This is a genomic window from Micromonospora sp. WMMC273 (assembly GCF_027460285.1).
Classification (GTDB): Bacteria; Actinomycetota; Actinomycetes; order Mycobacteriales; family Micromonosporaceae; genus Micromonospora; species Micromonospora aurantiaca.
Window position 1 is genome coordinate 5,643,879 of sequence record NZ_JAPZBE010000001.1, and the last position, 111,926, is coordinate 5,755,804.

The following is a 111,926-nucleotide window of genomic DNA, read 5'->3' on the forward strand; positions in this document are numbered from 1 at the left end:
GCCGCCGCACACCCGCGTGGTGGTGACCGGCGAGCTGACCGACGGCGGAGCCCGGCTGGTCGTGGTCGACCACGGCATCGGCCTGACCGGGGACCGGATGGCCGAGGAGAACGCCCGGTTCACCCGGCGGGAACGCCTCGACCTCGCCCCGACCGAGGTGCTCGGCCTGTTCGTGGTCGGCCGGCTGGCCCGCCGGCACGGCTGGAGCGTCCAGCTGAGCCACACCCCCGGTGGCGGCGTCACCGCGGCCCTGGAGATCCCGGGCGCCTCGCTCGTGATCCGCCGTCCCGAACCGGTCGGCGTCAGCGCCGGCCGGGCCGCCGTACCCGGCGCCCGCGAGGCGGAGCCGGCGGCCGTCGAGGCGCCGGCCGGCTTCGACGCCGAACTGCTGAGCCGGGCCACCCGCAGCATGTCCAGCGGCGACCCGTGGAACGCGTTCGGCCACCAGGCCGAGGGCGCGGAGCCGGCCGAGGACCAGGGCCCGCCCACCGGCGGTCCGCCGCCGGTCTGGCCGCCGTCGGCCGTACCACCGGCGCGTCCCGGGCATCTCTCCCCACCGACACCGGTCGCCGGCCCGGCCCCGGCCGCTCCCCCGGCCGCCGGGCCGGCGACCGGCCCGACAGTGACGCCGCCGGTCACCCACCCGGTTCTGGCGCCGTCCGCCGGGCCGGCGCTCGCGCCGCCGCCCGCCGGGCCGGCCGTCGCGCCGCAGCACGGTCCGGGCCTCGCGCCGCAGCACCGTCCGGCGCTCGCGCCACCGCACGGTCCCGGGATCGCGCCACCGCACCGCCCGGGGCTCGCGCCGCCACCGGGTGGCGCGCGCCCGCCGGCGCCGGCCGGGTCACCCCCGGCCGTGCCGGCGCCGACCGGGCCCAACCCGGTCGGCCCGCCCGCCGGCCGCCCCGGTACCCGGTCGCCGATCCGGCAGCGGGTGCCCGGCGCGAACCTGCCGGCCGCCCCGCCCGCCGGACCGGCCGCACCGGCCACCGGCGGTCCGCTGATCGGCGTCCCGGCGGATCCGTCGAGCGTCCGGGCCCTGGTCGAGGCGTTCCAGGACGGGGTACGGCGGGCCGAGGGCGCGGTCGATCCCACGCCCCCGGCGACGGAACGGCCCCGGCTCAGCCGCCGGGTGCCCGGCGCGAACCTGTCCGTCTCCCCGGCACAGTCCGCGCCTCCCACCAGTTCCGACCCCGGCGATCCCGTCGAGGTCCGCAACCGGATCAGCGAATTCGAGGCGGGCGTCGCCCGTGCTCTGCGCGAAGTCAGTACCGACCGCCGCTACGAAGAGGACCCATCACGGTGACCAGCCCCTTCCTCCACGAGAACGTCGAACAGAGCACCACCGGCGACCTCAGTCCCGAGGCACGCACCTTCAACTGGCTGCTCGACTCGTTCACCTCCAGCACCGCCGGGGTGATGGAGGCGATCGCGGTCTCCTCGGACGGGCTGCTGATGGCCATGTCCGCGATCAAGGACAGGTCCAACGCGGAACGGCTCGCCGCCGTGGTGTCCGGCATGACCAGCCTCGCCGGGGGCGCCGCGAGCTGGTACGCGCTCGGCGCGCTCAACCGGGTGATCGTCGACATGGCCGAGGGATACCTGCTGATCAGCGCGATCAGCAGCGGCTCGGTCCTCGGCGTCGTCGCCGACCGCACTGCCAACCTGGGCACCGTGGCGTACGAGATGACGCTGTTCGCCGGACGCGCCGGCGGCGCTCTGAGTCCGCGTCTGATCGCCGAGCTGAAGAACGCCGTACAGCAATGATCCCAGGGGCCGCCGGCGCGGACCCGGAGCCGGAGCCCGGCGTCCGGATCCGCCCCTTCCTGAACGCGTCCGCTCCGGTGCCGGAGCCGGACGCGGGCGACGGGGAGCCGACCGGCCCACGCCCCTTCGTGCTGACCTCCGGACGGGTGGACGGTGACCCGGCGATCGGCCTGGAGACCCAGGTCACCGCTCGTCCGGGCAGCACCTCGTGGGCGGTGACCGCCCGGTTGGCCCCGGAGCTGGCGGCGATCGTCGCGATCTGCGCCGAGCCCGTCTCAGTGGCCGAGATCTCCGCCCGGACCCGGATGCACTTCGGGGTGACCCGGGTGCTGGTCGGCGACCTCCGGGCCGCCGGCCATCTCGACGTGCACGTCGCGGACGTCGACGACGCCCTCGATCCCGACATCATCCTGCGAGTGATTGATGGACTTCGTGCGATCTCCTGAATGGCCGGCGGCCGCCACGGGCGGGCCGGCCGCGAACAGCGCCCCGAGCCGCTACGGCGGCCCGGCGCCGCTGATCGGCCGGGCCACGCCGCCCCCGCCCACGCCGCCGCTGCCGTACCTGCCGCCGGGTGTGCCGCCGGCCGAACCGGCCCCGATCGTCAGCCGGGTGCCGGCGCCCCGGCCGCCGATCCCGGTCAAGATCCTCATCGCCGGTGGCTTCGGGGTCGGCAAGACCACCACAGTCGGCGCGATCTCCGAGATCGCACCGCTGACCACCGAGGCGGAGATGACCACCGCCGGCATCGGCATCGACGACCCGGGCGGGGTCGCCGGCAAGACCACCACCACAGTGGCCATGGACTTCGGCTGCGTGACCATCGACCGCAGCCTGAAGCTCTACCTCTTCGGTACGCCCGGACAGGCGCGCTTCGGGTTCATGTGGGACGACCTGGCCCGGGGCGCACTCGGCGCGCTCGTGGTGGTGGACAGCGCCCGGCTCGACGACTGCTACCCGGCGATCGACTTCTTCGAGCGGTCCGGGCTGCCGTTCGCGGTGGGCGTCAACGCCTTCGACGGCCGGCTGGCCCTGGACCTGCCGTCGATCCGCTGGGCGCTGGCGATCGGTGAGCACGTGCCGCTGGTGCAGTTCGACGCCCGGGACCGCCTCTCGGTGCGGGACGCCCTGCTCGTCGTCCTGGACCGCGCGCTGGACCGGGCCACCCGATCCCGGGCAGGCTGAACCGGCAGTCGTTTCGATCCGTTGTCTGGCGAAGGGGTGGACGCCATGAGAGGTGATCTGGACGAGACACTGGCCCGGATGGCGCGGCGCGAGGAAGCGCTGCGCCGCCGGGCGCCGACGCCCGGCGAGGCGGCCGGGACGCCCGAGCGGGACGTACCCGCGGAGGCGGCGGACGAGCCCGGCGACGGGCGGGCGGGGCACGGCGCGTACCGGCTGCGCGGCGGTGAGGCGCCGCCGCGGCGTGACCCGGTCGAGGAGGTCGCCGAGGCGGTCCGCCGGGTGGTGGCCGAGCACCCCGGGCTGGCCGTGACGCTGCGGGTGGAACTGGGCGAGCAGGCGTACCCGCTGCGGGTCTCCTGGTCCGGCACGGCGGTGACGGTGGGGCCGACCACGCCGCCCGCGCCACCGCCGGCGTGGCCCATGTCGGTGAAGACGGTGCCGGCGCCCGGCCACGACCCGCTGGAGTCCGACCCGGCGGCCCGGCTGGCCGAGATGATCCGCCGCGACCCCTCGCTGCTGGACGATCCGGGCCCGCGCTGACCGGCACCCGATGATCGGGGCGGCTACTGTCGGCGGGTGGCCGAACCCGACCTGACCCTGACCGCGACGCTGCGGCCGGCCGCGCTCGACGCCCGCCGCGGCGTGGTGCGCCTGCATCCCGAGGTGCTCACCGCGCTGGCACTGCGCCCCGGCGACCCGGTCCGTCTGACCGGCCGCCGGGTCACCGCCGGCATCGCGGCCGCCGCCGAGCCGAGCACCAGCGGCGCCCTGCTGCACGCCGACGACCTGCTGCTGGGCAACCTCGGCCTGCGGGCCGGCGGCCAGGTCACGGTGAGCCCACTGCCCGCGACCCCGGCACGCCGGCTGACCCTGTCCGGCCCGGCCGCTGTGGTCGCCGCGGTGCCGCCGGAGATGCTGCGGCTCGCGCTGCTGGGCAAGGTGGTCACCGCCGGGGACGACGTCTCGCTGCTGCCGCAGGACGTGCTGCCGGACGCCGCCGTGCGCGGCCTGATCGAGGCCGCGCGGCGCAGTCTGGCAAGTTCCGTCGGGTACGCCTGGACGAGCACGCTGCTCACCGTCGTGTCGGCCGAACCGGCGGTCGGCGCGCTCGTCACCATGGACACGGTGGTGGGCTGGGAACACGGTCCCGCCACCCGCGGTTCCGGCCCGGCGTCCGCCGCCTCCACCGTGCGCGTCTCCGCCCCCGCCACGCCGCCCGGGACGGAACCCGACACCGACCTGCTCGGCCCGGAGGACGCGCCCGACGTGGACGAGCTGCCCGGCCTGCGCGCCCAGGCCGAGGAGCTGACCGAGCTGCTAGACCTGGGCTTCCACCACCGTGAGGTGCTGGGCCGGCTCGGCACCACCGTCTCGCTCGGCGTGCTGGTCGAGGGCCCGGCGGGCTCGGGCAAGTCCGCGCTGGTGCGTGCCGTCGCCGCCAAGGTCGGCGCGGGCGTACGGCCGCTCTGGGCGCCCGAGCTGGCCGCGCTCAGCAACGACGCGGCGGCCCGCCGGCTGCGCGAGGCGGCCTCGGCGGTACGCGCCGGCGGTCCGGCCGTGCTGCTGGTCACCGACGTGGAGTCGATCGCACCGGCCGACGAGCCGGGCCCGCTGGCCACCGTGTTCCGGCAGGTGGTGGCCGAGACGCTGCGGGCCGGTGCCGCAGTGGTGTGCACCAGCGGACGCCCCGAGGCGGTCGATCCGGCGCTGCGCGGCCCGGACCTGCTCGCGCTGCGGATCACCGTGCCGCTGCCCGACGTGGCGCTGCGCCGGGAACAGTTGACTGTGCTGACCCGTGAGGTGCCGCTCGCCGGTGACGTCCGGCTGGACGAGGTGGCCGCCCGTACCCCCGGTTTCGTCGCGGCGGACCTGGCGGCGCTGGTCCGCGAAGCCGGGGTCCGCGCGGCGCTGCGCCAGAAGACGGCGGAGACGCCGACGGTGGCGATGGCCGACTTCACCGCCGCGCTGGAGGTGGTCCGGCCGACCACGATGTCCGCGTCCACGCTGGAGCTGGCGTCGGTGACGCTTGACGACGTGGGCGGGCTGCACGAGGTCAAGCAGACGCTCACCGAGTCGGTGCTGTGGCCGCTCACCTACCCGGACACGTTCGCCCGGCTGGGCGTGACGCCGCCGCGCGGGGTGCTGCTCTACGGTCCGCCCGGCTGCGGCAAGACCTACCTGGTGACCGCGCTGGCCGGCTCCGGGCGGGCGAACGTGCTGTCGGTGAAGGGCGCGGAGCTGCTCTCGAAGTGGGTGGGTGAGAGCGAGCGGGCGGTCCGGGAGCTTTTCCGCCGTGCCCGCCAGGCCGCGCCCACGCTGGTGTTCCTGGACGAGGTGGACGCGCTGGCCCCGGTACGCGGGCAGGCCACCGACGGCGGTACGACCGACCGGGTGGTGGCGGCGCTGCTGACCGAACTGGACGGGGTGGAGGCGCTGCGCAACGTGGTCGTGGTCGGCGCGACGAACCGCCCTGAGCTGGTCGACCCGGCGCTGCTGCGTCCCGGCCGGCTGGAACGGCTGGTCTACGTGCCGCCGCCGGACGGTCCGGCCCGTACGGAGATCCTCCGCGCGTCCGCCCGGGACGTCCCGCTCGCGCCGGACGTGGACCTCGACGCGCTCGGCGCCGAGCTGGACGGCTTCTCCGCCGCCGACTGCGCCGCGCTGGTCCGGGAGGCGGCGCTGGCGGCCATGCGGGAGTCGCTGGAGGCGAGCACGGTGACCGCCGCGCACGTCGAGGCGGCCCGGAACCGGGTCCGCCCCTCCTTGGACCCGGTGCAGCTCGCGCACCTGGAGTCGTACGCCGCCGGCCGGTCCTGACGAACCGGCCGCCTCCGGTCAGCGCTCGTCGCGGCGGCGGGTGGCCGGGCGGCGGGGCCGCTGCGGGACACGGCGGCGGCGCTCGGGTTCGCGCTGCCCGCCTGCCGTCCGGCTGCGGGCACGCTCCGGCTCGGTCCGGACCGGCTCGCCGGCGTACTCGTCGTCGTCGAAGTCGTTGCCCTCGTCGTAGGCGGCGTACTCGTCGTCCGACGGCCCGCTGTCTCCCCGCTCCTCCCGCAGCGCGGTCTCGTGGTCCTTGACGACCTGGGAGTCCTCGATCTCGCCGCGCCAGCCCTCGACCGCGTCCGGGTCGAGCACGGTCCGGGTCATCACGTGCCGGACGAAGTGCTTCAGCTCCAGCCGGACCCGGCGGCCCTGGGCGCGCCACAGGTTGCCGGTGTGCTCGAAGAAGCCCTGCGGGTGGTACTCCAGCACGACCAGGATCCGGGTCAGGTCCGGGCCGACCTCGTGGAAGCTCACCGTGCCGTCGACCGAGCCCTTCTCGCCCTTGGACCGCCAGTGGATCAGCCGATCCGGGATCTGCCGGACGATCGTCGACTCCCAGGTCCGGTGCGACCAGAGCACCTGCGCCTTCCAGGTCATCTTCTCGTCGGCGTCGCAGTCGGCCTGCTCGACCTTCTTCATGAAGCTCGGGAAGTCACCGAACGTCGTCCACTGGTTGTAGGCGACCCGGACCGGCACGCCGACCTCGACGGCCTCGACGATGTTGGTGACCTTGAGCGTCTTGCCGCCGTCCCGGCCACCCTTGCGACCGAACGCCGCCATCAGCTTCTCCTTACCGCCGGCCACGCCGGCATGGAACATGGCAGTCACCGGGGAGGCGCCACCGGCGAGCCGCTGCGCGCCGGTGGCCGCGGCGACCAGGCCCGGATCGCCGCCCTGCTTCGCGTACTCGCTGAGCCGCCCGGTGGCATCAGTGACCCGATCGGTGACCGCCTGCACGGCGCGTTCACCGAGGGCCGTGGCGAGGTTGCGCAGCTCGCCGCCGATCTCGTCGCGTACCCGGTCGGTGAGGTTGCTCGTCGCCACGACTCACCGCCCCCGATCGGCTCGGGCGGGCACCGGCGCGTCGGGCTGGTCGTCCAGCTCCGGCTCCTCGTCGGGCGCGGAACGCTCGGCGTCCGGCCGGCCCGTGCCGCTCCTGCGGCGCAACGCGTCGGCACCCCCGCGCAGGCGTCCGCCGATGGCGTCGATGCCGTTGCCGGCGGCGGCGGTCGCGGCAGCCCGCCCGGCGGCCACCAGCGGCGGGCCCAGCCCGCCGAGGTTACGCAGTTGCGGGTTCGCGGCGACCAGGTTCGCGCCGAGCTGCTTGAGGCCCCCCGGGCGCTGGCTGGCCCGCCCGGCGGCGACCGCCGCGGCGAGCGTCAGCGCGGTACGCATCTTCTTGCGGCGACCCAGCAGGTAGCCGAATCCCACCGCCAACGCCACTCGTGCTCCGCTTTTCATCCGCACTCCTTCGCGCTCCCCGGGAGGCGGACGTCGCGCTCCCGGAGAGGCGGGCAGTACCCGTCATCCCATTGGCAAAACATTTCCGCAGGAGCGCAAAATCGCCCAGCTAGGCAGAGCTGAGCAGGAGAAACGCGGTCGGGGTGAATGCGGGGAGAAGCGGGTCAGCGGATCGGCAGGGCGGAATCCAGCGACATTCGGGCGTGCAGTTTTCCGTCTTCCTCACGCAATTCCGCGCCGCATTTGCGCAGCACCGAGATCGCGCCCGCGTTGTCCGGCGTGGTGTCCGCGACCACCGTGTGCATCCCGGCCGCCGCGGCGGCGTGCAGCAGCTGCCGCAGCGCGGCCGCACCCAGGCCCCGGCCCCGTGCGGACCGGCCGAGCCACATCCCGGTCTCCACGGTGCCCGGCTCGTCCCGGCGGGTCATCCGCACCATGCCGACCACCTCACCGCCGGAGACGATCGCGTACATGGCGGTGCCGGTCGGGCCGTTCAGCCCGCCGAGGCTGGCGCGGTGGAACTCGCGGAACGCGTCACGGCGGGCCAGCGACCAGCCCGCCGGGGCGTCCACCGGAGGCATGACGTCCTCCGGTTCCGCCTCAGCCGCCGCTACGGAGAGCAACGGTTCCAGGTTCCGTTCGTCCACCGGCTCCAGCCGTACAGCACCCGTCACGTCGCGCAGTCTGCCGCGCGTGGTCCGGGTCGTCCACCCCTTTGGGGAGGGATTGCCGCTATGGCCGACCGCCTCGTCCGGTCGTACCCCCGGGGTGTTCCCGCCTCACGCTGCGTTGTCATCCGACCGGTTCTTCCGGCGTGAGCGTGGTCACGGCCGACTGTCGAACTCGCAGAGCACCGCCGACGCGTCGTCGGTGCGCTTGCGTCGCCGCAGCCGGTCCGGATGGTCCCGCTCGGCCACCCGGACCCGGTCGATCAGCCCGTCCGGGCCCTCCACCGTCAGCACCTCCAGCAGCCCGGCCCAGTCGAACAGGCCGAACTGGTCGACAGCGCAGGAGGCGCCGTCGCTGAGCAGCGCGGCCCGCCGCAGCGCACCCGGACCGCGCAGCGGAAGCGTCCCGGTGAGCGCGTGGTACGCGGCGTCCGGGTCGCTCGCCGCCGCCCAGTAGCCGTGGGTGCGGTTCATCCGGGCCCGCTGCACGGTCGTGGCGCGCCGGAACCGGGTGGCCGGGTCGGTGTCGCCGTCGGGCAGCTCGGCGGCGCTGCGACGCAGGTCCGCCACCGCGTCCGCGAGCCGGTCGTCGGTGACCACCTCGATCCCCCGGTCGGTGTCGAGCACCAGCGGGCTGTCGCAGAGCACCAGGTGGTCGACCCGGTCGCCGCTGTGCCGGAGCAGGCAGACGGTGGACGACGGGGTGCCCGGATGGTCGAGGTCGCACATCCCGCCGTGGTCGGCCCGTACCGCGAGGATCGCCGCCGCGAGGCTGCTCATCAGCGTGGCGGCGGGACGGGCCGCGACCGCCAGGCCGATCCGGGCGGCCAGGTGCCGGACGTACCAGGCGGGACCGTGCGCGCAGCCGGTGTCGAATCCCTCGGGCACCGTGGCCCCGTCGAGGACGCCGACGAGCGGGCCGAACCGGAAGACCACGTCCTCGTTCTCCGGCCGGCCGAGAGCCGGGTCGGAGGCGGAACGCACCCGCATCACCGGCGCCTGCGCGGCCGGACGGGCCGGGCTGCTGCCGATCGCGTACCGGCGGTCTGGTGCCCCCATCGTCGGCCTCCGTTCGTCGTCGCCGACCGCCTACCCGGACCGCGCCCGGTCATCCGCCGCCGACCCCGATCGTGGTAACCGTGCGTCATCTTCTCCGGACCTTCGGTAGCGTCGGACGCGACCGGGTCGGTCCCGGTGACAGGGGGTACGACATGTTGGAGCGGTTGCACGAAGGTGGCATCCGGGCGGAGCACGCCTACCTCGCCGGATTCGTCAGCATCGGCCTCTCGGTCACCAGCTGGTTCCTCTCGAAGCACATGGAGCGCGCCGGGGTGGCGCGAGCGGACCGCTGGGGCATCTTCATCGGCGAGTGGGCGCCGACGTTCTTCGCCATCGGCAACGGGCTGCGCACGTACGAGAAGTGACGCCGGTCAGCGACGCCGGTTGCGGGCGCGCGACGACCGCAGCCGGCGCAGCCGGCCGATCAGCAGCGGCTCGGCGGCGAGCGCGGCCGGGTGGTCGAGCAGGGCGTTGAGGAGTTGGTAGTAGCGGGTCGCGGAGAGCCCGAAGGTGTCCCGGATGGCCTGCTCCTTGGCGCCGGCGTGCTTCCACCACTGCGCCTCGAAGGCAAGGATCCGCTGCTCCCGCTCGGTGAGGCCGGCGGGCGTCGTGCCCGCACCGGTCGCATCTGCCGCATCCGGACCGGCCTGCTCGACCGGCGCGGCGGACTCGACGGGCGGCGAGGCGGGCCCGGCGGCGGCGGGCTCGGCGGGCCGAGCGGACTCCGACGGCTCCGAGGGTGCCGTGGATTCGACGGGCGGAGCGGTGCGCGGCGGCGGAACGGTCCCGCCCGCGTGGCGCGTACCCGCTGCCGGGCCGGACCGGTCGACGGCAGCCCGCTGCGAGGCGTCGGCGGACATGACGCTCCTCTCCGACGGCGGGTGACCGGCACGCGGAGCGCGCCGGCCGGGGAAGCCCCAGCGTAACCAGGGCCGCCCTCGGCCGCATCGGACGCGGGGTCCGCGCCGCCGGGGGGAGCCGGCGGCGCGGACCAGGTCAGGCGATGTCCCGCCGTCGCATCGTCCAGAACGCGGCCACGAGCGCACCCACCAGGGCCACGCCGAACACCAGGGCCGACTGCTGCCAGGTGACCACGTACGTCGCAGGCTCGCAGGCGCCCTGGGAGAACTGGCAGGTGTCGTAGTCGAACAGTTCCGCCTGCTTCAGGAACCACGACTGGGCATACGTGGACAGCACGTACCGGTCACCGAACTGGACGCCGAGCACCGCCACCGCGATCCGGATGCCGATCTCGCTCACCGCGAAGATGCCCACCGCCGCGCCGAGCGCCATCGCCGTGTGCCGGCCGAGCGAGGCCAGCGCGAACCCGACCGCCGCCACGAGCAGCGTCATCCCCAGCGCCCGCAGCCCGTCCAGGCCGATCGACTGCCACACTCCGGCGGTCATCTTCGCGGTGCTGCCGCGCTGGCCGGCGATCAGCCAGAACGCCGCCGTCCAGAGCGCGCCGAGCACCACGGTCAGGCCGAAGACGGTGGTGAGCAGGGCGGCCAGCTTCGTGCCCAGCACGGTCAGCCGCTTCGGCCGCCAGAGCAGCAGGTTCATCATTCCGCCGGTGTTCCACTCGGCACCCACGAAGGAGGCACCGACGATGAAGCCGAACAGCGCCACGGAGGCGGCGAACACGGCGATGAACAGGGGGAACTCGGCCCGGAAGTCGAACTGGTACGGCAGGTACCACTTCGCCTCGAACATGTCGGGCTGCGGCTGGTAGTCCTTGCCGCAGTTCGGGCCGTACCGCTCCTCGGTCTTCTCGCCGCGCGCCTGGGCCGCCTCGCACTCCGCGACGGTGCGCTTCCAGTCCGTCATCGCGGACTGGTAGTCGTTGTTCGCCTTGGCCTCGGCCTCGGCCACGGCGGCGGGCGAGAGCTTCTCGCTGGAGAAGCTGAACGCGGTCGCGACGGTGGCCAGGCCGAGCACCAGCAGCACGAGCATCAGCCGGGTCACCCGGCGCTTGCCGAGCCGGCGCAGCTCGGTGACGAACAGGCTCATGCGCCCCAACCTCCTGCGGTGCCGGTCTGGTCGACCTTGGCGGACTGATCGACCTGACGGTGCTGGCCGGGGACCGGCGCGGTGGCGGTCAGTTCGAGGAAGACGCTCTCCAGGTCGACAGCGACCGGGGTGAGCTCGCTGACGTACAGGCCCTGCTCGGCGAGCAGGCGGCTGACGGTGGCCGGCTTGTCCACGCCGGACAGCATCAGGTGGTCCGGCTCGGCGGCCACCTGGACCCCGGCCCGGGTGAGCGCGTCGGCGGCCTGGGGCAGGTCGTCGACCGCCTCCAGGCGTACCCGCACGGCGCCCTGGGAGTGGGCCGCGAGCACCTGGTCGACCGGCCCGAACGCGACCCGGCGGCCGAGCGAGATGATGGTGACCGAGTCGCAGATGAGCTGGATCTCGCCCAGGATGTGGCTGGAGAGCACCACTGTCATCCCGGCCTCGGACAGCTCCCGCATCAGCCCGCGCATCTCCCGGATGCCGCCCGGGTCGAGGCCGTTCGCCGGCTCGTCGAGGATCAGCAGCTTGGGGTTCTTGAGCAGCGCGGAGGCGACAGCAAGGCGCTGCTTCATGCCGAGCGAGTAGGTCTTGACCCGCTCGCCGGCCCGGTCGCGCAGCCCGACCAGCTCCAGCACCTCGTCCACGCGCTGCTTGGGCAGCTCACCGGCCTGGGCGAGCAGGCCGAGCGTGTCCCGCGCGGTGAAGTGCGGGAAGAACTGCGGACTCTCCACGATGGCGCCGACCTGCCCGGCGACCGCCGGCAGCGCGTGCGGCAGCTCCTGGCCGAGGATGGCCATCCGGCCGCCGTTCGGCTTGATCAGGCCGAGCAGCGTCCGCAGCGTGGTGGTCTTGCCCGAACCGTTCGGGCCGAGGAAGCCGTGCACCTGGCCGGCTTCCACTCGCATGTCGAAGCCGTCGAGCGCGTGGCGAACCCCGCGTTTCCGGCTCCGGTACGTCTTGCGGAGACCTTCGATCTCCAGGACAGCCGACACAGCTGACCTCCCCCGATAAGTAGGCGTCAGCGACACCATACGCGGTATGCACCCGAAGGCAATACCCGGTATGCAGTGTCGGTGTGTCGGGAGAGGTCAGGCGCAGACGACGTGCACGCCCGCGTCGCGGAACGCCGCCACCACATCGGGGGCCGCGCCGGAGTCGGTCACCAGCGTCTCGATCCGGTCCACCGGGCAGATCCGGGCGAACGCGTGCCCACCCAGCTTCGACGAGTCGGCTATCACGACGACCCGCTTGGCCCGGGCCACCATGAGGCTGTTCATGGCCGCCTCGCCCTCGTGGTGCGCGGCGGCGCCGAGCTGCGGGTCGATCGCGTCCACGCCGAGCAGCGCCACGTCCAGCGTGACCTCGCGCAGCAGCGCCCCGCCGAGCGGGCCGACCAGCTCGAACGACTTCGGCCGGACCACGCCGCCGGCCACCACCACCTTCATCCGCGAGCGCACCAGCAGTTCGTTGGCGATGTTCAGCGCGTTCGTGACCACTGTGAGCTGGGCGCCCTCGGCGCTGGTGTTGAGATCAGGGCGGACCGCCAGCGCCCGCGCCACCTCGGTGCTCGTGGTGCCGCCGTTGAGACCGACCACGGTGCCCGGCGACACGAGTGCGGCGGCGGCGGTGCCGATCCGCTGCTTCTCGGCCGAGTGCTTCGCGGTCTTGTAGCGCAGCGGCAGGTCGTAGGAGACACCGTTGGCGACCGCGCCACCCCGGGTACGGGTGATCATCTGCTGCTGGGCGAGCTGGTCGAAGTCGCGCCGGATGGTGGCCTGGGAGACGTCGAGCCGCCCGGCCGCCTCCTCGACGCTGACCCGGCCGCTGTCGGTCAGCATCTCCAGCAGCGCGTTCCAGCGCGCGTAGCGGTCCACCGCGGGGCCCTCCCCAGACTGTGCGTGAACGGTGATCGGTTGCGTGCACACTAGTGCGCGAAACTGGGTCCGCGCAAAACCCTGCGCTGCGCGAACGGGGAGACGGTTGCCACGACCACCAGGTTTCGCGCAGAATGACGCGCGAAAGGCGGCCGTATCGCGCCGTATTGCGCAAGGTCTCCCCTGGGGAGGAGTTGTCATGGCGTACGTGCACGCGGAGATCGCGAGCCAGCCCGACTGCTGGCGGGAGGCGGCGCGGCTCGCCCCGACCGTCGCCGAGCACCTGCCGCGCCCCGGCGAGCGGGTCGCCGTGGTCGGTTGCGGCACGTCGTGGTTCATGGCGATGGCGTACGCCGGGCTGCGCGAGTCCGTCGGCCAGGGCGAGACCGACGCCTTCCAGGCCAGCGAGTTCCCGGCCGGCCGCCGGTACGACCGGCTCATCGCGATCACCCGCTCCGGCACCACCACCGAGGTGCTCGACCTGCTCACCGCGCTGCGCGGACGGATCCCCACCACGGTCCTGGTCGGCGACCCGGACTCGGCCGCCGTCACGCTCGCCGACGCCACAGTCGCGCTGCCCTTCGCCGACGAGCGGTCGGTGGTGCAGACCCGCTTCGCCACCACCGCGCTCGCGCTGCTGCGCGCCCACCTCGGCGAGGACCTCGGACGGCTGGCCGCCGACGCCGAGGTCGCCGTACGCGCCCCGCTGCCGATCGACCCGGCCGGCATCGAGCAGGTCACCTTCCTCGGTCGCGGCTGGACCGTCGGGCTGGCCCAGGAGGCCGCGCTGAAGTGCCGCGAGGCGGCCACGTTCTGGGCCGAGGCGTACCCGGCGATGGACTACCGGCACGGCCCGATCTCGGTCGCCGCGCCCGGCCGGCTGGTCTGGGCGCTCGGCGAGATCCCGGACGGCCTGTCCGAGGACGTGGCCGCGACCGGCGCCGCGTTCGTGCACAGCCGCACGCACGGCTGGCGCACGGTGCTGACGAGCTGGTCGGCTGGCCGCAACCCGGTCGACCCGATGGCCGACCTGATCCTGGCCCAGCGCTTCGCGGTCGCGCTCGCCACCAGCCGCGGTCTCGACCCGGACGCGCCGCGTCACCTGACTCGGTCCGTGGTCCTGGCATGAGCGAACGCACCGAGCGAAGCGAGGGCCGTGAGCGCATGCCCAGCCAGCACAGCATGAGCGAACGCACCGAGCGAAGCGAGGGCCGTGAGCGCATGCCCAGCCAGCACAGCATGAGCGAACGCACCGAGCGAAGCGAGGGCCGTGAGCGCATGCCCAGCCGGCACAGCGTGAGCGAGCGAAGCGAGCCCACGGCGTGAGCACAGGCGACGAGGTCGTCGTCGCGCTGGACGTGGGCGGCACCGGGATGAAGTGCGCCCTGGTCCGGCCGGACGGCACGACTGTGCACACCGAACGGCACGCCACCGGCGCCCAGCGCGGCCCGGAGGCGGTGGTCGGCACGATCCTCGACGTGGCCGAGGGGCTGGCCGGCAAGGCCCGCGCCGACGGCCGTACGCCGGTGGCCTGCGGCATCGCCGTACCCGGGGTGGTCGACGAGGCGCGCGGCGTCGCGGTCTGGTCGGCGAACGTGGGCTTCCGGGACGTACCCCTGCGGGAACTGGCGGGCACGCGGCTGGGACTGCCGGCGGCGCTCGGCCACGACGTGCGCGCGGGCGGCCTGGCCGAGGCCCGGCTCGGCGCCGGGCGGGACGGCGGCCACGTGCTGTTCGTCGCGATCGGCACCGGCATCGCCGCCGCCCACGTGGTCGACGGGTCGGCCACCACCGGCGCGCACGGCGCCGCCGGGGAGATCGGCCACATCCTGGTCCGCCCCGGCGGCCCGCGCTGCGGATGCGGGCGGACCGGCTGCCTGGAGGCGGTGTCGTCGGCGTCGGCGATCGGGCGCCGGTACGCCGAGCTGTCCGGTGCGCCCACCACCGCCGCCCAGGTGGCCGACCGCGCGGCGGCCGGTGAGCCGCTCGCCGTGGAGGTGTGGCAGGAGGCGGTCGAGGCGCTCGCCGACGGACTCGCCACCGGGCAGGCGCTCTACGATGTCTCGACGGTGGTGCTCGGCGGCGGGCTGGCGCAGGCCGGTCCCCGGCTGTTCGACCCGCTGCGGACGGCGTTACGTGAGCGGCTGACGTTCCACCGCGAGCCGCGCCTGGTCGCGGCCGGCCTCGGTGACGAGGCCGGCTGCCTGGGCGCCGCCCTGCTGGCCCTGGACACCCTGGCGAAGGAGAGTCGATGACCCGGCGCGTGACCGGCAAGGTGGTGACCCCGACCGGCGTCATCCGGCAGGGTTGCGTGGAGATCGCGGACGGGCGGATCACCGCTGTGGCCGAGTATCCGTCGGTGCGCGACGGGCACTGGATCGTGCCGGGTTTCGTGGACATGCACACCCACGGCGGCGGCGGCCACACGTTCACCACCGGCGACGCGGAGTCGGCGCGGCAGGCCGCCGCGTTCCACCTCGGGCACGGCACCACCACGCTGCTGGCGAGCCTGGTCAGTTCCCCGTTCGAGCTGATGCGCGACGCGACCGCCGCCTACCGCCCACTGGTGGAGTCCGGCGTGCTCGCGGGCGTCCACTTCGAGGGCCCGTACCTGTCCGCCGACCGCTGCGGCGCGCAGAATCCGGAGTTCCTGCGCGACCCGTCGACCGGCGAGCTGACCGAGCTGATCGAGCTGGGCGGCGGCGCCGTCCGCATGGTCACCATCGCTCCCGAGCGCGACGGCGCCACCAAGGCGATCGAGCTGCTGGTGTCGCACGGCGTGGTCGCGGCGGTCGGGCACACCGACGCCACCTGGGAGCAGACCCGGGCGGCGGTGGCCGCGGGCGCGAGCGTCGGCACCCACCTGTTCAACGGGATGCGCCCGGTGCACCACCGCGAGCCCGGCCCGGTGGTGGCGCTGCTGGAGGCCCCGAACGTGGTGTGCGAGCTGGTCGCCGACGGCGTGCACCTGCACGACGGCATGCTCGGCTTCGCCACCTCGGTGGCCGGCCCGGAGCGGGCCGCGCTGATCACCGACGCGATGGCCGCCGCCGGCATGCCCGACGGCGAGTACGAGCTCGGTGGCCAGGCGGTCACCGTGTCCGGCGGGGTGGCCCGGCTCAGCCGCGACGGCGCGATCGCCGGCAGCACGCTCACCATGGACGCGGCGCTGCGGCACGCGGTCGGCGCGGGCGTGGCCCTGCCGGACGCCTGCCGGATGGTCGCCACCACCCCGGCCCGCGCGATCGGCCTGGGCGACCGGGTGGGCGCGCTCGTCGCCGGGCTGCGCGCCGACCTGGTGATGCTGGACGACGACCTGAACGTGGTGCGGGTGATGCGCGGCGGCGACTGGGTGGAGTGATCCGCCCGGGCGTCAGACCGTGGGCACCTCGACGCCGAGCACCGCCTGCTCGTCCGGGCGGTGCACCAGCACGTCGGCGAGGTACGACTGCACCGCCCGGCGCATCCCGACGTCCCGCCCGGCCTGCTCGGAGAGCAGCCACTTGTGCTCGATGATCTGGGCGAACAGCTCCTGCGGCTCCAGCTTGCGGCGCAGGTGCGCGGGCACCGCCCGGACCACCGGCTCGAAGACCTCGGTCAGCCAGCGGTGCGCCGCCTGCTGCTCGTCGGTCAGGTCGCTCTCCAGCCGGTAGGCGTCCAGGTCGTTGAGGAGCCTGCGGGCCTGGTTCTCCTCCGCGTCCAGGCCGGTCAGGCGCAGCAGCCGCCGGGTGTGGTAGCCGGCGTCGACCACCTTCGGCCGGACCAGGTAGCGCCCGTTGTCGACTGTCGACATGGCCACCTCGGCCACGTCGAAGCCCAGTTCGTTGAGGCGGCGGATACGGCGCTCGATGTCGTGCCGGGCCGAGCGCTCGACCTGCTGCTCGTAGGTGATCTCGTGCCAGAGCCGCTCGTAGCGCCGCACGACCTCCTCGCAGACCACCTCCGGGTCGATCGACTCGTGCAGCAGTCCGGCGGCCTGGAGGTCGAGCGCCTCGCCGAAGATGTTGACCCGGGCGATCTCCAGGTCCTCGCCGCGCTGGCCGTTTGACAGCGACGGGTACAGCGCCCCGGTCTCGGCGTCGACCAGGTAGGCGGCGAACGCGCCCGCGTCCCGCCGGAACAGCGTGTTGGACAGCGAGCAGTCGCCCCAGAAGAAGCCGGTCAGGTGCATCCGCACGATCAGCGCGGCCAGCGCGTCCAGCAGCCGGTTCATCGTCTCCGGGCGCAGCGTGTTGGAGAACAGCGCCCGGTAGGGCAGCGAGAACTGGAGGTGCCGGGTGATCAGCACCGGGTCCAGCGGCTCGCCGTCGTCGGTCTGCCGGTCGGCCACGATCGCGATCGCCTCGACCGACGGGAAGTCGATCCGCTCCAGCGCCCGCAGCAGGTCGTACTCGCGCTCGGCGACCCGCTCGCCGGTCTCCTTCACCGCGTAGACGTACCCGCCGAGCCGGACGAATCGCACGATGTGCCGGGAGATGCCCTGCGGCAGCGCCACCAGGTGCTCGGCAGGCCACTGCTCCAGCGGGGTCGACCAGGGGAGGTCGAGCAGCGCCGGGTCGACGAGAGCCGAGGTGATCCGCACGGCAACCAGTGTGACCGCTGACCCCCGCGCCGCGCTTCCCTTCGTGGCTGGGCACACAGCCGCCGATGCCCGCGCCGCCCGGCCGCCGCGCGCGGCCGGTAGCGTGGTCGCGTGCGTCAGACCTCGGGGGTACGCGGTGACCTGCGGCTGCGGCCGGTCCGGCCGGCCGGGTGGTGGTTCGACGGGCTGCTGCTCGCGGCAGTGGTGGCGCTGACCGTCGCGCTCGCCTCCGGCCACCTGTTCGGCCTCGACCGGGCGGTCGCCGACTGGTCCGACGAGAACCGCCCGGCGGCCGCCCGCTGGGTGGCGATGACGCTGAACCTGCTCGGCCAGGGCACGCCGCTGACGCTGCTCGCGGCCGGGCTGGGCGTCCTGCTGGCGTGGCGGCTGCGCTCGGTACGGCCACTGCTGCCGCCGGTGGCCGGTTTCGTGCTCACGTTCTTCACGGTCGGCCCGCTGAAGGTGTGGACGGCCCGGCCGGCGCCGAGCGCCTCGGTCAAGGAGCCGTTCCTGTCGCCCGAGCAGACGCTGCCGCTGTTCCAGCACGACCTGCCGGTGCGTTTCGCGCAGTCGTACCCGTCCGGGCACGTCGCCAACTCGATCGTCTGGTACGGCGTCCTGGCGCTGCTGCTGGCCCCGCTCGTGCGCACGCTCGGCCGTACCGTCCCGGCCGGGCTGGTCACCGCGGTCCGGGTGGTGCCCCCGGCGGTGGTCTTCTGCACCACCGTCTACCTGGGCTGGCACTGGCTGACCGACTCCGTCGCCGGGCTGCTGCTCGGCCTGCTGCTGGACCGCCTGCTGCACCGGGTGCCCTGGGACGACCTGCCGCTGCCGCGTCGCCTCGGCGACCGGGGACGGCCGGTCGCCTGGTCCGCGCCGGCCGCCACCTCCGGAACGCGGTGACGGGCGGACGCGGCGCTCAGCCGGCCGGCCGGATCTCCACGATGCTGATCCGGGTACGGGTGCTGTAGGTGAGCTTGCGGCGGTGGTCGCCGTCCGCCGGCCGCACCGCCACCTGGATGCGGATCTGGGTGCCCTTCGGCAGCTCGACCCGTTCGTCCGGGGTGCTCACCACGAACACCCCGCCGGTGGTCTCCGGGTCGACCGACACCCGCTCCTGCCGTAGCAGCGGGGTGTCGTTCTCCGAGTCTCCGGGCCGGGTGTACTCGGCGCGGATCCGGACCAGGTCGTCGCGCCGCAGCCCGCGCAGGTCGACTGTCGCCTGGATGCTCACCAGCCCGGTCTCCGGCACGGTCCAGTGGTAGAGGCCGGTGGCCCAGCGGATGGCGTGGAAGACGTCAGTGGTGTCGAGCGTGTCGCCGGCGTGCGCGGTGCTGTGGAAGGTGGCGATCACGTCCCGTTTCGTCGTCGTGGACGTCTTCTCCCCGATCATCTTCGCGAAGTCGTCGGTGGTGCCGCGGAACGCGTCCGCGTCGCAGGTGTGCTGGCGGCCGATGATCGCCGAATCGGTGAACTGCCAGATGCGCGGCGTCTCCGCCGGCTTGCCGTAGCGGGACCAACCCGGCCCGGAGTCCCCGCCGGCCCGCGTGTACGCGGCCTTGAAGTCCTCGGCCACCCGGTACGGGTAGTCCGCGTTCCAGCGCGGGAAGTCGCCCAGGTCGTCGTCGCCGTACTCACCGCGCGAGGCGTACATCACCGCCACCTTGCCGGTGCGCTCCTCCAGTTCCTCACCCACGTCGACGCCGATGCGCGGGGGCACGTCGTCGGTCGGCCAGCGCTCCAGGTCGATCTGCCAGAAGAACCCGTCGTAGGTGCGCCACCAGGGGGTGTGCTTGTCGGCGTAGTCGATGGCGGTGGTGGCCTGGTCCTCGATGGAGACGTCGGAGTGCACCACCACGTACATGCCCAGGAACGGGATGCCCGCGTCCTTCGCGGCGGTGAGCATCACCCCGTAGTACTGGCTGTGGAACGTGCCGTCGCGCGACTGCTCGGTGCCCTTGTAGGTCATGAAGTCGATGCCCGCGGCGCGGGCCTCCCGGATCCGATCGGCCGTCAACCCCCGGTCGACGTCGTAGTCACTGGCGTCCCAGCCGAAGAGCGTCATGTGCGGTACCTCCCGCGTTCGCGGAGAAGACGTTCCGGAAATTGCTTGTGCCGAATCGCGGGCACCATCGCCCGATCGGCGCAGAAAAAATCTGATCATCGCCATCGGATAATCGGCGCGGAACATTCGCAAAGCACTTGACCTGCGTAAACGACTCTACCCAGACCCTCCGCAATCAGCCACCGCTGAGCACCGGTTAAATTACACAAATCATTTTCGTCAATTTCCGGTCGCTGGGCACCTACCGTTCACCTGAGCACCCTAGGCTGCCGGTGTGGAACAACTGGCGCGGCGACTCGGCGTACCCGATGCGGTGGTCGTCGGTCTGGGCTCGATGCTCGGCGCGGGTGTCTTCGTGGTCTTCGCACCGGCCGCGGCTGCGGCGGGCGGTGCGGGCCTGCTGGTCGCGCTGGCGGTCGCGGGCTTCATCGCCTACTGCAACGCGACCAGCTCGGCCCGGCTCGCCGCCCGCTACCCCGAGTCCGGCGGCACCTACGTCTACGGCCGGGAGCGCCTGCACCCGTTCGCCGGTTTCCTGGCCGGCTGGGGGTTCGTGGTCGGCAAGACGGCGAGCTGCGCGGCGATGGCGCTGACCGTCGGGGCGTACCTGTGGCCGGGGCGGGCGCGGCTCGTCGCGGTCCTCGCGGTGGTGGCGGTGACGGCGGTGAACCTGCGCGGGATCGGCAAGACCGCCACCGCCACCCGGGTCCTCGTCGCGGTGGTGCTCACGGTGCTCGCCGTGGTCGCGGCGACCGGCGCGCCGCAGGTCGCCGCCGACCGGCTCACCGCACCGGCGGGCATCGGCGCGGGCGGCGTGCTGACCGCCGCCGGCCTGCTGTTCTTCGCCTTCGCCGGGTACGCGCGGATCGCCACGCTCGGCGAGGAGGTACGCGACCCGGAGCGCACCGTCCCCCGGGCGGTGCCGCTGGCGCTCGGCGCGGTGCTGGCGATCTACCTGACGCTGGCGGTGGTCGCGCTCGGGGTGCTCGGCTCCGACCGGCTGGCGTCCACCGACGCGCCACTGGTCGAGGTGGTGACCGCCGCCGGGCACCCGGGCCTGGCCTGGCTGGTCCGGGCCGGTGCGGCAGTCGCGGTGACCGGGGTGCTGCTGTCGCTGCTGGCGGGCGTCGGCCGGACCACGCTGGCGATGGCCCGCCGTCGGGACCTGCCGGGCGCGCTGGCGGCGGTCCATCCGCGCCACCGGGTGCCGCACCGCGCCGAACTGGCGGTGGCCGCCGTGGTGATCGCCGTGGTGACAGTGGGCGACATCCGGGGCGCTATCGGCTTCTCCAGCTGCACGGTGCTGATCTACTACGCGATCACCAACGCGTCGGCGCTGACGCTCGGCCCGGACCCGGACCGGCGCGTCCCGGTACGGCTGCTCGCCGCGCTCGGGCTCGTCGGCTGCCTGGTGCTGGTGGTCAACCTGCCACTGCCGAGCGTGCTCGCCGGGTTCGGCGTGCTCGCGCTCGGCGCGCTCGGATACGCCGTCCGCCGCCGTGGGCGACCCGCCTGACGCGGCCGGTCACTCCTGCGGGCGGCGCGCGACGGGCGGGCCGGTGGGCGCCGGCGGCGGCGCGGGCGTGGTCTCCCGGAGCAGCGCGGTCAGCCCGGCCCGCCGGGCCACCACCGTGAGCCGGTCACCGGCCTGGATCACCACACGCGGGTCGGCCGACCAGTCGGCCTTCTGGCTCGGCCGGGTGTGCGCGAGCAGGCGTACCTCGCCCGGCCTGGCCACCGCGCTCAGCGGACGGCCGTCCAGCGGCGAACCGGCCACCACCGGCACCTCCGTGACCAGCAGCGCGTGCCGGTCGACCGGGATGGTGGCGACCACCGCGCGATCCAGCAGGGCCGCCGCGAACGCCGGCGCGGCCAGATAGGACACGCTGCGCGAGATGCCGATGCCGAACGCCTGCTGGATCCGCTCGGCGAAGTCACCGTCGAACAGCCGCAGCACCACGCGCAGGTCCGGGTCGAGGGACCGGGCGATCAGCGCGGCCCGCAGGTTCGTCCCGTCGTCGGTGGACACCACCACGAGCGCCTGGCAGGTGTCCACCGAGGCGGACCGGAGCGTCTCCTCCCGGCCCGCGTCGCCCACGATCAGTGGCACCCCCAGCCGGCGCGCCAGCGCGGCGCCGCGCGCGTCCGGGTTCTTGTCGATCGCCACCACCTCGACGCCGAAGTCGTGCAACTGCGCCATCACCCGGGTGCCGATGTTGCCCAGCCCGACCATCACCACATGCCCGGAGCGGTCCGGCTGGACCCGGCCCGCGTGCAACGCCAGCCGGGCGTTGACGATGCCGTCGACCACCGCGGCCGTGATCAGCGGGATCAGCGCCAGCCCGGCCAGGTTGAGCACCACCTGCATCACCTGCGCCGCTACCGGCTTGCCGACGTCCGGATCCTGGCCGGTGAGCGTGGTGACCAGCGTCAGGTAGATCGCCTCGCTCCAGCTCACGTCGGCGGCCCGCGCGTTCAGCCAGCCCAGCGCCGCGATCACCCCGAGCAGCACCAGCACCGCGATGCCGATCTTGCGGGTGGCGAAGTGGCGGACCGCGCGCAGCAGCACCGCCACCGGCTGCCGGCGCCGCCGCGCCCGGACCAGCCGCCGCGCGGCGACCTCGGTGCCCGCCGGCCGCCCGGTCGCCTCGGCCAGCACCACGTCGGCCGCCGCCTCGTCAGCGGGCAGCACCCGGACCAGGTCCGGATCCGTGGTGACGGCCAGGCCGCAGACCACGTCCTGCTGGGGTACGTCGTCGCGGCGGGCCACGTAGAGCGTGCGCCCCGCGTGCCGGAAGTGGGTCGGCGCCACCTCACCCAGCGCGGCGGCCACGAAGGCGGGTGCGGCCATCGAGGCGTCGGAGAGCACCGCCGAGTCGGGGAAGAGCTGCCGCAGCCCGTCCGCCAGGTTGGTGTTGAACATCCGCACCACAAGGCGCAGCCGCGACTCGACCTCCTGGGCGCAGAGCGCGGCGTGCATGTTCCCCACGTCGTCCTGGTGCAACAGGGCCAGCCCGGCCGCCCCGGCCAGCCCGGCCCGGCGGAACGCGGCCTCGTCGAGCCGTTCGGCAGTCACCACCCGTACCCCGGGCACGTCGCGGCCGTCGGGGCCCTCGGACCGGCGGCGACCAGGCACCACGAGCGTCACCCGCACCCGGCCGTCGGCGTTGTCGGTCGCGAGCAGCGACCGGACCACCCAGTAGGCGAGCGGGTCGGAGCCGCAGACCACGTAGTGTGGGCGTTCGTCACCGTTCATCCGGAGCCGCCAGCCGGTCGCGCGGCGCGCGCGGTCGCGCAGAGGCTCGGCCATGTCCGGATCGTAGTCAGCCGCTCGCGATGTGCGCAGCCCCGGCGATCATGGACGCATGGCGGGGGCGGGTACGGGTAGAGCACCGGCATGCAGACGTTCCTGCCGTATCCGGACTTCCTGGCCAGCGCGCGCACGCTGGACCAGAAGCGGCTGGGCAAGCAGCGGGTGGAGACGATCCAGGTGCTGCGCGGGCTGACCCGGCCGGACTACGGCTGGCGCAACCACCCCGCGGTGAAGATGTGGGCCGGGTACGAGGAGGCGCTGACCCGGTACGGGCTGGACATGTGCGCGGTGTGGTGCGAGCCGGGCCGGGCCGACACCTGCGCCGGGACGCTCGCCACCGATCTCGCCGCCGCCTGCGGCATCCCGCTGATCCGTACCCAGGACGAGCTGGCCGCCGCGGGTGAGCTGCCGCCCTGGCTGGGCCGCGACGACCTGCACCGCAGCCACCGCTCGTCGCTGCTGCGCAAGGACCCCGCCCACTATGCACGGTTGTTCACCGACGTCTCCCCCGATCTGGAGTACGTCTGGCCCCCGTCGGACCGCCCCCGCCGCTGCCTGCCGTGAACGCCCCGTCGACGCGTACCCAGCGGGTTGCCCACCCGACCGGCAGACTGTGAGCACCGCCGACTGGAGGATGGCCCGTGAGTCTGTCGCAAGTGGTAGGTCGTCTGATCGGCGTACGCGAGCACCTGGTGGACCCGGGCGGCGGTGGCGCCGACCGCGTGCCGCGACCGGTCCCGGCGCTGGTGGTCGGCGGCGGCATCGCCGGCATGTCGGCGGCTGTGGTGCTGGCCGAGCGCGGCGTGGCGGTGACGGTGCTGGAGGCGGCGCCGCACCTCGGCGGACGGCTCGGCGCCTGGCCGGAGGAGTTGTCCGACGGCGTCCAGCGCAACGAGCACGGCTTCCACGCGTTCTTCCGGCAGTACTGGAACTGGCGGTCGATCCTGCGCCGCGTCGATCCGGCGCTGGGCTTCCTCAAGCCGATCCCGGGCTACCCGATCCTGTCCGAGCAGTGGCCCACGGAGGAGTTCGGCAAGCTGCCGCCCGCGCCGCCGGCGAACCTGCTGGCGCTGCTGCTGCGCAGCCCGAGCCTGCGCCTGGCGGACCTGCGCACGATGGATCGGGACGCGGCGCTGCCGCTGCTCACCTACGACCCGGTACGCACCTACGAGGAGTTCGACGAGCGGACCGCCGACGAGCTGCTCACCTCGCTGCGGCTGCCGGACCGAGCGCGGGCCATGCTGTTCGAGGTCTTCTCCCACTCGTTCTTCAACCACGAGGCGGAGATGTCGGCCGCCGAGATGATCGCGCAGTTCCACTTCTACCTGCTCGGCAACCCGGAGGGACTGGCCTTCGACTGCCCTGATCGGGACTACGGCACCGCGATCTGGGAGCCGCTGACCCGGTACGTGGAGAAGCACGGCGGCCGGGTCACGACCGGCTCGGCGGCGGCCCGGCTGGACCGTACCCCGGCGGGGTGGCGGGTGACCGGCGCCGACGGTGACGTCTGGGAGGCGTCGCACGTGGTGCTCGCGGTGGATCCGCCCGCGCTCGCCGCGCTGGTCGGCGCCTCCCCCGGCCTGGTCGCGGCGGCACCCGAGCTGGTGGCGCGGATGCCCGCGTTCGGCACGCCCGGGCCGCCGTACGCGGTGGCGCGCTACTGGATGGACGGGGACGTCCGGGCGGACCGGGCGGTGTTCAGCGGCGTCTCCCGGCAGCCCACGCTGGACTCGGTGACGCTCTACCACCGGCTGGAGGACGAGCCCCGCCGCTGGGCCGAGCAGACCGGCGGCTCGGTGGTGGAGCTGCACGCGTACGCCTGCGAGCCGGACGTGCCGGCCGACGAGCTGGCCGCGCGGATGCTGCGGGAGCTGACCGCGCTCTGGCCGGAGGTGGCCGGCCTGCGGGTACGCGAGCTGCGCGCCCGGGTCGAGGCACAGGCGCCGGCGTTCACGCCGGGTAGCCACGCCTGGCGTCCCGGGGTGGAGACCGACGCGCCGGGCCTCTACCTGGCCGGGGACGGCATCCGCACGGAGTTCCCGAGTGCGTTGATGGAACGGTCGGCAGCCACCGGGATCATCGCGGCGAACCACATCCTGCGGGCCGAGGGGGCGGCGGCCGAGCCGGTCCGGTCGATCCGTCCACGCGGTCTGCTGGCCGGTCGCACCCCCGCAAAACGCCCGTAAGCGGCCAAAAACGGCTCTACGCTCGACTGATCCGGTGACACGGGAGGTCGGGCGGTGAGCACCGCGACACGGGAGCGGCGCGACGAGGAGCACGGGACACCGCGGGACGAACGGACCGCGGTGGTCACCGCGCTGCGACTCGGCTGGTCGATGGCGGACGCCTACCACCACGCGCAGACCGCCGACCTGACCGACGGCGGGAACCGGCCGGTGGCCGCACCGCCGAAGTTGTCGAACCTGACCGAGCTGGCCGGACGGCACCGGCTCGGCATGTATCTGGACGGCGTGGACGTGGCGCTGGCGCAGATCGCGCCACTGACCCCTGCCGGCCGTACCGTGCCGTCCACCGCCGCCGCGCGCCGCGCCACCGGCACCGACCGGGAGCCGCTGCTGCGCGCGCTCGACGACCTCAACATCGACGTGCTGCGCTGGACGATGGCGACGAACCACCGGGTGGGTGTGGCGTACCGGCTGGGGCGCTCGCTCGCCGACACCGTGCGACGTGGCGACGCCGACCAACTGGCCGCGCGCTTCGGTGGCCGACAACTCCAGATCAGCAGGTGGCTGGACGAGCTGGCGAGCGTGCTGCCGCCGTACTCGGCCGCCGTGGTGCGCCGCTCGCTCGCCGCCTGGGCCACTGCTGTCGGCCGCGCCACGGTGGGTGACCCGGGCGAGGCCGGGCTCGCGGAGCTGGCCCGCGAGCTGCGCAACCAGGGCGACCTGTGGCAGGACGTGCTGACCGGCGGCCTGTACCCGCGCGACCTGCTGGACGAGGAGAACTGGGCGGTGATCGCCCGCAACGTCGTCATCCGGGACCGGAAGCTGGTGGCGCAGGCGGCCCGCGGCATCTTCTGGCCGGTGCTGGCACCACTGCTGGTGGTGCTGCTCGCGGTCGTGGGGGTCAGCGCCGCCGCTGCGGCCGGCTCCCCCACCACCCGGGCTGCGGTGGCGCTCGTCGGCCTCGGCGCGGGCCTCACCGCGATCTGGCGGTCGATCTCCACGCCCACGCTGTCGGTGGCGGCCGAGGTGAACCGCCCGCTGCTGGACAGCGAGCTGGTGGTGCAGATGACCGCCCGGATCGACAGACCGCTCACCGCCGCGAGACGTGCCGGGCGGGCCGGACGGCAGCGGCGGCCCGCCGACGACGGATCGAAATACGTTGGCCACGACTCCCGGATCGATCTACCGTGAGCGCGCAAGGTCAACCACCGTTCCAGGAGCCGTCGATGTCGCTGCGATACGCCACCACGATGACGTCGTGGCTGCTCGGCGACGGCTGCCGGGAACACGGTCCCTGGCCCGGAGGGCACGACTGACGCGCGTCGCGCGTCCCGTCGTCGCCGCCCGGTCCCCGTGGACCGGGCGGCTTTTTCGTCGCCGTACCGCCGATCGTGAAGGGAGAACCCGGTGGACGCCGTCCTCGTCATAAACGCCGACCTCGGCCCGCTGCACCGGGTCACCGTCAAACACGCGATCCGGATGCTCTGCCGCCGGGTCGCCGAGATCCACGAGGCCGAGCCGGACCGGGTGATCGGCGTCTTCCCGCTGCCGCGGGTGGTCCGCCTCGTCCGGTACGTGGTGACCCGCTGGCGGTTCAGCGCCGGCCCGGCCTGGTCCCGGGCCGGGGTGCTGGCGCGCGACCGGCGGAAGTGCGCGTACTGCGACGGCGCGGCGAGCACGATCGACCACGTCCTGCCCCGCTCGCGCGGTGGCCGGAACACCTGGGGGAACACCACCGCCGCCTGCTACGCGTGCAACCAGCGCAAGGGTGACCGGACCCCGGCCGAGGCGGGCATGCCGCTGCGGCGGGAGCCGGTGACGCCGAGCTGGGCCGCGCTGGCGCGGTGACCGACGGCCGGCGGGCACAGGGGGCGGTGTCGGGGGTACGCCCCGGCGCCGCGCCCGCCGGTCCCACCAGGGCGCCTAGCTGTCGAGCCGCCGGGCCAGCCCGTCGAGCAGGAGGTCGAGCCCGCCGCCGAACTCGTCCTCCGGTGCGACCGCGCCGGCCTCGCGCGCGGTCGCGGCGAGCAGGGGGAACTCGTCGCGGGGCAGCGCCGCGATGACAGCCGTTCCGGGGCCTGACAGCGCGCCGAGGTGCTCCATCTGGATCGCCCCGACCACGTAACCGAGCAGGGCGCGGAACGCGATCACCCGTCCGACGGCGGTGAAGCCGGCCCCGGTCAGCACCGCTAGCACCGCCTCGCCCCAGCGCAGGATCGTCGGCGAGCGGTGCCGGTACGCGGGGAGCAACGGCACCACCGCCGGGTGGACACCGACCGCGCGGCGTACCCGCTCGGCCAGGTCACGGATGCCGTCCGCCCACGGGACGGCGGGCGGCGGGCGGGTGTCGACCGGTTCGAGGACCCGCTCGACGACGAGCGCTTCCAACTCGTCGCGGTCGGCGACGTAGCGGTAGAGGCCCATCGTGCTGGTGCCGAGCTGCGCGCCCACCGCGCGCATGGTGAGGCCGGCGAGGCCGTCCCGGTCGAGCACCGCGAGCGCCGCGTCGGCGAGCTGGGCGTGGGTCAGGGAACGGGGACGGGGCATGGCCTTGACAGCGTACAAGATACGCCTACGGTTGTAGGAGTACGTCGTACGCCTACAACGGGAGCGCGCATGGACGTCGTCACCCCTCGCCACCTGACCAGCGTGACCGGCGCCGGAATCGACCTGCCGGATCCGGACCGCCTGATCCACCTCCAGTTCCGTCGCTTCGCCGGCTGCCCGGTCTGCAACCTCCACCTGCGCTCGATCGTCCGCCGGCACGCCGACATCGAGGCGGCCGGCGTACGCGAGGTGGTGCTCTTCCACTCCCCCGCCGACGAACTGCGCGAGCACGTCGCGGACCTGCCGTTCGCCGTGGTGGCCGATCCGGACCGGCGGCTCTACCGGGAGTTCGGTGTGGAGTCGGCGCGGCGTTCGCTGCTCGACCCGCGCGCCTGGCTGCCGATCCTGCGAGCAGTGGTGACCGGCACCTGGCACGTCCTGCGCGGCCGGGAGAAGCTGCCGTCCACCTCCCCGCACGGCGGGCGGCTCGGGCTGCCGGCCGACTTCCTGATCGCACCCGACGGTCGGGTCCTCGCCGAGAAATACGGCGAACACGCCTCCGACCAGTGGTCGGTGGACGAGCTGCTGGCCCAGGTCAGCCGGAGCCGGTCGGCGCGGTGACCACCGGATCGCCGGGGTGTTCCCGCAGGAACGCCTCGGCCCGGGGCACGTCCCGGAGGATCTGCCGGCAGGCGAGCGCGAACGCCACCCCGGCGACGCCGGACAGGACGAACCAGATCGGTGCCAGGCTGAGCAGCAACTGGCCGAGGTTCATCGTCACCAGGCCACCGAACAACGGCACGAGTCGCCGTTGCCGGATCATCTGCGCGGCGGTGATGCGCAGCCACGGCAGGTCATCCGCGGAGTCCACGACCCCGCGCCGGACGGCGCGGGCCAGTTCCCGGCGACGGCGGAAGCTCAGCGCCCAGAGCCGCGACTCGCGGTCGGCCCGGTAGCTGCCGCCGCGGACCATGCGGACCAGCGCGACGACTTCGAGCCCCATACCCAGCACCGCGAGGACCAGGCCGGTCACCTCCACCCAGTCGGGTGGGTCGCCGCGTTCCAGCCAGCTGCTGGGGAACGCACCGTCCGCCATCAGCCCGACCAGCAGCGACGCGAGCGCGAATGTCAGCACCGTGCCGACCAGCAGCAGCCGCACACGACGGCGTCCCCGCTTGATCTCCCGGCGTTCCGAATCACCGTCCACGATGGTCCCCCCGTTCGACGACCGGGACGTACCCGCCGAGGGGTGCCGGGCAAACGGCGGTCAGTCAGCGGTCGGCGGGGCCCAGCCGAAGCGCGGCGGCCGGCGCTCGTTGATCGCCGCCACCCCCTCGCGGGCCTCGCCGCTGTCCCGCACCTGGGCGTGCCACCAGGCGAGCCGGTCGGCGTCGGCGCGCCCGTCCACGATCTCCTTGGCGGCGGTCACGGTGAGCCGGGACCGCTCGGCGATGGTGGCGGTCAGCGCCGCCACCCGCCCGGCCAGCTCGCCGGCCGGCAGCACCTCGTCCACCAGGCCGATCCGCAGCGCCCGCTCGGCGTCGACCAGCTCGCTGGTGAACAGCAGGTGCTTGGCCGCCGACGGACCGACCAGCGCGGCCAGCCGCCGCGTGGTCGGTGCCGGGTAGACCAGGCCGAGCCGGGCCGGGGGTACGCCGAACCGGGCGTCCGCCGCGGCCAGCCGCAGGTCGCAGGCGACGGCGAGCTGGCATCCGCCGCCCACGCAGGCACCCTCGATGGCGGCGACCGTGGGGCGGCCGAACGCGGCCAGCCGTTCCTCGGCGGCCACCGCGATGCTGCCGTCACCGGCGGCGAGCAGCTCGTCCAGGTCGCCCAGGTCGGCGCCGGCGCAGAACGTGCCGCCCGCACCGGTGAGCACCAGCACCCGTACCGCCGGGTCCGCCTCCAGGCCGTCGAGCAGTACCGGGAGCTGCCGCCACATGGCCGGAGTCATGGCGTTGCGCCGGGCCGGGTTGTGGATGACCACCGTCGCCACCGGGCCGTCCAGGGTGACTGTCAGTTCCGCGTCGGACATGGTGCGACCGTAACGGCCGGGGCCCGCCGGCCACCCGCGTGGGGTGGCCGCCGGGCCCCGGGATCGGCGGTCAGGTCAGGAGACGTTGAGCGCGGTGTCGTCGATCACGAACGAGGTCTGCAGCGAGCTGTCCTCGGTGCCGGTGAACTTCAGCGTGACGGTCTGCCCGGCGTAGGCGGCCAGGTTGAACGACTTCTGGCTGTAGCCGCTGGCCTTGTTCAGGTTCGAGTAGGTCGCCAGCGTGGCCAGCACCGAGCCGGACGAGTTGAGCACCTGCACGTTCAGCTTGTCGTACTGAACGCTGCTGGTGGTCTCGGCCGAGTCGATGTGCAGCCAGAACGAGAGGGAGTACGCGGAGCAGCCGCTCGGCAGGCTCACCGACTGCGACAGCGTGTCGGTGCGGGTGCTGCCGTAGCCGTTCAGCCACGCGTTCCACGTACCGGTGCGGGTCGGCTGGCCCTGCGAGCCGTACTGGCCGATCACGCCGGAGGTGGTGGCCCAGACCGTGTTGCCGGACTCGAAGCCGGGGTTGCCGAGCTTCTGGCCGGCGCCGGTGCAGCCGCCGCCGACGCTGCTCACGGTCAGCGAGTACGTGGCGGTCTTCGTGCCCGACGCCGCGCTGCCGGTGACTGTCACCGAGTAGGTGCCGGCCGGGGTGCTGGAGCTGGTGGCGATGGTGAGCGTGGACGAGCCGCCCGAGGTCACCGAGGTGGGGCTGAACGACGCGGTGGCGCCGGTCGGCAGGCCGGACGCGGAGAACGTCACGGTCTGCGCGGTGCCGCTGGTGGTGGAGGTGCCGACGGTGGCCGAGGCCGATCCACCCGCGGTGACCGACCCGGAGGTCGGCGAGAGCGAGACGGAGAAGTCGTTGCCGGTCGAGCTGCACGGCGCGTCGTTGCCCGCCACGTTCACCGCGGTCCACGCGGCCTGGACAGTCTTGTACTCGGTGGAGCAGTTGCCGTACAGGTCGGTAGCGGCCCGCAGGGTGTACGCGCGAGCGGTGTTGGCCGGGTTGCTGGTGTTGACGTACGAGGTGTTCGAGGTGAAGTACACGTCGAGCGCCCGGTACCAGATCTTCTCCGCCTTGGCGCGGCCGATGCCGGTCACGGCCGGGGCCGAGCCGCAGACCGGCGAGGTGCCGTACGCGGTGGCGCCGGTGCCCTCGGCGAGGTTGAAGAAGAAGTGGTTGCCGACGCCGGAGGAGTAGTGCACGTCCTTGTTCTTCGTGCTGGTGGACCAGCAGGAGTCGGACGAGCCGTCCAGCGACGGGTTGTACATGTAGCGCAGCGGCGTACCGTTGCCGTTGATGTTGATCTTCTCACCGACCTGGTAGTCACCCGGGTCGCTCGGCGCGGCGGCGTAGAACTCCACCATGTTGCCGAAGATGTCGCTGGTGGACTCGTTGAGGCCACCGGACTCGCCGGAGTAGACCAGCCCGGCCAGCGCCTCGGTGACGCCGTGGCTCATCTCGTGCCCGGCCACGTCCAGCGAGACCAGCGGGCGGGAGTTGCCCGAGCCGTCGCCGTAGGTCATCTGGGAGCCGTCCCAGAACGCGTTGACGTAGTTGTTGCCGTAGTGCACCCGGCTCGGCACGCCCTGGCCGTTGCCGAAGATGCCGTTGCGGCCGTGCACGTTCTTGAAGTAGTCGAACGTCTTTGCGGCGCCGAAGTGCGCGTCCACGGCGGCCGACTGCCGGTTCGAGGTGGCGCCGTTGCCCCACGCGTTGTCCGCGTCGGTGAACGTGGTGCAGGTGGAGGTCCCGTTGTTCATGTCGCAGGTACGGCCGTTGCCGCGTACCGGGTCGATCATCTGGTACGTGCTGCCGGAGAGCGTGGTGTCGATGGTGACCGAGCCGGTGTAGATGCCCTGGCCGGTGCCGGCCACCGACTCGATCTCGTCGTACGAGCCGATCACCTTGCCGGTGGTGGCGTCGGTGATGACGTGCAGCTTCGACGGCGTCTGCTTGTCCGCCTTCCAGCCGGTCGCGACGGTCTCCCAGGCGAGGCGGCCCTTGCCGCTGCTGGCGTCGACGAACAGCTCCGGCGCGCCGACCGAGGTGAGCGAACCGGAGAACGTCTTGCGGGCGCTGGCCTTGGCCGCGTCCGCGCCGACCTTCGCGGTGGTGCTCAGGGTCAGCGGTGCGGACAGGCTGACCGACGCGCTGGTCAGGGTGCCGTTCGGGGCGGTGTGGATGACGAAGTCACCGCCGTACACCCGCAGACCCTGGTAGGTCCGGCTGTACCGGGTGTGCGCGGCCCCGGAGGGGTCGACCTTGGTGCGGACGGCCTGATAGGCCTCACCGCCGGCGCCCTGGACGACGCCGGGGTTGGCGCGCAGCAGGCTCGCGGCCTTGGCTGCGGCAGAGGTCTCAGGGCTGGGGGCGGTTGGCGCTGCCGCTTGCGCCGAGGTGGTGACGCAGGCCAGCACGCTGCTGGTGAGCAGCGCTGCGCTGACGGCGGCGACGGATCTTTTCACGGGCCCTCCTGGAAGGCGAAGTTGTGACGGGGGTAGTCACTGATGTAGATATAGCGATACATCGAAGAACGTGAAAGAGGCTGGCGAGAACCCGCCGGAGACACTGACCGAACGGATGAGGAGGAGCGGTGACCCGGAACCGGGTGGTCCCGTCGCGCGTCCGAACCGATATGAGAGCTGCCCCCGCCGTGGCGGCCGTCGCCGCCCTTCTCGTCCCGCTCGCCGGCTGCGCCCGCACCGACGCGCCACCCGTCGTCACGGACGGGCCCCCGCCGCTCGTCTCCGAGGTCGTGCTCGAGAAGTCGGGAGGCATCGCCGGGCTGTCCGACACCGTCCGGGTCGGGCCGGACGGCCACTGGACGAGGACCGACCGCGCCGGCGCCTCCCACGAGGGACAACTCGGCGCGGAGAAGCTCACCCGGCTGCGGCAACTCGCGGCCGACCCCCGGCTGGCCACCGAGGCCGCCGCCACCGTCCCGCCGACCATGTGCGCCGACGCGTTCACCTATCGGCTCACCATCGGGCCGAACCAGGTCGGCTACGTCGACTGCCCGCCGGAGACCACGCCGCCGGCCGTCACCGCGCAGGTGGTGGACCTGATCAACGGCGCCACCGGCTGACCCGGCCCGATTTCAAACCCGTTCCGGCTGTGACATCGGCCTATGGCCGGCCGGCGGGCGGCCGGGCCAGCATGGAAGGCATGACTCGCGCACTCATCGCCCTGACCAGTCACTCCGAGCTGGGCCGCACCGGCCGCTCGACCGGCTACTACGTCGGCGAGGCCGCCGAGCCGTGGGAGGTGTTCCGGGCCGCCGGGTACGACGTCGACCTCGTCTCCGTGGCCGGCGGGGAGCCGCCCGTAGACGGGCGGGACGAGAACGACAGCACCCAGAACGACTTCCTCGCCACCGCCGGCGTCACCGACACCCCGAAGGCCGCCGACGTCGACCCGGCCGGGTACGACGTGATCCTCTTCGCCGGCGGCCACGGCACCATGTGGGACTTCCCCGACGACCCCGACCTGGCCCGGATCGCCCGCTCGGTGTACGAGCGCGGCGGCGTGGTGGCCGCCGTCTGCCACGGCCCGTCGGCGCTGGTGAACCTCACCCTCACCGACGGCTCCCGGCTGATCGCCGGCAAGCGGGTGGCCGGGTTCACGAACAGCGAGGAGGCGGCCGTCGGCCTCACCGACGAGGTGCCGTTCCTGCTCGCCGACAAGCTCGGCGAGGCGGGCGCGCAGCACGTACCGGCGCCGGACTTCACCGAGCACGTGGTGGTCGACGGGCGGCTGGTGACCGGCCAGAACCCGCAGTCCGCCCGCGCCGTGGCCGACGCCGTGGTGAAGCTGATCGCCTGAGTCAGATCCGGTAGTCGTCGGGCAGGCCGGTGGCACGCAGCTCGGGCGGCAGGTGGGCGACGTCGTTGAACGCGATGAGCGCCGGCGGGCCGCCCGAGCTGTAGCGGATCACCGTCAGCCCGCAGTTCTGCTGGTTCAGCCCGATCCACCGGCGCGCCGGCGCGTCCACCGCGTGCAGCACCAGCCACGCGACCAGGAAGTTGTGGGTGACGACCAGCTCGCGTACGTCACCCTCCGCGGGGGCGGCGGCGAACCGCGCCACCGCCTCCGCTGTCACGCGCGGTCCGGCGCGCCGCTCCCGCTCGGAGAAACCGGCCAGGAACGCCGCGTACGACTCCGGCAGGCCGGCCGGGTCGGTGTCGTGCGGCATGTGGTCGCCGGCGCGGTCGTCCTCGCGTACCGGAACATCTGGCAGCGACGCCGCGACCAGCGCGGCGGTCTCCGCGGCCCGGCGGGCCGGCCCATGATGCACGGCGGCGAAGCGCGTGCCGCGCAGCCGCTCGCCCAGCAGCGTCGCCTGCCGCCGCCCTCGCTCCGACAGCCCGGTGTCCGCCTCCTCCTCCGGCCGGTCCTGCTCGCCGTGACGGACCAGGTAGAGCAGGCGGCTGGGCATCGGCACCTCCACGGTCGGGGACCGCGAGACTAGCCCGCCGCCCGCCGTCCGGATGGCCCGCCGCTCACTGCCCCTGGCGCATCTGCCCGATCCGGATGCGGTTGCCGAAGGGGTCGCGGATGCCGAAGTCGATGCCGTACGGCTGGTCGGTCGGCTCGTCGGTCACCTCGACGCCCTTCGCGACCAGGTCCGCGTACGTCTTGTGCGCGTCGTCGGTGGTGAAGAACAGGAACCCGCCCGCGGCGCCCTTGGTGAGCAGTTCCCGGACCTGCTCGGCGGTCTTCGGGTCCAGCGCCGGCGGGCCCGGCTTCTCCAGCAGGATCTCCCGGCCCGCGTCGCCGGGCACGTGCACGGTGAGCCAGCGCATGAAACCGAGATCCTGGTCGAGGCTGACCTCCAGGCCGAGCTTGCCGACGTAGAAGTCGAGCGCCTCGTCCTGGTCGAGCACGTAGATCTGGGAGCGGGAAGTCGAAAGCATCGTCATGCCGACGACGCTAGAGCAGCGCCCCGGCCTGCTGCTTATCCAAAACCGCGCAGTCCTGCGGCCCGGCACCCTGGTCCGGCTTGCGTCGTTTGTCCAGACGGGGACACCACCTCGTCACCCGCTGTTAACGTCTTCGCGACGACATCGGGGGAAGTCGATGCAGTTGATGTTGGCCTGGGCCGCCACGAGCGCCCTCCCGCGGTCCCGTGGTGACGCCGCCGTCGCCCGGTTCCACAGCGCCGCCGCCGAGCTGGTGCCGGAGAGCTGGCACCGCCGGCACCTCGGCGGCACCGACTCGGGGGTGCTGGTGCTGCACCCCTCCGACCCGGGCGGCTACCGGTGGCCGCCCGTCGCCGGCGACGACGACGTCACCGCCGTCTCGGTGGGCATCCCGGTCGGCGTCGACGGCGACGACCCGGTGACGCTCGCCCGCCACCTGCTCACCGGCGCGGACGTGCACCGCGACGTCGTACCGCCGTTCGCGCTGCTCGCCCTCGGCCACGACCGCCTCGCCCTGCAACAGGACTGGCTCGGCATGGCCCGCGTGTTCACCGGCACCGCCGACGGCGTCACCGCCTGGTGCACCCGGCCCGGCCTGCTCGCCGCCTTCCTGCACGGCGAGGCCCGCCCCGACCCGGCCGGCTGGTCGTCGTACCTGCTCACCGGCCACTTCGGCGGCGACCTCTCCCCGCTCGCCGACATCCGGCTGCTGCGGCCGGGCGAGCGGATCACCGGCCGCCGCCGCGCCGACGGCGGCTGGCAGCTCACCAGCGAGATCCGGTACGCCACCGACGACGTGGTCCGCAGCGGCCTCACCGACCGGGACCGGCCGCTCGGCGAGCGGCTGGACCGGGCCGCCGACGCGCTGACCCGGGCCGTCGCCGGCCTGCACCGGCTGCACGACGGTGAGGTGACGCTCGGCCTCTCCGGTGGGAAGGACTCCCGGCTCATCGCCGCGACGCTCGTCGCCGCCGGCCGTACGCCGAACCTGGCCACGAACGACGACACCGCCGCCGAGGGCGACGTGGCCCGCGAGCTGGTCCGGCTCGTGCGGGACCGGCGCGGCCTGGAGCTGCCGCACCGCCTCGTGCCGGCCGCTCCCCCGGCCGCCGTCCTCGGCGTCGGCCTCCGGGAACGAGCGCGACGGCTCGCCGCGCTGCACGACCACCAGTTCCCGTCGAACTACCTGGCCCGGCCGGCCGTGCGCACCCGGCTGCCCGAGGTGGTACGCGCGCCGAGCCTCACCGGCGCGGCAGGCGAACTGGTCGTCGGCTACTGGTATCCCCGGGCCGACGCCGACCCGGCGCCCACCCCGGAGCAGGCGGGCCTGACCAAGCTGCTGGCGGGCGTGCCGAACGCCGCGGTGTCACCGGAGGCACTTGCCACCGAACGGGACCGGGTCACCGCCCTGCTGGCCCACGCCCGCGACATCGGCCTCCGCGACGAGCACCTGATCGACTACCTCTACCTGGTCGAGCGGATGCGCCGGTGGTGCACCTCCGCGTACACCACCGGGATGGTCACCCCGTTCCTGGCGCCGGGCTTCGTCGCGGCCAGCTTCGCGTTCACCGCGGCCGAGAAGCGGGCACGGCTGCCGCACACCGCGCTGATCGCCCGGCTCGTACCGGAGTGGGCGGACGTGCCGTTCGTCAGCGCCGCCACCGGGCCGTCCCGGGCCACCCGGATCTGGGAGGGCGACGGCGTCGCCGCCGTCTCCGACCTGCTGGACACCGTCCACGGGCCGCTCACCGAGCTGATCCGGCGGCCGGTCGTGGAGCGGGATCTGCGTACCGCCGCCCGAGGCGGCCGGCCCGATCCCCGCGTGCTCGCCCAGTTCACCGCGCTGGCGGTCGCCTCCGAACGGCTGGAGCCCGGCTTCACCAGGCCGTCGACAGGTGCCACCTACGCCCGGGTCACCGCGCCGCCGCGCCCGCGTACGCCGGCGAAGAGCCGGCTGGCCGGATTGCGCTGGGTACGGCGCAGCCGGCTCGGCGACCGGCTCTGGGTCATCGTGCGGCGGCAGGTGCGGGGGCGCTGAGCACGGCGGCTGGCTTCTTGCCCGCCGTGGCCGGCTTGGCGGCGGTGGCCGGCTCGCCCGCGGTGCTGCTCGGGCGCATCCAGGCCTTGGTGAAGCAGCCCGGGACGCCGGTCGGCGCGGTCTTGCGGCGCCGGTAGGCCGACGGCGACTCACCGACGATGCCGTGGAACGTCCGGCTGAACGTGCCCAGACTGCCGAAGCCGACCAGCTGGCAGATCTCCGTGACCGGCTCGTCGGTGCCTACCAGCAGGTACATGGCGCGTTCCACCCGGCGGCGTTGCAGGTAGCGGTGCGGTGTCTCGCCGAACGTGGCCCGGAAGGTACGGATGAAGTGCGCCTCCGAGACGTACGCGATCCGGGCCAGCGCGGGAATGTCCAGCGGCTGCGCGTACGCCCGGTCCATCGCGTCCCGGGCGCGCAGCATCGCCCGGTTGGACTCCTCGACGGCGCGACTCATCGCTGGTCAGCCTACTGCGCGGCCCGCGCCTCCCGCCCCTACGGCTCGTTCGCGAGGCTCTTGGTCATGATGTGCTCGCGGCGCACGCCGTCGGGCATCAGGCCGCCGACGTCGCCGGTGTCCCGGAAGCCGTTGCGCAGGTAGAGGGCCCACGCGTTCGGGTTGCCCTCCGCCACGGCGAGCCGCAGCGTCCGCGCGCCTGCCAGCCGGGCCCACTGCTCGACCGCCCGGACGAGGTGGTCGCCCACGCCCCGGCCGCGTCCCCCGGGTGCCACGTACATCGAGATCAGCTCGACGACCCCGTCGTGCTCGGTCGGCATCCCGCTGGCCATCCCGACCGGTTGCCCGTCGAGCAGCACCACGATGTTGTACGAGCCGGGGACGGCCAGCCGCCCGCGCCAGCGTTCCTCGCGGTCACCGTCGCCCTGCCAGTCCGCCAGCTGGGCACCGAAGGCGTACCCGGCCTCGGTGAGCGCGGCGAGCCGCAGCTCCCGCCACACCTTCCAGTCGTCCTCGCCGAGGACGCGCGTCTCAAGCATGCGGAGAGGGTGGCGCAGGCATCCCGAGCAGGCAATCGATATCCGGCGTGGGCGGGGTCGGGTGGCCGGGCCTCCACGCCGGCGCCGGCGCCGGCGCCGGATAGCCTGCACCGGCCGCGACGACCAGGGAGCCCGACCATGAGACTGCCGCCCGGGGCCACCGGCTTCCACGCACCCGGCGGACGAGCGGACGTCAGGGCCTTCACCGCCGTCTGTCACCACGCCGCCCGCGCCCTCGGTGCCACCATCGCCGGCGTGACCCCCGCCGGCGTCACACCCAGCTTCCACACCGTCGGCATCGCCGCTGCCCGGCACCACGTCGCGGTGCTGCGGCACGTCACCGTGCCGTTCATCGCCTTCGCCCGCCCGCGAGCCGTCGGCGACGCCACCGTGACGTTCGTCGACCATCCCGGCCTCGCCCCTGTCCTTGCCACCCTGTCCGACGCCCGGGTCCTCACCGCCGATCAGCTAGGGATCCCGCTGTCGCAGGCCGACCTGAGCGCCCTCGACCGCGCCGAACACGACCAGATCGGCTACTGGACACCGGCCACCGTCGGCGAGCTGCTGTTCAACTTCTGGGACTGACCATTAGTGGCCGAGCGCCGTGGCGAGTGCCTCTCGGTCCGCGTGGCATCGACCTCCGCGACTTCTCGCTCCTGCTCGCCGGAATGGCTGCTCGTCAGATGCCAGGGCTCTCTCTAGCCTGAATCCGGCAGGCTCAGCCTGACAGCGCCCAGCGGGGGAGAAGATCATGGAACGCGTGACGGGTATCGGCGGCGTCTTCTTCCGGGCCCACGACCCGGACCGGATCAACCACTGGTACGCCACGCACCTCGGGGTCGACCTGGCACCGGAGTCCTACGACGTGTCTTCCTGGTGGCAGAAACCCGGCCCTACCGTCCTGGCGGCCATGCCGGCGGACTCCGAGCACTTCGGCGGCCCCGAACACTCCTGGTCGCTCAACTTCCGGGTCGCGGACCTGGACGCGATGATCGACCAACTGCGCGGTGCGGGTATCGACGTCGAGGTGGACCCCGAGGAGTATCCGAACGGCAGGTTCGCGAGCCTGCGAGACCCGGAGGGCAACGTGGTGCAGCTCTGGGAGCCCGCAGGTGCCGACAGCCGTGGGCCCGCCTGACCGCTCGTGCGGCACGCCGTCGTGTCGCTGCTGACGGAGCCCGGCGTCCCGCGGCGACATGGGCCCCGGAACACCTTGTGAAAATGGAGCCCCCGGCCGGGATCGAACCGGCGACATCTCGCTTACAAGGCGAGTGCTCTGGCCAGCTGAGCTACAGGGGCGCGTGCGTCGCGCTCAGCATAGCGACTTGCCCCCGGAAATCCCGCCTCGCAGGGCTCCCGAGCACGGAAAACGTCGGCATCCCGACCGGTACGACCGATGGATCATCGCTCGGTCGCGCTCCCAAGCGGGAGATTGATGCCCCGCCGTGCCCGACTGACCGTTATGCGTATGCCGTCCATCCCACCCCGAGCGCTACGTCTTGGCACGATCGCGAAAGCCGTTTACCGTGCAGTGACACGGACGACACTCCGGCCGGCCCCGGCTGCCCTGAGCGACGACCCCGTTGGCCGGTGCCTTGGGCGCCGGTCGCTCCTTCACTCGGATCGTCCGGCACGTTCCTGCCGGTGAAAGGAAGCGCTCCATCATGGCTACGGTCACCTACTCGAAGGCGTCCCGGATCTATCCGGGCACCGAGCGCCCCGCCGTCAACCAGCTCGACCTCCAGATCGGTGACGGGGAGTTCCTCGTCCTGGTCGGCCCGTCCGGCTGCGGCAAGTCCACCAGCCTCCGGATGCTCGCCGGCCTGGAGGACGTCGACGACGGCGCGATCTACATCGACGACCGGGACGTCACCCACCTCCCGCCGAAGGCCCGCGACATCGCGATGGTCTTCCAGAACTACGCCCTCTACCCGCACATGACGGTGTACGAGAACATGGCGTTCGCGCTCAAGCTGCGCAAGACCTCGAAGTCGGAGATCGACCGGCGGGTCAAGGAGGCGGCCGGGCTGCTCCAGCTGGAGGAGTTCCTCAGCCGCAAGCCGAAGGCACTCTCCGGTGGTCAGCGCCAGCGTGTCGCCATGGGCCGCGCGATCGTCCGCGAGCCGCAGGTCTTCCTCATGGACGAGCCGCTGTCGAACCTCGACGCCAAGCTGCGCGTGCAGACCCGTACCCAGATCGCCTCGCTGCAGGCGAAGCTGGGCGTCACCACGGTCTACGTCACCCACGACCAGGTCGAGGCCATGACGATGGGTCACCGGGTGGCGGTCATGCTCGACGGCGTGCTCCAGCAGGTGGACACCCCGCGGGCGCTCTACGACACCCCGGCCAACGTCTTCGTCGCCGGCTTCATGGGCTCCCCCGCCATGAACATCAAGACGGTGAAGCTGACCGAGCAGGGCGGCGCGTTCGCCGAGATGATCGTGCCGCTGACCCGCGAGCAGGTCCAGGCGGCCAGCGCCGAGGGCGGCGACGGCAAGGTCACCGTCGGCTTCCGGCCGGAGGACTGCGACCTGGTCAGCCCGTCCGAGGGCGGCATGCCGGTCGTGGTCGAGCTGGTCGAGGACCTCGGCTCCGACGCCAACGTCTACGGCCACGCCGCGCTGGAGGGCCACAACGAGCGGTTCGTGGTCCGCACCGACCGGCGCAGCATGCCGAACATGGGCGACACCGTGTTCGTCAAGCCGCGTACCGGCCGCAGCCACGTCTTCCACGCCGCCACCGGCCAGCGGATCTGACGTACGCGAGAAAGGGGCGGCCCGCCACGGCGGACCGCCCCTTTCCGTTGCTCTCGATCAGGCCTCGACGGACCGGCGGCGCGCGACCTCGGCGAGCGTGACCGCGGCGGCGACGCTGGCGTTGAGCGACTCCACGTCGGAGACCATCGGGATGCTGACGGTCAGGTCGCAGGTCTCCCCGACCAGGCGGGACAGCCCGCGTCCCTCCGAGCCGACCACCACGACGAGCGGGCCGACGGCTGCTTCCAGGTCGTACAGGTCGGTCTGTCCGTCGGCGTCCAGGCCGACCACGACGAAGCCGGCCTCCTTGCATGCCTTGAGCGACCGGGTCAGGTTGGTGACCTGGGCGACGGGCACGCGCGCGGCCGCGCCGGCGCTGGTCCGCCAGGCGGTCGCGGTGATCCCGGCGGCACGCCGTTCGGGTACGAAGACACCCTGCGCGCCGAACGCGGCGGCCGACCGGATGACCGCGCCGAGGTTGCGCGGGTCGGTGACGCCGTCGAGCGCGACGAGCAGCGGGGCGGCCTGTTCCAGCGCGGCGGCGACCAGGTCGTCGAAGGGCTCGTAGGCGAACGGCGGCACCTGGAGGCCGACGCCCTGGTGCAGCACGCCGCCGGTCATCCGGTCCAGCTCGGCGCGGCTGACCTCGAGGATCGCGATGCCCCGGTCGGCGGCGGTGCGGACGATCTCCTTGACCCGGTCGTCGATGTCGATGCCGTGCGCGGTGTAGAGCGCGGTCGCGGGCACCTGGGTGCGCAGCGACTCCAGCACCGGGTTGCGCCCGACAAGCAGCTCCGGGCTGTCCTTCGCCGGGTTGGCCTTGCGACCCGGCGCGACCCGGGGACCGCCCCGGCCGGCGGGCTTGCCCTTGCCGCCCTTGAGCGGCACGCCGGCCCGGCTGCCCTTGCCCCAGGTGGTGTCCTTGGTGCCGGGCTGGCCGATCTTGGGTGCGCGCCCCTCCTCGGCGGCGGCGCGGCGCTCCTTGTCCTGCTTCCAGGCGGTGCGCTGGGGCAGCTTCTCGGTACCCGAGTACGCCTTGTGCCACGGCCGCTCGTCGGCGGGCAGCGTGCGGCCCCGCCCGGCGAGGGAGTCCTTGTTCTTGCCACCGGTGCCCTTGGGGGCGCCCGCCTTCGGCGTCAGTCGCCGGCCACGGCGCTGCGAGTTGCCGGCCATCAGTCCTGCTCTCCAATAGTCCAACGCGGGCCCTGGGGGGTGTCCTCGACGACCACGCCGGCCTGCTTGAGCTGGTCGCGTACGGCGTCGGCGGCGGCCCAGTCCTTGCGGCCGCGGGCCTGCGCGCGCTGCTCCAGGGCCAGCGCGATCAGGGAGTCCACCACGCCGCGCAGGTCGTCCGTGCGGCCGCCGCCGGTCCAGGCCGGGTCCAGGGGGTCGACGCCGAGGATATCCAGCATCGCCCGGGTGGCGGCGAGCGTCGTGCGGACGGTCACATCGTCACCGGCGGTCAGCGCGGTGTTGCCGTCACGGACCACCTCGTGCAGCGCTGCCAGCGCCGCCGACGTGTTGAGGTCGTCGTCCATCGCGGCGGTGAAGCCGGCCGGCAGGTCGCCGGACCGGCCGCCGCCGACCCGCTCGGCCGCCCGCTGCACGAAGCCTTCGATCCGCCGGTACGCCACGGCGGCCTCGCGGAGCGCGTCCTCGGAGTAGTCGATGCGGGACCGGTAGTGCGCGGCGACGTAGTAGTAGCGCAGCTCCACCGGGCGCACGCCGAGCGAGGCCACGTAGTCGAGGTCGAGCGTGTTGCCGAGCGACTTGCCCATCTTGGTGCCGCCGATGCCGAGCAGGCCGTGGTGCACCCAGTAGCGGGCGAACGGCAGGTCGGCGGCCTGCGACTGGGCGATCTCGTTCTCGTGGTGCGGGAACGTCAGGTCGAGCCCGCCGCCGTGGATGTCGAACTCGGGGCCCAGGTAGCGCCAGCACATGGCCGAGCACTCGATGTGCCAGCCGGGGCGGCCGCGGCCCCACGGCGACGGCCAGTAGGCATCGGCCGGTTCGCCCGGCTTGGCGCCCTTCCAGAGCGCGAAGTCACGCGGATCCCGCTTGCCCCGGTCGGGGGCGTCGCCGGCGGGTTGCATGTCCGCCGGGGACTGGCCGGACAGCGAGCCGTACGCGGGCCAGGAGGCCACGTCGAAGTAGACGTCGCCGGAGCCGTCGGTGGCCGGGTAGGCGTGACCGGTCTCGATCAGCCGGGCGATCAGCTCGTGCATCTCCGGGATGTGCCCGGTGGCCCGCGGCTCGTACGTCGGCGGGAGCACGTTCAGCGCCCGGTAGGAGGCGGTGAGGATCTGCTCGTTGGCGTACGCGATCGACCAGAACGGCCGGTCCTGTTCCATCGCCTTGGCCAGGACCTTGTCGTCGATGTCGGTCAGGTTGCGGATGAACGTGACCTCGAAGCCCTTGTCGAGCAGCCAGCGGCGTAGCACGTCGTAGTTGACGCCGGAGCGAAGGTGACCGATGTGCGGCGGGGCCTGGAGCGTGAGACCACACAGGTAGACCCCCACCTTGCCGGCTTCCCGCGGGACGAAGTCCCGCACCGATCGGGTGGCGGTGTCATACAGGCGTAGCGTCACCTCACAAGGGTAGCCGTCCGCACATTTCCGGGTTGGCCGGAGCCGGGTCGTACGCTGCGTGCTGTGGACACGGCGGCACGCACGGGAGAGACGGCGCAGACCCTGGACCGGGGCCTGCGGCTGCTGCACCTGGTCGCGGACGCGCCGGGCGGGCTGACGGTCACCGAGGCGGCGCACCGGCTGGGCATCGGACGGGCGGCCGTCTACCGGCTGGTCGGCGCGCTGACCGGCCACGGGATGCTACGGCGCGACGGCGAGGGCCGCCTGCGCATCGGCGTGGGCGTGCTGCACCTGGCCCGCCGCGCCCAGCCGCTGCTGGCCGAGGGCGCCCTGCCGGCGCTGCGCCGACTCGCCGAGGGCACCGGGGCGACCGCACACCTGACGGTGGTCGAGGGCGGCGAGGGGGTGGCGCTCGCGGTGGTCGAGCCGAGCTGGACGTCGTTCCACGTGGCGTACCGCACCGGTACCCGGCACCCGCTGGAGCGGGGGGCCGCCGGCCGGGCGGTGCTGGCCGGGCGGGCCGGCGATCCGGGGCCGGTGAGCACAAGCGGCGAGCTCCAGTCGGGCGCGTACGGGGTGGCGGCGCCGGTGCTCGGCGTGCCGGGTCTGGAGGGCAGCGTCGGGGTGGTGTCGCTGACCCCGCTCGACGTGGCGGACGTCGGCGCCCAGGTCACCGCCGCCGCCGAGGCGGTGGCCGCCGCGCTCTCCTGACCCGCGTGCCCTCGCCGGTCCTCGCGGGTCCTCACGCCAGATCGGCGAAGTGGCTGCATCAAACGACCCGGATACCGCCACCTCCCCGAAGTGGAGTCGATCAAGCGAGCTCAACACCTCCGGAACGCGCCCACGAACCTGCCCTCCTCCACACACCCCCACGCCAGCACGGCGAGGTGGCTGGATCAACACGCCCCGGACACCACCACCTCCCCGAGATGGAGTGGATCATGGAAAGGCCGAGGGCTATAGCACGCCGACAGGGCCGTGCGGGGGTTGTCCACAGGGCGCGTAGGGCGGCACGGCTGCGACTGTCCACAGGGGTACCGATCTCGACCCGTGCGCCGCCACGCTCGTCACATGCCACCTCATCCTCATCGACCACCGGAGTTGGCCTGGCAGGTCTTCCGGGGCTCGGAAGCGATCCGGCGCGGGCTGCTGTCCCGGCATCATCTGCGCGGCGCGTCCTGGATCCGGCTCCGGCAGGACGTCTACGCCGACGCGCGACTCGACCGCGACCACGCGCTGGCCTGCCGCGCGGCGCTGCTGCGCCTGCCACCCGGCGCGGCGATCGCCGGTCCGTCGGCGGCCTACCTGCACGGGGTCGAGCACGCCGCGGGCTTCACCGACGACGTGCACGTCCTGCTGCCGGCCACGGTCCGGGCCGACTCCCAGCCCGGTGTCCGGGTGCACCACGCCCCTATGGCGAGCACACGCAGCGGTCTCCTGGTCCCCGTCGGCAGCGCCGCAAGGGGGCCCGGACCGCACGGCCGGATCGTCCCGCCGGCTTCCGCCGCCGCATCGAACCCGTTCGCGGAGTCGTCCCCCGGCGCGGTGATGATCCTGGCCGGGCCTCCGCCACGCACCGAGCCGGCCGCCTGCGCTTGGGAGACTGCGGTCTGGGCCGATCCGGTGGAGGCGGTCGGCATCATCGACGGGCTGCTGCGTACCGGTTCGGTGAACCGGTCGGCGCTGGCGAGCGAGGCGGCCCGGAACGCCTGTCGCCCCGGTGGGCGGCGGGCGGTCTGGGTGTTCGGCCTGACCGACGGGCTGGCCCAGTCCCCGCCCGAGTCCCACCTGCGGGTCCGTCTCGTCCTCGCCGGCCTGCCTCGCGCGGTGGCCCAGTATCCGGTGCGGGTGCCGACCGGGCTGATCCTGCACCCCGACCTGGCCTGGCCGGAGTTCCGGGTCGCTGTCGAGTACGACGGTCAGTGGCACTCCGACGCGGACCGGATGCACCTCGACCGGCGGCGGCTCAACCAGTTCGTCGCGGCCGGCTGGCTGGTGCTGCACGTGACCGGCCGCCGTCTGCGCAAGGAGTTCCCCGCCCTGGTGCGGGAGATCCGCGCCGCACTGGTGGCCCGGGGGTGGCGGCCGTGACACCGGCCGCCGCCCCACCAGCCGCCACGCCACCAGCTGCGCAGGTCACCGGAACGCCGAAATGGCGGCGTCCGGAAACTCCGGACACCGCCACCTCGGGGGAACTGTCGTTACGGTCGAACGTTGGGCTTGACCGGGGTCTTCACCGCGGCGTAGGCGTCGACGATGCCGTAGCCGTAGAAGCCGTTGAAGTTCAGCGAGCCCGCGCAGTACGCGTCGAACTCGGCGTCCCGGCCCTCGTTGGTGTAGCTCTGCAGCCGCGGCTCCGGGCAGGCGTGCTCGGCCGCCGTCCGGTAGAGGTGCTGCTCGACCAGGTTCGGCGCCATGCCGTAGCCGTTGCGGCCCTCCTTCTTGCCGTGCTTGCTGACGATCAGCGCCGCCACGCCCGAGACGTGCGGGGACGCCATCGAGGTGCCCTGCAGGTAGGTGTAGTAGCCACACTCACCCTTGGCGGTGCACTGCTTGAACACCGAGTTCTCGAAGCCGGCGACGATGTCGCCGTTCTCGTCGACCGACCCCTCCTCCTGGAGCACCTTCTTCGGGTACGTGGAGAGGATCATGTTGGCGTCGGTGCGGTACGTGTCGGTGCCGAAGCCGTCGCGGAACCAGCCGCCCGGAGCCGCCACCGAGATCTGCTCGGTGCCGTAGTTCGAGTAGTCCGACTTCTTGCCGGACGGGCCGACCGCCGACACGCCGATCACGTGCGGGCCCTCGACCGGCAGGTCCCAGCAGGTCGCGTTGTCGATCGGGCGCGGGTACGGGTCGGCGCCGTAGTCCGGGCTGCTCACGTCGGTGCGCGGTGCGCCCAGGTCCTCGTGGTTGTTACCGAGCGAGCCGACGAGCGTGACGCCCTTGCGGTGCGCGAAGTTGAGCGCCCGCTTCATGGCCTCGATGACGGTGCGCTGCTCGGCCTGCGCCTCCGGCGAGTCGGCCGGGTTGGCGGTGCAGTTGTAGAGCCACGGGTCGACGTAGAAGGACATGTTCACCACGTCCAGCCCGGACCGGCCCGCGTGCACCAGGGCGTTCACCACCGGGTTGAGGAAGAAGTAGCCGCTGTCCTGGCCGCCCTTCAGCTCGACCAGGGAGACGTTCGGGGCCACGCCGGACAGGCCGAAGCCGTTCGCGGCGGCGCCGATGGTGCCGGCCACGTGCGTGCCGTGCCCGCCGTCGTCGGTGCCGACCGGGTCGAGGCAGCTCGCCACCTCGCACGGGCCGTCGACCTCGGGGATGTCCGGGGCGAAGTTGCGCGACAGCGCCCAGTTGAAGTTCGGCGCCAGGTCGGGCTGGCTGGCGTCGACGCCGGTGTCCAGGATGCCGACGGTGACGCGGCGGTCGCCCGGCTCGATCTTGCGGGCCTTGTCGGCCCGGATCATGTCCAGACCCCAGAGCTTGTCGTCGAGCGGGTCCATCTTCTTGCCGTTGCCCTTGGCGGCCTTGCCCTTGGTCGCCGCGGCGGCCAGCAGGTGCTCCTGCTCGACCCGGTCCAGCTTCGGCTTGCGGCCGATCGCCTTCTCCTCGGCCGCGCCGACCAGCGCAGCGGCCGCGGTGGCCCGGCTGGCGAAGTCCGCCCGGTCGCTTCTGACCTGGAACAGGCCGACGTCGTCGGTGCGGGCGACGACCTTGCCACCGGCGGCGGTGATCGCGGCGACCGCGGCGTCACTGGAGACGCCGCTCTCGGCCAGCACGGTGAAGGTCCGGAACTCCGACGGCGCGGCGTTCGCCGGGATGCTCAGGCCGGTCACCGTGAGTGCCAGCGAGGCCGCAGCAGCGACCGCGCCGACGGTGAAGCGCTTGCTCACCACATCAGATCCTCTCGTTGAGGGACGTGGTGTCATCCCACATCACGGGAGCCGGTTCCGCCAGATCGACGTCCGTTATCGGCGGCAACTAGGCATTCGCGCTCATCAAGGTGGCGAGCACCGTGGACAGTCCGGCGAGCGAGGACACCTCGGCGTCCGGTTCGAGGCCGCGCGGGCGGGGCAACCCGGCCCGGTTGAGCCAGACCGCGCGCAGCCCGGCCCGCTGGGCGGCGGCCACGTCGTGCTCCGGCGAGTCGCCCACGTGGACGATGCGCGCGGCGGGCAGCCCGGACGCGGCCACCACCGCCGCGAAGAACTCCGGCGCCGGTTTCTTGGGCAGGCCACCCTCGTGCGCGTACAGCTCGAAGGCGAACTGCCCGGCGAGCCCGCAGCGTTCGGCGCGGCTGTTGCCGTTCGTGGCGAAGCCCAGCACGTGGTGCGGGCGCAGCGCCGCCAGCGCGGGCAGCGCGTCGGGAAAGGGCCGGCTCAGCGCGTACCGGCGGGCGAAGAACAACGCCGCGAACTCGTCCAGGTCCGCCTCCAGCCCGGCCCGGGCCAGCGACCGGGCCAGCGCGGCCCGCCGGATCTCCTGCACCGGGGCGGCGCTGAGCGCGCCGAAGACCGCACCCCAGTCCCCCTCCAGGTCCGCGAGCACCACAGCGGCCGCCGCCGGGGTCCGCCGCCGCATCTCCTCGAGTACGGCGACGAGCGCGCCGGTGATCGCCGGGCGCAGGTCGACGAGTGTCTCGTCGGCGTCGAAGACGACGGCGCCGGGCGGCCCGCTCATCGCTCGCCGGTCAGCACCGGCTCGGCCGGTGCGTCAGCCGGTTCCGGCGGTGTACCGCGCAGTTCGTCCGCCCGGACCAGGGCGACGCCGCCGAGGATGAGCACGCCGCCGGCCAGCTGGATCAGGCTGGGCAGTTCGTCGAGCACCAGCCAGGCGATCAGGACCGCGAACATCACCTCGGTCAGACCCACGAAGGAGGACAGCCGTGCCCCGAGCAGCCGGGTGCCGGCGACACCGGCGAGGTACGCGACCACTGCGGCGATCAGCGACAGCCCGGCGATCGGCACCAGCCAGCTCACCCGGTGCCCGCCGAAGGTGACGTCGGCGGTGCCGGCCGCCAGCGGCAGCGCTCCGATGCCGCCGAGCAGGAGCAGCGCCAGCGCCCCGACGGCCATGCCGCCGCTGGCCATCACGACCGAGGGCAGGCCCGCGTCGATCCGGCCGGCGATGACGAAGTATCCGGCGAGTCCCACGCCCGCGCCGAGGCCCCAGAGCACGCCCACCGGGTCGAGTCGTCCGGCGCCGGTGAGGTCGAGGACGAGCACCAGCCCGCACAGGGCGATGACCGAGCCGGCCACAGTGAGCAGCCGAGGGCGCTGCCCGTGGACCAGCCACATCCATCCGACCACGAGCACGATGCCGAGGTATTCGAGCAGGAGCGCCACGCCGACCGGCAGGTAGCGGACCGCGTTGAAGAAGCACGCCTGCGCCGTGGCCACGCCGAGCAGCCCGAACAGCACCACGGTTCCCGCGTTGCGGCGCAGCACGTTCCACCTGCCGCGCAGCGCGAGCACGGCGGGGACGGCGAGCACCAGCGCGGCGATGCCGACCCGGGCGATCACCACGGCGACCGCCGTCCACTCGCCGGTGATCAGCGGGCGGGCGAAGGTGCCCGAGGTGGCGAACGTGATCGCGGAGAGCAGTGCCAGGCCGAGCCCGACGCCGGACCGTTCACGCATCGGCATCTCCTGGTCATGAGTCAAGGAAGGTTATGCTGATGACGCTAGGCGTAGCCTCCGACAGGAGTCAAGTTGCTTTTCGCCCATGACACCGAATGCGCGCTGGTCAGCGTCGCCGCACTGGTGAACACCGCCGGCGACGACCGGGAAGGGCTGCCCGACGTGGCCGCCCTGGACGCGTTCTTCACCGCCCACGGTTGGGGCGGCCGGCACGAGCACACCGACGCCGAACTGCGCCAGGTCCGCGCGCTGCGGCCCCGGCTGCGCCGCATCTGGTACGGCGACACCGACGAGGTGGTCGCAATCGTCAACGCGCTGCTGCGCGAGTCGCACGCGCTGCCGCAACTCGTGCGGCACGACGACGAGCCGTACCACCTGCACGCCGTGCCGCGGGACGCGCCGCTGGCGACCCGGATGGCGGTCGAGGCCGCGATGGCGATGGCCGACCTGGTCCGGATGGGCGAACTGAGCCGGCTGCGGCACTGCGACCACCCGGACTGCGACAACGTGCTCGTCGACCTGTCCCGGAACCGGTCGCGCCGGTTCTGCGACGCCGGCTGCGGCAACCGCGCCGCGGTGAGCGCCTACCGGGCCCGCAGGGCCGCCGCGTCCCACTCCTGACGCGTCCCGGGCCAGGCGTCGCGGCGCAGCTCGTACTCGACCTCGCCGTGCTCCGTACCCGGGATCGGGTCGTCGAAGGCCAGGTGGAACGTGCGGACGTAACGCAACCCGGCGCGGGCCATGACCGCGCGGGAGCGGTCGTTGACCGCCATCGTCTGGGCCCACACCCGGCGGACGCCGACCGTGTCGAACGCGTGCCGCACCAGCGCCCGCGCGCCCTCGGTCGCCAGCCCGTGCCCCCACGTGGCGCGGCGCAGCCGGTAGCCCAGCTCCGCCTCGGCGCCGTCGTCGGACGGGTCGAGCGAGTGCCAGCCGAGGAACTCGCCGGTGAACCGGTCGAGCGTCGCCCAGCGGCCGAGCCCGGGAAACCTGTCGTACTGCGCGAGTACCCGGGGCAGCACCTCGTCCCGGTACGTCGCGGCCGAGGTCGGCGCGCCGCCGGTCAGGAAGCGCATGACCTCCGGATCGGCGTCCAGCGCCACCAGCCGATCCACGTCGTCAATCGTGAACCGGCGCAGCGTCAGCCGCGCGGTCTCCAGCAACACCCCGCCGTCGTCACGCACCGTCGGATCATGCCGCGCCCCCTGTGACGGGTCGAGGCAATTACCGGCGCCGGCTCAGGGGTGGGTCATCCGGAGCAGGTCCAGCGCCTCGTCCAGCTGGGTCTCGGTGAGCGTGCCCGAGTCGACGTGCCCCCGGGCGATCACCACCTCGCGGATGGACACCTGCTTGGCCAGCGCCTCCTTGGCGATCGAGGCGGCCTCGTCGTACCCGAGGTGGCGGTTGAGCGGGGTGACGATCGACGGCGAGCCCTCCGCGTACGCCAGGCAGACCTCGGCGTCCGCGACCAGGCCGGCCACCAGCCGCTCGGCGAACAGCCGGCTGGACGCGGCGATCAGCTTGATCGACTCCAGCAGGTTGCGGCCCATCACCGGGAGCATCACGTTCAGCTCGAAGTCGCCCTGCGACCCGGCGAAGGCCACCGCCGCGTCGTTGCCGATCACCTGGGCGCAGACCTGCCGCATCGCCTCGGCCACCACCGGGTTCACCTTGCCCGGCATGATCGACGACCCCGGCTGGAGGTCGGGGATGCGCAGCTCACGCAGCCCGGCACGCGGGCCGGAGCCCATCCACCGCACGTCGTTGGCGATCTTGTAGAGACCGACCGCGACGGTACGGAGCTGGCCGGACGTCTCCACCAGCGCGTCCCGGGCGCCCTGCGCCTCGAAGTGGTTGCGCGCCTCGGTCAGCGGCAGCCCTGTCGACTCCCGCAGCTTGCCGATCACCCGGTCGGCGAAGCCCAGCGGCGTGTTGATGCCGGTGCCGACGGCGGTGCCGCCCAGCGGCAGCTCGGCCAGCCGGGGCAGCGCCGACTCCAGCCGCTCGACGCCGTAGCGGACCTGCGCGGCGTAGCCGCCGAACTCCTGCCCGAGCGTGACCGGCGTGGCGTCCATGAGGTGGGTACGCCCGGCCTTGACCACCGTCTCGAACTCGGCCGCCTTCTCCTCCAGCGCGCCCGCGAGCTGCTTCAGCGAGGGAATCAGATCCTCCACCACGAACTGGGTGGCGGCCAGGTGGATCGAGGTGGGGAAGACGTCGTTGCTGGACTGCGACGCGTTGACGTGGTCGTTCGGGTGCACGTCGCGGCCCAGCTCGCGGCTCGCCAGGGTGGCGATCACCTCGTTGGTGTTCATGTTGGACGAGGTGCCGGAACCGGTCTGGAACACGTCCACCGGGAACTGGTCGTCGTAGCCGCCCTCTGCGACGTGCGCGGCAGCGGTGGCGATCGCCTGCGCCACGTCCGCGTCGATCACCCCCAGCTCACCGTTGACCAGGGCCGCCGCACCCTTGATCTGCGCCAGGGCCTTGATCTGGGCCGGTTCCAGCCCGCGCCCCGAGATCGGGAAGTTCTGCACCGCGCGCTGGGTCTGCGCCCGCCACAGCGCCTCGGCGGGCACCTCCACCTCGCCCATCGAGTCGCGTTCGATCCGGTAGCCGGTCGCCTCTGGAGTCGTCACGCGTTCCATCCTGCCGCGCCGCCGGTCGGTGTGCAGGGAAAGTGGCGCGGCCCTCAGCCCAGCTCGGCGAGCAGCCTCTCGGTCTCCCGCCGGTCCGGCGACTCGACCTGGCGGAACAGCGCCAGCGCTCGCACGGCATACCGGCGGGCCTGGTCCGGGTCGGTGTGCCGCAGGCAGCGGGCGAGGCCGTCCAGGGCCCGCGCCTGCTCGTAGCGCAGGCTCAGGCGCGTGGCGTCGTCCAGCACCCGGCGGTGCAGGTCGATCGCGGCGTCGACGTCGCCCAGGTCGTGCAGGGCGCGGGCGAGGAGGTTACGGGAGGCGCACTGCCCGATCCGGTCCCCCGCGTCGGTCATCGCGAGCAGAGCGGCCCGGTGCTGGTCGGCGGCCTCGACCGGGCGGCCCGCCTCACGCTCCATCATGCCGATCTCGTTGAGGATCTCCCCCTCACCGAACCGGTTCGCGGTGCTCCGTTTCAGGTGCAGCGCCGCCCGGAGCAGCCGGCGGGCCGGCCCGGTCTGGCCCAGGCGGTGCCGGATCATGCCGAGGTGGCCGACCGCGTTCGAGGTGTGCCGCGGATCCCCGGCCTCCCTCCCCAGGACGATGTGCCGCCGGGCCGCCCGGAGGGCCAGGTCGTACCGGCCACGGAACAGCTCGGCGACCGACAGCATGTTGAACAGGCTGGACATGGTCGCCGCGTCGTCCGGGTAGCGGCTGATCCGCAGCGCCTCGTCGACGTACCTGATGCAGCGCTCCGCGTCGTCGGTCCCGAAACACACGGCGGCGAGGTTGGAGAGCGCCTGGACCTGCTCCCGGCGCAGGCCGAGCCGGCGGTACCTGTCGACGCCCGCCTCCAGGAACCGGATCGCCTCCGGAAAGTCCCCCAACCGGAACTTCGCCGAGGCGAGGTAGTTCATGGTGATCGCCACGGCCTCCTCGTCCCCCGACCCGACGGCGGCGCGCAGCGCCACCTCATGCGTCTCGACCAGTTCGTCGAGGTGGCCACCGACGAAATTGGACCACCAGCACGCCCGGGTCAGCTGCCAGCAGTACGCCGGAAGGCCCTCCGACTCGGCCAGGTGCACCAGTCCGACGAGAGCCGCCCGGTTCTCGTCGAACCAGGACTGACCCGGCGTGCCCGGGGCCGGCAGCAGATCGGGACGCCGCGGCGGCGGGAAGGCGACCTGGCTCAGCGCGCCCAGCTTCGTCTCGGCGACCATCGCCAGGCCGACCGCCACCTGAAGGTGATGGTCGAGCAGATGGGCCACCGCCGTCTGTCGCTCCTCCGGGCGCTCGGTCTCGGCCAGCAACCGGCGGGCGTACTCCCGGAGCAGGTCGTGGAGGCGGTAGCGGCCCGGGGCCGTCTCCTCGGCCAGGTGCACGTCCACCAGCTCGTCCAGCAGGTCCTGCGCCTCCGGCAGAGGCACGTCGGCGAGCACCGCCGCCACCCGGTTGTCGAACCGTATGCCGGGGTGGAGTCCGAGCAACCGGAACAGCCGCCGGGCCGGCGCCGAGACCTGCGCGTACGAGAGCGTGAAGGCGTCCCCGACGGACCGCTCGCCGACCGCCAGCTCGGCCAGCGAGTCCTGCGCCTCGGCCAGCCGCCGCGCCAGGTCGGCGACCCGCCAGTGCGGACGGTGCGCGAGCCGGGACCCGGCCAGCCGGATGGCGAGCGGCAGGTGACCGCACCGCTGGACCACCTCGGCGGCCGCGGCCGGCTCGGCGTCGACCCGGTCGGCGCCGACGATCCGGCCGAGCAGTTCGACGGCCTCGTCCGGGTCCAGGACCGGTAGCGAGTGAGGACGCCCCTCGTCCAGCCCGGCCAGCCGCCGCCGGCTGGTCACCAGCACGAGATTGTCCGGACCGCTGGGCAGCAGCGCCGCCGCCTGGGCGGCGCTCGCCGCGTTGTCGAGCACCACCACGGCCCGCCGGTCGGCCAGCTCGGAGCGCCACATCGCCAGCCGGTCCTCCGCGTCGACCGGCACCCGCTCGGCCGGCACGCCGAGCTGCCGCAGCAGGGTGGCCGCGGCCGCCGCGGGGGCCAGCGGGCTGCGCTCGCTGTAGCCGTGCAGGTCGATGAAGAGTTCCGCGTCGGGGAACCGCTCGCGCAACCCGGTCGCGACCTGGACGGCGAGGGTCGTCTTGCCGCTGCCGGCCATCCCGTCGATCAGATACAGCCGTGTGCCCCCCTCGACGATGTCCTTGACGAGCCGCGCCATGGTCTGCTGACGACCGGTGAAGTCCCGGATGGCCCGGGGCAGTGTGCGTACCGGGGTCGCCGGGCGCGCGCCCGCCGCCTCGTCGCCGGCCAGCACGCGCTGGTGCAGCTCCTGCAACGCCGCGCCCGGCTCGATGCCCAGCTCCTCGGCGTAGATCCGTCGGCCCTCCCGGTAGACGGCGAGCGCGTCCGCCTGCCGGCCGACCGCCGAGAGAGCCAGCATCAGCTGACCTCGCAGCCGTTCCCGCAGCGGATTGTGCTCGACGGCCTCGGTGAGTTCGTCGACCAGTTCGGTGCCCCGGCGCAGCCGCAGCTCCACGTCGACGCAGTCCTCCAGCACGGCTAGCCGCTGCTCGTCGAGCGCCTGGGCCCGCAGCCGCACCACCCGGGCCGGGATGCCGGCGAGCGCCGGGCCGCGCCACAGCGCAAGAGCTGCCCGGTAGTGGCGGCGCGCCTCGGCCGGCCGGCCGGCGGCGGCCTCGGCACGCGCCGCCTCCACGGCACGGGCGAACATGTCGGCGTCGAGGTCGTCCGGCTCGATCCGGATGCCGTAGCCCGCCGGGTCGGTGACGATCGTCCCGGCTGGCAGCCCGAGCACCGCGAACCGCTGCCGCAGCCGCGAGACACAGATCTGGAGCTGGGTGCGCGCGGTGGCCGGCGGGCGCTCCTCCCAGACCGCGTCGACCAGATCCTCCACCGGCACCACCCGGCCGGGGCGCAGCAACAGCATGGCGAGCACGGTGCGATCCCGGCCCGCGGTGACGGTGGCTTCGCCGCCGCCGACCCGCAAGGGCCCCAAGATCCCGAATCGCATCCGCGCCCCCGCCTGCCGCCATGCAACTTCCAGCAGCGTAGCCCGACGGTCACCGAGCGGCGCGACGAGGCGATAGCGATCCGATAGCGACGGCACCCAGACTCGTCAACGGTTGTCGGTGACGGCATCCGACGGGGGCGGTGCGCCTGCCCGGCCACCCGGCCGGGCAGGCGCACCGATGTCGATGCACGACGGACACACCGAGGGCGCCCGGGACGATCCCGAGCGCCCCTGGTGTACGTCTGACGTCAGCGCCGGCCGACGGTGAGGACCGGCTTGGTGACCTCGGCGAAGAAGTCGTTGCCCTTGTCGTCGACGACGATGAAGGCGGGGAAGTCCTCCACCTCGATCTTCCAGACCGCCTCCATGCCCAGCTCGGCGTATTCGAGCACCTCGACGTGCTTGATGCAGTCCTGCGCGAGGCGGGCCGCCGGGCCGCCGATCGAGCCGAGGTAGAACCCCCCGTGGGCCTGACAGGAGCGGGTGACCTGGGCGGACCGGTTGCCCTTCGCGAGCATCACCATCGAGCCGCCGGCCGCCTGGAACTTCTCCACGTACGCGTCCATCCGGCCCGCCGTGGTGGGGCCGAACGAGCCGGAGGCATAGCCCTCGGGGGTCTTCGCCGGGCCGGCGTAGTAGACCGCGTGGTCGCGCAGATATTGCGGCATCGGCTCGCCCGCGTCCAGCCGCTCGGCGATCTTCGCGTGTGCGATGTCCCGGGCCACGACCAGCGGGCCGGTCAGCGACAGCCGGGTCTTCACCGGGTACTTCGACAGCTCGGCCCGGATCTCGTCCATCGGCCGGTTCAGGTCGACGCGGACGACCTCCTCGGTCTCCAGCGTCTCGTCGGTCACGTCGGGCAGATAACGCGCCGGGTCGGTCTCGAGTCGTTCCAGCCAGACGCCCGACGGGGTGATCTTCGCCACCGCCTGCCGGTCGGCCGAGCAGGAGACCGCGATCGCCACCGGGCAGGAGGCGCCGTGCCGGGGCAGCCGGACCACCCGTACGTCGTGGCAGAAGTAGCGCCCGCCGAACTGCGCGCCGATGCCGAAGTTGCGGGTCAGCTCCAGCACCTCGGCCTCCAACTCCAGGTCACGGAAGCCGTGCGCGCTCATCGAGCCCTCGGTGGGCAGCGCGTCGAGGTACTTCGCGGAGGCGTACTTCGCGGTCTTCAGCGCGTACTCCGCGGAGGTGCCGCCGATGACGATCGCCAGGTGGTAGGGCGGGCAGGCGGCGGTGCCGATGAGCCGCAGCTTCTCCTCCAGGAACTGCATCATCCGCGTGGGGTTCAGCAGCGCCTTGGTCTCCTGGTAGAGGTAGGACTTGTTGGCCGAGCCGCCACCCTTGGCCATGAACAGGAACTTGTACGCGTCGGCGTGGCCGTCCGGGTCCTCGGCGTACAGCTCCACCTGGGCGGGCAGGTTGCTGCCGGTGTTCCGCTCGTCCCACATGGTCAGCGGGGCGAGCTGCGAGTAGCGCAGGTTGAGCCGGGTGTACGCCTGGTAGACGCCGCGCGAGATCGCCTCCGCGTCGGTGCCGTCGGTGAGCACGTGCCGGCCGCGCTTGCCCATCACGATCGCGGTGCCGGTGTCCTGGCACATCGGCAGCACACCGCCGGCCGCGATGTTGGCGTTGCGCAGCAGGTCGAGCGCGACGAAGCGGTCGTTCGGCGAGGCCGCCGGATCGTCGATGATCGCGCGGAGCTGAGCCAGGTGGGCCGGGCGCAGGAAGTGGGCGATGTCGTGCATCGCCTCGGCCGTCAGCGCGGTCAGCGCGCCCGGATCCACGGTGAGGAACCGGCGGCCTCCGGGGCCGTTGACGACGTCCACGCCCTCGTCGGTGACCAGGCGGTATTCGGTCTGGTCGGGACCGGTCGGCAGCAGGGGTGCGTACGAGAAGGCGGCGGCACTGCTCATGACCGAAAAGCCTAGGGCAGAGCCGTCGATCGGTGGCACCCGCAGGTCGGTCCTGGGACGACCCTCTCACCCGCTGTCACTTGCCGTCGGCGCAGAGTTCCCGTTTCGGTCCGCAACTTCCCTGGTCGCTCGGCGGGCGCCAACTGCCTCCCGGGTCGGGCGCCACCGGCGCGCCGTCCTGGTCCGGCCCCGGCGCCTCGGACGTGCCGGCGCCCCAGCGGACGTACCCGATCTCCCGCCCCTCGCCGATGATCATGCCGTTCGGGCCGACCGCCAGCGCGTTCGCGGAGGTGCGCAGCTCGACCAGCACCCGGCCGTCCCGGGGCCCGACCGCGATCAGCCGGGACGGCTTCTCCTCGCTGATCACCGCCGCGTACGGGGTGAGCGCCGCGCCGCTCTTGCCGCCCGCCGGGCGGGTCCAGCGGGTCCGGTCGGCCGACAGCTCCCGGCCCAGCAGCGAACCCTTGTCGGCGCTGCGCACCACGGCGTAGCGGTCGTCCACGGCGAGCAGCTTCTCGCCGTCCGCGCCGGCCTGGAGCAGCCGGCCGTCGTACCCGTCGAGCACCGCCTCACGGCCGTCCGGGGCGACCCCGATGAGGACGTTGCGTCCACCCTGCGGGTCCTCCCGCTGCACGCAGCCGGCGTAGTCGGCGGTGCGCAGGTTGATCCCGGTACGCCGCCACACCTGCTGACCGGTGGCCGGGTCCACGGCGGTGACCGCGTAGTAGCAGCTCCCGTCGCGGGAGGTGGCCTCGATCCGCAGCAGCCGGCCGCCGACCACGGCGAGCCGCTCCTCCCGGCCGGGCTGGACGTTCTGGAGCACCCGGCCGGTGGCGGTGTCCACCACGTGCACCCGCCCGTCGACCGGGAAGCCGAGAAGCGGCGGGACGGACTCCGGCCCGGCCACTCCGCCGTCGATCCGGGTGGCGCCGAGCCGCCGGGTGCCGAGGAGTTCCGGGTTGTCGGCGAGCACGCCGCTGTGCACGCCGGGCAGGAACGCGCTCCACAGCGGAGCGGTGCCGCGCGGGTCCCAGGCGCGCAGTGTGCAGTCGGTGGCCTGCACGCAGTACGCGTCGAGCAGCAGGTTCCGGTAGGTCCAGACGGCGATCGCGCGATCGTCGCGGCGCCGGGTCACGCCGCTGACCGGGTCGAGCACCTCGTACCCCTTGTCGAGCAGCTTGCCCACGGCGACGACCGACTCCCGGCCGCTGCCCGCGACCGCCGACCAGTCGGCCTTGCGTTCCCACAGCTGGCCGCCGTCGGCGAGGTTGCGCGCCTCGATGCGGGTGCGCTGCTCGACGATCACGGTGTCGCCGGCGATGGTGACGCTGCGCGGCGTGCCGCCGACGCGCTGCTGCCAGACCACGTCGGGCTCGCTGATCGGCTTGCTCCGGTCGACCCAGTCCCACAGCGCCGGGAACGGGTTCCAGACGCCTGTCGCGGCGAGTACGACCACGGTGACGAGCCCGAGCAGCAACCAGCCGCGTATCCCTAGGCCCTTCACACCGCACACGGTAGCGACGATCACCGGTCCCCCGGGCCGCGTGCGGTGCGTGTCGCGGCGCTTCTTGGGCGGCCCGGGGTGTTAAGGGGCGCCGCGGGCGGCGGAGCGGACCAGCGGCAGCGTGCGGTACGGGATCTGTTCGGCAAGCGCGATGATGGTGGACGCGCGCCGGATGCCCTCCGAGGCGACGATCTGGTCGATGACCCGTTGGAGGTCGGTGTTCGACCGGGCGACGATGCGGCAGAGCAGGTCGCTGGAGCCGGTGATGGTGTGCGCCTCCAGCACCTCGGGGATCGCGGCCAGGTGCGCGGTGACCTGGTCGTGGCCGTGCCGCTGGCTGATCTCCAGGGTGACGAAGCTGGTCACCCCGAACCCGATCGCGGCGGGGGTGATGTCCGGCCCGAACCCGGTCACCACGCCCCGGTCGACGAGCTTGTCGAGCCGGGCCTGGACCGTGCCGCGGGCGACGCCGAGGCGCCGGGAGCACTCCAGCACGCCGATCCGGGGCTCCTCCGCGAGCAGTTCGATCAAGCGCGCGTCGAGCTCGTCGAGCTGTACATCCTGACCAGTGTTCATGGTGTCCGACGGTACCGAATGCACAACCTGACCAGGAATTACGTCAACTGTTGCCCAACTCACCGCGGTCCGTAGATCCTCGCCGGAAGAGCACATCCACGGCGGCCCCCGAGGCCGGCCGGTACGCGAGGGAGGCCACCATGACCCAGGCGATCGACCGACCCCAGTCGACCGAGGAGGTCGACGTCGACGCTCTCGTCGGCGCAGTCGACCACGACATCACCCGCGACCCGTTCCCGGTCAAGGGCATGGACCACGTCCACTTCCTGGTGGGGAACGCCAAGCAGGCCGCGCACTACTACTCCACCGCGTTCGGCATGACCTGCGTGGCGTACCGGGGGCCGGAGCAGGGCTACCGCGACCACGCGCAGTACGTGCTCACAAGCGGTTCGGCCCGCTTCGTGCTGACCGGCGCGGTCCGCCCGGACGCAGACGGCGCCGAGCACGTGGCGAAGCACAGCGACGGTGTCTCCGACATCGCGCTGGAGGTGCCGGACGTGGACGCCGCGTACGCGCACGCCGTGGCGCAGGGCGCGACCGGCCTGGTCGAGCCGCACGACGTCAGCGACGAGCACGGCACCGTGCGGATGGCGTCCATCGCCGCGTACGGCGACACCCGGCACAGCCTTGTCGACAGGTCCCGCTACACCGGCCCGTTCCTGCCCGGCTTCGTCGCTCGCGGCCCGATCGTGGACCGCCAGCCGATGATCGACGCCGGCCTCCAGCCGAAGCGGTTCTTCCAGGCCGTCGACCACGTGGTCGGCAACGTGGAGCTGGGCCGGATGGACGAGTGGGTCGAGTTCTACAAGCGCGTCATGGGCTTCTCGAACATGGCGGAGTTCATCGGCGACGACATCGCCACCGACTACTCGGCGTTGATGAGCAAGGTCGTCGCCAACGGCACCCGCAAGGTGAAGTTCCCGCTCAACGAGCCGGCCGTGGCCCGCAAGAAGTCGCAGATCGACGAGTACCTGGAGTTCTACCAGGGCCCCGGCGCCCAGCACATCGCCGTGGCCACGAACGACATCCTGGCCAGCGTGGACGCCATGCGCGCGGCGGGCGTCGAGTTCCTGGACACCCCGGACTCGTACTACGAGGACCCGGAGCTGCGCGCCCGCATCGGCAACGTCCGGGTGCCGATCGAGGAGCTTCAGTCCCGCAAGATCCTGGTCGACCGGGACGAGGACGGCTACCTGCTCCAGATCTTCACCAAGCCGGTGCAGGACCGCCCCACCGTCTTCTTCGAGCTGATCGAGCGGCACGGCTCGCTCGGCTTCGGCAAGGGCAACTTCAAGGCCCTGTTCGAGGCGATCGAGCGCGAGCAGGAGAAGCGCGGGAACCTGTAACACTGTCCGCGTGACCCAGCCTCCTCCGAACCCGACGCCGCCGCCCGCCGGTCCTGTACCCGCGGGCGGCGGCTTCGCGCCGCCCGGCGGACCGGCGGTGCCCGCGCAGCACGTTCCCCCGGGGTACGCCGGCCCGCCCGGCTACCCACCTCCCGGTTACCCCCCACCCGGGTACGCCCCGATGCCCGTCCCGCCTCCGGTCGCGCCGAACGGGCAGCCGCTGGCGAGCTTCGGTGACCGGCTGCTCGCCTACCTGATCGACACCGCCGTCGCCGTGGCGGTGACGATGGCACTGTTCCTGCCGGTCTTCTTCCTCGTCTTCGTCCGGATGATCGACGAGATCGAGCAGGCCGGCCCGAACGGCCCCGACCCGGCCGAGCTCTGGACCGGCGTACTCCTGCCGTTGTTCGCCGCCGAGCTCGGGGTGCTGCTGCTGATGCTCGCCTTCTACTGGGTCTACCACGTCGAGTACGCCCGCCGGACCGGGCAGACGCTGGGCAAGAAGGTGATGAAGCTACGGATCGTGCCGCTGCAGCCGGACGCCGCGCTGAGCCGGGGGATGCTCGGCAAGCGCTGGGTCGTCGAGTTCGCCGGCGGGATGTTCGTGCCGTTCCTCAGCTACCTCGACGGTTTCTGGCAACTGTGGGACAAGCCCTGGCAGCAGTGCCTCCACGACAAGTTCGCCGGAACGGTCGTCGTTAAGGTTGGCCCGTGAGCGCGAGGAGTGAGCCGGGTCTGCGAGCCCCGCAGTCGGGAACAAGGACGGCATCGTGAGTTTGGAACCTGGCTGGTACGTCGACCCCGCCGACACGGAGACCCGCAGGTGGTGGGACGGCGAGGGCTGGATCGGCGCGCCGATCCCGGTCGACGTCACCCCGCCCGACGGCCCGCCGCCCCCCGAACCCGAGCCCGCGCCGGCCGCCTCGACGCCCGCCGCCGGCCAGCAGGCCACCGGCCCCGGCGGCCGCCCCGACGCGACCACGACGTCCGGCACGCCCGGCGGTCCGGGCGGACCGAGCCCGTGGCCGGGTCAGCCGGGTCAGCCCGGCCAGGGCGGCCCGTGGCCGGGACAGCCGGGTCAGGTGAACCCGTGGCCGGGTCAGCCGGGCCAGCCCGGGCAGCCGGGGCAGGCCGGGCCGGGCACGCAGGGACCGCCGCCGGGCTGGCCGTACCCGCACTGGCCAGGTGCGCAGCCGGTCCCGCGTCCGCACGGGCTGCCGCTCGCGTCGTACGGCGCCCGGCTGGTCGCGCGCCTGATCGACTTCGGCGTGGTGTTCCTGCTCAACGCCGTGGTCAACGGCTGGTTCGTCTGGCGCTACGTCGAGGCGGTCTCCCCGTACCTGCGCGAGTCGGTGCGCCGGGCGCTCAACGGTGACACGTCCACCGAAGGGCTGCCCCAGATCGACGACCAGGCCGGCGGCCTCCAGATCGCGATTCTGGTGATCGCCACCGCGCTCTGGTACGCGTACGAGGTGCCGTCGATGGCGGCGCGCGGCCAGACCTTCGGCAAGCGGCTGATGGGCATCCGCGCGCTGCCGGTCGAGGCGGACCAGCCACTCGGCTTCGGCCGGGCCACCCGGCGCTGGAGCACGCTCGGCCTGCCGACGCTGCTCTGGTACTGCTGCGGGCTGGGCCTGGTGCTCCAGCTCATCGACGCGGTCTCACCCCTGTTCGACCATCCGCTGCGCCAGGCCCTGCACGACAAGCGGGCGCAGACGGTGGTGGTCCAGCTCCCCCGCAAGCGTGACACCCGTACCACCCCGCCCGAGAGCGCCGACACCCCGGGAGACACCCCATGACCGAGACCGGACGCCAGCAGCCCGCGCTGCGGCTCACCCGCGCCGACCTGGACGCGCTGCCCAACTACGTGCCCGGCCGCAGCCCGGCCGACCTGGCCCGCGAGCTGGGGCTGGCCGAGGCGATCAAGCTGGCCAGCAACGAGGTGCCGTACGGCCCGCTGCCGGGCGTGGTGGAGGCGGTCGCGGAGGCGGTGGCGGGTTCGCACCGCTACCCGGACATGGGCGTGGTGGCACTGCGTCAGGCGCTCGCCGAGCGGTACGGCGTGGACGCCGACCGGATCGCCACCGGCTGCGGTTCGGTGGCGCTGGCCGAGCACCTGGTGCGCGCCACCTGCCTGCCCGGTGACGAGCTGCTCTACTCGTGGCGCTCGTTCGAGGCGTACCCGATCATCGCGGCGACCAGCGGCGCGACGAGCGTGCGGGTGCCGAACGACGCCGGCCACGGCCACGACCTTTCCGCGATGGCTGCGGCGGTGACCGACCGGACCCGGATGGTGCTGGTCTGCAACCCGAACAACCCCACCGGTACGGCGGTACGCCGGGCCGAGCTGGACCGCTTCCTCGACGCGATGCCGGACGACGTGCTCGTGGTGATCGACGAGGCGTACCGGGAGTTCGTCACCGACCCCGAGGTGCCGGACGGCCTGACCTACCTGGACCGGCCGAACGTGGCGGTGCTGCGCACGCTGTCCAAGGCGTGGGGCCTGGCCGGTCTGCGGATCGGCTGGCTGGTCGCCGCGCCGGAGGTGGCCGCCGCCGTGCGCAAGGTGGTCACTCCGTTCTCCACCAGCATGGCGGCCCAGGCCGGCGCGCTGGCCGCGCTGGCGCAGGCCGACGAGGTGGAGCGGCGCTGCGCGCTGGTGGTGGCCGAGCGGGACCGGGTCACCGAGGCGCTGCGCAAGTTCGTCCCGGACGTGCCGGACAGCCAGGCCAACTTCGTCTGGCTGCCGCTGGGCGAGCGGGCGGTGGAGTTCGGCCGGGCGTGCGAGGCGCGCGGCGTGATCGTCCGCCCGTTCCCCGGCGACGGTGTCCGGGTCACCATCGGCACCCCGGCCGAGAACGACGCGTTCCTGGCCGCCGCAGAGGCCGCGCTGGCCTGACCGGGCGCGCCCGGCGTCGGTCCGTCAACCCCCTACGGACCGGCGCCGGGCGTCCGGATCAGGTCACGGCGAGCAGCACCGGCTCGGCCATCAGGAAGTAGCCCTGGTCGTCGTCCTCCGGAGCGGCCTGCTCCCGCAGCCGCTCCACGGCGACGTAGCCGTCCACCGCGTACGCCCGGCCCGGCCGCCAGCCGATCCCGTCCCGTCCCAGGTCGAGCACGAAACTGGACCGGGTGGTGCCGGTCAGCGGGTCCACGGTGACCAGTTCCCGCCGGTCGGTCAGCAGATGCACCCGTCCCGGCTCGGTCGCCAGCACCCGCGCCGGGTGGATGTCCGCCCGGCGCCACAGCTCCTCGCCGGTACGCGCCGAGCGTCCGACCACCACCGGGCCGGACGTGTCCACCGCCCGCTCACCGTCCAGCACCGTGTCCGGGTGGTCCAGGCCCGGCGCCGCGGCCGGCTCGCCCGGGTCGGTCACCAGCCAGCCCCGGCTGCCCGCGCCGTCCGGCCCGGCGGTACGTAGCCCACGGCAACCGGAGTGCCCGTGCGGGCAGCCCACAGGCGTGACGACGAGTTGCTCCGGCGCGTCCGGCGGCCGCCAGCGGGTCCGCACCGTACCGGTCGCCGCGTCCCGCAGCTCGACCGCGGCCGGGCCGTCGCAGCTGTCCACCCCGACCAGCTCGCCGCTGGCGGTGGTGCCCACGTCGGACCGGCAACCGCTGCCCACGTCGACGCGCCAGAGCCGGCGGCCGTCGGCGAGGTCGTAGCCGCCGAGCCCGCCCGGACCGGCCGCGAGCAGCACGGTCCGCCCGTCCGCAGCGCGCGCCACGTGCAGCCCGGCCGGATCCCAGACCGTGCCGGCGAAGGTGCGTCGCGGCTCCGGCACCGACCCGGGCCGCGGGCCGTCCGCCCGCCAGGCCACCCGACCGGTACGCGCGTCGAGCGCCACCAGCTTGCCGTCGGACCAGCGGCTGACCACCGTGGTTCCCTCGGCGAGCACTCCGACCAGCGTTGCCGGCCAGCGGCGGAAGGACCAGAACGGGGTGACCCGGTGCCGACCGGTGACCGGCTGGTCGGCGTACACCTGACGGGCGCCGGCGTAGACGCGGAGGCGGCCGTCCACGACGAGCGGCGCCACCGGCAGCCGCGCGAGCACCCCGGCGGTCGGCGCGGGCACCTCCGGGTACGACTTCCGGGCCGGGGTGTCGACCTCGGCGGGCGACAGCACCCGGACGACCACGGCGACCGACGCCGCGACGGCGAGCACCGCCACCAGCGCCACCACGGCCCGCCGCCTCGCGGCCTTCGCCATCCGTCACCTCCGCCCCGGCACCCTACCGGCCGTGTGCGGGCGGGGTGCGGGGAGCGGCCGGGTCGGCTCAGGCGGCCTCGGTGGATCGGTCGGAACCGGCGGCCAGCGCCAGGTCGGCCAGGTCACGCCGGAGCGCGCCCTCGACCGCGCGGGCCGCCAGGCCACCGAGGATCAGGGCCAGCACTCGCCCGTACGCCCGGGTCGGCACCGCCTCCTGCTCGACCGTGACCTCGGTGCAGCCGCGCCGCCGCCGCTCGACGGTGCGCAGCGTCCAGGTGATCCGGTAGTCGGCGCCGGCGCCGCGCGACCCGAGCACCAGGCGGCCGGGCGCGACCGCCTCGATCACCTCGAACTCCTCCGGCTCGGTGCCGCCGTCCGGGCGGACGCGGGTCTCCCGCCACACGGTGCCCGGTCCGAAGCCGCCGGTGCCGACGACCTCGACCGCGTCCACCGCCGAGAGCCAGTCGGCGCGGGCCGGGAGGTCGGTGAGCAGCCGCCACAGGTCGGCGTCCTGCGCTTCGATGAATGCGGAAACCGTCACCGTCGACATGGCACCTCCCGTGTCGTACACGGTACGGGCCGTGACCGGAAACGGGGAGCCTCCCGGTGACATTTCCACCACCGGTGCCCCGGCCGGGGCACCGGTGTGGGCGCGAGCGGTCAGCCTCCGAACGTGCCGCCCCGCAGCGCGGTGACGAACGCGGCCCAGCCCGGCGGGCTCACCGCGAGCGCGGGGCCGTCCGGGTCCTTCGAGTCGCGTACGCCCACCACGCCGTGCGCGGCGACCACGTTCGTCGCCACCTCGACGCAGAGACCCTGATCGTTCGAGCGGCTGCTGGTGCGCCAGACGGCACCGGTCAACTCGGTCATGCTCGATCCTTCCTCTCGGCTTTCGCTGGTACGCCCGGCCCGGCACCGCGGGCGGCTCCCGGGAGGAGCCACCGGCCGGGGCGTACGTGATCCGGAGCGATCAACGGCGAAGGAAACGGCCCCGGTCGCACATCGGGTGCGACCGGGGCCGGTTCGGAAGGTCGGATCTCAGCGGGCCGGGAGGATCGTCCCGGTGACCTCGCCCAACGCGACTGTGGTGCCGTCCGGGCCGGGCGCGGTGGCGGTGATCGTCACCGTGTCGCCGTCCTCCAGGAACGTCCGCTCGCTGCCGTCGGCGAACTTGACCGGCTCGGACCCGCCCCAGGTCAGCTCCAGGAACGACCCGACCTGGCCGCGCTCCGGACCGGAGACGGTGCCGGAGGCGTAGAGGTCGCCGGTACGCAGCGACGCGCCGTTGACGGTGAGGTGCGCGAGCTGCTGCGCCGGGGTCCAGTACATGCCGGCGAACGGCGGCTCGGCGACCCGCTCGCCGTTCCACTCGACCGACAGCGTCAGGTCCAGCCCGACGCGCGGGGTGTCGCGCAGGTAGTCCTGCACCGGCGGGTCCTGGTCCGGCGCGGGTACGAACGCGTCGGCGAGCGCCTCCAGCGGCGTCACCCAGGCCGAGACGGAGGTGGCGAACGACTTGCCGAGGAACGGTCCGAGCGGCTGGTACTCCCACGCCTGGATGTCCCGGGCCGACCAGTCGTTGACGAGCACCACGCCGAAGACGTGGTCGGCGAAGTCGGCCACCGGCACCCGCTCGCCGAGCCGGCTCGGCACGCCCACCACGAAGCCCACCTCGGCCTCGATGTCCAGCCGTACCGAGGCACCGGTGGTGGGGCCCTGCGCGCTGGCCCGCTGGCCGGTCGGGCGGATCACCGGGGTGCCGGAGACGACCACCGTGCCGGCCCGGCCGTGGTAGCCGATCGGCACGTGCTTCCAGTTCGGCAGCAGCGGCGGCTGCCCGGGCCGGAAGATCTGCCCGACGTTCGAGGCGTGGTGCTCCGAGGAGTAGAAGTCGACGTAGTCGGCCACCTCGAACGGCAGCGCCATCTCGACCTCGCGCAGCGGCACCAGCAGCGGCTCGACCGCCGCCCGGTGCTCCGGCTCGGTGAGCAGCTCGACGACCCGCTGCCGGACCGCCGTCCACTGCGGGCGGCCGAGCGCCATGAAGGCGTTGAGCGCCGGCTCACCCAGCGCGCCGCCGGCCAGCACCAGACCGGCGGCCTCCGCGCCGGCCAGGTCCAGCGCGAAGTCACCGATGCGGACGCCGATACGCGGCTCGCCGCCGCCGTGCCGGAACACGCCGTACGGCAGGTTCGTCACCCCGTACGGCGACCCCGCCGCCCCTGGTACCCAGGTCATGCCTCGTAGCCTCCGTTCACCAGCCCCAGCCGGATCAGATCGGTAAGTGGTTCGGAGATGCTGCACGAGCCGTACCCGACCCAGAGCGGGCGCTCGGCGTCGCGGTGCGCCCGGGCCGGCTCGACCACCCGTACCGGGTCGGTGGCGGCGAGCAGCTCGGCCACGCCGTCCACCTCGGCTCCCCCGACGGCGGCGAGCGTCGCGCCCAGCACGTTGACGAAACCGTGGTGGTTGAAGCCGGTCTCCGGGTCGCGGTGCCGGATCGCGTGGTGCAGCCCGGCGGTGAGCTTGAACGGCAGCTTACGGTCCCGGCACGCGCAGATCACCGCGGCCAGCTCGACCGGGGTGGGGAACAGTTCGGCGGCGAGCCCGCCGGTGCGGAACTTGGCGGCCACCGGCAGCCCGGCGGCGCGTGCCTCGGCGAGCGTGTCGAGCGCGCCCATCAGGCCGAAGGTCAGCGGGATCTCCGCGTACACGGCGGTGCCGGCGAGCCGGCCGGCGAGCGCGAGCAGCTCGGACAGCCCGGGTTGCGGGTCCTCGCCGCGCTTGGCGACCGGCGCCTCGATCTGCCGGGCGGCCAGCCCGTCGGGCGCGAGCGCGTCCAGCGCCTGCGGGAGCTGGTCCAGACCGGTGTCGCCGATCAGCCCGATGACCAGGCCCTCGGCCGGGTCCACCAGGCCGCTCAGTGATCCGCGCTGGATCTCCGAGGCGGGCAGCAGCAGCGGGCCGACCATGTCCGCGTACCAGGCGGTGCGGTGGGTGCGGTGCGCGGTCACCGCGTCGGGCAGCGGGGCGTTGCCGGGTGGGAAGACCGCGGCGTCGTCCACCAGGCCGGAGAGGAGGCGGGGCACCTGCGTTGACACGAGACAAGAATGTACGGGACGCTACGAGGAACGGACAACAGCGTCCGATTATCGGACGCCCTCGGCCGGAGAACGGGACATATCGGGAGGCGAGATGCCGTACTACCGCAGGGTCGGCGACGTGCCGCGCAAGCGCCACACCCAGTTCCGCCAGCCCGACGGCACGCTTTACGCGGAGGAACTGGTCGGCCAGGAGGGCTTCTCCTCCGACTCGTCGCTGCTCTACCACCGGCACGCGCCGACCGCGATCCTCGCCGCGCAGGAGTACGCCCCGCCCACAGTCACCCGCGTGCCGAACCTGCCGCTCAAGCCGCGTCACCTGCGCACGCACAAGCTCGACGGCACCGGTGCGGACCCGGTGCTCGGCCGGCAGTACCTGCTCGCCAACGACGACGTACGCATCGCCTACGTGCTAGCCGACCGGCCGTCGCCGCTGTTCCGCGACGCCACCGGCGACCACTGCCTCTACCTGGAGGCCGGGTCGATGCGTGTGGAGTCGCCGTTCGGCGTGCTCGACGCGGTCGCCGGCGACTACGTCGTCATCCCCACCTCGACCATCCACCGCCTCGTGCCCACCGGCGACGAACCGACCCGGCTGCTCGCCGTCGAGGCGTCCGGCCACATCGGGCCGCCCAAGCGCTACCTCTCCGTACGCGGCCAGTTCCTGGAGCACGCGCCCTACTGCGAGCGCGACGTCCGGGGACCGGACACCCCGCTGCTGGTCGACGGCGAGGAGGTCGAGGTGCTGGTGCGGCACCGTCGCGGTTGGACGAGGTACGTCTACGCCAACCACCCGTTCGACGTGGTGGGCTGGGACGGGCACATGTACCCGTGGGCGTTCTCCATCCACGACTTCGAACCGATCACCGGGCGGATCCACCAGCCGCCGCCGGTGCACCAGACGTTCCAGGGCCCGAACTTCGTCATCTGCTCGTTCGTGCCGCGCAAGGTGGACTACCACCCGGCCGCCATCCCGGTGCCGTACAACCACCACAACGTCGACTCCGACGAAATGCTGTTCTACACCGGCGGCAACTACGAGGCCCGGCGCGGCTCCGGCATCGAGCAGGGCTCGATCTCGCTGCACCCGTCCGGCTTCACGCACGGCCCCCAGCCGGGTGCCGCCGAGCGGTCGATCGGTGCGGAGTTCTTCGACGAGCTGGCGGTCATGGTGGACACGTTCCGCCCACTGGACCTCTGCGACGCGGCCGCCGCCTGCGAGGACGACGGCTACGCCTGGACCTGGGCGCGCAAGTCCTGACGTACGCGAGAAGGGGCCGCGCCCGGCACGGACGCGGCCCCTCCGCACGCGGTCGTCAGAACGTGGACGCGTCGATGACGAAGCGGTAGCGGACGTCGGAGGCGAGCACCCGCTCGTACGCCTCATTGATCTTCTCGGCACCGATCACCTCGATCTCGGCGCCCAGCCCGTGCTCGGCGCAGAAGTCGAGCATCTCCTGGGTCTCCGCGATGCCGCCGATGTTCGACCCGGCGAACGACCGCCGGGCCGGGATCAGCGAGAACGCGTGCACCGACAGCGAATCCTCGGGCGCGCCCACGTTGACGAGCGTCCCGTCCACCGCGAGCAGCCGCAGGTACGCGTCCATGTCGAGCGTCGCGCTCACCGTGTTGATGATCAGGTCGAACGAGCCGGCCAGCTCGGTGAACGTGTCCTCGTCCGAGGTCGCGTAGTAGTGGTCGGCGCCGAGCCGCAGCCCGTCCTCCCGTTTCTTCAGCGACTGCGACAGCACAGTCACCTCGGCGCCCATCGCGTGCGCCAGCTTGACGGCCATGTGGCCGAGACCGCCCATGCCGATCACCGCGACCCGGCGGCCCGGCCCGGCGTTCCAGTGCCGCAGCGGCGAGTACGTGGTGATGCCGGCGCAGAGCAGCGGCGCGGCCGCGTCCAACTCGATGCCGTCCGGGATGCGCAGCACGAAGTCCTCGGTGACCACGATGGCCTGCGAGTAGCCGCCCTGGGTCGGCTCGCCGTCCCGCCCCACCCCGCCGTACGTGCCGGTGCTGCCGTTGAGGCAGTACTGCTCCAGCCCCTTGCGGCAGTTGTCGCACTCCCGGCAGGAGTCGACCAGGCAGCCGACGCCGACCCGATCGCCGACGGCGAACCTGGTGACCGCGGAGCCGACCTCACGCACCACGCCCGCGATCTCGTGACCCACCACGATCGGGTAGCGGGTCGGGCCCCACTCGCTGCGCGCGGTGTGGATGTCGGAGTGGCAGATGCCGGAGAACTTGATGTCGATGAGAACGTCGTCCGGTCCGAGATCGCGCCGCTCGATGGTGGTCGGGGCGAGCGGTTCGGTCGCGGACGTCGCCGCATAGGCGTTGACGGTGAGCACTGGTTCCCGCTTCCTTCAGCCGGTGTTTCCGGTCCTCCTACCCGCTCACCGGCGAGCGAACGCGGTGAATCCGGCCACCACCGACGCGGTGATCGCCCCGACCAGCGGCAACGGGCCGCCGACCAGCGCGTACACGAGCAGCAGCACCACCGCGGCGGCGGCCGCGTAGACCGGCACGACCAGGCCGCGTGACATCGCCTCCCGCAGGCCGGGCCGCCACGTCGCCGGGCGACGCAGCAGCACTGCCGTCCCGGCCACCGCCAGCACCGCGAACAGCCGGGACGCGCCGGTCGAGGCCGGGGCCAGCGCGGCGACCAGCACGCTCGCGAGCAGCGACCAGCCGGCCACGGACAGCAGGAGCCGCCGGATGCCGTCGTCCACCGTCCGCGCCGGGTCGGGACGTGCCACCGGCAGGTCCGCCAGCGCGGTCAGGTGTTCCAGCGTCTCGGCGTACCGGCGGCGTTCCAGCCGGGCCACGCCCACGTCCTGCCCCGCGTCACCCAGCTCCGGGTCCAGCCGCAGCGCCTCCCGGTAGGCCCGCTCGGCCAGGTCGAACAGCTGCAGCCGCACCGCGACCAGGCCGAGCACCAGGTGCGCCTCCGGCTCGTCGTGGGCCAGCTCCACCCCGCGCCACGCCGCGTCCAGCGCCGCCTGCCCGTTGCGCGACGCGGAGAGGATGGCGGCGGCACTGCGCTGCGCGTACGCGTCGCCCGGCGCACGCGCCAGGATCTCGTCGGCGGTGGCCGCGGCGGGCTTCCAGTGTTCGAGGTCGAGGAGGGCGAACCCGCGCGCCACGAGCGCCGGCACCGCCTCGGGACCGGCGGTCGCCTCCTCGACGGCGGTCTCGGTGGCGGCGAGCGCCTCGGCCGGGCGGTCGGCGGCCAGGTGCATCCGGGCCAGCATGGTCAACGCGGGCAGGTGCCCGGGCTCGTCCGCGAGCAGCGCGGCGAGTTCGCCGATCCCCTCGTCGTAGCGCCCCAGCTCGGCGAGCAGGTGGGCGCGTTGCAGGTAGCCGTCGGCGGCGGACTGGTCGGGAGCGGCGTCACTCGGCATCCCGGCGAGCGTATCCGCCCGGCCCCACCGCGCGCCGAGGGTGCCCCGCGTCAGGCACTCCGGCAGGACGCGCCCGCCCGGCCGCCGCACGTCCCCAGGCTGCACCACCGGCGCAGCCCGCTCTCGTCCAGGAACAGCCACCCGCACCGCCGGTCCGGGCAGACCCGCACCGTGAACCGGGCCGGATCGGCGAGCAGTTGCGCGCCGCTGAACGCGGCGGCGTGCACCGGCAGCCGCAGCCCGGCCGCCAGGTCCGGCCACCACCTGCCGCGTCCGTCGGCCTCGCGCCGGAAGACGAGCGTACGAGCGGCGGCCTCGGCGGCCCGCGCGACCGTCTCGAAGGCCGGTCCGTCGTCCGGGTCGACCAGGCTGGCGTAGAGCGCCGCGCGGAGCGTACGGGCCTCGTCGAGCACCGCCTCCGCCGCTGGCGGGTCACGGCGCGCGAGGTGCAGCAGGCGGTTCGTCGAAACCTCGTCCACCAGCCCGACATGGCCGGCCCAGACGGCAAGGGTGCGGTAGCCGCGCAGCCACTCGGCGCCGGGCAACGGAGGCTCGTGTCCCCACCCGGCGAGGGTGTTGCAGAAGTCCAGGGCCGGGTGGCCGCCCACGCTCCACGGCAGGCTCTCGTCGTTCACCCGGATCTCGTGCATCGGCCGGTCGACCCGGTCCAGGCGGTCGTCGCCCGCGAGCACCCGCCGCTGCACCTCGCGGAGCCGGAGCCCCGGCTCGACGCCGAAGTCGGCCGCGAGCAGGTCCCGGGTGGCGCGGTAGAGGCGCAGCGCGTCGGCCCGCCGGGCACCCCGGTACAGGGCGGTCATCAGGACTGCCACGAGGTGTTCCCGCGTAGGGTGTTCGGCGGCCAGCGGCATCAGTTCGGCGATCGCCCGCGTGTGCCGGCCCAGCGCGAGCTGCGCCTCGGCCCGTAGCTCCACGGCCACCAGCCGTAGCTCCTCGACAGTGCCGTGCAGCCGGTGCCGCAGCTCGTCGTCCGCCGCGTCGGCGAGCAACGGCCCGCGCCAGAGGGCCAGCGCCCGGTCGAGCGACCGCACCCGCTCGGCGGGATCGGCGGCTCTCCCGGCCCTCCGGACCAGTTCGGCGAACTCGTCGACGTCGACCCGGTGCCCGTCCTCCTCCACCGCGTAGCCCTCGCCCCGGGTGCTGATCCGCACCCCGTACGGATGGAGCGAGCCCCGCAGCCGCCCGATGTACGTCTGCACCGCACTGCGCGCCGTGGCCGGCGGCCGGCCGTTCCAGAGCAGGTCGATGAGGCGGTCGGTAGGCACCACCCGGCCCACGTCGAGCAGCAGCACCCCGAGCAGGCAACGCTCCTGGCGCCGGCTGCCGACCTCGACCGGCCGGCCGTCGTGGCGGGCCTCGAACGGCCCGAGCAGGCGGAACTCCATACCGAACAGGACGATCCGGCCCGAGCCGGGGGTTGTCGCCCGGCGGTGATCGCGTGGTGAGGAGCTCGGCCGGCCGGGTCCGCCCGCTCGACGGCTGCGGCTCGACGCGGTGAGCCGGTGGTGATCCGGCCCGGTGATGCTCGCCGTCCGGACCAGCGACGAATGGAGTGCAACATGCGGTTCAGGATGAGTATCGCGGTGGCGAGCGTCGTGGCGGCGGTTGTCGCGGGCCTGCCCGGCTCGGCGTCCGCCGCGCCGGAGCGGCATCCCGCCCCGGGTGCCTGGGAACCGGCACCCCAGGAGCCGTTCGAGATGCCGGCGGGCGCGCGGTGCGAGTTCGCGGTACGGGTCGAGCCGATCGTGGACGAGGTTCGGAAGCTGACGATCGAGACCTATCCGGACGGCGCACCGAAGCGGGAGTTGTTCACCGGCGCCCTGATCAACCGGGTGACGAACCTGGAGACCGGTGCCACCTCGACGGCGGACGCGAGCGGCACCGCCCTCGTCGTCTACCGCACCGACGGCTCGATGACCTGGTACGTGACCGGGCCGGTGCTGCTCGGTTTCCGGGAGAACGCCGGCACGCTGCCGAAGGGGCTGTGGATCGTCGACGGCCGGTTCCGGGTGGAGTTCTCCCCCACCTACGACAAGACCATCACGATGCTCCACGGCACTACTCACAACGTCTGCACCGACGTCGACTGATCGGGTGACGCGGTGACCGGCGTCCCCGGTCACCGCGTCAGTCGGCCGGAGCCTCGTAGACCAGAGCCACCGCGATCCCGGCGAGCCCCTCCCCGCGCCCGGTGAAGCCCAGCCCGTCTGTGGTGGCCGCGGAGACGGTCACCGGCGCGCCGACCGCCCCGGAGAGCACCCGCTGCGCCTCCTCCCGGCGCGGCCCGATCTTGGGACGGTTGCCGACGACCTGCACCGACACGTTGCCGATCTGGAAGCCCGCCGCCCGTACCCGGCGTGCGCTCTCGGTCAGCAGCGCCACCCCGGAGGCACCGGCCCACTCCGGCTGGTCCACGCCGAAGTTCGCGCCCAGGTCGCCGAGCCCGGCGGCGGAGAGCAGGGCGTTGCAGGCCGCGTGCGCCGCCACGTCGGCGTCGGAGTGCCCGGCCAGGCCGTCCTGGTCCGGCCAGTGCAGGCCCGCGACCCAGCAGGGCCGCCCGGCTGCGAACGCGTGCACGTCGGTGCCGACAGCCACCCGAGGAACGATCATGACCAGAGGGTACGCGCCGCAGATCCCAGGAGCCGGGTGGACGACGGCCGTCAGGCGCCTGTGGTCAGGAGGTGCTCGGCCAGAGCCATGTCGAACGGGCGGGTGATCTTCAGGGCCAACTCGGAGCCGGGTACGCAGGTCACCGCGATCCCCTGCTTCTCGACCAGGCCGGCGTCGTCGGTCAGCGCGTCACCCGCCGACCGGTGGGCCGCGATCAGCACCGACCGGCGGAAGCCCTGCGGCGTCTGCACCGCCCGCAACGCGGACCTGTCGACGGTGCCGAGCACCCGCTCGGCCGCGTCGACCTCCTTGATCGTGTCGACCACCGGCAGTACCGGGATCACCGCGTCGTGCCCGTCGCGGACCGCCGCGGCCACCGACTCGACCAGGTGGGGCGGGGTGAGCGCGCGGGCCGCGTCGTGCACGAGGACGATCTCCGGACCGGCGGGAACCGCTGCGAGGGCCGCCGCAACCGACTCCTGGCGTTCGGCGCCACCGGGCACCACAGTCACCGGGGCCACGGGGGCGAGCATCGCGCGTACCGCCTCGACCTCGGTCGCCGGCGCGGCCACCACGATCGTGTGCACCGAGGGCGCGGCGGCGATCCGGCGGACCGCGTGCACGAGCAGCGGCTCACCCGCGAGCAGCCGGAGTGCCTTCGGGGCGCCGGGTCCGAGGCGTACCCCGGCACCTGCCGCAGGAACGAGGACCGCGACGTCACCGCGCGGATTGAGCTGCGCGGTCACGTCGCGGTCCTCGGATTCGTTCGCTGCGGGGTGGGTAGAGGCAGAGGCGTGGATCAGGCCTCGGTCAGCACCTTGTCGAGCAGCGTCTCGGCCTCGTCCTTGGTGCTCTTCTCCGCCAGCGCGACCTCGCCGACGAGGATGTCACGAGCCTTGGCGAGCATCCGCTTCTCGCCCGCCGACAGGCCCCGCTCCCGCTCCCGGCGCCACAGGTCGCGGACGACCTCGGCCACCTTCAGCGGGTTTCCGGAGGCCAGCTTCTCCAGATTCGCCTTGTAACGCCGCGACCAGTTGGTCGGCTCCTCGGTGTGTGGTGCACGGAGCACGTCGAAGACCTTGCCCAGGCCCTCTTCGCCGACCACCTCGCGCACACCCACGATCTCGGCGTTCTCGGCGGGAACCCGGACCGTCAGGTCACCCTGTGCGACCCTCAGGACGAGGTATTGCTTGGGCTCGCCCTTGATGACCCGAGTCTCGATTGCCTCGATGAGTGCGGCCCCGTGGTGGGGGTAAACAACGGTCTCGCCGACACTGAAAACCATAGGTTCGAAACCCCTTTCGCTGTGTCTAGGGTAACACGCTCAGGCACCGATGTCTCACCGCTGTCCTGACCGTTGGCGCAGCTCAGGGGCCCTGTGAGAGGTATTTCTTCAGCTTGACAGGCGGTCAAACCGATGGTTTCGACACGCTCCGTGAGGAACACGTGACAACCCGGTACGGGGTGACGGGAGCGTCCAGATCTAGGGCAATGCGCTCCTTCCATGGTAGCTCCGCAACTCCGTCCGCGCCCAGGTGTGGCGTTACGGCGGTCGGTGCGGGACGCTGGTGAGGGACGTGACGTCCGCTCACCGAGACGTTCCTGGGGGTCCGATGGGCGTGCCTGACGCTGACGGCCAGGGGCCGCCGGACGGGCTGCCCGGCCTGCCTCCGGAGTGGGGCCGGGTGGTCGTCCCGGACGACGCCTCGGCGCTCGCCGACGAGGCCCGGCAGGTCCGCCGGGAGTTGCGCCGCGCGCGGCAGGGCTCCGGCCGGCGTACCGTTCCGGCCCGCCTCGGGCTACCGGTGCTGATCCTGCTCGTGTCGGTGCTCGTCACACTCGCCGGGCTGGCCGCCGTCACCTGGCCGCGTACCACCACGCGGTCCGGCGCGCCGACGGTGCTCCCCCGCTCCACCACCGCGCCGCAACCGGTCGGCCCGCTGCCCGCGCTGGACCTGGTCGGCGCCGACGACACACCGGTACCGCTGCGCAGCCTGCTGCCCGCCATGATCATCCTGGTCGACGCCTGCGCCTGCGCCGAGCAGGTCGGCACCGCGGCGCGCGCCGCGCCGCCCGGCGTCACGGTGGTCACCGTGACCGAGGGCCGCAGCGCCGGACCCGCGAGCGTCCCCGGGGTACGCCCGCTCGGCGACCCGGCCGGCGGCCTGCGCTCCTACGTGCACCTGTCCGCCCATCCCGGCACCGCCGCCGCGCTGCTCGTGGACCGGCAGGGCTCGCTGGTCCGGGTGGTGCCGGAGCTGGGCCCGCTGTCGGACTACGGCGCCGACCTGGCCCGGCTGGGCAACTGAGGGCCGGCGCGACAGCGGTCAGTAGAGCGCTTCGAGCCGGGCGTCCAGTTCGGCGCGGCCGCGTACGCCGCTGAACCGCACCAGCACCGGCGCGCCGGTGCCGCCCAGCAACGGCAGTTCCAGTCGCCCGCCGCACCGGAGCACCCGCTGCGCGTCGCCGGTCCCCGCGCCGGACAGCTGCACGGCGACCGCCCCGTCCCCGGAGCAGCTCACCGACAGGCGGTAGTCGTCGCCCCGCGAGGGATTCACCTGCCGGACGACGGGCGGCCCGTCCGGCGTCAGGTCGGACGTCTCCCGCCACACCACGTGCGACACCTGGAGCACACGCGAGGTGCCGTCGTCCTCGACCCGGATCACCACCGACCGGTCCGGCGCCGTGGCCGGCCCACGGAGTGCCAGGGGCGTCGGATCGCGCCCCGGTCGTGCCGGCCAGGCATCGCCTGTCGAGGGGTCGACCCGCCAGGTGCGGGCGACGGGTTCGGCGCTCGCCGGCGGCACCGGCACGGCCGTGGCCACGCCCGGCTCCGGTGCCGCCGCCCGCCACCAGGCCGCGCCGGCCGTCAACGCCAGAACGGTCAGGACGGTCAGCGGTACCCGTCCGTCCCGCTCATCGGAGGCCATGACGGCAGCGTATCCGCGCGGCCCGGGCGGGGCGAGCCGTCAGCCCACCCGTTCCAGCAGCACCGCGTAGAGCGTCAGGCCCGGTCCGAACGCGAGCATCACCACCCAGCGCGGCGGCGCCGGCGCCGTACGCCACAGCCGGTCCAGGATCAGCAGCACGGTCGGGGACGAGCAGTTGCCGTGCTCGGCGAGCGTGCCCCGGGAGGCGGCGAGGCCGTCCGGCGGCAGGGCCAGCTCACGCTCCACCACGTTGAGGATCCGCGGCCCGCCCGGATGCACCGCCCAGCCGTCCACGTCGGAGCGCTCGCACCCGTGCCGCGCCAGCAGCTCGTCGATCAGCGTCCGCACGTGCCGCGACAGCACCTGCGGCACCTTCGGCGACAACCCCATCCGGAAACCGGTGTCGGTGACGTCCCAGGTCATGTGGTCGGCGGTGGAGGTGTCGGTGACCGAGGTGACCTCGCGCAGCGCGTACCCCCGGCCGCCGGGGACGACCACGGCGGCGACCGCGGCGTCCGAGAACAGCGCGTGGGAGACGATCTGCTGGGTGTCCACGCGGGCGCCCGGCGGCTGGATGTGCAGGCTGGTCAGCTCCGCGCAGAGCAGCAGCGCGGGCCGCCCGCGGGCGGTGACGAAGTCGCTCGCCGCGCCCAGCCCGGGCAGGGCCGCGTAGCAGCCCATGTGCCCCACGAACATGCGCTGGGCGCTCGGGGACATGCCCAGGTCCCGGGCGAGCAGGATGTCCAGCCCCGGGGTCGCGTACCCGGTGCAGGAGCAGACGATGAACAGCCCGATGTCGGAGGCGTCCAGGCCGGCGGCGGTGAGTGCCCGGCTGACCGCCTCCTTGCCGAGCGGCAGCGCCTCGACCTGGTAGCGGCGCATCCGGCGCTCGGTCGGCCACTCCGAGACGTCCTCCAGCAGCGGGTTGACCGCCGCCTGCCGCCGGCTGACGCCCGAGTTCGCGAAGATCCGCTCGGCCAGCGCCCTGGTGTTCCCCTGGAAGTGCTTCGCGAAGAAGCCCGTCCACAGTTCGTCCTGCATCGCGGCCGGCGGTTGCGCCGTACCCAGACCCGCGATCACCGGTGTGCCCACGTCCCCCACCCCTCCCTCATCTCTCGCACCGACTCCTGGTCACCCGGCAGCCTTTCGTTCGCGACTGCGGGGCTCGCAAAACCGGCTCGCTCCTCGCGCTTCACCAACGAGGGAGCGCGCTGTCCCGGTCCGGGTCGCCGCCCAGCGCGGCGATGCCGAGCCAGTCGGCGCACACGTCGGACGTGGCCGGATGCAGCGAGCCGCAGCGGGCGTCCCGGTAGAGCCGTTCCAGCGGATGCCCGCGCCGGGTCGCCGACGTACCGGCCGCCTCCAGCATGGAGGCCGCGACGTCGGCGGCGGTGGTGCCGGCGAGCAGCTTGGCCCGCCACACCCAGCGGTTCGTCTCGGCGTCGCCGGGCGCCTCGTCGACCCGGCGGGCCGCCTCGGCGACCACCAGTTCGGCGGCGGCGGTGGCCGCGTCGGCCCGGCCCAGGCGGGCCCGCACCGCGGGCAGCCCGGCGAGGTTGCGGGCGTTGAGGTGCTCGGCCGCGGCGTCGATGGCGGCCCGGGCCACGCCGACGTAGACCGCCGCATAGCTCGCCACCAGCCAGTGCGGCATGAGCTGGGCGACGACCAGGGCCAGCCCTTCGACGCCGCCGAGCAGCCGGTCGGCCGGGACCGTCACGTCCAGGTGCACGTCGTGCGAGGAGGTGGCCCGCATGCCGAGCGAATCCCAGGTGGGCTCGACGGTGATCCCGTCCCCCGCCGGGACCAGGAACTGCGACACCACCGACTGGTCGGCGGCGCTGCGGGCAGCCACCAGGTAACCGTCCGGGTGCCCGGCGCCGGAGCAGAACGTCTTGCTGCCCTTGATGTGCCAGCCGCCGTCGACCGGCTCGTAGACGGTGCTGAGCTGCGACAACCGGGCACCGGCGCCGCGTTCGCTCATCGCGACCGCGTACCAGGCGCCGTCCGCAGCCGCGCGCAGCAGCCGGTCCCGCGCCGCCAGGGCCTCGTCCGGTACGCCGAGCGCCTCGGCCAGTTCCTCGGTGACCGCGCCCAGCGCCCCGGTGACCGAGGCGTGCATGTTGAACACCAGCGCGGTGGCGCCGTTGCCCCGGGCCAGTTCGGTGGCGACGGCGGCGTACTCGGCGAAGCTCGCGCCCGTACCGCCCAGCTCGGGGGGCACCATCAGGCCGAACAGCCCGGCCGCCCGCAGGTCCGCGAAGTCGTCCACGGGGAACGAGCCGTCGCGGTCGTGCTCGGCCGCGCGGGCGGCCAGTCGCGGCGCCAACCGGCGGGCCGCCTCCAGCGCGTGCACAGTCATGTCGCCCCCTTCTCGGCGTCCTTTACCCCGGGCCGCCCCGGCTACCCGCCCCGGCGCCCCCAGCCCTGGTACAGCACCGCTGTCGACCGGGTCGGCACGATGCGCGGTTCGGTCCGGCCCGGACGGTCGGCGCCGCCGCGCATGCGGCGCAGCAGCCAGGCCAGCGTGCCGCCCAGCTGCGGGCGGACCCCGCGCACCGTCAGCGACACGCCGTGCCGGGCGCACTCGGCGACCAGCGCGCGGGCGTCGACGAACAACCGCGGATCGTGGATGCCGCGCGGCACCGTGGGCAGCCGTTCGCCCAGTTCCACAGCGACGAGCCGGGCCAGCAGCGTGTCGTTGAGCGTGTCCAGCACCAGCAGGCCACCAGGGCGCAGCAGCCGGCACGCCTCGGCGACGGCCCGCCGCCAGTCCGGTACGTGTTCCAGCAGCTCACCGGCGGAGACCACAGCCGCGCAGCCGTCGGCCAGCGGCACCGCCGTGGCGTCGGCCTGGACCACAGTCACACCGTGCGCGGCGGCCTGGTCGAGCGCGGAGCGGGTCAGGTCCACCCCGACGTGGCGGTAGCCCTTGCCGGCCAGGTGCGGCGCCAGCAGCCCGGCGCCGCAACCCAGGTCGACGAGCAGGTCGTCCGGCGTGGACGCCGCCGGTACCAGCGCCGCCCGGGCCCGGGCCAGCCAGTGCAGCATCGCGAACGCGCCGTCCGGCCGCCACCACTCGCCGGCCAGGTCGTCGTACTGCCGGGGGTCGTTCGGCGGCAGCACCCGGTACGGAGTGGACACCGGCGACGCGTCGGGCATGCGTCGAGCGTGGCACGACTGCCCGGTAACGACCAGACTTCCCTTATGTCGACACGGGTGTTAGGGCTGGTCAGGGCGAGCCATCCGGAACCCGCGGCGGCGGTCACAGTGGTCGCCGCGCTGCTCGCCGCCGGTGCCGGGCACTCCGCGTCGGGCGTCGCCGCGGTGGCGTTGACGGTGCTGGCCAGCCAGCTCGCCGTCGGGTGGAGCAACGACCTGATCGACGCCGAGCGGGACGCGGCGGTGGGGCGTACCGACAAACCGGTGACCACCGGCGAGGTCGCCCGGCCGGCGCTGGCCCGGGCCACCGCGGTGGCCGCCGTCGCCGTGCCGGTGCTGGCGCTGGCCGGCGGCCCGGCCGCGGCGGCCTGCGCGACGCTGGGCCTGGTCTCCGCGCTGCTCTACAACCGGCCGCTGAAGTCGACGCCGGTGTCGGTGCTGCCCTACGCGGTCTCGTTCGGCGCGCTGCCCGCGTTCGTGGTGCTGGCGCTGCCCGGCTCGCCGGCGCCCCCGGCCTGGCTGGTGGCCGCCGCCGCGCTGCTCGGTGCCGGGGCGCACTTCGCCAACGTGCTGCCCGACCTGGCCGACGACGCCCGGACCGGGGTGCGCGGCCTGCCGCACCGGCTCGGGCCGGTGGGCAGCCGGCTGGCCGCCGCCGGGCTGCTGCTCGCGGCCACCGTCGCGCTGGTCCTCGGCCCGCCCGGACCGCCGTCGTGGGCCGGCCTGTCGGCCGTCGCCGCCGCCGTCGCCGTGCCGGCCGTCGGCTGGTACGCGGGACGCGCGACCGCCGGACGCTCGGCGACCGCCTTCCGGGCGGTGCTGGTGGTGGCGCTGATCGATGTGGTGCTGCTGGTGACGAGCGGCCGGGTGGTCTGAGCAGTCCCTCCCGAGGTGGTATTGCCGGGTCCGCGTGCGGGCCTCGATCAGCTCCAACTACCCTGGAGCGCGGTCTGCGCGGGTATGGCCACCCCGTGCCCGGGGGTCGACCGGGCGGGGATCGTGACGAGGAGGACCGACGTGACGCGCTCGATCAGGGGTTCCCGGGGGCCGGCCCTGCTGCTGGCCGGCACGGCGGCGGCGAGCCTGCTGCTGTCCGGGTGCGGCGCCGGGCAGATTTCCGAGACCGCCAACAAGATCCCGTCGGTACAGGGCGTCAACGTCCAGACCTCCGACAACCTCTACAAGGTGCGCGGGCTCTACGTGCAGTTCCCGGGCCCGAAGGGCTACGAGGCCGGGTCGAACGCGCCGGTCAACGTGGTGATCTACAACGACAGCGAGAAGCCGGTGACCGTGACGGTCACCACCGACAGCGCCCGGGAGATCGTGCTCACCGGTTCCGGCGCGGGCGAGAGCGGCGCGGCCACCCCGACCGGTTCGCCCACCGAGCCGGCCACCGCCTCGCCGACCGCCACCGACCCGAGCGCGTCGCCGAGCCAGTCGCTGGAGGTGACCGGGTCGCCGTCGGCCAGCCCGTCGCCGAGCGAGAGCGAGTCCGCGCCCGCCGGCCAGCCGGCCCGGATCGAGATCCCGGCGCTCAGCTACGCCCAGCTCAACGCCGGCAACCCGCGGTTCCTCCAGCTCGTCGGCCTGAACGAGAAGCTGCTCGTCGGCCAGCAGGTCAACCTGACCTTCGACTTCGGCAACGGCAAGGTCGTCACGACCCCGGCACCGATCGGCATCCCGCTGACCCCGGAGGCCACGCCGTCGAAGATCGTGGAGCCGCGGCACGTCGGTGAGGACAGCGGCGTCGAGGGCGGCCACTGACCGCGTCCCCTCTGTCGTCGGCACCGCCGTCGTGGCCAGCGCCACGCCGGCGGTGTCGCCGTTTCGGGTGGGCTTTCGTCGTACCGGCCGGTTAGCGTCCGGTGGTGACCTCGCCCCGATCGACCCCCTCCCGCGCCGGCGCCGGCCGCGGTCGCGCCGCCACCCGCGAACCCCGTCCGGCCTACGAGTGCGACGCCTGCGGCCACCAGCCCCCAAAGTGGGTGGGCCGGTGCCCCGAGTGCGGCGAGTGGGGTTCGGTGGTCGAGTGCACGGTCACCGGCCCGCTGGTCTCCGGCCGGGTGGTCAGCTCGCGGATGCCGGCCGAGCCGGCCCGGCCGATCGCCACGATCAGCGCCGCGCCCGCCCGGGCCCGTCCCACAGGTGTGAGCGAGCTCGACCGGGTGCTCGGCGGCGGCCTGGTCCCCGGCGCGGTGGTGCTGCTCGCCGGTGAGCCCGGCGTGGGCAAGTCGACGCTGCTGCTCGACGTGGCCCAGCAGTGGGCGGCCGGGGCCGGCAGCCCGTCGCTGGTGGTCAGCGGCGAGGAGTCGGTCAGCCAGGTGCGGCTGCGCGCCGAGCGGATGGGCGCCCTGCACGACCAGCTCTACCTGGCCGCCGAGAGCGACCTGTCGGCGGTGCTCGGCCACCTCGACGCGGTCAAGCCGGGGCTGCTGGTGCTCGACTCGGTGCAGACCATCTCGACCACCGGCACCGAGGGCGTGCCCGGCGGCGTCACCCAGGTCCGCGCGGTCACCGCCGCCCTCGTCGCGGTCGCAAAGGAGCGCGGCATCGCCACCGTGCTGGTCGGGCACGTCACCAAGGACGGCCAGGTGGCCGGGCCCCGGGTGCTGGAGCACCTGGTCGACGTGGTGCTGCACTTCGAGGGCGACAAGCACTCCTCGCTGCGCATGGTGCGCGGCGTGAAGAACCGCTTCGGCGCGGCCGACGAGGTGGGCTGCTTCGAGATGCACGAGGGCGGCATCAGCAGCCTGGCCGACCCGTCCGGCCTGTTCCTGACCCGCTACTCCGAGCCGGTGCCGGGCACCTGCGTGACGGTGGCGATGGAGGGGCGCCGGGCGCTGGTGACCGAGGTGCAGGCCTTGATCGGCGCCACCGTCGCCGGCTCGCCCCGGCGTACCGTCTCCGGCCTCGACAGCGCCCGGCTCGCGATGGTCCTCGCGGTGCTCCAGCGCCGCACCGAGCGGCTCACGCTGCACGACCGGGAGGTCTTCGCCGCCACCGTCGGCGGCATCCGGGTGGTGGAGCCGGCAGCCGACCTGGCGGTGGCGCTCGCTGTCGCCTCCGGCGGGCTCAACCTGGCGCTCAACCCGCACCTGGTGGCGATCGGCGAGGTGGGCCTCACCGGTGAGGTCCGCCGGGTCGGCGCGGTGCCCCGCCGGCTGGCCGAGGCCGCCCGGCTCGGCTTCCGGTTGGCCCTCGTACCGCCCGGGTGCGGGCCGGAGAGCAGTGGTGCCGGGCCGGAGAACATGCGCGTGATCGAGGTCACCGACGTGCGGGCCGCCCTCCAGGCGGCCGCACGCGCGTCGGCGGAGTGACACGGTGGGCGTTTCCGGGCAGGCCACGCAGGCCGCACCGACGCGCCCGAGCAGGGCATCGTGACACATCACAGTAACCACGAGAGCACCCACCGCATGGCAGTCCGTAGACTGTGCCCGTGCCGATCGACCGCGATGCCACAAAGCCCGCAACGGCGACGCCGCACGCCCGTACCGGCGCCGTGACCGGCAACCCCGCTCGTGCCATCAGCGTGAGCGTCAACGGAAGCGTCGGCGCCGGGGCCGGCGCCGATCCGCTGCGCGCCAACCTCGCCCTGATGGCTCCGGGCACCGCCCTGCGGGACGGCCTGGAACGGATCCTGCGCGGCCGCACCGGCGCGCTGATCGTGCTCGGCTACGACAAGGTGGTCGAGCAGATCTGCACCGGCGGCTTCCCGATGGACGTGGAGTTCTCCGCCACCCGGGTCCGGGAGCTGTGCAAGATGGACGGCGCTGTGGTGCTGTCCAGCGACGGCACCCGGATCGTGCAGGCCGGCGCGCACCTGATGCCCGACCCGTCCATCCCCACCGAGGAGTCCGGCACCCGGCACCGCACCGCCGAGCGGGTGGCCCGGCAGACCGGCTACCCGGTCATCTCGGTCAGCCAGTCGATGCGGATCATCAGCCTCTACGTCAACGGCCAGCGGCACGTGCTGGACGACTCGGCCGCCATCCTGTCCCGCGCCAACCAGGCGCTCGCCACGCTGGAGCGCTACAAGCTGCGGCTGGACGAGGTCTCCGGCACGCTCTCCGCGCTGGAGATCGAGGATCTGGTCACCGTCCGCGACGCGGTGGCGGTGGTGCAGCGGCTGGAGATGGTCCGGCGGATCGCCGACGAGATCGCCGGCTACGTGGTGGAGCTGGGCACCGACGGCCGTCTGCTGGCGCTTCAGCTCGACGAGCTGATGGCCGGCGTGGACGCCGACCGCACCCTGGTCATCCGCGACTACCTGCCGACCGGCCGCAAGTCGCGCACGCTCGACGAGGCGCTCGTCGAACTCGACCTGCTCAGCGCCACCGAGCTCATCGACCTCGTGGCGGTGGCGAAGGCGATCGGCTACCCGTCCGCCTCCGACGCGCTCGACGCCGCGGTCAGCCCGCGCGGGTTCCGCCTGCTGGCGAAGGTGCCCCGGCTGCCGGTGGCCGTGGTCGACCGGCTGGTGGTGCACTTCGGCAGCCTCCAGCGGCTGCTCGGCGCGACGGTGGAAGACCTCCAGGCGGTCGAGGGCGTGGGCGACGCCCGCGCCCGCGGCGTCCGCGAGGGCCTGTCCCGGCTCGCCGAGGCGAGCATCCTCGAACGGTACGTCTGACCGACCGCTCAGCCGGTGACGGTCAGCTTCACCGGCTCGCTGATCTTGGTGCCGACCCGGGCGAACACCTGGTACGCGCCGATCGCGGCGAACTCACCGTTCGCCAGCCCGTTCGCGCACTTGTTGTCCAGCCGGCCGTTCCAGCCCAGCTCGTAGGAGCGCTCGAAGTTCGGCGTGAACGACTGCACGTCCGAGCCCTTGCCGGTGCCGCAGGTGTCCGACGACCAGATCTTCTCCGCGCCCGACTTGACGTACAGCTCCTGGAGGTCGGCGCCGACGTCCCGGCTGCACGTACGGTTCGACACGTTCTTGACCTTGAGGCGCAGCGTGACCACAGTGCCCCGCTGGGCGGTGGCAGGAACCGCCACCGGGGTCACCAGCAACTCGGAGTCGGTGCAGGTGCCGTCGTCGGAGACCGGCTGACCGGTCGCGCCGCCGTTACCGGTGCCACCCCCGTCGTTCCCACCCCCGCCGGTGTTCCCGCCGCCGTCGCCGGTACCGCCGGGCCCGGTGCCGCCGTTGTTCGCGCCACCGCCACCGGCGTCACCCGCCGTCGGTGACGGGCTGCCGGACTGCGGGGTCAGCACCGAGCCGGACGGGTCGGGCTGCGCCCCGGCGGAACCGGTCGGCGACGGGTCGGTGCCCGGCGCGCCGGTGTTGCGGTCCGTACCGGTGCACGAATACAACAGGACAATCAGGAAGAGCAGCCCCGCTCCGAGCACGACGGCACGACGCCGCCAGTACACGGCAGGGGGCAGGGGGCCGACCGTCAGACGCATGATGCGCCTACCGTAGCCGCGCGGCGCACGGCTCGCCGTTCCGACGCGCCGGGAACCCACCGCCGTACGGCCACGCTCGTCCACACTGGATTCCGACGGCCACCGTCAGAGGTAGACCTTGCGCTGGTAGATCGCGTGCGCGCCGGCTACCCGGTCGAGGAAGAGCAGCCCGGCGCAGTGGTCGATCTCGTGCTGGAGCGCCCGCGCCTCGAAGCCGTCGGTCACCAGCCGGACCGGCTCGCCGCTGCCGGGAAGCGCGCCCTCGACCACCAGGCGGCTGGCCCGCTTCACGTCGCCGGTCAGGTCCGGCACCGACATGCAGCCCTCCCGGCCGGCCTTCCACCGGGACGCCTCGACCACGCGGGCGTTGCAGAGCACGAACGTGCCGTGCACGGTGACCGCCTTCGGATGCCCCGTCACGTCCACCGCGAACACCTGCGCGCTCACCCCGACCTGCGGCGCCGCCAGGCCCACGCAACCGGGCGAGACGCGCATCGTGGCCACCAGGTCGGCGGCGAGGCGCACCACCTCGGCAGACGTCGGGTCGACCTCCGGGCCGGGTCGGCTCAGCACCGGCTCCGGGGCGGTGACCACCGGACGTACCGCGCCGGGGAGGCCGAGCTTCTCCGGGGTCCAGCCGCCCAGGCCCGCGTACTCCGGCCCGGTCACAGCAGGTCCGTGTCCGCCGGGCGGAGGCTGACCCCCACGCCCAGCTCCGCCGCGACGCGGGTGAGCCGGCCGGCCACCTCGTCCGACACACCCGGCGGCAGCTCGACCTCGGCGACCACCACGTACAGCGAACCGGTGAGCCGGGTGCTCAGGTCGGTCACGTTCCCGCCCGCGTCGGTCAGCACCCGGGTCATCGCCGCGACGATGCCCATCCGGTCGGCGCCGTGCACCGCCAGCACGTACGGCTCCCCCGTCGGCTCGCTGCCGCCGTCGGGCGTGACCGCGCGTACGGTCGCCAGCAGGTGCCCGTCGGCGGCGAGCGGGGCCAGCGCGGCCTCCACGTCGGCGGCGGCCGGGCCCACGCAGATCAGGGTCATCGCGAAGTGTCCCCGCAGCCGGGTCATCGTCGAGTCGGTGAGGTTCGCGCCGAGCCGGGCGAGGACCTCCGCGACGTCGGCCACGATGCCCGGCCGGTCCCGGCCGATGACGGTGATCGCGAGCTCGTTCATTCGGACATTCTGCCCCGTCGCCCATGATCGATCGCGCCCGGCCACCCGCCCCGCCCAACCTGCGGGAAAGACAGCCGTGACATGATCGGCGGCGCGATGTCCGAGCCCACATTCGCCACCCAGGTCAGCCGGTGGTACGAGCGCAACGCCCGCGACCTGCCCTGGCGCAAGCCCGGCATCGGCGCCTGGGCGATCCTGGTCAGCGAGGTCATGCTCCAGCAGACCCCTGTGGTCCGCGTGGTGCCCGCGTGGGAGGCGTGGCTGGCCCGCTGGCCCGAACCGCGTGCGCTCGCCGAGGACACCCCGGCCGAGGCGATCCGGATGTGGGGGCGACTCGGCTACCCCCGCCGGGCGGTACGCCTGCGCGAGTGCGCGGTGGCGATCATGGAACGCCACGGTGGCGTGGTGCCCGACCGGCTCGACCAGTTGCTGGCGCTGCCCGGTGTCGGCACGTACACGGCCCGCGCGGTCGCCGCGTTCGCGTACGGGCAGCGGCACCCGGTGGTCGACACCAACGTCCGGCGCGTGGTGTGCCGGGCGATCGCCGGTGAACCCGACGCCGGCCCCACCACCCGCCCGGCCGACCTGGTCGCCACCGAGGAACTGCTGCCGGCCGAGCCGGCCGCCGCCGCGCTCGCCAGCGCCGCGTTCATGGAACTCGGTGCCATCGTCTGCACCGCCCGCACGCCGCGCTGTGCGATCTGCCCGGTCGAGTCGAGCTGCGCCTGGCGGGCCTCCGGGCGGGCCGCGCCTGAGGGACCGACCCGCCGGCCGCAGCGCTACGCCGGCACCGACCGGCAGGTACGCGGACTGCTGCTCGCGGTGCTGCGGGAGTCCACCGGCCCGGTGCCGCACCAGCGGCTGGACCAGGTGTGGCACGACGACGTGCAGCGGGCGCGAGCGCTGGCCGGCCTGGTCACCGACGGCCTGGTGGAACCGGTGGGCGAGGAGTCGTTCCGCCTGGCCGGCGACGGCCCCGCCGTCCCCCTCCCCTGACGGCCCTCACCCCACCCACCCTGACCCCGACCCCCGCCTCCGCCCGCCCTCGGCTCGCCCCGTTGATCATGAAGTTAGCGGCGACAAATGGGGGGCGGTTTCTAGGCTTCAGTGCAACTGATCTTGGTTGGGCTGGAGGGGCTGGTGGCGAGGCCGGGTGTGATGACGTTCGGGCATCGGCAGGTGTTGGAGCATCTGTGGGGGTCGGGTCGGACGATCTCGCAGATCGCGGAGGTTCTCGGGGTGCCGGTGTGCACGGTGTCGCGGGAGGTGGCGCGGAACAACAGTGCGCGGCACGGGACGAAGAACCCGCTCGGGCGGTCACTGCCGTCCGGGCGGGCTCGGCGTCCGTATCGGTGGGGGTATCAGGCGCAGTGGGCGCAGCGGCGTTCTGACGGGGCCCGGCGGCGGCCGGTGGTCTCGAAGTTGGCGGCGGGCACGCGGCTGCGGCAGGTGGTGGCGGGGAAACTGGCGCGTAGGTGGTCTCCGAAGCAGATCGCCGCGTGGTTGCGGGCCACGTTCGCCGACCGGCCGGAGTTGCAGGTGTCCCACGAGACGATCTACCAGGCGATCTATGTGCAGTCGCGGGGCAGCCTGCGGGCGGAGTTGACCCGGCAGGTGGCGCTGCGCTCGGGTCGCACCCAGCGGCGCCCGCAGTCGCGGGCCGCGGGTGCCGCCCGTAGTCGGCGGCCCTGGATCGGGGACCTGCGGATCAGTAACCGGCCGGCTGAGGCTGCCGACCGGGCGGTGCCCGGGCACTGGGAAGGTGACCTGGTCATCGGCAAGGCCGGAGCCTCGGCGATCGTGACCCTGGTGGAACGGACCACCCGCTATGTGATGCTCGGCGCGCTGCCTCACGGCCGCGACAGCGAAGCCGTCATCGGTGTCCTCACCGCCCTGGCAGCCCGCATGCCGGCACACCTGCGCCGGTCGCTGACCTGGGACCAAGGCACGGAAATGGCCACCCACCCGGTGTTCACCGTCGCCACCGGCTGCCCGGTCTACTTCTGCGACCCCCACAGCCCCTGGCAACGCGGCACCAACGAGAACACCAACGGGCTCCTACGCCAGTACTTCCCCAAAAGCAGCTACGACTTCCGCGCCATCGACCAGCGCGGCCTGGACCACGTCGCCCACGAACTCAACACCCGGCCCCGCGAAACGCTGGGCTGGAACACCCCAGCCCAACGCCTCGCACAACTCATCACCACCTGACGATTGCACTCACCCCTTGACCCCGCCGGGCGCCAAGTGCGGTCAACCTCATGATCGACCACGGCAAGGGCGGGCGGGGAGGGGCGGGGCGGCGGGCGTGGAGAAGGCGACGGCCCCGGTGGCTTTCGCCTACCGGGGCCGTCGCCCTCGAACTGTGCGGACCTACGCGGCGTCGTCAGCGCCCGTGGCGGCGGTGCCGCCGAGGTCCGCCGGGACCGCGTCCGGCACGGCATCCGGCCGGTCCGCGCCCCGGAAGACGAGCTTGGACTTGTCGATGTTCTCCGGGTCGCCCTCGCAGTCCACGACCACGATCTGACCCGGGGTCAGCTCGTTGAACAGGATCCGCTCGGACAGGTTGTCCTCGATGTCGCGCTGGATCGTGCGACGCAGCGGCCGCGCGCCCAGCACCGGGTCGAAGCCCTTCTTCGCGAGGTACTTCTTCGCGTTGTCGGTCAGCTCCAGGCCCATGTCCTTGTTGCGCAGCTGGGTCTCGATGCGCTGGATCATGATGTCGACGATCGAGAGGATCTCGGTCTCGCGCAGCTGGTGGAAGACGATGGTGTCGTCGATCCGGTTCAGGAACTCGGGCCGGAAGTGCTGCTTGAGCTCGTCGTTGACCTTCTGCTTCATCCGGTCGTAGTTCGACTCGGAGTCCTCAGAGGCCTGGAAGCCCAGCGACACCGCCTTGGCGACGTCGCGCGTACCGAGGTTGGTGGTCAGGATGATGACCGTGTTCTTGAAGTCCACGATCCGGCCCTGGCCGTCGGTGAGGCGCCCGTCCTCCAGGATCTGGAGGAGCGTGTTGAACACGTCCGGGTGGGCCTTCTCGATCTCGTCGAAGAGGACCACCGAGAACGGCCGGCGACGCACCTTCTCGGTCAGCTGCCCGCCCTCGTCGTAGCCGACGTAGCCGGGAGGGGCACCGACGAGCCGGGACACCGTGTACCGGTCGTGGAACTCCGACATGTCGAGCTGGATGAGGGCGTCCTCGCTGCCGAACAGGAACTCGGCGAGCGCCTTGGACAGCTCGGTCTTACCGACGCCGGACGGGCCGGCGAAGATGAACGAGCCGGACGGGCGCTTCGGGTCCTTCAGGCCGGCCCGGGTACGCCGGATCGCCTTCGAGACCGCCTTGACCGCGTCCTCCTGGCCGATGACGCGCTTGTGCAGCTCGTCCTCCATGCGCAGCAGGCGCGAGGTCTCCTCCTCGGTCAGCTTGTAGACCGGGATGCCGGTCCAGTTGCCGAGCACCTCGGCGATCTGCTCGTCGTCGACCTCGCTGACGACGTCCAGGTCACCGGCCTTCCACTCCTTCTCGCGCTGCGCCTTCTGACCCAGCAGCTGCTTCTCGGTGTCGCGCAGCTGGGCGGCCCGCTCGAAGTCCTGCGCGTCGATCGCGGACTCCTTGTCGCGGCGCACCTGGGCGATGCGCTCGTCGAAGTCGCGCAGGTCCGGCGGCGCGGTCATCCGGCGGATCCGCATCCGGGCGCCCGCCTCGTCGATCAGGTCGATCGCCTTGTCCGGCAGGAACCGGTCGGAGATGTACCGGTCGGCCAGCGTCGCGGCGGCGACCAGAGCGGCGTCGGTGATGGAGACGCGGTGGTGCGCCTCGTAGCGGTCCCGCAGGCCCTTGAGGATCTCGATGGTGTGGGCCAGCGACGGCTCACCCACCTGGATCGGCTGGAAACGACGCTCCAGAGCGGCGTCCTTCTCCAGGTGCTTGCGGTACTCGTCGAGCGTGGTGGCGCCGATGGTCTGCAGCTCACCACGGGCCAGCATCGGCTTGAGGATGCTGGCGGCGTCGATCGCGCCCTCGGCCGCGCCCGCACCGACGAGCGTGTGGATCTCGTCGATGAACAGGATGATGTCGCCGCGGGTGCGGATCTCCTTGAGCACCTTCTTCAGGCGCTCCTCGAAGTCACCGCGGTAGCGGGAACCGGCGACCAGGGCACCGAGGTCGAGCGTGTAGAGCTGCTTGTCCTTCAGCGTCTCGGGCACCTCGCCCTTGATGATCTTCTGGGACAGGCCCTCCACCACGGCGGTCTTGCCGACGCCGGGCTCGCCGATCAGCACCGGGTTGTTCTTGGTGCGGCGGGACAGCACCTGCATGACCCGCTCGATCTCCTTCTCGCGCCCGATGACCGGGTCGAGCTTGCCCTCGCGGGCGGCCTGGGTCAGGTTGCGGCCGAACTGGTCCAGCACGAGGCTGGTCGACGGCGCGGCCTCACCCGGCGCGGCGCCGGCGGCGGCCGGCTCCTTGCCCTGGTAGCCGGAGAGCAGCTGGATGACCTGCTGGCGGACCCGGTTCAGGTCGGCGCCCAGCTTCACCAGGACCTGGGCGGCGACGCCCTCGCCCTCGCGGATCAGGCCGAGCAGGATGTGCTCGGTGCCGATGTAGTTGTGGCCGAGCTGCAGCGCCTCGCGCAGCGACAGCTCCAGCACCTTCTTGGCCCGCGGCGTGAACGGGATGTGCCCGCTCGGTGCCTGCTGGCCCTGGCCGATGATCTCCTCGACCTGCTGGCGCACGCCCTCCAGGGAGATGCCGAGGCTCTCCAGGGCCTTTGCCGCGACACCCTCACCCTCGTGGATCAGGCCCAGCAGGATGTGTTCCGTACCGATGTAGTTGTGGTTGAGCATCCGGGCCTCTTCTTGGGCCAGGACGACAACCCGTCGCGCTCGGTCGGTGAACCGCTCGAACATGCCCTCGTGCTCCTCACGTGCCGTGCGCCTTGATGGTCAGATCTCGGCGGGGCCGGTGCGCGGACGTCCGGGACGGGCGTCCGTGCCTCCTTACTCTATCGCCGCGGACCGTCTCCGCTGAGGTCGTGTGCCCTCGCGAATGACCGTTCCGACGTCGTTTCTGACAACCGTCCACGCTCAGGAGGTGTTCCGGGGCCCCTGCCTGTACGCGCAGAGCGAAATTCGACCGGCACCCGAACGGCCGGTCGAGTGGACCGGAGGCGGCAACCGATGCGTCCGCCGGGGTCGTCCACAGCCTGTGGATGAAGTCTCCACCGCCTGTGGACAACCGTCCCCGGCGGGGTTTTCTTCCCTGCCGCCGCGACCGAGGGCGGCACTGTGGGCCGGACCGGACATCCGGCACAGGGACGACGGGACCGGCACGGCGCGGTCCAACCGTGACGGCGGACCGGAAACGGCGACGCCGGCCCGGAGTCGCACTCCGGTCCGGCGTCGCGTCGCCCGTGACGAGGGTGGGGTCAGTGCCCCGCCTTCGCGTGGTACTCGTCCACGATCTCCTGCGGGATCCGGCCCCGGTCGGAGATGTCCTTGCCGGCCTTCTTGGCCCATTCGCGGATGGCCCGGTTCTGCTCGCGGTCGGCGGTCGCGCCGCCCCGGCCCCGAGCGGCCCGGCCGCCCACGACCACACCCCCGCGACCGACCTTCGTTCCGTTCGCGATGTACGGCGCGAATACGTCACGCAATTTACCGGCGTTGGATGCGGAGAGGTCGATCTCGTACTGCACACCGTCGAGCGCGAACTTGACGGTCTCGTCAGCGTCCCCGCCGTCCAGGTCATCGACCAGCTTGTGAATGATCTGCTTGGCCACGTCCCACATTCCTTTCGAGCAGGGTTGTACTCCTGCAATACTCCGAGCACAATAACCCGTCCGGCGCTTGTTCCGTCAATAGGACCAGGTAACGAGCCGGAGAAGGCTTGCGGGGGCGAGCGTCTACTCGGGCCGGACCAACGGGAACAGGATCGTTTCCCGAATTCCGAGCCCGGTCAGTGCCATCAGCAGCCGGTCGATTCCCATTCCCATGCCACCGGACGGCGGCATTCCATACTCCATCGCTCGGAGAAAATCCTCGTCCAGTCGCATCGCCTCGTCGTCCCCACGCGCCGCGAGCTGCGCCTGGGCCACCAGCCGCTCCCGCTGCACGACCGGGTCGACCAGCTCCGAGTACGCGGTGCCCAGCTCGAATCCGAGCACGTAGAGGTCCCACTTCTCGGCCAGGCCCGGCTCGCTGCGGTGGGCCCGGGTCAACGGGCTGGTCTCCTCCGGGTAGTCCATGACGAACGTCGGCGCCTGAAGCGACGGCACGACCAGTTCCTCGAACAACTCCTCGGCCAGCTTGCCCGGCCCCCACTTCGGGTCGACGGAGAGACCGACCTTGTCCGCGTACTCGACCAGGCGTGCCCTTTCGGTGCGGACGGTGACCTCCTCACCGAGCGCTTCGGAAAGAACACCGAACAGCGACACCGACCGCCACTCGCCGCCCAGATCGAACTCACGCCCGTCGGCGTGCGTCACCACCGTCGAGCCGGCGACCGCCACTGCGGCCTGCTGTACGAGATTTCGGGTCAGCTCCGCCATCGTGTGGTAGTCGCCGTACGCCTGGTACGCCTCCAGCATCGCGAACTCGGGTGAGTGCGAAGAGTCGATGCCCTCATTACGGAAGTTGCGGTTGATCTCGAAGACGCGGTCCACGCCACCGACCACCGCGCGCTTGAGAAACAGTTCCGGCGCGATTCGCAGATACAGATCCGTGTCGAGCGCATTGCTGTGGGTCACGAATGGGCGTGCCGCCGCACCGCCGTGCAGCAGTTGCAGCATCGGCGTCTCGACCTCGATGAAGTCCTGCCCGTGCAGGGTGTCGCGCAGACTGCGGACGGCGGTGGCCCGGGTACGGACCATCTGCCGGGCCTGCGGCCGGACCACCAGGTCCACGTAGCGCTGGCGGACCCGGGACTCCTCGCTGAGCGGCTTGTGCGCCACCGGCAGCGGGCGCAGCGCCTTGGCGGTCACCGCCCAATCCTCGGCGAGAACGGACAGCTCGCCGCGCCGGCTGGTGATCACCTCGCCGGTCACGCCGACGTGATCGCCGAGGTCGACCAGGCGCTTCCAGTCCCCCAGCCGCTCGGCGCCGACCCGGTCCAGCGAGAGCATCGCCTGGACCTCGGTGCCGTCACCGTCCCGCAGCGTCGCGAAGCAGAGCTTGCCGGTGTTGCGAATGAAGATCACCCGGCCGGTGACCGAGACCCGGTCGCCGGTGGCGGTGTCGGTGGGCAGGTCGCCGTAGCGCTCGCGCAGCCGCGCGAGCGTGGTGGTGCGCGGGAAGCCCACCGGGTACGGCTCGACGCCCTCGGCGAGCATCCGGTCCCGCTTCTCCCGGCGGACCTTCATCTGCTCGGGAAGGTCGTCGGCGGGGTCTGTTGGCAGGGCGTTCTGCTCGGTCACGGCACGCTTCCTCAGGCCTTGGGGACATCGGCGGGGTCAGCACATGAGCGTACTCAAGCGCCGTGGCGGCCGTTACGGGATAACCTGCCCGCCATGACCGACCCCACTGCGGCCCTCTCGTTCGGCGCCGCCGCGGCCGATTACGACCGGTTCCGTCCCCGCTATCCGGAGGCCGCGCTGCGCTGGGCGCTGGACGGGCTGCACGACGCCCGGGTGGTCGATCTCGGCGCCGGCACCGGCATCCTCACCCGCGGACTCCTGGCGCTGACCGGGCCGGTGGCTCAGGTCGTACCCGTGGAACCGGATCCGGGGATGCGGGCGCAACTGGCCGCCGCCACGCCCGGTACGACGGCGCTGGCCGGCAGCGCCGAGGCGGTGCCGCTGCCGGACGGGTCGGCGGACGCGGTGCTGGCCGGGCAGGCCTACCACTGGTTCGACAGGGAGCCGGCGCACGCCGAGGTGGCCCGCGTGCTGCGCCCGGGCGGCACGTTCGCGCCGGTCTGGAACATCCGGGACGAGCAGGTCGGCTGGGTGGCGGAGCTGACCCGGATCGCCCACCTCGGCGACAACGCGGGCGACGTGACGCAGCGGTACGCGGACTTCGGCGCCGCCTTCACCGACGTCGAGGTGGGCGAGTTCGCGCACGCCACCACGCTCACGCCGGACGAGGTGGTGGGCATGCTGCACACCCGCTCGTACTGGCTGACCGCTGACGCGGACGAGCGGCGACGGGTCGACACGGAGCTGGCGGAGCTGTTCGCCTCCCACCCGGACCTGGCCGGCCGGGAGACGGTCGAGCTGCCCTACCGGACGTTCGTGCTGCGGGCCCGCCGCCGCTGACCTCAGACGTTGCGGTCGTAGACCATCCGCAGGCCGATCAGCGTGATCATCGGCTCGTGGTGGGTGATGGTGTGGCACTCGCCGAGCACCAGCGAGGCCAGGCCGCCGGTGGCGATGACCGCCTTCACGCCGCCCAGCTCCTCGGACATCCGCTCGACGATCCGGTCCACCTGGCCGGCGAAGCCGAAGTAGAGCCCGGCCTGAAGGCACTCGACGGTGTTCTTGCCGATCACCGAACGAGGACGGGTCGCCTCCACCTTGCGCAGCTGGGCGGCGCGGGCGGCCAGCGCGTCGAAGGAGATCTCGATGCCCGGCGCGAACGCACCGCCGAGGAACTCCCCCCGGCTGCTGACCAGGTCGAAGTTGGTGGTGGTGCCGAAGTCCACGACGATCGACGGCCCGCCGTAGAGCGTGTACGCGGCCAGCGTGTTCACCACCCGGTCCGCGCCCACCTCCTTCGGGTTGTCGATGGCGAGCTGTACACCGGTCCGGACGCCCGGCTCGACGATCACGCTGGGCAGGTCGGCGTAGTACCTGTCGAGCATGGTGCGCAGCGAGCGCAGCGCGGCCGGCACTGTCGAGCAGGCGGCCACGCCGGTGATCTCCACGGCGTCCCCGGCGAGCAGTCCCCGGAACATCAGACCCAGCTCGTCCGCAGTGGAACGGGCGTCGGTCTTGATCCGCCACGAATGCACCAGCTTGTCGCCGTCGAAGGTCGCCAGCACGGTGTTCGTGTTTCCGATGTCGATGCAGAGCAGCACAGCGGCAGCCTAGACGTCACGCAGGTCGAGGGCGATGTCCAGGATCGGTGAGGAGTGGGTGAGCGCGCCGACGGAGAGGAAGTCGACACCCGTCGCGCCGTACTCGGCCGCCATCGGCAGCGTCAGCCCGCCGGTGGCCTCCAGTTCCGCCCGGTCGCCCACCGACGCCACCACCTCGCGCAGCTGCGCCGGGGTCATGTTGTCCAGCAGCAGGAACCGGGCGCCCGCCTCGACCGCCTCCACCGCCTCGGCCGGCGTGTCCACCTCCACCTGCACCGCGACATCGGGGAACGCCTCCCGGACCCGGCGGAACGCGGCAGCGATCCCGCCCGCCGCGACCTTGTGGTTGTCCTTGATCATGGCGACGTCGTACAGGCCCATCCGCTTGTTGGTGCCGCCGCCGGCCCGGACCGCGTACTTCTCCAGCGCCCGCAGGCCCGGCGTGGTCTTGCGGGTGTCCAGCACCGTCGCCTTCGTGCCGGCCAGCGCGTCGGCCCAGGCCCGGGTGTGCGTCGCCACCCCGGACATGCGGGACAGCAGGTTCAGCGCCGTCCGCTCGGCGGTCAGCAGCAGCCGGGTCGGCCCGGACACGGTGGCCAGCACGTCGCCGCGCGCCACCCGCTGCCCGTCGTGAGCCACGAGCGAGACCTCGACCGTACGCCCCGCGCCGGTCACCTCGCCGACCAGCTCGAACACGGCGGCGGCGACGGGCAGCCCGGCCACCACACCGTCGGCGCGCGCCACCAGATCGGCCGTGTCGTGCTGCTCGTCCGGGATGGTGGCCACGCTCGTCACGTCGAGAAAGTCGGGTCCCAGATCCTCGTGCAGCGTGTCGACGATGACGTGCCGGACCCGCTCCGGGTCCAGGCCGCCGTCCCGCAGCGCCCGCTCCGTCGACTCCCTCATCAGCTGTGCCTCCTTTGTTCGTGACTGCGGGGCTCGCAAGACCGGCTCACTCCTCGCGCTCACGGGATTCCCAGCGCTCGGCCACCATGCCGTCCGTGCCCACCTCGGCCACCAGGTGGCCCAGCCACCGCTCGTCGGCCGTCGGGAAGTCCTCCCGCCAGTGGCAGCCCCGCGTCTCCTGGCGCGCGTACGCGGCGGCGACCAGCGTCGACGCCACGGTGAGCAGGTTCGTCGCCTCCCAGTCGGCGGTACGCGGCACGCCCCGGCCCGCGCCCAGCTCGGTGAGCGTGGCGGCGGTGGCTTCCAGCGTGTCCGCCGAGCGGAGCACCCCGGCGCCCCGCGTCATCGCCCGTTGCAGCTCCGCCGTGCCGGACGCCGGCACCAGCGCGCCCGGACCCCCCACCCAGGCACCGGTCTCCGCCGGGCGGGCCTGCTCGGGCAGCCCGGCGGCGATGTCCTCGGCGATCCGGCGGGAGAAGACCAGCCCTTCCAGCAGCGAGTTGCTGGCCAGCCGGTTCGCGCCGTGCACGCCGGTGCAGGCGACCTCGCCGCAGGCGTACAGGCCGGGGATGGAGGTACGGCCGCGCAGGTCGGTCCGGACGCCGCCGGAGGCGTAGTGCGCGGCCGGCGCGACCGGGATCAGATCGGTCGCCGGGTCCACGCCGATGGCCAGGCAGGAGGCCACGATGGTGGGGAACCGCCGGGCCAGGAAGTCGCCGCCCAGGTGCCGGGCGTCCAGGAACACGTGGTCCGCGCCGGACGCGAGAAGCACCCGGTGGATGCCCTTGGCGACCACGTCCCGGGGGGCCAGCTCGGCCAGTTCGTGCTGGCCGACCATGAACCGCTTGCCGTCGCCGTCGACCAGGTGCGCGCCCTCGCCGCGCAGCGCCTCGGAGACCAGCGGCTGCTGGGCCAGCCCGGCGCCCGGGCCGCCCGCCGGCACGATCAGCGCGGTCGGGTGGAACTGGACGAACTCCACGTCGGTGACGGCAGCGCCAGCGCGCAACGCCAGCGCCACGCCGTCCCCGGTGGAGACCGCCGGGTTCGTGGTGGCGGCGAAGACCTGCCCCATGCCGCCGGTGGCGAGCACCACCGCGCGGCCGAGGATCGCGCCGACGCCGTCCTCGCTGCCCTCACCGAGCACGTGCAGCGTGATGCCGCAGGCCGGGCCGAGCCCGCCCGGTCCGTCGCCCGGTGCGCGCAGCAGGTCCAGCACCAGCGCGTGCTCGACCAGCCGGATCCACGGGTCGCGGCGGACCGCGTCGTGCAGCGCCCGCTGCACCTCCGCGCCGGTGGCGTCACCGCCCGCGTGCACGATCCGGTCGGCCCGGTGGCCGCCCTCCCGGGTCAGCATCAGCGAACCGTCCGGGTTGCGGTCGAACTCCGCCCCGATCCGCATCAGCTCGCGCAGCCGGGTCGGGCCCTCGGCCACCAGTGCGCGGACCGCCGCCGGGTCGCACAGGCCGACGCCGGCGACCTCCGTGTCGTACGCGTGCGCGTCCGGCGTGTCCGCCGGGTCCAGCACGGCGGCGATCCCGCCCTGCGCCCAGCGGGTCGAGCCCTCGTCCATGTCGACCTTGGTGACCACCGTGACGTGCAGGCCGGCCTCGCGCAGGTGCAGCGCCGCGGTCAGCCCGGCCACGCCGGAGCCGACCACGATCACGTCTGTCGTCTCCACCCAGCCGGGGGCGGGCGCGGCGAGCAGCCGGGGCAGCGCCGGCAGGTCGACGGTCGGTAGGTCCATGAGCACAGTCAACCCGAAGCGAACTCGGCTCGGGCGCGGGGGGCGTGACGAGTGCCCTCGGCTACCTCGTGCGGCGCGGGAGGGCGGCCGGTCCGGCGCCCTTCAGTGAGGTGGTCACCGTCCGCGTGCTGAGCCACAGGTAGCAGCGCACACCCCGGTCGCCGACCGCCCAGCGGCCGGCGGCGGGCGGCCGGACCACCACGTCGCTGCGGTAGCGCAGGAACGCGTCGGCGGGCACCCCGGCGTAGCGGGCGATCACACCGAAGCAACCGTCGTAGAGCGGGACCCAATCCTCGGGCTTCTTCGGGTACGGGCGGTCCGGCGCAGCCCACACGCCGACGAACTCGGCGTCGTGCGCGACAGCGCAGTCGACCGGGTTGAGCCGCTCCACGCGGTTCCCGTCCCGCACCGACCGCTGGCAGCCCAGCCGCAGCGGGGAGGGCGTCTTGAGCGCGTCCCGCAGGCTGCCCGTCCGGGTGACCACGGTGGCCGCCGCCTCGACCGTGGTCAGCTCGGTCAGGTCGCACCGGTACCAGCGGGAGCCCGCCGTCCAGCCGGTGCCCGTCGGCACCGCCACCGCCAGCCGGAGCCGCCCGGCGCGCCAGTCGTCACCCACGTACCCGGCGGCCCGCTTGTCGCAGTCGGCGAACGCGGTACGCAGCTCGGGCGAGGCGAGCGGCGGCGGGGTGGGCCGGTCGGCGGTGAACGCCCCGACGTGCACGGTCTCCACCCGGTGCGGCAGCTCGCAGCCGACCGGCGCGTACGCGGCCAGGCCGACGCTCGGGGTGAAGTCGGCGACCTGGCAGACCTCTGCGGCCGGGGTGAACGGCCCGGGTGCGGCCATCGCGGCCCAGTCGTCGGTGAGGTCGCCGTCCAGCCCGCCGGTGCCGGCACAGCCGGCCAGGGCGGCGCTCGCGACCATCGCGGCGACCAGGAAGCTCATCGCACGGCGCATCGCGGCCTCCCCCAGCCGACGACCGTCGATCCCCGACGGTCCGCCCAGGGTAGCCGAAAATGACCTTCCGGTGACAGACCGCATTCCCCGCCCGTCCGGCCCCGCCCTCGCCCTCTCGCCTCGCCGATCTTGCGCTTGCCGCCCCGGCGAAAGGGGCGAACCGCCCGCGCCGAGGGCCGAAAGTGCAAGATCAACGGCGAGAGGGGGGCGGCGGCGGCCGGGAGGGTCAGCGGGCGGCGGCGAGGGGGTTGGGGATGGGGGCGCCTGCGGTGCCGGGGGCGGCCGTCGTCGGGTCCGCCGAGAGGTCGACGACCTTGTTGTCGGCGTCCACGTGGACCACCTTCGGGCGATACGTGCGGGCCTCGGCGTCGTCCATCTGCCCGTACGAGATCAGGATGACCAGGTCACCGGGGTGCACGAGGTGCGCGGCGGCGCCGTTGATGCCGATCACGCCGCTACCCCGCTGCCCCGGGATCACGTACGTCTCCAGCCGGGCGCCGTTTGTGATGTCCACGATCGCCACCTGCTCGCCGGGGATCAGGTCCGCCGCGTCGAGCAGGTCCTCGTCCACAGTCACCGAGCCGACGTAGTGCAGGTCGGCCTGGGTCACGGTGGCCCGATGGATCTTCGACTTGAGCATGGTCCGCAGCATCGGGGTGCCTTTCCGCATTCGTGGTGGGGTTCAGGGACGCGGCGCGAGGTGGATCGCCGTGTTGTCGATCAGGCGGGTGGCGCCGACCCAGGCCGCGATCAGCAGCCGGGCCGGACCGGCGACCGGGCCGGGTTCCAGCTCGGTGTCGGTGAGCACCAGGTAGTCCAGGCGGGCGTCCGGCGCGTCGAAGGCCCGGTGCGCGGCGGCCAGCACCGCGCCCGCGTCCTCACCCCGCTCGGCCGCCGTCGCGCCGGCCCGCAACGCGGCGGACAGGCTCAGCGCGGTCTCCCGCTCGGCCGCCGACAGGTACCGGTTACGGCTGGACATGGCCAGCCCGTCCGGTTCCCGTACGGTCGGCACGCCGACGATCTCGGCCGGCACGTCGAGGTCGCGAACCATCCGGCGGACCAGGGTGAGCTGCTGGTAGTCCTTCTCGCCGAAGAACGCCAGGTCCGGGCGGGTGAGCTGGAGCAGCTTCATGACCACGGTGAGCACGCCGTGGAAGAAACCGGGACGGCTCAGGCCCTCCAGGTCCTCGCCGAGCGGACCCGGGTCGAGCCGCACGGTCGGTCGGCCCTCCGGGTACATCTCGGTCACCGAGGGCGCGAACACCACGTCCACCCCGGCCCGGCGGCAGATCTCCAGGTCGGTGTCGAGCGTGCGCGGGTAGCGGTCGAAGTCCTCGTTCGGGCCGAACTGCAGCGGGTTCACGAAGATCGTGACGATGACGTGGCCGGTGCGCTCGCGGGCGGCCCGCAGCAGCGCCTCGTGCCCGGCGTGCAGCGCGCCCATGGTCATCACCACGCCGACCGGGCCGGCCATCGCCTCGCGGGCCGCAGCCAGTTCCTTGCGCGTGTGCAGCACCTCGGCCATCAGGCCGCCACCTCGATTCCGTCGAGCACGTTGCGCAGCGCGGCCGCGTCCGCCGGGCGGAGGCGGCCGACCGCGACGGCACGATCAGCCGTCCGTCGTGCCAACGCCAGGTACGCGGGTACGGATTCCGGCGCGGTCCGCGCCAGCCGGTCCAGATGCCGGCGTACGGTGCCCGCGTCGCCCCGCGACACCGGGCCGGTGAGGGCGTCGTCGCCCAGCCGCAGCGCGTTCTCCAGCGCCGCCCGCAGCAGCGGGGCGAGCACCTTCTCCGGCCGCTCCACCCCGGCGTCGCGCAGCCGGTCGGCCGCCTCGTTGACGAGCGTCACCAGGTGGTTCGCGCCGTGCGCGAGCGCCGCGTGGTAGAGCGGCCGATCGTTCTCACCGACCCACTCCGGTACGCCGCCCAGGTCGGCCACCAGCCGGGCCGCGAACGGGCGCAGCTCGGCCGGGGCGGTCACCCCGTAGGAGATGCCGGGCAGGCGGGACAGGTCATCCGGCGTACCGGTGAAGGTCATCGCGGGGTGCAGCGCGAGCGGCCGGGCGCCCGCCTCGACGGCCGGGGCCAGCGCGGCGAGCCCGTGCGCGCCGGACGTGTGCGCCACCACCTGGCCGGGGCGCAGCGCGCCGCTCTCGGCCAGGTCGGCGATCACGCCCACCAGCGCGTCGTCCGGGACCGCGACGATCAGCAGGTCGGCGGCGGCGCGCGCCACGGCGGACGCGGAACGGTGCGGGGTCTGCGGCAGCAGCAGCGCCATCCGGGCCTTCGTCGCGCCCGAGGCACCGGACGCGGCGACCACCCGGTGACCGGCGGCGGCGAGGGCCGCGCCCAGCACGGCGCCGACCCGGCCGGCGCCGAGGACGCCGACGGCGAGGGTACGCGGGAAGACGAGCGGGGCAGCGGTGGCCCGGGGGCGCAGCGGTGCGCTCATGGCAGCGATCCAGTCCTCGAAGGGGGTACCGGTCGATGGCAAGTATGCGCCCGGGTGACAGACCCGGAACAAGAAGGTGTGAAAACCTTCACCGACCGCCGGAAGCGGCTGCCGCGGTGGCGGGCAAACCGCCCGTTCGGGTACGTCCCGTAGGGTCGGCACGGTGACCACCCCGCTGCGCTGGCGCGACGCGATGGAGCGGGCGCTGTACGGGCCGGACGGCTTCTTCGTCTCCGGCGCCGGGCCTGCCGCGCACTTCCGCACGAGCGTGCACGCCTCACCCGTCTTCGCCGCCTGCATGCTGCGGCAGCTCGAGACGGTGGACGCGGCGCTGGGGCACCCGGCCCGGCTGGACGTGGTGGACGTGGGCGCGGGCCGGGGCGAACTGCTCCGGGCGCTGCTGTCCCGGGCCGCACCCGAACTGGCCGCCCGGCTCAGGCCGGTAGCCGTGGAACGAGCCCCCCGCCCGCCGGACCTGCCCTCGCAGATCGACTGGCGCCCCGACATCCCGGACGGCATCACCGGCCTGCTCCTGGCGACGGAATGGCTGGACAACGTCCCAGTGGACGTGGCGGTCCACACCCCCGAGGGCCGGCGCCTCCTCCTGGTGAACCCGAAAACCGGCGAGGAGACGATGGGCCCGCCCCCGTCCCCCACCGACACCACCTGGCTGACCACCTGGTGGCCCCCCACCCCCACCCGGGGCGGTGAGAGGGCGGAGATCGGGGTGGGACGGGATCTGGCCTGGGCCGGGGCTGTGGGGAAGGTGGCGCGGGGGGTGGCGCTCGCGGTGGACTACGGGCATCTGCGGGACTCGCGTCCCCTGGACGGGACGTTGACCGGGTATCGGGGTGGGCGGCAGGTGCCGCCGGTTCCGGACGGGTCGTGCGACGTGACGGCGCACGTCGCCATGGACTCGGTCGCCTCCGCCGGTGAGCGGGTCGCGCGGTGCGCGTACTCCCTGGTCTCTCAGCGGGAGGCGCTGCGGGCGCTCGGGGCCGACGGCGGGCGACCGCCGCTGAGCCTGGCCTCCCGCGACCCGGCCGGCTACCTGCGGGCGCTCGCCGCGGCGTCGGCGGCGGCCGAACTGACCGACCCGGCCGGGCTCGGCGGGCACCTGTGGCTGCGGCAGCCGGTCGGCGTCGCGCTCGACGCGGTCGTGGCACGATGACGGGCATGACCACGGACGCCGCCGACCTCCGCGAGCTGACAGTCGGTACCGGCGCCGGCGGTGAGCAGCTCGGCACCGACATGGTGCTCAACATCGGGCCGCAACACCCCTCCACGCACGGCGTGCTGCGGCTGAAGCTGGTGCTCGACGGGGAGCGGGTGGTCGCCGCCGAACCGATCGTCGGCTACATGCACCGGGGGGCGGAGAAGCTCTTCGAGGTACGCGACTACCGGCAGATCATCGTGCTGGCGAACCGGCACGACTGGTTGTCGGCGTTCTCCAACGAGCTGGGCGTGGTGCTCGCGGTCGAGCGACTGATGGGCATGGAGGTACCGGAACGCGCCACCTGGCTGCGGATGGCGCTGGCCGAGCTGAACCGGGTGCTCAACCACCTGATGTTCCTCGGCTCGTACCCGCTTGAGATCGGCGCGATCACGCCGATGTTCTACGCGTTCCGGGAACGGGAGACCATCCAGGCCGTGATGGAGGAGGTCTCCGGCGGCCGGATCCACTACATGTTCAACCGGGTCGGCGGCCTGAAGGAGGAGGTGCCGTCCGGCTGGACCGAGCGTGCCCGCGCCGCCGTCGCCGAGGTACGCCGCCGGATGCCCGACCTGGACAACCTGATCCGGCGCAACGAGATCTTCCTGGCCCGTACCGTCGGGGTCGGCGTGCTCTCCGCCGCCGACGCCGCCGCGTTCGGCGCGTCCGGGCCGGTCGCCCGCGCCTCCGGGCTCGACCTCGACCTGCGCCGCGACGAGCCCTACCTGGCCTATGACCAGCTCGACGTGCCGGTGGTGACGAAGACCGCCGGCGACTGTCACGCCCGCTTCGAGGTGCTGCTCGACCAGGTGTACGCCTCGCTCGACCTCGCCGAGCAGTGCCTGGACCGGGTGGACCGGATCAGCGGGCCGGTGAACACGCGGCTGCCGAAGGTGCTGAAGGCCCCCGAGGGGCACACGTACGCCTGGACCGAGAACCCGCTCGGCATCAACGGCTACTACCTGGTGTCCCGGGGCGAGAAGACGCCGTGGCGGATGAAGCTGCGCACCGCCTCGTACGCGAACGTGCAGGCGCTGTCGTCGCTGCTGCCCGGCTGCCTGGTGCCGGACCTGATCGCCATCCTCGGCTCGATGTTCTTCGTGGTGGGCGACATCGACAAGTAGCCGGCGGGGTCAGCGCCAGCGGTCGGCGGTGTCCCGGTACGGCCGGCCGTGTGCACCGTGCTCCGGGCTCCGCCACTCCGGTTCCGCCGGCCGCCATTCCGGCTCGGGCCGACGCCACTGCTCCGGTTCGGGCTGACGCGCTTCCGGCTGACGCCAATCCGGCTCGACCTGGTGCGTTCGCCACTCCGGTTCGGCCTGGTGCCGGTCCGGTGCCGGCTGACTCCACTCCGGTTCGGGCCGGTGCCACTCCGGCGGCGGCTGACGCCATTCCGGCTGGCCGCTGCGCTGCGTCGGCGGCCGCCACTCGTCCGGCACCGGCACCCCACCGGCCGGCAGCGCCGGGTGGCTCTCCCTCTCCCCGGACCAGCGGTCGTCGGTTCCGTCCGGCCCGCTCGCGTCTGGCCTGCCGCCGCGCACCGACGCCCACCGGTCCTCGACCCGGTACTCGGTACCGCCACCGTCGGCGTGCACTGCGGCCCGCCGTTCCCCGAGCCGGATCTCCCGGCCGTCACCGTCGTCGCGTACCGCTGCCCACCGATTGCCGGCCCGCATCTCGGACCACTGGTCGCCGCCGGCGCCCGCCCGGTCCGCCGGTTCGCCCGCCGCCGGCCAGGTACTCGCCGCCCGGCCTGCCCGGTCCTCACCAGCGCCGGACCACTGCCGCTGCTCCTCCGCTGCCGTCCGGCCCTGGTCGTGGCCGCTCGACCAACCGCCCCCGGCGGTACGTCCGGACCAGCCCTGTTCTCCGGCAGTGGCCCGGCCGACACCCGCCCACGGATGCTCGGCGCCCAGCCGTCCGGGGTCGGTCCACGAGTGCCCGTCGTCGCCGGCACCGGTGCCCCAGCCACCGTCGTCCGGCCCGGCCCGACGACCTGTCCGGTCGTCCCGGGCCGATTCGCGGTGGCCCGCGCGCCACTGGTCGGCCGGGTCCGTGCCCCGGGACCGGTCCTCGTCCGACCAGCCGCCGGGGAATCCGCCGTACCGGCTTCCGGCCGGTTCACCACCGCCGACGATGGTGTGCCGGGTGGTGACGTGCACCGTCTCGGTGTGGTGGACCACGCCGACCGGGCGGCTCTCCGGCCTGAGCATCGGCTCGGACACCCGCGCCGCGCCGTACACCCCGCTCGCCTGCCGGTCCGGCCGTGCGGTGGCCCGCGCCGGCTCGGCGTCGTGCCGACCGGCCCTTGGCGAGTCGGCGTCGTAGTGGCCGGCCCGCGCCGGCTCGGCGTCGTAGCGGCCCGCCCTTGGCGAGTCGGCGTCGTAGTGGCCGGTCCGGGACGGGGCGGCGTCGTGGTGGCCGGTCCGAGGCGGGTCCGCGTCGTAGTGGCCCGCCCGGGACGCGTCGGCATCGGTTCCGTAGCGGCCGCCGGAGTACGCCGGCCGGGCCGGTTCGTCGTCGTCCCGGCCGGCCGGCTGCGCCCGGCCGACGTCGGACGTGCCGGTGACCGGTACCCTCGCCGCACCGCTCGGGCGCTCCGGCGCCGGCGCGGAGGCGGACGCCGAGGTGGACACGGGCGCGGACGCCAGTCCGGCGGCGGCCGCGTCGAGCCGGTGCCGTAGCGCGCCGGCCACCTCCTCGGCCCGTCGTGCCTGGTCGAGCGCCTGGTTGCCGCGCTGGGCGGCGGCCACGATCTCGGCCCGCAACTCCCGCCGGAGCTGCGCCAGCTCCTCGCGCAGTTCCTCGGCCTCCGCACCTGCGGAAACGTTGTCCGGCCGCAGCGCGATGGACAGACCGATGAGCACGACCGCGAGGATCGCCAGGACCGCGCCGAACCGGAGCGAGCCGTTGCCGTCGGCGACCAGCAGGATGAGCGCGGCCAGGGGCGCCAGCCCCACACCGACCCAGAACAGGACGTTGAGCAGGGCAGGCGTGCTCTTGTCGGCGGGCGCGACCGAGGCTGGCATGGCTGAGCAGAGTACCGAGAGTTCCACCCGAGGGGAACGGGTCGGCGCCACTCGATGAGCGGCCCGCCGAACGGGCTGCCCGTGCCGCCGGCCGGCACGCGTGGCGCCGGCCGGCGGTGCCGGGTCAGCTCGTGGCCAGCGCCGCGTCGGAGGAGAAGACCAGGCCGACGCTCGCCGAGCCGGTCTTCAGCGCGTTCTTGGTCTGCGGGCCGCCCGCGTCCAGCGAGCTGAACGAGCCGGCCTTGAAGTCGTACACCTCGACCAGACCGGCCTGGCACTTCGGCCGCTGCGGGCACTCCGGCGGCCCGGCCAGCACGGTGGCCTGGCCGGAGCACTTGGCGGCCAGCTCGGAGAGCGTGGACACGCCGTACTTGTCGGCGAACGCCTTGGTGACGGCGAACGCGTTCTGGTCCTGCGCCTGAGACGGCTGGCCGAAGACCAGGCCGGCCTTGTCACCCTCGGTCTTCAGCGCCGCGACGGTCTTGTCCAGCTCCGGGGAGGAGACGGGCTGGGCGTCCTTGCCGTTCGCCTTGGTGTTGAGGAACTCCGCCATGGTGGCGGCGTACTCCGGGACGACCTGGATCTGGCCCTTCTCCAGGGCCGGCTCGTAGAGCTCCCGGTTGCCGATGGTCTGCACCTTGACCTGGTAGCCGGCCGCGGTGAGCGCGATCTTGTAGAGCTCGGCGATGGTCTGGCTCTCGCTGAAGTTGCCGGCGCCGACCGTGATCTGACCGCCCGGGCCCTTCTCGATCCCGTCGGTCACGCCGTTTGCGGAGGCGAACTCCTGCGCCGCGACCTGGGGCGTCTTGCGGTCGACGTCGACCGCCCGGTTGAGCTGGATCAGCTTCGGGGTGTCGAGCTTCGCGGAGACCTTGTCCAGCGCGGCGACGAGCTGCGGCGTGGCCGCCTTCGCGTTGATCGCCGGGATGACGTTGTCGGTGTTCTGGAGCTTCTTGTCGTCGGTCAGGACGACGAGCTGGTCACCGGCCACCGGAGCGCAGCCCGCCCCCGAGGCGCCCTGCTCGGGCGCGTCGGTGCCGGACGAGCCGGCGTCGCCGCACCCGGTGAGGAGAACAGCCGCGGTGAGTGCGCCGAGCGCCCCCGCGGCCAGTGTCGTACGCGCGCGCATCAGTGCCCGCCTTCCGTGTCCCGGCGCGACCCCCTCGGGCCGGCCGCGTGTCCGACGGGCGATCCGGACGGCCACCCGCGACTCCAGCCAATATCCTCCAGACCCGACCGACAAACTCGGAGCGGTTTTCGTCATCCGATCGTCACCGACGGCTCAACTGCCGGTCGTCGCCGCCGTCGCGCGGCGGTTCGCCCGCCGGCGCTCCCGGCGCAGCGGGCGGGGCGTGACCACCCGCTCCACCAGCGCGAGCACCCCCTCGACGAGCAGCGCCAACCCGGCCACCAGCACCCCGCCGGCGATGATCTGGCCGCCGCCGGCGGCGATGTCGAGCCCGAACCCGGCCCGGATGATCTGGCCCAGCCCACCGCCGTTGACGAACGAGGCGAGCGCGGCGGTGGCCACCACCTGAACCGCCGCGGTGCGGAAGCCGGCCGCCAGGTAGGGCACCGCGAGCGGCAGCTCCACCCGGCGCAGCACCTGCCCGCCGGACAGGCCCATCCCCCGGGCCGCGTCCCGGGCCTCCGGGTCGGCCTGCCGCACCCCGGTGAACGCGTTGGCCAGCAGCGGCGGAATCGCGAAGACCGCGAGCGCCACCACCACGGCCGGGCGGCCGAAACCGAGGAACGTCAGCGGGAGGATGGTCAGCAGCGCCAGCGTCGGGATCGCCAGTGTGACGTTGGAGACCAGCAGGACCAGCCCTCCGCCCCGGCCGCTGTGCCCGAGCCAGAGCCCGATCGGCCAGGCCACCAGGCAGCCCAGCAGCACCGCCAGCGCGGACATGCTCAGGTGCTCGCCGAGGCGGTCCAGCACGCCGCCGGGGTTGGTCCAGTTCAACGGGTCGTTCAGCCAGACCACTGCCTGCTCGACGGGGTTCACCGGGCGGACCTCCCGCGCAGCCAGGGGGTGAGCAGGCGGCCCACGCCCGCCAGCACCAGGTCGAGCACCAGCGCCAGCAGCACGCACAGCACCGTGCCGGCCATGATCTGCGCCTTGTAGAAGTTGTTCTGGAAGCCCGCGAAGATGAGCTGCCCGAGCCCGCCCCGGCCGACCACCACCCCGACGGTGACGAGCGCGACAGTGGACACGGTCGCCAGCCGTACGCCGGTGAGGATGCCGGGCAGCGCCAGCGGCAGCTCGATCCGGAACAGCCGGCCCCACCTGCCGTACCCCATGCCCTCGGCGGCCTCGCGGACCTCGGGCGGCACCTGGTTCAGCCCGGCCAGCGCGTTGCGCACGATCACCAGCAGCGCGTACAGCGCGACGACGGTGAGCACGGTGATCGCGCCGATGCCCAGGTACGGCGCGAGGAACGCGAACAACGCCAGCGACGGGACGGTGTAGAGCACCCCGGTCACCGCCAGGATGGGCGCCGACAACGACCGGAACCAGTACGCGAGCACCGCGAGCGGCAACGCCACCAGCGCGGCGATCACCACGGCGCGTGCGGTCAGCCAGGTGTGCTCCCGCAGCGCGGCGAGGATCGTGTCAGAGTTGTCCCGCACGTACTGCCAGGAGAACCACGGATTACCCGGGTCGGCCCGGTAGCTCAGGTGGAGGGACACACGTGGACGGTACCCCGGGAAGCGCCGCCGGAGGCGGCGCGGCGTCGATCACGCTGGAGCGCATCCGCAAGCGCTACCCGGACGGCACCGAGGCGGTACGCGAGCTGAGCCTGGAGGTCGCGGCCGGCGAACTGGTGGTGCTGATCGGCCCGTCCGGCTGCGGCAAGTCGACGGTGCTGCGCATGATCAACCGACTGATCGAGCCGACCGACGGGCGGATCCTGCTCGGCGACGACGACGTCACCCGGGTCGACCCGGTGGCGCTGCGCCGCCGCATCGGGTACGTCATCCAGAACGTCGGACTGTTCCCGCACCAGACCGTCGCCGCGAACGTGGCGACCGTGCCGGGGCTGTTGGGCTGGCCGAAGCAGCGCACCCGGGACCGGGTCGGCGAGCTGCTGGAACTCGTCGGTCTGGACCCGGCGCAGTTCGGCAGGCGGTACCCGCACGAGCTGTCCGGCGGGCAGCGGCAGCGGGTCGGCGTGGCCCGGGCACTCGCCGGAGACCCGGTGGTGCTGCTGATGGACGAGCCGTTCTCGGCGGTGGACCCGATCGTCCGGACCCGCCTGCAGGAGGAGTTCCTGCGGTTGCAGGCCGAGGTACGCAAGACGATCGTGCTGGTCACCCACGACCTCGACGAGGCGGTCCGGCTGGGCGACCGGATCGCGGTGCTGTCCGAGGGCGGCCGGCTGGAGCAGTACGACAGCCCCGCCGCGCTGCTCGGCTCGCCCGCCTCGGACTTCGTCCGCGAGTTCGTCGGCGCCGACCGGGGCATCCGGCGGCTCGCGGTCACGCCGGTGACCCGCGCGGTGCTCGACCCGCTCCCGGCCGACGGCGGCACCGGCCTGCCCACCGTGGCGCTCGGCGACTCGGCGTACGACGCGCTCGGCGCGCTTCTCACCTCCGGTGCCGAGCACGCGGTGGTGACCGAGGAGGGCCGGGCGGTGGGGCTGCTCACCCGCACCCGGGTGCTGGCCCTCGGTGCTGTGGACTGAGGTCAGGCCCGGCCGCCGAGGCTGGCCAGTCCGACGATCCAGCCGGCGAAGAAGCCGTACGTGACGCCGGTGCTGGCGGCCTGGAACGCGGCGAACAGCGAGCCGTGCGGGCCGAGGAGCGTGGCGAGCAGGGCACTGAGCCCGCCCGCGAGCGCGTACGCACCCCAGCCGGAGAGGAACTGGCTGCCCGAGGACGTCACCCGGTCGACCTGCGGGCCGGGCAGCAGGTACAGCAGTGCCGCGGCCAGCACGAGCAGCAGGATCGCCCGCAGGTTGGTGGCGAACACGCCCTCGTCCGCCTGCCACCGCCAGGACGGCCAGGCGAGCAGCCGCAGGAACCAGCCACCCGCGCCGGTCGGGTCGGTGCCGCGCTGCGCCCAGTCCACGTACATCGGACTGCCGCCGACGGCGACGAGCAGGAACGCGGCGAGCGTGCCGGTGCCGGCGGCCGTGCCGTACCGGGGGACGGTGCGGGGGCGGTTGCTCAGAGCCATGCGGCGGTCAGTTCCCGGCCGGTCCCGCCGGGCAAACCTGCGCAACCGGTCGGCCGCCGTCGGCCGACGGGCAGTCATCGACCTCAGTGCTTCATCAGGTAGTCGATGAAGGCGGCGCGCAGCAGCGGCGCGGACTCGTCGTAGCCGTGCCCGGTCAGCTCACGCCAGAGCGCGTTCGCCTCGTCGATGGTCGGGCCGATCGAGTTCGGTGCGCCGTCCAGCGCGGCGGCCTCGTCGGCGTTGGGCAGGTGCCGCAGGACCGACCAGAAGAAGCCCACGTCGCGGCGGTCGCGCGCCAGGTTGAACGCCTGCTCGCGCAGTTCCTCGGTGGAGAGCTTGTCGAGCTCGTCGAAGGTGCGGCCACCGGGGGCAGGAGTATCGGTCATGCCGCCGAGCCTAACCGGAGAGATCAGTCCGGGCGCGCCGGACGCACGGCCACCGCCGGGGGTCAGCGGTCGTCGGCGTCCCAGCGCCGGGGTTCGGTGTCCCAGCGCGGCGCCTCCCACGCCTCGACGGGGGTGTCGTGCTGGCGTACCGGGAGCACCGAGGGCCAGGCGTCGGCCGGTTCGGGCGGCGGGGTCATCGTCCAGCCGCCGCTCAGCGCGCCGTCCCGGGCCGGGCGGACCGGGCCGAGCGGACCCGGCGGTGCCGGGTGGGGACGGCCGAACGTCTCGACCAGCCGGGTGACGAGCAGGCCGGCGCCGAGCACGGCGCCGCCGAGCGCCCACCGGCTGACCGTCCAGCCGTGCGGCACGGTCCAGGCCAGGAACACCACCACCAGGCAGACCGCGAACAGGGTGCCGAAGATGCCGCCGCGCCGCCCGTACGCGCTGGTGCCGGCGAGCATCACCGTGCCGACCGCCAGCACGGTCCAGTCCAGTCCGGTGCCGGGCGCGACCTGGCCGTCCCCGTTCGCCGCGATCAGCACGCCGCCCAGCATCGCCAGCACGGTGGACCCGACGAGCGCCAGCGCGGTCACCGTGGCGGCCGCCACGCCGCGCCGCCGGGCCGGGTCGGCGACCGGACGGAACCGGCCGATCAGCCGGCGTACCGGTCTCATCGCGGCGAACAGGCCACCGAGGACGGCGACCGCGGCGAAGCCCACGAAGAAGTACAGCGCGCTGCCGCGCGGGTCGTAGTCGCCCTGCACCGTCACCGGGGCGGTCCGCCGTTCCAGGTAGACGATCACACCGGCTGCCCCGGCCAGGCTCGCCGCCCATCCGGGCACGTGCAGCACCACCACGGCCAGGGCGAGCGCCAGCCCGGCCGCCGCCGCGATCGCCAGCGCCGGCAGCAGCGCCTCCCGCATGCCCCGGTCGCCCTGCTCGGCGAAGTGCAGGGCGGCGGCCAGCGCGACCGGCCCGATCGCCAGGTTCACCGCGCCGGCCCGCAGGCTCAGGCCGGCGGCGAGGGCGAGCAGGCCCAGCGCCGCCACGTCGACGAGCAGCGTCTTCAGGGAGCCGCCGCGCAGTGCGTCCGAGTCCTCCCGCCAGAGCAGCCAGGCCATCGCGACCAGGCCGGCGAGCAGCACGAACTCCCAGAACACGTGCACCGCGATCCGGTCCCGGCCGGGTTCGCCGTGGGCCGGGTCGTCGAAGACGTTCTCCAGTACGGCAGCGGGCACCCCGGACGACGTCTCCGGCGGCGCTGTCCGGCCCGCATCGTCGTACGCCATTGGCTCGCGCCTCCCCCAGGTGGCCGCGTCCGGCCCACGGGCGGGCGGACCGGTGGCGGCCGTCGCTCTCCGGTCGCCAGGGACGGTACCGCCGGGCCGGGGTGGGGGGAACCCTCAGAGACGCCCGCGGGGCGTCTCCCGGTCACCGGGCTCGCGGTCCTCGTCGTCCTCCTGCTCCGGCACCCGGCAGGAGCGTTCCAGCCAGAGCGCGGCCGCGACCAGCGCCAGCGCGGCGATGAGGCCGCCGAGCGCGGCCGGCCGATCGCCCACCGCGGCGTTCGTGCGTTCCACGAACAGCCAGCCGGTCAGCCCGGCGTAGAAGCCGGCGAAGATGGCCCCGGCCAGCGCCGACGCCTTGGCCAGCACGACGAACCGGGCGACCAGCAGCGGGTTGACCGGCTCCCGGCCGGGCCGCCGCTCGATCCGGCCCCGGGTGTTCACCGCCGCGTAGCCCTCCAGCACGGCCAGCCCGGCCAGCGTGATCACCGGCAGCCAGGGCAGGTCGGGGGCGAAGTCGTAGTAGAAGCCGCTGATCAGCAGCCAGGCCACCGCGGCGGCGGCCAGGCCGGCCACCACGAGGGTGGAGGCCCGGGTCGGCCCCATCCGGAAGCGGTCGGGCCCCTGCGGGGAGCGGTCGGTGCTCACCGCACCTCCTCAGCTCGCCACTGCCGGGCCACGATCCACCGGGTCATGTGTCCGACTCTAGCGCCAGATCGGGTCGCGGGCTCAGTTCCAGGGCGTCCCCGGCGAGCGGCTCGGCGTTGAGCAGATCGGTCAGCCAGCCGTGCCCGGGCAGCCGGCCGTGCGGCTCGATGTCGATCCACGGGCGCAGCACGAAGGCGCGCAGGTGGGCCCGGGGGTGCGGCAGGATCAGCTCGGGGTCGTCGCGGAGCACCGGCTCGCCGGCGTCGTCCCAGACCGCGATCACGTCCACGTCGAGCGTGCGCGGCCCGTACCGTCGTTGCGGGTCGCGGTCGCGCCCGGCCGCCGCCTCCGCGGCCCGGGCGCACTCCAGCCAGTCATCCGGCGCCGCCGCCGGGTCCGCGACCATCACCGCGGCGTTCAGGTACGCGGGCTGGTCGGCGTCCCCCCACGGTGGAGTCTCGTAGACGCCGGAGACCACGAGCACCCGGTCGCCGAGCGCGGCCACCGCGCCGCGCAGATGGCCGAGCCGGTCGCCCAGGTTACTGCCGATCGACAGCACGG

The 111,926-nt window shown here is 73.5% G+C and carries 111 protein-coding genes and 1 tRNA gene (2 of these 112 cut by a window edge); 44 read left to right on the forward strand and 68 right to left on the reverse strand.

The annotated features are described in order from the left end of the window. The 6 genes in view from O7611_RS26215 to O7611_RS26240 are tightly spaced (at most 45 nt apart) and all read left to right on the forward strand, a layout consistent with a single transcriptional unit that may run on beyond the window. Positions 1-1,303, forward strand: partial view of a sensor histidine kinase gene (locus O7611_RS26215; protein ID WP_269697738.1) — the end only. It extends 1,559 nt beyond the left edge of the window; only the last 1,303 of its 2,862 coding nucleotides appear in the window; its start codon lies beyond the left edge, outside the window; the stop codon is at positions 1,301-1,303. After that, positions 1,300-1,764: a roadblock/LC7 domain-containing protein gene (locus tag O7611_RS26220; protein ID WP_013288866.1), complete on the forward strand. Its 465-nt coding sequence runs from the start codon at positions 1,300-1,302 to the stop codon at positions 1,762-1,764. The genes O7611_RS26215 and O7611_RS26220 overlap by 4 nt, the downstream gene beginning before the upstream one ends. Next, the gene (locus tag O7611_RS26225) at positions 1,761-2,210 is read left to right on the forward strand and encodes a DUF742 domain-containing protein (protein WP_018787957.1); all 450 of its coding nucleotides are present in this window, start codon (positions 1,761-1,763) and stop codon (positions 2,208-2,210) included. The genes O7611_RS26220 and O7611_RS26225 overlap by 4 nt, the downstream gene beginning before the upstream one ends. Then, the gene (locus O7611_RS26230) at positions 2,188-2,949 is read left to right on the forward strand and encodes a GTP-binding protein (protein WP_013288868.1); all 762 of its coding nucleotides are present in this window, start codon (positions 2,188-2,190) and stop codon (positions 2,947-2,949) included. Before O7611_RS26225 ends, O7611_RS26230 begins: the two co-directional genes overlap by 23 nt. Positions 2,950-2,994: 45 nt before the next feature. Further along, a complete protein-coding gene (locus O7611_RS26235) occupies positions 2,995-3,489 on the forward strand; it encodes a hypothetical protein (protein ID WP_194801870.1) in 495 nt (164 codons plus the stop codon). A gap of 36 nt (positions 3,490-3,525) precedes the next feature. Further along, positions 3,526-5,766: an AAA family ATPase gene (locus tag O7611_RS26240; RefSeq protein WP_194801871.1), complete on the forward strand. Its 2,241-nt coding sequence runs from the start codon at positions 3,526-3,528 to the stop codon at positions 5,764-5,766. 18 nt (positions 5,767-5,784) lie between these two features. On the opposite strand, the gene O7611_RS26245 is transcribed toward O7611_RS26240, so the two are convergent. From O7611_RS26245 to O7611_RS26260, 4 genes are all read right to left on the reverse strand, one after another. Then, entirely contained in the window at positions 5,785-6,816 is a 1,032-nt protein-coding gene (locus O7611_RS26245; RefSeq protein WP_194801872.1) for an SRPBCC family protein, read from the reverse strand. Positions 6,817-6,819: 3 nt separating this feature from the next. Further along, the gene (locus O7611_RS26250; protein ID WP_194801873.1) at positions 6,820-7,233 is read right to left on the reverse strand and encodes a hypothetical protein; all 414 of its coding nucleotides are present in this window, start codon (positions 7,231-7,233) and stop codon (positions 6,820-6,822) included. A 164-nt stretch (positions 7,234-7,397) separates the two neighbouring features. Next, positions 7,398-7,907, reverse strand: a complete 510-nt coding sequence (locus O7611_RS26255) for a GNAT family N-acetyltransferase (protein ID WP_194801874.1) — start codon at positions 7,905-7,907, stop codon at positions 7,398-7,400. Between the two features lie 150 nt (positions 7,908-8,057). Further along, positions 8,058-8,960: a hypothetical protein gene (locus O7611_RS26260; protein ID WP_194801875.1), complete on the reverse strand. Its 903-nt coding sequence runs from the start codon at positions 8,958-8,960 to the stop codon at positions 8,058-8,060. A 152-nt stretch (positions 8,961-9,112) separates the two neighbouring features. Between O7611_RS26260 and O7611_RS26265 the strand changes: the two genes are divergently transcribed. Further along, positions 9,113-9,325 (forward strand): hypothetical protein, encoded by a 213-nt coding sequence (locus tag O7611_RS26265; RefSeq protein WP_013288875.1) that lies wholly within the window; start codon positions 9,113-9,115, stop codon positions 9,323-9,325. Between the two features lie 6 nt (positions 9,326-9,331). Here O7611_RS26265 and O7611_RS26270 read toward each other — a convergent pair whose 3' ends face one another. The 4 genes from O7611_RS26270 to O7611_RS26285 all read right to left on the reverse strand — a co-directional run bounded on the left by O7611_RS26270 (position 9,332) and on the right by O7611_RS26285 (position 12,847). Continuing rightward, the gene (locus O7611_RS26270) at positions 9,332-9,820 is read right to left on the reverse strand and encodes a DUF3263 domain-containing protein (RefSeq protein WP_194801876.1); all 489 of its coding nucleotides are present in this window, start codon (positions 9,818-9,820) and stop codon (positions 9,332-9,334) included. Positions 9,821-9,956: 136 nt separating this feature from the next. Beyond that, positions 9,957-10,970 (reverse strand): ABC transporter permease subunit, encoded by a 1,014-nt coding sequence (locus O7611_RS26275; protein ID WP_194801877.1) that lies wholly within the window; start codon positions 10,968-10,970, stop codon positions 9,957-9,959. Continuing rightward, positions 10,967-11,965, reverse strand: a complete 999-nt coding sequence (locus O7611_RS26280) for an ATP-binding cassette domain-containing protein (protein WP_262013303.1) — start codon at positions 11,963-11,965, stop codon at positions 10,967-10,969. Before O7611_RS26280 ends, O7611_RS26275 begins: the two co-directional genes overlap by 4 nt. Before the next feature lie 96 nt (positions 11,966-12,061). Beyond that, positions 12,062-12,847, reverse strand: a complete 786-nt coding sequence (locus O7611_RS26285; protein ID WP_194801878.1) for a DeoR/GlpR family DNA-binding transcription regulator — start codon at positions 12,845-12,847, stop codon at positions 12,062-12,064. Between the two features lie 199 nt (positions 12,848-13,046). Here O7611_RS26285 and O7611_RS26290 point away from each other — a divergent pair, with 199 nt between their 5' ends. The 4 genes from O7611_RS26290 to nagA are packed head-to-tail and all read left to right on the forward strand — an operon-like array spanning position 13,047 to position 16,208. Continuing rightward, positions 13,047-13,976: an SIS domain-containing protein gene (locus O7611_RS26290; RefSeq protein WP_194801879.1), complete on the forward strand. Its 930-nt coding sequence runs from the start codon at positions 13,047-13,049 to the stop codon at positions 13,974-13,976. Further along, the gene (locus O7611_RS26295; protein WP_194801880.1) at positions 13,973-14,173 is read left to right on the forward strand and encodes a hypothetical protein; all 201 of its coding nucleotides are present in this window, start codon (positions 13,973-13,975) and stop codon (positions 14,171-14,173) included. Before O7611_RS26290 ends, O7611_RS26295 begins: the two co-directional genes overlap by 4 nt. After that, on the forward strand, positions 14,170-15,102 hold the full coding sequence (locus O7611_RS26300; protein ID WP_194801881.1) for an ROK family protein: 933 nt from the start codon (positions 14,170-14,172) through the stop codon (positions 15,100-15,102). Before O7611_RS26295 ends, O7611_RS26300 begins: the two co-directional genes overlap by 4 nt. Continuing rightward, a complete protein-coding gene (gene nagA / locus O7611_RS26305) occupies positions 15,099-16,208 on the forward strand; it encodes an N-acetylglucosamine-6-phosphate deacetylase (RefSeq protein ID WP_269697739.1) in 1,110 nt (369 codons plus the stop codon). The genes O7611_RS26300 and nagA overlap by 4 nt, the downstream gene beginning before the upstream one ends. A gap of 12 nt (positions 16,209-16,220) precedes the next feature. Here the strand turns inward: nagA and O7611_RS26310 are convergent, their stop codons facing one another. After that, entirely contained in the window at positions 16,221-17,429 is a 1,209-nt protein-coding gene (locus tag O7611_RS26310; RefSeq protein ID WP_194801883.1) for a DUF4032 domain-containing protein, read from the reverse strand. Positions 17,430-17,540: 111 nt separating this feature from the next. On the opposite strand from O7611_RS26310, the gene O7611_RS26315 reads away from it, so the two are divergent. After that, the gene (locus tag O7611_RS26315; protein WP_269697740.1) at positions 17,541-18,332 is read left to right on the forward strand and encodes a phosphatase PAP2 family protein; all 792 of its coding nucleotides are present in this window, start codon (positions 17,541-17,543) and stop codon (positions 18,330-18,332) included. A gap of 16 nt (positions 18,333-18,348) precedes the next feature. Here the strand turns inward: O7611_RS26315 and O7611_RS26320 are convergent, their stop codons facing one another. Next, a complete protein-coding gene (locus tag O7611_RS26320) occupies positions 18,349-19,494 on the reverse strand; it encodes a hypothetical protein (RefSeq protein ID WP_269697741.1) in 1,146 nt (381 codons plus the stop codon). A 274-nt stretch (positions 19,495-19,768) separates the two neighbouring features. On the opposite strand from O7611_RS26320, the gene O7611_RS26325 reads away from it, so the two are divergent. Then, a complete protein-coding gene (locus O7611_RS26325; protein WP_269697742.1) occupies positions 19,769-21,010 on the forward strand; it encodes an APC family permease in 1,242 nt (413 codons plus the stop codon). A 9-nt stretch (positions 21,011-21,019) separates the two neighbouring features. Here the strand turns inward: O7611_RS26325 and O7611_RS26330 are convergent, their stop codons facing one another. Then, entirely contained in the window at positions 21,020-22,804 is a 1,785-nt protein-coding gene (locus tag O7611_RS26330) for a potassium channel family protein (RefSeq protein ID WP_269697743.1), read from the reverse strand. Positions 22,805-22,891: 87 nt separating this feature from the next. Between O7611_RS26330 and O7611_RS26335 the strand changes: the two genes are divergently transcribed. The 4 genes from O7611_RS26335 to O7611_RS26350 all read left to right on the forward strand — a co-directional run bounded on the left by O7611_RS26335 (position 22,892) and on the right by O7611_RS26350 (position 26,841). After that, entirely contained in the window at positions 22,892-23,371 is a 480-nt protein-coding gene (locus O7611_RS26335) for an MSMEG_6728 family protein (RefSeq protein WP_269697744.1), read from the forward strand. Positions 23,372-23,448: 77 nt separating this feature from the next. After that, a complete protein-coding gene (locus tag O7611_RS26340) occupies positions 23,449-24,993 on the forward strand; it encodes an FAD-dependent oxidoreductase (RefSeq protein ID WP_269697745.1) in 1,545 nt (514 codons plus the stop codon). Between the two features lie 54 nt (positions 24,994-25,047). Then, entirely contained in the window at positions 25,048-26,184 is a 1,137-nt protein-coding gene (locus tag O7611_RS26345; RefSeq protein WP_269697746.1) for a hypothetical protein, read from the forward strand. Positions 26,185-26,400: 216 nt separating this feature from the next. Continuing rightward, complete coding sequence (locus O7611_RS26350) at positions 26,401-26,841, forward strand: HNH endonuclease (protein ID WP_269697747.1); 441 nt, start codon at positions 26,401-26,403, stop codon at positions 26,839-26,841. Positions 26,842-26,916: 75 nt separating this feature from the next. Here the strand turns inward: O7611_RS26350 and O7611_RS26355 are convergent, their stop codons facing one another. Continuing rightward, a complete protein-coding gene (locus O7611_RS26355) occupies positions 26,917-27,540 on the reverse strand; it encodes a TetR/AcrR family transcriptional regulator (protein ID WP_269697748.1) in 624 nt (207 codons plus the stop codon). Positions 27,541-27,609: 69 nt separating this feature from the next. Between O7611_RS26355 and O7611_RS26360 the strand changes: the two genes are divergently transcribed. Then, positions 27,610-28,161 carry a peroxiredoxin-like family protein gene (locus O7611_RS26360; protein ID WP_269697749.1) on the forward strand — a complete coding sequence of 184 codons (552 nt, stop codon included), beginning with the start codon at positions 27,610-27,612 and terminating at the stop codon, positions 28,159-28,161. Here the strand turns inward: O7611_RS26360 and O7611_RS26365 are convergent. The 3 genes from O7611_RS26365 to O7611_RS26375 form a co-directional block, all read right to left on the reverse strand. Next, entirely contained in the window at positions 28,136-28,747 is a 612-nt protein-coding gene (locus O7611_RS26365; protein ID WP_269697750.1) for a hypothetical protein, read from the reverse strand. The two genes, O7611_RS26360 and O7611_RS26365, sit on opposite strands and share 26 nt — an antisense overlap. Before the next feature lie 60 nt (positions 28,748-28,807). Continuing rightward, positions 28,808-29,575: an enoyl-CoA hydratase/isomerase family protein gene (locus O7611_RS26370; RefSeq protein ID WP_269697751.1), complete on the reverse strand. Its 768-nt coding sequence runs from the start codon at positions 29,573-29,575 to the stop codon at positions 28,808-28,810. Between the two features lie 75 nt (positions 29,576-29,650). Then, entirely contained in the window at positions 29,651-32,050 is a 2,400-nt protein-coding gene (locus tag O7611_RS26375) for a M4 family metallopeptidase (RefSeq protein ID WP_269697752.1), read from the reverse strand. A 188-nt stretch (positions 32,051-32,238) separates the two neighbouring features. Between O7611_RS26375 and O7611_RS26380 the strand changes: the two genes are divergently transcribed. Both O7611_RS26380 and O7611_RS26385 read left to right on the forward strand, forming a co-directional pair. Continuing rightward, a complete protein-coding gene (locus tag O7611_RS26380; protein ID WP_269697753.1) occupies positions 32,239-32,670 on the forward strand; it encodes a hypothetical protein in 432 nt (143 codons plus the stop codon). Positions 32,671-32,750: 80 nt separating this feature from the next. Further along, positions 32,751-33,407, forward strand: a complete 657-nt coding sequence (locus tag O7611_RS26385; protein WP_228532484.1) for a type 1 glutamine amidotransferase domain-containing protein — start codon at positions 32,751-32,753, stop codon at positions 33,405-33,407. 1 nt (position 33,408) lies between these two features. Here O7611_RS26385 and O7611_RS26390 read toward each other — a convergent pair whose 3' ends face one another. Then, positions 33,409-34,020: a histidine phosphatase family protein gene (locus O7611_RS26390; RefSeq protein ID WP_194801896.1), complete on the reverse strand. Its 612-nt coding sequence runs from the start codon at positions 34,018-34,020 to the stop codon at positions 33,409-33,411. Between the two features lie 64 nt (positions 34,021-34,084). Then, positions 34,085-34,504 carry a VOC family protein gene (locus O7611_RS26395; protein WP_194801897.1) on the reverse strand — a complete coding sequence of 140 codons (420 nt, stop codon included), beginning with the start codon at positions 34,502-34,504 and terminating at the stop codon, positions 34,085-34,087. 157 nt (positions 34,505-34,661) lie between these two features. Between O7611_RS26395 and O7611_RS26400 the strand changes: the two genes are divergently transcribed. Further along, positions 34,662-36,542: a hypothetical protein gene (locus O7611_RS26400; protein WP_194801898.1), complete on the forward strand. Its 1,881-nt coding sequence runs from the start codon at positions 34,662-34,664 to the stop codon at positions 36,540-36,542. Here the strand turns inward: O7611_RS26400 and O7611_RS26405 are convergent. Next, positions 36,511-36,999 carry a helix-turn-helix domain-containing protein gene (locus O7611_RS26405; RefSeq protein WP_194801899.1) on the reverse strand — a complete coding sequence of 163 codons (489 nt, stop codon included), beginning with the start codon at positions 36,997-36,999 and terminating at the stop codon, positions 36,511-36,513. The two genes, O7611_RS26400 and O7611_RS26405, sit on opposite strands and share 32 nt — an antisense overlap. 38 nt (positions 37,000-37,037) lie before the next feature. After that, positions 37,038-37,538: a GNAT family N-acetyltransferase gene (locus O7611_RS26410; protein ID WP_194801900.1), complete on the reverse strand. Its 501-nt coding sequence runs from the start codon at positions 37,536-37,538 to the stop codon at positions 37,038-37,040. 138 nt (positions 37,539-37,676) lie between these two features. Here O7611_RS26410 and O7611_RS26415 point away from each other — a divergent pair, with 138 nt between their 5' ends. Both O7611_RS26415 and O7611_RS26420 read left to right on the forward strand, forming a co-directional pair. Beyond that, a complete protein-coding gene (locus O7611_RS26415; RefSeq protein ID WP_194801901.1) occupies positions 37,677-38,123 on the forward strand; it encodes a hypothetical protein in 447 nt (148 codons plus the stop codon). Between the two features lie 166 nt (positions 38,124-38,289). Next, positions 38,290-38,676, forward strand: a complete 387-nt coding sequence (locus O7611_RS26420; RefSeq protein ID WP_194801902.1) for a VOC family protein — start codon at positions 38,290-38,292, stop codon at positions 38,674-38,676. An 84-nt stretch (positions 38,677-38,760) separates the two neighbouring features. Here O7611_RS26420 and O7611_RS26425 read toward each other — a convergent pair. Beyond that, positions 38,761-38,837: transfer RNA gene (locus O7611_RS26425), tRNA-Thr, on the reverse strand. A 365-nt stretch (positions 38,838-39,202) separates the two neighbouring features. Between O7611_RS26425 and O7611_RS26430 the strand changes: the two genes are divergently transcribed. Beyond that, entirely contained in the window at positions 39,203-40,294 is a 1,092-nt protein-coding gene (locus tag O7611_RS26430) for an ABC transporter ATP-binding protein (protein WP_194801903.1), read from the forward strand. 57 nt (positions 40,295-40,351) lie between these two features. On the opposite strand, the gene rlmB is transcribed toward O7611_RS26430, so the two are convergent. Together rlmB and cysS are read right to left on the reverse strand one after the other, a co-directional pair. Then, on the reverse strand, positions 40,352-41,467 hold the full coding sequence (rlmB, locus tag O7611_RS26435; protein ID WP_194801904.1) for a 23S rRNA (guanosine(2251)-2'-O)-methyltransferase RlmB: 1,116 nt from the start codon (positions 41,465-41,467) through the stop codon (positions 40,352-40,354). Next, on the reverse strand, positions 41,467-42,882 hold the full coding sequence (gene cysS / locus O7611_RS26440; protein ID WP_194801905.1) for a cysteine--tRNA ligase: 1,416 nt from the start codon (positions 42,880-42,882) through the stop codon (positions 41,467-41,469). The genes rlmB and cysS overlap by 1 nt, the downstream gene beginning before the upstream one ends. Positions 42,883-42,945: 63 nt before the next feature. Between cysS and O7611_RS26445 the strand changes: the two genes are divergently transcribed. Then, positions 42,946-43,593, forward strand: a complete 648-nt coding sequence (locus O7611_RS26445; protein WP_047891141.1) for an IclR family transcriptional regulator — start codon at positions 42,946-42,948, stop codon at positions 43,591-43,593. Between the two features lie 360 nt (positions 43,594-43,953). After that, positions 43,954-44,973 carry a hypothetical protein gene (locus O7611_RS26450; RefSeq protein WP_194801907.1) on the forward strand — a complete coding sequence of 340 codons (1,020 nt, stop codon included), beginning with the start codon at positions 43,954-43,956 and terminating at the stop codon, positions 44,971-44,973. A gap of 110 nt (positions 44,974-45,083) precedes the next feature. Here the strand turns inward: O7611_RS26450 and O7611_RS26455 are convergent, their stop codons facing one another. From O7611_RS26455 to O7611_RS26465, 3 genes are all read right to left on the reverse strand, one after another. After that, positions 45,084-46,772 carry a S8 family serine peptidase gene (locus O7611_RS26455; protein WP_194801908.1) on the reverse strand — a complete coding sequence of 563 codons (1,689 nt, stop codon included), beginning with the start codon at positions 46,770-46,772 and terminating at the stop codon, positions 45,084-45,086. 88 nt (positions 46,773-46,860) lie between these two features. Continuing rightward, the gene (locus O7611_RS26460) at positions 46,861-47,559 is read right to left on the reverse strand and encodes an HAD family hydrolase (RefSeq protein WP_194801909.1); all 699 of its coding nucleotides are present in this window, start codon (positions 47,557-47,559) and stop codon (positions 46,861-46,863) included. Further along, positions 47,556-48,518: an EamA family transporter gene (locus O7611_RS26465; RefSeq protein ID WP_194801910.1), complete on the reverse strand. Its 963-nt coding sequence runs from the start codon at positions 48,516-48,518 to the stop codon at positions 47,556-47,558. Before O7611_RS26465 ends, O7611_RS26460 begins: the two co-directional genes overlap by 4 nt. Before the next feature lie 72 nt (positions 48,519-48,590). Here O7611_RS26465 and O7611_RS26470 point away from each other — a divergent pair, with 72 nt between their 5' ends. Then, on the forward strand, positions 48,591-49,139 hold the full coding sequence (locus O7611_RS26470; RefSeq protein ID WP_269697754.1) for a CGNR zinc finger domain-containing protein: 549 nt from the start codon (positions 48,591-48,593) through the stop codon (positions 49,137-49,139). On the opposite strand, the gene O7611_RS26475 is transcribed toward O7611_RS26470, so the two are convergent. The 6 genes from O7611_RS26475 to O7611_RS26500 all read right to left on the reverse strand — a co-directional run bounded on the left by O7611_RS26475 (position 49,103) and on the right by O7611_RS26500 (position 58,182). Then, a complete protein-coding gene (locus tag O7611_RS26475; RefSeq protein ID WP_194801911.1) occupies positions 49,103-49,702 on the reverse strand; it encodes a GNAT family N-acetyltransferase in 600 nt (199 codons plus the stop codon). The two genes, O7611_RS26470 and O7611_RS26475, sit on opposite strands and share 37 nt — an antisense overlap. 54 nt (positions 49,703-49,756) lie before the next feature. Next, complete coding sequence (locus O7611_RS26480) at positions 49,757-51,157, reverse strand: class II fumarate hydratase (RefSeq protein ID WP_370584978.1); 1,401 nt, start codon at positions 51,155-51,157, stop codon at positions 49,757-49,759. A gap of 53 nt (positions 51,158-51,210) precedes the next feature. Then, positions 51,211-54,186, reverse strand: coding sequence for an AfsR/SARP family transcriptional regulator (locus O7611_RS26485; protein ID WP_269697755.1), 2,976 nt, complete (start codon positions 54,184-54,186; stop codon positions 51,211-51,213). Between the two features lie 248 nt (positions 54,187-54,434). Then, positions 54,435-56,102, reverse strand: a complete 1,668-nt coding sequence (locus O7611_RS26490; RefSeq protein ID WP_013288918.1) for a fumarate hydratase — start codon at positions 56,100-56,102, stop codon at positions 54,435-54,437. A 76-nt stretch (positions 56,103-56,178) separates the two neighbouring features. Beyond that, on the reverse strand, positions 56,179-57,615 hold the full coding sequence (locus O7611_RS26495; protein WP_269697756.1) for an outer membrane protein assembly factor BamB family protein: 1,437 nt from the start codon (positions 57,613-57,615) through the stop codon (positions 56,179-56,181). A gap of 72 nt (positions 57,616-57,687) precedes the next feature. Then, entirely contained in the window at positions 57,688-58,182 is a 495-nt protein-coding gene (locus O7611_RS26500; RefSeq protein ID WP_194801915.1) for an Lrp/AsnC family transcriptional regulator, read from the reverse strand. 140 nt (positions 58,183-58,322) lie between these two features. Here O7611_RS26500 and hppD point away from each other — a divergent pair, with 140 nt between their 5' ends. The 4 genes from hppD to hisC all read left to right on the forward strand — a co-directional run bounded on the left by hppD (position 58,323) and on the right by hisC (position 62,427). After that, complete coding sequence (gene hppD, locus O7611_RS26505; RefSeq protein WP_013288921.1) at positions 58,323-59,528, forward strand: 4-hydroxyphenylpyruvate dioxygenase; 1,206 nt, start codon at positions 58,323-58,325, stop codon at positions 59,526-59,528. A gap of 181 nt (positions 59,529-59,709) precedes the next feature. Next, on the forward strand, positions 59,710-60,243 hold the full coding sequence (locus O7611_RS26510; RefSeq protein WP_228532486.1) for an RDD family protein: 534 nt from the start codon (positions 59,710-59,712) through the stop codon (positions 60,241-60,243). A 55-nt stretch (positions 60,244-60,298) separates the two neighbouring features. After that, a complete protein-coding gene (locus tag O7611_RS26515; protein ID WP_269697757.1) occupies positions 60,299-61,327 on the forward strand; it encodes an RDD family protein in 1,029 nt (342 codons plus the stop codon). Next, on the forward strand, positions 61,324-62,427 hold the full coding sequence (hisC, locus tag O7611_RS26520) for a histidinol-phosphate transaminase (protein ID WP_135242305.1): 1,104 nt from the start codon (positions 61,324-61,326) through the stop codon (positions 62,425-62,427). The genes O7611_RS26515 and hisC overlap by 4 nt, the downstream gene beginning before the upstream one ends. Positions 62,428-62,485: 58 nt before the next feature. On the opposite strand, the gene O7611_RS26525 is transcribed toward hisC, so the two are convergent. The 5 genes from O7611_RS26525 to O7611_RS26545 form a co-directional block, all read right to left on the reverse strand. Continuing rightward, positions 62,486-63,739: an outer membrane protein assembly factor BamB family protein gene (locus tag O7611_RS26525; RefSeq protein ID WP_194801918.1), complete on the reverse strand. Its 1,254-nt coding sequence runs from the start codon at positions 63,737-63,739 to the stop codon at positions 62,486-62,488. Positions 63,740-63,806: 67 nt separating this feature from the next. Further along, complete coding sequence (locus O7611_RS26530; RefSeq protein WP_135242307.1) at positions 63,807-64,289, reverse strand: SRPBCC family protein; 483 nt, start codon at positions 64,287-64,289, stop codon at positions 63,807-63,809. 110 nt (positions 64,290-64,399) lie between these two features. Continuing rightward, positions 64,400-64,609, reverse strand: coding sequence for a DUF397 domain-containing protein (locus tag O7611_RS26535; RefSeq protein ID WP_194801919.1), 210 nt, complete (start codon positions 64,607-64,609; stop codon positions 64,400-64,402). A 168-nt stretch (positions 64,610-64,777) separates the two neighbouring features. Beyond that, positions 64,778-65,977 carry a fumarylacetoacetase gene (fahA, locus tag O7611_RS26540; protein WP_194801920.1) on the reverse strand — a complete coding sequence of 400 codons (1,200 nt, stop codon included), beginning with the start codon at positions 65,975-65,977 and terminating at the stop codon, positions 64,778-64,780. Beyond that, positions 65,974-66,840 (reverse strand): hypothetical protein, encoded by an 867-nt coding sequence (locus O7611_RS26545; protein ID WP_269697758.1) that lies wholly within the window; start codon positions 66,838-66,840, stop codon positions 65,974-65,976. Before O7611_RS26545 ends, fahA begins: the two co-directional genes overlap by 4 nt. A gap of 94 nt (positions 66,841-66,934) precedes the next feature. On the opposite strand from O7611_RS26545, the gene O7611_RS26550 reads away from it, so the two are divergent. Then, the gene (locus O7611_RS26550; protein WP_194801922.1) at positions 66,935-68,101 is read left to right on the forward strand and encodes a homogentisate 1,2-dioxygenase; all 1,167 of its coding nucleotides are present in this window, start codon (positions 66,935-66,937) and stop codon (positions 68,099-68,101) included. Between the two features lie 55 nt (positions 68,102-68,156). On the opposite strand, the gene O7611_RS26555 is transcribed toward O7611_RS26550, so the two are convergent. Genes O7611_RS26555 through O7611_RS26565 form a run of 3 tightly spaced genes read right to left on the reverse strand, consistent with a single transcriptional unit; the run spans position 68,157 to position 71,653 of the window. Further along, positions 68,157-69,197: an NAD(P)-dependent alcohol dehydrogenase gene (locus O7611_RS26555; protein WP_194801923.1), complete on the reverse strand. Its 1,041-nt coding sequence runs from the start codon at positions 69,195-69,197 to the stop codon at positions 68,157-68,159. 45 nt (positions 69,198-69,242) lie between these two features. Beyond that, positions 69,243-70,250, reverse strand: coding sequence for a tetratricopeptide repeat protein (locus O7611_RS26560; protein ID WP_269697759.1), 1,008 nt, complete (start codon positions 70,248-70,250; stop codon positions 69,243-69,245). Positions 70,251-70,300: 50 nt separating this feature from the next. Next, positions 70,301-71,653, reverse strand: coding sequence for a BTAD domain-containing putative transcriptional regulator (locus O7611_RS26565; protein ID WP_194801925.1), 1,353 nt, complete (start codon positions 71,651-71,653; stop codon positions 70,301-70,303). A 174-nt stretch (positions 71,654-71,827) separates the two neighbouring features. Here O7611_RS26565 and O7611_RS26570 point away from each other — a divergent pair, with 174 nt between their 5' ends. After that, the gene (locus O7611_RS26570; RefSeq protein ID WP_194801926.1) at positions 71,828-72,358 is read left to right on the forward strand and encodes a hypothetical protein; all 531 of its coding nucleotides are present in this window, start codon (positions 71,828-71,830) and stop codon (positions 72,356-72,358) included. A gap of 37 nt (positions 72,359-72,395) precedes the next feature. On the opposite strand, the gene ispF is transcribed toward O7611_RS26570, so the two are convergent. Genes ispF through O7611_RS26585 form a run of 3 tightly spaced genes read right to left on the reverse strand, consistent with a single transcriptional unit; the run spans position 72,396 to position 74,163 of the window. After that, positions 72,396-72,878: a 2-C-methyl-D-erythritol 2,4-cyclodiphosphate synthase gene (ispF, locus tag O7611_RS26575; RefSeq protein ID WP_228532487.1), complete on the reverse strand. Its 483-nt coding sequence runs from the start codon at positions 72,876-72,878 to the stop codon at positions 72,396-72,398. 50 nt (positions 72,879-72,928) lie between these two features. Then, positions 72,929-73,624 carry a 2-C-methyl-D-erythritol 4-phosphate cytidylyltransferase gene (gene ispD / locus O7611_RS26580; protein WP_269697760.1) on the reverse strand — a complete coding sequence of 232 codons (696 nt, stop codon included), beginning with the start codon at positions 73,622-73,624 and terminating at the stop codon, positions 72,929-72,931. A 53-nt stretch (positions 73,625-73,677) separates the two neighbouring features. Then, entirely contained in the window at positions 73,678-74,163 is a 486-nt protein-coding gene (locus tag O7611_RS26585; RefSeq protein ID WP_007073334.1) for a CarD family transcriptional regulator, read from the reverse strand. Between the two features lie 328 nt (positions 74,164-74,491). On the opposite strand from O7611_RS26585, the gene O7611_RS26590 reads away from it, so the two are divergent. After that, positions 74,492-75,187, forward strand: coding sequence for a hypothetical protein (locus tag O7611_RS26590; protein WP_269697761.1), 696 nt, complete (start codon positions 74,492-74,494; stop codon positions 75,185-75,187). A gap of 18 nt (positions 75,188-75,205) precedes the next feature. On the opposite strand, the gene O7611_RS26595 is transcribed toward O7611_RS26590, so the two are convergent. The 4 genes from O7611_RS26595 to O7611_RS26610 all read right to left on the reverse strand — a co-directional run bounded on the left by O7611_RS26595 (position 75,206) and on the right by O7611_RS26610 (position 78,967). After that, positions 75,206-75,808: a hypothetical protein gene (locus tag O7611_RS26595; protein WP_269697762.1), complete on the reverse strand. Its 603-nt coding sequence runs from the start codon at positions 75,806-75,808 to the stop codon at positions 75,206-75,208. 39 nt (positions 75,809-75,847) lie between these two features. Next, positions 75,848-76,909, reverse strand: a complete 1,062-nt coding sequence (locus tag O7611_RS26600; protein ID WP_269697763.1) for a type III polyketide synthase — start codon at positions 76,907-76,909, stop codon at positions 75,848-75,850. Between the two features lie 91 nt (positions 76,910-77,000). Then, positions 77,001-78,167, reverse strand: a complete 1,167-nt coding sequence (locus O7611_RS26605) for an acyl-CoA dehydrogenase family protein (protein WP_194801931.1) — start codon at positions 78,165-78,167, stop codon at positions 77,001-77,003. 41 nt (positions 78,168-78,208) lie between these two features. Further along, positions 78,209-78,967, reverse strand: a complete 759-nt coding sequence (locus O7611_RS26610) for a methyltransferase domain-containing protein (protein WP_194801932.1) — start codon at positions 78,965-78,967, stop codon at positions 78,209-78,211. A 45-nt stretch (positions 78,968-79,012) separates the two neighbouring features. Here O7611_RS26610 and O7611_RS26615 point away from each other — a divergent pair, with 45 nt between their 5' ends. The 4 genes from O7611_RS26615 (at position 79,013) to disA (ending at position 83,594) form a co-directional block, all read left to right on the forward strand. Then, a complete protein-coding gene (locus tag O7611_RS26615) occupies positions 79,013-79,843 on the forward strand; it encodes a UbiA family prenyltransferase (protein ID WP_269697764.1) in 831 nt (276 codons plus the stop codon). Positions 79,844-79,984: 141 nt separating this feature from the next. Next, the gene (locus tag O7611_RS26620; protein WP_194801934.1) at positions 79,985-80,731 is read left to right on the forward strand and encodes a hypothetical protein; all 747 of its coding nucleotides are present in this window, start codon (positions 79,985-79,987) and stop codon (positions 80,729-80,731) included. Positions 80,732-80,832: 101 nt separating this feature from the next. After that, positions 80,833-82,284, forward strand: a complete 1,452-nt coding sequence (radA, locus tag O7611_RS26625) for a DNA repair protein RadA (RefSeq protein ID WP_370584979.1) — start codon at positions 80,833-80,835, stop codon at positions 82,282-82,284. Between the two features lie 119 nt (positions 82,285-82,403). Beyond that, positions 82,404-83,594, forward strand: coding sequence for a DNA integrity scanning diadenylate cyclase DisA (gene disA, locus O7611_RS26630; protein WP_194801936.1), 1,191 nt, complete (start codon positions 82,404-82,406; stop codon positions 83,592-83,594). 8 nt (positions 83,595-83,602) lie between these two features. Here the strand turns inward: disA and O7611_RS26635 are convergent, their stop codons facing one another. The 3 genes from O7611_RS26635 to O7611_RS26645 form a co-directional block, all read right to left on the reverse strand. Then, positions 83,603-84,373, reverse strand: a complete 771-nt coding sequence (locus O7611_RS26635; RefSeq protein ID WP_194801937.1) for a hypothetical protein — start codon at positions 84,371-84,373, stop codon at positions 83,603-83,605. Between the two features lie 105 nt (positions 84,374-84,478). Then, positions 84,479-85,042, reverse strand: a complete 564-nt coding sequence (locus O7611_RS26640; protein ID WP_194801938.1) for a peptide deformylase — start codon at positions 85,040-85,042, stop codon at positions 84,479-84,481. Beyond that, positions 85,039-85,551, reverse strand: a complete 513-nt coding sequence (locus O7611_RS26645; protein ID WP_013288949.1) for a glycine cleavage system protein R — start codon at positions 85,549-85,551, stop codon at positions 85,039-85,041. The genes O7611_RS26640 and O7611_RS26645 overlap by 4 nt, the downstream gene beginning before the upstream one ends. Before the next feature lie 96 nt (positions 85,552-85,647). On the opposite strand from O7611_RS26645, the gene O7611_RS26650 reads away from it, so the two are divergent. Then, positions 85,648-86,547, forward strand: coding sequence for an A/G-specific adenine glycosylase (locus O7611_RS26650; RefSeq protein WP_269697765.1), 900 nt, complete (start codon positions 85,648-85,650; stop codon positions 86,545-86,547). Positions 86,548-86,658: 111 nt separating this feature from the next. Further along, positions 86,659-87,762, forward strand: coding sequence for an IS30 family transposase (locus tag O7611_RS26655; protein ID WP_194803567.1), 1,104 nt, complete (start codon positions 86,659-86,661; stop codon positions 87,760-87,762). Between the two features lie 162 nt (positions 87,763-87,924). Here the strand turns inward: O7611_RS26655 and O7611_RS26660 are convergent, their stop codons facing one another. The 3 genes from O7611_RS26660 to lysS form a co-directional block, all read right to left on the reverse strand. Continuing rightward, the gene (locus O7611_RS26660) at positions 87,925-90,462 is read right to left on the reverse strand and encodes an ATP-dependent Clp protease ATP-binding subunit (RefSeq protein WP_064446770.1); all 2,538 of its coding nucleotides are present in this window, start codon (positions 90,460-90,462) and stop codon (positions 87,925-87,927) included. 518 nt (positions 90,463-90,980) lie between these two features. Further along, positions 90,981-91,331 (reverse strand): histone-like nucleoid-structuring protein Lsr2, encoded by a 351-nt coding sequence (locus O7611_RS26665; RefSeq protein WP_013288952.1) that lies wholly within the window; start codon positions 91,329-91,331, stop codon positions 90,981-90,983. A gap of 123 nt (positions 91,332-91,454) precedes the next feature. Next, positions 91,455-92,963: a lysine--tRNA ligase gene (gene lysS, locus O7611_RS26670; protein WP_269697766.1), complete on the reverse strand. Its 1,509-nt coding sequence runs from the start codon at positions 92,961-92,963 to the stop codon at positions 91,455-91,457. A 93-nt stretch (positions 92,964-93,056) separates the two neighbouring features. On the opposite strand from lysS, the gene O7611_RS26675 reads away from it, so the two are divergent. Then, positions 93,057-93,803, forward strand: a complete 747-nt coding sequence (locus tag O7611_RS26675) for a class I SAM-dependent methyltransferase (RefSeq protein ID WP_194801941.1) — start codon at positions 93,057-93,059, stop codon at positions 93,801-93,803. A gap of 2 nt (positions 93,804-93,805) precedes the next feature. On the opposite strand, the gene O7611_RS26680 is transcribed toward O7611_RS26675, so the two are convergent. The 7 genes from O7611_RS26680 to O7611_RS26710 all read right to left on the reverse strand — a co-directional run bounded on the left by O7611_RS26680 (position 93,806) and on the right by O7611_RS26710 (position 100,623). Beyond that, positions 93,806-94,564 (reverse strand): type III pantothenate kinase, encoded by a 759-nt coding sequence (locus O7611_RS26680; RefSeq protein ID WP_013288955.1) that lies wholly within the window; start codon positions 94,562-94,564, stop codon positions 93,806-93,808. A 9-nt stretch (positions 94,565-94,573) separates the two neighbouring features. Beyond that, the gene (gene nadC / locus O7611_RS26685) at positions 94,574-95,470 is read right to left on the reverse strand and encodes a carboxylating nicotinate-nucleotide diphosphorylase (RefSeq protein WP_194801942.1); all 897 of its coding nucleotides are present in this window, start codon (positions 95,468-95,470) and stop codon (positions 94,574-94,576) included. 46 nt (positions 95,471-95,516) lie between these two features. Beyond that, positions 95,517-97,214, reverse strand: a complete 1,698-nt coding sequence (locus O7611_RS26690; protein ID WP_194801943.1) for an L-aspartate oxidase — start codon at positions 97,212-97,214, stop codon at positions 95,517-95,519. Between the two features lie 61 nt (positions 97,215-97,275). Next, complete coding sequence (locus O7611_RS26695) at positions 97,276-98,169, reverse strand: septum formation family protein (protein ID WP_269697767.1); 894 nt, start codon at positions 98,167-98,169, stop codon at positions 97,276-97,278. 226 nt (positions 98,170-98,395) lie between these two features. Next, entirely contained in the window at positions 98,396-98,821 is a 426-nt protein-coding gene (panD, locus tag O7611_RS26700) for an aspartate 1-decarboxylase (RefSeq protein ID WP_269698168.1), read from the reverse strand. 30 nt (positions 98,822-98,851) lie between these two features. Further along, entirely contained in the window at positions 98,852-99,694 is an 843-nt protein-coding gene (gene panC / locus O7611_RS26705; RefSeq protein ID WP_194801945.1) for a pantoate--beta-alanine ligase, read from the reverse strand. Continuing rightward, a complete protein-coding gene (locus tag O7611_RS26710; protein ID WP_269697768.1) occupies positions 99,694-100,623 on the reverse strand; it encodes a Rossmann-like and DUF2520 domain-containing protein in 930 nt (309 codons plus the stop codon). The genes panC and O7611_RS26710 overlap by 1 nt, the downstream gene beginning before the upstream one ends. A 193-nt stretch (positions 100,624-100,816) precedes the next feature. Between O7611_RS26710 and O7611_RS26715 the strand changes: the two genes are divergently transcribed. Together O7611_RS26715 and O7611_RS26720 are read left to right on the forward strand one after the other, a co-directional pair. Next, positions 100,817-101,794 (forward strand): SAM-dependent methyltransferase, encoded by a 978-nt coding sequence (locus tag O7611_RS26715; protein ID WP_269698169.1) that lies wholly within the window; start codon positions 100,817-100,819, stop codon positions 101,792-101,794. Then, a complete protein-coding gene (locus tag O7611_RS26720) occupies positions 101,791-102,960 on the forward strand; it encodes an NADH-quinone oxidoreductase subunit D (RefSeq protein WP_269697769.1) in 1,170 nt (389 codons plus the stop codon). The genes O7611_RS26715 and O7611_RS26720 overlap by 4 nt, the downstream gene beginning before the upstream one ends. Before the next feature lie 9 nt (positions 102,961-102,969). On the opposite strand, the gene O7611_RS26725 is transcribed toward O7611_RS26720, so the two are convergent. From O7611_RS26725 to O7611_RS26740, 4 genes are all read right to left on the reverse strand, one after another. Continuing rightward, positions 102,970-104,865, reverse strand: coding sequence for a hypothetical protein (locus O7611_RS26725; protein ID WP_269697770.1), 1,896 nt, complete (start codon positions 104,863-104,865; stop codon positions 102,970-102,972). Positions 104,866-104,989: 124 nt separating this feature from the next. Further along, positions 104,990-105,994 (reverse strand): glycine betaine ABC transporter substrate-binding protein, encoded by a 1,005-nt coding sequence (locus tag O7611_RS26730; RefSeq protein WP_091425701.1) that lies wholly within the window; start codon positions 105,992-105,994, stop codon positions 104,990-104,992. A 153-nt stretch (positions 105,995-106,147) separates the two neighbouring features. Further along, on the reverse strand, positions 106,148-106,870 hold the full coding sequence (locus O7611_RS26735) for an ABC transporter permease (protein WP_194801950.1): 723 nt from the start codon (positions 106,868-106,870) through the stop codon (positions 106,148-106,150). Then, positions 106,867-107,556 carry an ABC transporter permease gene (locus O7611_RS26740; RefSeq protein ID WP_013288967.1) on the reverse strand — a complete coding sequence of 230 codons (690 nt, stop codon included), beginning with the start codon at positions 107,554-107,556 and terminating at the stop codon, positions 106,867-106,869. Before O7611_RS26740 ends, O7611_RS26735 begins: the two co-directional genes overlap by 4 nt. A gap of 2 nt (positions 107,557-107,558) precedes the next feature. Here O7611_RS26740 and O7611_RS26745 point away from each other — a divergent pair, with 2 nt between their 5' ends. Next, positions 107,559-108,551, forward strand: coding sequence for an ABC transporter ATP-binding protein (locus O7611_RS26745; protein WP_269697771.1), 993 nt, complete (start codon positions 107,559-107,561; stop codon positions 108,549-108,551). A 2-nt stretch (positions 108,552-108,553) separates the two neighbouring features. On the opposite strand, the gene O7611_RS26750 is transcribed toward O7611_RS26745, so the two are convergent. From O7611_RS26750 to folK, 5 genes are all read right to left on the reverse strand, one after another. Continuing rightward, entirely contained in the window at positions 108,554-109,045 is a 492-nt protein-coding gene (locus O7611_RS26750; RefSeq protein ID WP_013288969.1) for a hypothetical protein, read from the reverse strand. An 83-nt stretch (positions 109,046-109,128) separates the two neighbouring features. Next, positions 109,129-109,431 (reverse strand): hypothetical protein, encoded by a 303-nt coding sequence (locus O7611_RS26755; RefSeq protein WP_135242344.1) that lies wholly within the window; start codon positions 109,429-109,431, stop codon positions 109,129-109,131. 62 nt (positions 109,432-109,493) lie between these two features. Next, positions 109,494-110,720, reverse strand: coding sequence for an ABC transporter permease (locus O7611_RS26760; protein WP_194801952.1), 1,227 nt, complete (start codon positions 110,718-110,720; stop codon positions 109,494-109,496). A 114-nt stretch (positions 110,721-110,834) separates the two neighbouring features. Continuing rightward, on the reverse strand, positions 110,835-111,323 hold the full coding sequence (locus O7611_RS26765) for a DUF3180 domain-containing protein (protein WP_120574102.1): 489 nt from the start codon (positions 111,321-111,323) through the stop codon (positions 110,835-110,837). Between the two features lie 85 nt (positions 111,324-111,408). After that, positions 111,409-111,926, reverse strand: the 3' portion of a protein-coding gene (gene folK / locus O7611_RS26770) for a 2-amino-4-hydroxy-6-hydroxymethyldihydropteridine diphosphokinase (RefSeq protein ID WP_194801953.1). Its footprint extends 10 nt past the window's final position; 518 of the gene's 528 nt are visible here — the last part of the coding sequence; its start codon lies off the right edge, out of view — the gene reads right to left on this strand; its stop codon occupies positions 111,409-111,411.

Coding starts and splice junctions, on each gene's coding strand:
- O7611_RS26760 (WP_194801952.1), bottom strand. CDS start 110,720: ATGGCGTACGACGATGCGGGCCGGACAGCGCCGCCGGAGACGTCGTCC.
- O7611_RS26695 (WP_269697767.1), bottom strand. CDS start 98,169: ATGCGCCGTGCGATGAGCTTCCTGGTCGCCGCGATGGTCGCGAGCGCC.
- rlmB (WP_194801904.1), bottom strand. CDS start 41,467: ATGGCCGGCAACTCGCAGCGCCGTGGCCGGCGACTGACGCCGAAGGCG.
- nagA (WP_269697739.1), top strand. CDS start 15,099: ATGACCCGGCGCGTGACCGGCAAGGTGGTGACCCCGACCGGCGTCATC.
- O7611_RS26270 (WP_194801876.1), bottom strand. CDS start 9,820: ATGTCCGCCGACGCCTCGCAGCGGGCTGCCGTCGACCGGTCCGGCCCG.
- O7611_RS26400 (WP_194801898.1), top strand. CDS start 34,662: ATGCAGTTGATGTTGGCCTGGGCCGCCACGAGCGCCCTCCCGCGGTCC.
- O7611_RS26650 (WP_269697765.1), top strand. CDS start 85,648: ATGTCCGAGCCCACATTCGCCACCCAGGTCAGCCGGTGGTACGAGCGC.
- O7611_RS26490 (WP_013288918.1), bottom strand. CDS start 56,102: ATGAGCAGTGCCGCCGCCTTCTCGTACGCACCCCTGCTGCCGACCGGT.
- O7611_RS26395 (WP_194801897.1), bottom strand. CDS start 34,504: ATGACGATGCTTTCGACTTCCCGCTCCCAGATCTACGTGCTCGACCAG.
- O7611_RS26560 (WP_269697759.1), bottom strand. CDS start 70,250: ATGCCGAGTGACGCCGCTCCCGACCAGTCCGCCGCCGACGGCTACCTG.
- O7611_RS26675 (WP_194801941.1), top strand. CDS start 93,057: ATGACCGACCCCACTGCGGCCCTCTCGTTCGGCGCCGCCGCGGCCGAT.
- O7611_RS26295 (WP_194801880.1), top strand. CDS start 13,973: ATGAGCGAACGCACCGAGCGAAGCGAGGGCCGTGAGCGCATGCCCAGC.
- O7611_RS26265 (WP_013288875.1), top strand. CDS start 9,113: ATGTTGGAGCGGTTGCACGAAGGTGGCATCCGGGCGGAGCACGCCTAC.
- O7611_RS26725 (WP_269697770.1), bottom strand. CDS start 104,865: ATGCCAGCCTCGGTCGCGCCCGCCGACAAGAGCACGCCTGCCCTGCTC.
- O7611_RS26610 (WP_194801932.1), bottom strand. CDS start 78,967: ATGCCCGACGCGTCGCCGGTGTCCACTCCGTACCGGGTGCTGCCGCCG.
- O7611_RS26420 (WP_194801902.1), top strand. CDS start 38,290: ATGGAACGCGTGACGGGTATCGGCGGCGTCTTCTTCCGGGCCCACGAC.
- O7611_RS26615 (WP_269697764.1), top strand. CDS start 79,013: ATGTCGACACGGGTGTTAGGGCTGGTCAGGGCGAGCCATCCGGAACCC.
- ispF (WP_228532487.1), bottom strand. CDS start 72,878: ATGATCGTTCCTCGGGTGGCTGTCGGCACCGACGTGCACGCGTTCGCA.
- O7611_RS26355 (WP_269697748.1), bottom strand. CDS start 27,540: ATGCCCCGTCCCCGTTCCCTGACCCACGCCCAGCTCGCCGACGCGGCG.
- O7611_RS26750 (WP_013288969.1), bottom strand. CDS start 109,045: ATGGCTCTGAGCAACCGCCCCCGCACCGTCCCCCGGTACGGCACGGCC.
- O7611_RS26465 (WP_194801910.1), bottom strand. CDS start 48,518: ATGCGTGAACGGTCCGGCGTCGGGCTCGGCCTGGCACTGCTCTCCGCG.
- O7611_RS26530 (WP_135242307.1), bottom strand. CDS start 64,289: ATGTCGACGGTGACGGTTTCCGCATTCATCGAAGCGCAGGACGCCGAC.
- O7611_RS26635 (WP_194801937.1), bottom strand. CDS start 84,373: ATGCGTCTGACGGTCGGCCCCCTGCCCCCTGCCGTGTACTGGCGGCGT.
- O7611_RS26450 (WP_194801907.1), top strand. CDS start 43,954: ATGCCACCTCATCCTCATCGACCACCGGAGTTGGCCTGGCAGGTCTTC.
- O7611_RS26590 (WP_269697761.1), top strand. CDS start 74,492: ATGGGCGTGCCTGACGCTGACGGCCAGGGGCCGCCGGACGGGCTGCCC.
- O7611_RS26260 (WP_194801875.1), bottom strand. CDS start 8,960: ATGGGGGCACCAGACCGCCGGTACGCGATCGGCAGCAGCCCGGCCCGT.
- fahA (WP_194801920.1), bottom strand. CDS start 65,977: ATGACCTGGGTACCAGGGGCGGCGGGGTCGCCGTACGGGGTGACGAAC.
- O7611_RS26370 (WP_269697751.1), bottom strand. CDS start 29,575: ATGTCCGACGCGGAACTGACAGTCACCCTGGACGGCCCGGTGGCGACG.
- O7611_RS26730 (WP_091425701.1), bottom strand. CDS start 105,994: ATGCGCGCGCGTACGACACTGGCCGCGGGGGCGCTCGGCGCACTCACC.
- O7611_RS26500 (WP_194801915.1), bottom strand. CDS start 58,182: ATGAACACTGGTCAGGATGTACAGCTCGACGAGCTCGACGCGCGCTTG.
- O7611_RS26430 (WP_194801903.1), top strand. CDS start 39,203: ATGGCTACGGTCACCTACTCGAAGGCGTCCCGGATCTATCCGGGCACC.
- O7611_RS26715 (WP_269698169.1), top strand. CDS start 100,817: ATGGAGCGGGCGCTGTACGGGCCGGACGGCTTCTTCGTCTCCGGCGCC.
- O7611_RS26595 (WP_269697762.1), bottom strand. CDS start 75,808: ATGGCCTCCGATGAGCGGGACGGACGGGTACCGCTGACCGTCCTGACC.
- O7611_RS26275 (WP_194801877.1), bottom strand. CDS start 10,970: ATGAGCCTGTTCGTCACCGAGCTGCGCCGGCTCGGCAAGCGCCGGGTG.
- O7611_RS26485 (WP_269697755.1), bottom strand. CDS start 54,186: ATGCGATTCGGGATCTTGGGGCCCTTGCGGGTCGGCGGCGGCGAAGCC.
- O7611_RS26755 (WP_135242344.1), bottom strand. CDS start 109,431: ATGACCGATACTCCTGCCCCCGGTGGCCGCACCTTCGACGAGCTCGAC.
- O7611_RS26710 (WP_269697768.1), bottom strand. CDS start 100,623: ATGAGCGCACCGCTGCGCCCCCGGGCCACCGCTGCCCCGCTCGTCTTC.
- O7611_RS26360 (WP_269697749.1), top strand. CDS start 27,610: ATGGACGTCGTCACCCCTCGCCACCTGACCAGCGTGACCGGCGCCGGA.
- O7611_RS26605 (WP_194801931.1), bottom strand. CDS start 78,167: ATGACTGTGCACGCGCTGGAGGCGGCCCGCCGGTTGGCGCCGCGACTG.
- O7611_RS26320 (WP_269697741.1), bottom strand. CDS start 19,494: ATGACGCTCTTCGGCTGGGACGCCAGTGACTACGACGTCGACCGGGGG.
- O7611_RS26390 (WP_194801896.1), bottom strand. CDS start 34,020: ATGCCCAGCCGCCTGCTCTACCTGGTCCGTCACGGCGAGCAGGACCGG.
- O7611_RS26415 (WP_194801901.1), top strand. CDS start 37,677: ATGAGACTGCCGCCCGGGGCCACCGGCTTCCACGCACCCGGCGGACGA.
- hisC (WP_135242305.1), top strand. CDS start 61,324: ATGACCGAGACCGGACGCCAGCAGCCCGCGCTGCGGCTCACCCGCGCC.
- hppD (WP_013288921.1), top strand. CDS start 58,323: ATGACCCAGGCGATCGACCGACCCCAGTCGACCGAGGAGGTCGACGTC.
- O7611_RS26235 (WP_194801870.1), top strand. CDS start 2,995: ATGAGAGGTGATCTGGACGAGACACTGGCCCGGATGGCGCGGCGCGAG.
- O7611_RS26230 (WP_013288868.1), top strand. CDS start 2,188: ATGGACTTCGTGCGATCTCCTGAATGGCCGGCGGCCGCCACGGGCGGG.
- O7611_RS26535 (WP_194801919.1), bottom strand. CDS start 64,609: ATGACCGAGTTGACCGGTGCCGTCTGGCGCACCAGCAGCCGCTCGAAC.
- O7611_RS26565 (WP_194801925.1), bottom strand. CDS start 71,653: ATGGAGTTCCGCCTGCTCGGGCCGTTCGAGGCCCGCCACGACGGCCGG.
- O7611_RS26385 (WP_228532484.1), top strand. CDS start 32,751: ATGACTCGCGCACTCATCGCCCTGACCAGTCACTCCGAGCTGGGCCGC.
- O7611_RS26250 (WP_194801873.1), bottom strand. CDS start 7,233: ATGAAAAGCGGAGCACGAGTGGCGTTGGCGGTGGGATTCGGCTACCTG.
- O7611_RS26660 (WP_064446770.1), bottom strand. CDS start 90,462: ATGTTCGAGCGGTTCACCGACCGAGCGCGACGGGTTGTCGTCCTGGCC.
- O7611_RS26765 (WP_120574102.1), bottom strand. CDS start 111,323: ATGGGGCCGACCCGGGCCTCCACCCTCGTGGTGGCCGGCCTGGCCGCC.
- O7611_RS26585 (WP_007073334.1), bottom strand. CDS start 74,163: ATGGTTTTCAGTGTCGGCGAGACCGTTGTTTACCCCCACCACGGGGCC.
- nadC (WP_194801942.1), bottom strand. CDS start 95,470: ATGAGGGAGTCGACGGAGCGGGCGCTGCGGGACGGCGGCCTGGACCCG.
- O7611_RS26410 (WP_194801900.1), bottom strand. CDS start 37,538: ATGCTTGAGACGCGCGTCCTCGGCGAGGACGACTGGAAGGTGTGGCGG.
- O7611_RS26290 (WP_194801879.1), top strand. CDS start 13,047: ATGGCGTACGTGCACGCGGAGATCGCGAGCCAGCCCGACTGCTGGCGG.
- O7611_RS26460 (WP_194801909.1), bottom strand. CDS start 47,559: ATGAGCGGGCCGCCCGGCGCCGTCGTCTTCGACGCCGACGAGACACTC.
- O7611_RS26335 (WP_269697744.1), top strand. CDS start 22,892: ATGCAGACGTTCCTGCCGTATCCGGACTTCCTGGCCAGCGCGCGCACG.
- O7611_RS26405 (WP_194801899.1), bottom strand. CDS start 36,999: ATGAGTCGCGCCGTCGAGGAGTCCAACCGGGCGATGCTGCGCGCCCGG.
- O7611_RS26225 (WP_018787957.1), top strand. CDS start 1,761: ATGATCCCAGGGGCCGCCGGCGCGGACCCGGAGCCGGAGCCCGGCGTC.
- O7611_RS26645 (WP_013288949.1), bottom strand. CDS start 85,551: ATGAACGAGCTCGCGATCACCGTCATCGGCCGGGACCGGCCGGGCATC.
- O7611_RS26690 (WP_194801943.1), bottom strand. CDS start 97,214: ATGGACCTACCGACCGTCGACCTGCCGGCGCTGCCCCGGCTGCTCGCC.
- O7611_RS26720 (WP_269697769.1), top strand. CDS start 101,791: ATGACGGGCATGACCACGGACGCCGCCGACCTCCGCGAGCTGACAGTC.
- O7611_RS26330 (WP_269697743.1), bottom strand. CDS start 22,804: ATGGCCGAGCCTCTGCGCGACCGCGCGCGCCGCGCGACCGGCTGGCGG.
- O7611_RS26550 (WP_194801922.1), top strand. CDS start 66,935: ATGCCGTACTACCGCAGGGTCGGCGACGTGCCGCGCAAGCGCCACACC.
- panC (WP_194801945.1), bottom strand. CDS start 99,694: ATGGCCGAGGTGCTGCACACGCGCAAGGAACTGGCTGCGGCCCGCGAG.
- O7611_RS26510 (WP_228532486.1), top strand. CDS start 59,710: ATGCCCGTCCCGCCTCCGGTCGCGCCGAACGGGCAGCCGCTGGCGAGC.
- panD (WP_269698168.1), bottom strand. CDS start 98,821: ATGCTGCGGACCATGCTCAAGTCGAAGATCCATCGGGCCACCGTGACC.
- O7611_RS26570 (WP_194801926.1), top strand. CDS start 71,828: ATGCGGTTCAGGATGAGTATCGCGGTGGCGAGCGTCGTGGCGGCGGTT.
- O7611_RS26525 (WP_194801918.1), bottom strand. CDS start 63,739: ATGGCGAAGGCCGCGAGGCGGCGGGCCGTGGTGGCGCTGGTGGCGGTG.